Below are 114,300 nucleotides of genomic sequence, written 5' to 3'. Positions count from 1 at the left end.
GCGGGGCCAGAACGGAGCGTCCTCCCCGCAGGGCTCGACGCAGGTCGGTCACGCAGCGGCGCGGTACTCCGCCAGGCGCTGCGAGGTGTCGTCCCAGTCGGCGGCCCGCCCGAGCAGGCCCGTCCGAGCCGGTCTCAGTCCTCGACGCTGCGTCGGAGCCGCTTGACGTCGCCTCGCCGCTTCTTCTCATCCACGCGCCGTCGCTTCGAGCCACGCGAGGGCCTCGTCGGCCGCCGACTCGGCGGGTCGGGGGCGACGGCGTCGCGCAGGGTCATGGCCAGCCGGGCCATGGCCGCCTCGCGATTGCGCAGTTGAGAGCGGTGTTCTGAGGCGGTGATCGTGATGACGCCGTCGACGAGCCTGCCTGCGAGGCGGTCGAGGGCCCGTGCCTGACGAGGCGGGCTGAACACCGTCGTCGCGGCGAGGTCGAAGGACAGCTCCACCCTGGAGTCGGTGGTGTTGACGCCCTGCCCGCCGGGGCCGCTGGATCGGGAGAACCGCCAGCGCAGCTCGGCGGCCGGGATGGCCGTCGAGCCGACGATGGGCAGGTCCTCGTTCATGTCTCCAGCATCCCCCATCGCGAGCCGTCCGTCACCCGAGTTACCGCACGGACGGCCGCACCGCAGGCCCGGACCCGCTTCGGCGCGGACCCGCGGAGAGGGCGCCCCAGCCTGGCACCCGGCCGGGCAGGCACGCCCTCCACCGACGAGACGACCCGGTGATCAGCCCTCGTCGCCGGGCTTGGCCAGCCCCGAGGAGATCAGCTTCATCACCGACGAGTCCTGGAGGGTCGTCACGTCGCCCAGCTCGCGATTCTCGGCAACGTCGCGCAGCAGCCTCCGCATGATCTTCCCGGAGCGCGTCTTGGGCAGCTCGGGAACGACCAGGATCTGCCGAGGCTTGGCGATCGGGCCGATCTCCTTCGCGACGTGGTCCCGGAGCTGCTTGACCAGCGCGGCTCCCTCATCCGCCGAGTCGGCATCGCCGCCTCGGAGGATCACGAACGCCACGATCCCCTGACCGGTGGTGGCGTCGGCCGCGCCGACGACCGCCGCCTCCGCGACCGAGGAATGCGAGACCAGCGCCGACTCGACCTCGGTGGTGGAGATTCGGTGCCCCGACACGTTCATCACGTCGTCCACCCGGCCCAACAGCCAGATCGCACCGTCGGAGTCGTACTTGGCGCCGTCGCCTGCGAAGTAGATCGGGCCGGACTCGTCACGGAAGCGCGACCAGTAGGTGTCGCGGAACCGCTGCTCGTCCCCCCAGATACCCCGCAGCATCCCCGGCCACGGCTGATCCAGGACCAGGTATCCCCCGCCGCCCCTGCTGACCTCGGCGCCGTTCTCGTCGACGATCTTCGCCGAGATGCCGGGCAGCACGCCCATCGCCGACCCTGGCTTGGCGGCTGTGACGCCGGGCAGCGGCGAGATCATGATGCCGCCCGTCTCGGTCTGCCACCAGGTGTCGACGACCGGGGTCGCGGCGGCGCCGATGTGCTCCCGGTACCACATCCAGGCCTCGGGGTTGATCGGCTCGCCGACACTGCCGAGCAGGCGCAGCGAGGAGAGGTCGTGCTTGGCCGGGATCTCGCTCCCCCACTTCATGAAGGTGCGGATCGTGGTGGGCGCCGTGTAAAGGATGGAGACCCGATAACGCTGAACGATCTCCCACCAGCGGCCCTCGTGCGGCGTGTTGGGAGTCCCCTCGTACATCACCGAGGTCGCCCGGTTCGCCAGCGGTCCATAGACGATGTAGGAGTGGCCGGTCACCCAGCCCACGTCCGCGCCGCACCAGTAGACGTCCGTGTCCGGCTTAAGGTCGAACACGGCATGGTGGGTGTATGCCGCCTGGGTGAGGTAGCCGCCGGAGGTGTGCAGGATGCCCTTGGGCTTCCCCGTGGTTCCCGAGGTGTAGAGGATGAAGAGCGGATGCTCGGCGTCGAAGGCCTCCGGCGTGTGCTCCTCGGACTGTCCGTCGACGAGGTCGTGCCACCACACGTCGCGGCTGTCGTCCCAGTCGACCTCATTGCCGGTGCGGCGGACCACCAGGACGTTGCGGACGGAGTCGGCGTCACGCACCGCCGTGTCCACGTTCTCCTTCAGGCCGAGCACCTTGCCGCGTCGATTCTGGCCGTCGCTGGTGATCACCAGCGACGCCTCGGCGTCGTCGATCCTGGTGCGCAGCGCCTCGGCGGAGAAACCGCCGAACACCACGCTGTGGGTGAGCCCCAGCCGGGCGCAGGCCAGCATCGCGAAGACGGCCTCGGGGATCATCGGCAGATAGATCGCGACCCGGTCGCCTGCGGAGAGGCCGAGCGAGATCAGGGCGTTGGCGGTCTTGGCGACCTCGCGCCGCAGGTCGGCGTAGGTGATCGTCCGCGTGTCGCCGGGCTCCCCCTCCCAATGGATCGCGACCTGGTCGCCGTGCCCGGCCTCCACATGCCGGTCGACGCAGTTGTAGGCGACGTTCAGCCTTCCGCCGACGAACCACTTCGCGAAGGGCGCGTTCGACCAGTCGAGGACCTGCGTCCACCTGGTGTCCCAGTGCAGTCGTTCGGCCTGGACGCCCCAGAACGCCTCCCGGTCGGCCGACGCCTCGTCGTACAGGGCCTGAGTCGCGTTGGCGGCGAGTGCGAACTCCTCGCTGGGCGGGAACGTCCTGTTCTCGCTGAGCAGGTTGTCCAGGGTTGCGGCGCTGCTGGGCCCGGACTCGGCAGCACCGGTCTGCTGGGTCATCGCGAAGGACCTCCCTGAGTGATCGAACGAACATCTGTTGGTGCTGACCGTAGACCGAACGCGGCTTTCGGGACAGGACAAGTACCCAGAGGTCCAGACCAGTGCCCCGCTGCACGCTGATCTGCCGGACTGGTGCGCGACACCCGCTCCGCCGGATCGACACGGCGGTGGGCCCACGAAGACAGGCAGCTCAGGACGGTTCCGGCTCGGCTCGACGGAAGTCGTCGACGTGATCGCGCGCCTGGTCGGCGAAGGTGTGGGCGGGGCGGCCGGTGACCTCCTCGGCGGTGGCCATGTCGACCGAGGAGGCTGCCTCCTCCGCCGCCGCCTCCCAGGCGCCGGGGTCGGCCGCACTCCCGGAGTAGTCCGCGAATCCGAGCAGCTTGTCGGCGTTCTCGGCGGCGAACCCGCCCTGGGCGCGATTAGCCTCCCGCGCCTCGTGCGCCGTCACGACCTCGAGACGGATCACGGCGGGCGGTGGAGAAGCGCCCCGACGACGACCGGTCACGCCCGCACAGGGCGGGAGCCCGGTCCGATCCGACACCGACGATGTGCCCATACCGTTCGACGCTCTCGGCCGGTGAGTACTGTCCGCGCCCGTGGACGATCCTCTAGGACCTCTGCTCGATCTGCCCGGAGTCGCCGAGTCGGTCTCGGCCGCGCGGGAGGCCGTCGATGCGGTGCACGCGCATCCGGCCAACCGGCGCGGGTGGCCCGTCTCCGCGGCCGAGGCCTCCGTCCGGGCCGCCCGCGCCTCGGCCGCGATCGACGGCGCTGACGTCGACCTGCCCGCCGAGGGCCCGGTGAGCGATCCGATGACCGCGGGCTCGCTTCGGGTCGCCGAGTCGATCGGGATGTTGTTGGGCACCTGGCAGCGCGCCCCGTTGCAGGCGTTGGCGCGACTGCATCTGCTCGCCGCCGCCGACCTGGTTCCGGCCGAGCGTGCGGACCTCCTCGGCAGGCCGCGTGCCGACCCGTCGGTCTCGGCGCGGCTCGACCTGCTCGCCACGCTGGTCACCGGCGGCACCTCGGTCCCGGGCCCCGTCCTGGTGTCCATCGTGCACGGTGAGCTGCTGACCCTCAGTGCCTTCGGCACCGCTGACGGCATCGTCGCCAGGGCGGCCGCCCGACTCACCGCGATCGGCACCGGCCTGGACCCCAAGGGGCTGGGCGTGCCGGAGGTCGCTCACCTACGCAGGCTGTCCGAGTATCGGGCGGCGGCTCTCGGCTTCGCCAGCGGCGAGCCCGGCGGCATCGCGGCATGGATCAAGCACTGCTGCGCCGCGATCGAGGCGGGTGCACGCGAAGGGAAGTCGATCGCGGAGGCGCAGGGCTGAATCCTCCAACCGAGGAACCGATCCGAGCTCAGCTCCGTCACAGGCTGAACAGGACTCGGTACCCGATGCGACTTTGGAACAGGCCAGAGCGAAAGCCGACGACGTCACGGATCACATCGGTCCGGTGGCAGGCACCGCGAGTTCACCGGACGGCACGGTGACCGTCCGAGTGAACCCGAGCGGCAGCCTGCTGGATCTCCGACTGACCGACGCTGTCCGAGGCCAGGATCCGCGCAGCCTCTCCGCCGCGATCCTCGACTGTGCCCGACGGGCTCAGCGGGCGCGGCGGGGCAAGGTCGTCGAGGTCATGCAGGATGTTTTCGGCGAGGGCGAGACCCTGGACTTCGTCAAGTCTCAGCTCCCGCAGGGATACGCGGGCGACGGTACAGACGAGCAGGCGGGAGGGCCGCCGAAATCCTCGGGGGACGATGACGAGGACTTCGGCGGCTCCTTCCTGAGGCGATCATGAGCGAGGCATTCGACGCCGAGCCGGAGCTCATCCGCGCCCATGCAGGCAAGATCCTCGACCTCGCGACTCGTATGGACACAGCCGATGGCGCCGCCGATGAGACGCTGGACAACAACGCGTTCGGGATTTTCGGGCAGTTCCTCGCCATCGGCCGCGTCGCACAGGGAGCCCTGGTCAAGGGGGTCCTCAGCATCAGCGCAGGAACCGTTCACCTCGGCAAGGACGCACTCGACGCCACCGCGTCCACCTACGAGGGCATCGAGCAGGTCGGCGCTGCGGCGGCGGGCATGGCGGGCGCCGTGCAGGGCGCAGGCGTCGTGGTGGGCGCGGTGCGCGGCATCGTGCGTGATCTGATCGCCCAGGTCTGCGGCGACATCGCCGAAGCCTTCGTCAAGTGGGGGATCGCCGCTCTGCTCACGGCGGGCATCGCCGTCGGCGGGATGATCGCCGACGGAGTCCGCATCGCATTGAAGTGGGCCGACAAGGTCCGGGAGTGGATGGACAAGCTGGGGACAGCGCTGTCCAATCTGCTCACGCGACTGGACGAGCTCGGCAGCGGCACGCACCAGATCGGCACGCAGATCGGGAGCTTCTTCCAGAACGCCCAGGCACCGGGGAATGCGACGTTCTCCGACGTCAGCCCGCAGCCGACGATCAACAGTTCCCGGGGACGACTACGGAGCGATCAAGGGCGGCTATGAGGGGCTCAAGGAGGTCGCGAAGCGAACGGAGAGCGCTGAGGCAGATCGGCGTCTGAAGGAGAAGATCGAGAAGATCAACGCGGAGAGGCAGGAGCGTCGACGTCGACAGCGTGCGGAGCGAGACGCCGCGCGACGACCACGGTCGTGAGCGGCCAGGTCACGGCACCTGGCGAGCCACACCTCTGGTGGATTCGAGTCGGGGCGCCGGTGGCCCGGCCTCATCGAAACCGATCCGGCCCGAATCGGCACGTCTGACGACACAACACGGTGCGCCGTCCCGATCGGCGCGCATGGCGCACTGCGCCTGCGGGCGGATGCACAGCGGCCGGTCCGCCTCGCAAGGCCTGCCGATCCTGCGCCGGGGAGCGTCGATCCGCGCACGACGTCGGCCGCGCGCCGGTTCCCACGATCAGCCGCGCCGTCGCAGCAGCCGCCGGATGTCCTGCCACACCGTGCGCACCGCGACGAAGACCAGCAACAGCCCGAACAGCACGTCGGACAGCAGCGGGTTCATCACGACCGACCACTGCGTGGTGGCCAGCGTCGCGAGGATTCCGGAGCAGCCGATCCACATGGCGTCGCGCAGCGAGCCGTTGCCGTGCCGCAGGTTGCGCCAGCCGCCCAGGATCGACGTCGGCAGGATGACCAGCAGCGAGGTTCCCTTGGCCAGGGCGGCGGGTATGCCGAAGCCGATCTGCATGACCGGGACCATCACCGCACCACCACCGATCCCCGCCAGCGCGGCGATCACGCCGATCAGCACCCCGACGGGCAGCAGCAGCGCAAGTCGCCACCACTCGTGCGACACGACGCCCGTCGAGACGCCGGGGTCGATCAGCATCCGCAGTGCGGTCGCGACGGCGATGAGTGCGAAGAACCAACGCAGCCAGGCCAACGGCATCTTGGTGAGCAGGAACGCCCCGAGCCAGGCACCGACCATCGAGCCCGCCGCCAGCGGCAGCGCGATGCGCAGATCGACCTGTCCGTGTGCGGAATAGCCGATCACCCCCGCCACCGCGAGCGGGCCGAGCGCGAGCAGCGAGGTCGCCACCGCGTACCGCTGATCTCGCCCGCACCAGGCCACCAGGGCAGGCACGATCGCCACCCCGCCGCCGATGCCGAACAGACCCGACAGCGCGCCTGCGATGAGCCCGATGACGACCAGGATCGGCCATCGGGCCAGGCCGGGTTGGGCGGCGGTCTCCTCATTCTGCTGTGACACGCCAGCAACATACGCCGGTCGTCTGCCCCGATCCTCGCCTCGATGACGCACGCCACGCGGCTGATCACCGGATGGGCGAGGACGAGCGCGCCGAGGGCAGGACCAGTACGGACGGCGACGACGCGTCAGGACGCGCCCGACCGAGGCCGTGTAGATCACCCGAGTGTTCGGTCCACGGTCGACGGTTAAGGTGACCAGCGGCGCGCCACGGCGTCCGTCGATCGACCGGCTTCTGGTCGGCACCACCGGCTTCTCCTGGCCCGCCGTCAAACCGGGCATCGCCGCAGCATCGAGTCGGGCTGCGCTGGGCCGACGTGAGCGCCATGTCCCTGTTCGGCGTGGCCCTGTTGACGGCGGAGCCGGCGTCGGCCGACGCGCAGGCCGAACGCGCGAAGGCGTCGGTGCTGATCGCCGCGAGGCTCGCCGCCGTGGCCTCGGCCGTCGTGCTGCGGTGGTGAGTCCGCCGTTACCGGCGCCTCGACGAGGCGCGCGCGGTCACTCCCGCTGCACTCGGCACAGGATGATCGGCCCTGATCACGGCCGGACGACCGAGTAGATCGACGCGATTGTCCCGTGTCATCACGGCAGGCGGTCGGCTCCATGGGACGATGGCTCGGTGAGCAGCGCAGGGCACGACCCCAAGAGACACCAGGACTGGGAGGGCCTGCCGCCCATCCCCTCCATCCCGCTGTCGGAGGAGAATCAGACCCACGCGGGCCCAGGTGACCGCTCGCTGGGCGGCCTGGTCCGTGAGGCCAGTGTGCACCTCTCCACCCTGATCAGGGCCGAGGTCGAACTGGCGAGGCAGGAGATCTCGGCCGAGGTGCGCAAGGGGCTGCGCGGCAGCGTCTTCTTCATCCTCGCGCTGACCGTGCTGGCCTTCAGCTCGTTCTTCCTGTTCTTCACCGCTGCGGAGCTGCTGTCCGTCTGGCTGCCCCGCTGGGCGGGCTTCGGCATCGTGTTCCTGCTGATGCTGTTGGCGGCGGGCGCACTCGCCTTCCTCGGCTTCCGTAAGGTCCGCGGCATTCGCAAGCCGGAGCGCACCATCAATTCCGTCCGCGACACCGCATCCGCACTGCGTCCCGGCCGGAACGACCCGATGGACTCCGGAGACGGGCCGGGCTCGACGGGTCCCGACGTCCAGGACCACCTGGGCGGGCGCCGACCCGAGTCGGTCCGCTGAGCGTCCGCAATCCGGTGCGCCCGCTCCCGGATCCCTCGACCACCCGCGTCAGCGGACCGTGGACGCACCACGACGTCTCGGCGAACGGAATCTCGCTGCACATCGCCTCGGCGGGCGAGGGCCCGTTGGTGCTGTTCGTCCACGGCTTTCCGGAGTTCTGGTGGTCATGGCGCGGCCAACTGCTCGCGCTGGCCGACGCCGGATTCCGCGCGGTCGCGGTCGATCTTCGCGGTTACGGAGACTCGGACAAACCGCCGAGGGGCTACGACGGCTGGACGCTGGCAGGCGACCTCGCAGGCCTGATCAAGGCCATGGGTGAGCGACGTGCCGCCCTGGTCGGACACGGTTGGGGCGGCCTGCTCGCCTGGACGACGGCGGCACTGCATCCTCGGCTCGTGAGTTCGCTGAGCGTCCTGTCGGCGCCGCATCCGCTGGCACTGCGCCGCGCGCTGGCGCTCGGCCTCACCCGGCCGTGGCGGCAGGCCGAACGGGCTCAGCTCACCGCCGCAGGCCATCTCTTCCGCGCCCAGCTCCCGACCCTGCCGGAGGCCTGGCTGACCAAGGACGGCGCGGCGACCGTCGAGCGACTGATTCGCTCCTGGTCTGGTCCGAAGTGGCAGACGGCACCCGAGTTCGAGGAGGTCGTCCGCCGCAATCGGGCCGCGATGCTCGTTCCCGGCGCGGCGCATTCGGCGCTGGAGTACTACCGCTGGGCCGTGCGCTCCCAGCTGCGCGGCGAGGGCGGCCGGTTCGCCGAGGCGGTGGACCGCAGGCTGCCGGTCCCCGTCCTCCGTGTGCAGGGCAGGCTCGACCCGTGGATGCGGGCGAGCACGTCAGCCGCCTCGACCGCCTGGACCGGGCCCAACTCGATCTACCGCGAGCTGCCCGAGGTGGGACATTTCCCCCACCAGGAGGCACCGCACGCCACGAACCGCCTGCTGATCAAATTCCTGACCGGCGAACTGCACGACTGACCGGCCCGGGATCCCGGCGCCGACGACGGTGGGCTACGAGGAGCAGCCCCCCGTGTCGACGGGCCGGGTCAGCCCCGGCGCTGCGGCGACCTCGTCGGCGATCTCCTCGTTGGTGAGGACGAACCCGGTCTCCTCGTCATCGACGGCCGCACCGAAGACCATCCCGAGCACCCGGCCATCGACGTCGATGAGCGGTCCGCCCGAGTTGCCGCTGCGGACATCGGAACGCACCGTGTAGACCTCGCGGGTGACGGTCGTGCTGTCGTAGATGTCGGGGCCACGCAGGTTGAAGAGCTGCCGGACCCGAGCTGCGGACGCCCGATAATCCCCGCCGAGCGGATAGCCGAGCACGATGCCGTTGTCCTCGGCGGCCGCAGGTGCCTCGACGAACTCCAGCGGAGTCCCGAAGAAGTCGGGCACGTCGAGCACCGCGATGTCGCTCTCCGGGTCGTACAGGACGACGGTCGCGGGCAGCCGGGCCTCCCCGACCTCGATGGAGACCTGCTCGGCGCCTGCCACGACGTGCGCGTTGGTCATCACCCGCTGCGGGGCCACCACGAATCCGGAGCCGTTGAGCACCCGAGAGCAGGACGACGCCGTGCCGTGGACCTTCACCACGCTCTCCCGCACGGTCTGCACGGTCCGGCTGTTCTGCAACGCCGGGTCGGGCGGTTCCACCTGCGCGACGGGAGTCCGGGAGAACGGTTCGAGGACGCCGGGGAAGCCGGAGCCGTCGAGCAGTCTCCGCAGCTCGTCAGGCAGCGCGCGGGCGGCGGGCGGCATCACGGCGTCGACGGCGCCGAGCACCCTCGACTGGTTGACGGCACCCGCGAGCCACGGCACGGTGCCCGCCGAGGTCAACGGGAGCGCGATCAGCCAGGTGACGACGAAGACCGCCAGCCCCTGCACCACGCCCCCGAGCACGTTGTCCACCCAGCTCAGCTTCGGCGAGGTCATCCGCCTCTTGATGGACCGGCCAAGGTAGACGCCGAGGACCTCGCCGAGCACGACCAGCCCGAGCACCACGGCCAGGCCCACGAGCAGCCTGGCGTTGGGCGCGTCGACCAGATCGGCCAGGGCGGGAGCCAGGAGCACGCCGCCGACGGCGCCGAGGATCACCCCGGCGAAGGCGCAGACCGCGACGACCATGCCGTGTCGGACGCCGGACACGGCCGCGAGCACCGCCATCAGGATGACGGCGGCGTCGATCCAGTTCACCAGACCCCCTCGCCGTCCGGTGTCGGGCCCGCGTCCACCTCGCGCCAGGCGTCCGCGAGATCACGGACATCGGTGGCATCCCAGGGCTCGGCCCAGCCGCCCAGGGACAACAGGCTCGACAGGAGCCCTGCGGTGAAGCCCCAGACGAGCATTCCCGGAACCAGGAAGGCCGGCCCGACGTAGCCGGAGGGATGCCGCACCTGGAAGCGATTGGTGGAGTCGGCGAGGTGACCGAGGGGGACTCTGGCCACCGCCGAGGTCTCACCGAAGTCGACCGGCGCCACCGGCGAGGGCTGTGACCAGTGGGCCAGCACGGGCGTGACCAGGAATTTCGAGCGGGGAACGTACAGCTCCGGGAGCAGGGCGACCGGGGTGATGCCCTGACGCAGAACGCCGACCTCCTCCGCCGCCTCCCGCAGCGCCACCTCGACGGGACCGTTGTCCGACGGCTCGGCCACTCCGCCGGGGAAGCCGACCTGTCCGGGGTGATGGGTCAGGCCGTCGGCTCGGCGAAGGAGCAGCACGTCGGGCCCGGTGCCGGGGCCCGCGCCGTCCTCGCCGAACAGGACCAGCACCGAGGCAGGCCGTGGGCTGTCCTCGCTGGGCGGCGGCACCGAGGCCAGCATGGCGGGATCCACGCGTCCGCTGGAGGCGATCAACCTGCTCAACCAGCCAGGACCCTGCGCAGGATCCACCAGCGGCCCACCACGCCTGGACTGGGTGCGTCCCCGACCTTCCTGAGTCATCAACTCTGCTCCAGATAACGCGCCACGGCTTGCCGCGCCTGTTCGGTGTCCTCGAACGGCGCGGGCGGATGTACCGGATGGATGGCGCCCGCCTCATCCACCACATAGTTCGCAGGCATCACCGGCGCGCGCAGCGCCCGGATCGCCAGATCGTTCGCATCGTGCACCGAGGGCAGTTCGGCGCCGAGTTCGGCCAGGAGATCGCGGCCGGCGTCGAGATCGCTACTCCGTTGGATGCCGAGTACCGGGATGGCATCGGGCTCCTGGGCGTACTCGGCCAGCACCGGCAGTTCCTCCAGGCAGGGCGCACACCACGTCGCCCACACGTTTAACAGCACCGGTCCCTCGGCCACCAGCTCGCCGAGATCCTGCGTCGTGCCGTCCGCGAGATCGGTGACCTCGATCCCGCTCAGGTCGGCGGCTCGCACCGCAGTGGGCGGCTCCTGATCGAACTGGTCGGCGGAGCCGCCTGCGTCCTGTGCCTGTCGATCGGGGTTCGCGGCCGGGCCGAAGCCCTCGTCGCGGGGCCACAGCGCGACCACACCCGCCACCGCGAGCGCCAGTACCAGGATCGACCACCGGATGTTCGCATTCATCGCTGGTCACCGGTCGGGTCCGGGTCCTCGGCCCCCGTCGGTTCGCCGGTACCTGTCGTTCGCGCGGGCCCAGGCCCGGAGTCTGTCGCAGGCGTCTCCGCCGCAGGCTCCCTCGCGGGCGATGCCGCCGCAGGCTCGACGGGTTTCGCGGAGGTCGCGGCCTCCTCGACCGACGCGTCGCCCAACCCGGCCAGCCGAAGCAGGTGGGGCGCCTCGACCCCCTTGACCAGGCGCGCGGCCTGCTCCGGCTCGACAGTGCCGACTCCGAAAGACGGACAGGATCGGGCGAGCAGGCAGGCGCCGCAGGCGGGTCGACGGGAATGGCAGACCCGGCGTCCGTGGAAGATCACCCGGTGGGAGAGCATCGTCCACTCGCGTCGAGGGATCAGCTCGCCGATCGCGTGCTCGATCTTCACCGGGTCGGTGAGGGTGGTCCAGCCCCAGCGCTGCACCAGCCTGCTGAAGTGGGTGTCCACCGTGATTCCAGGCACGTCGAAGGCGTTGCCGAGGATCACGTTCGCGGTCTTGCGCCCGATGCCGGGGAGCCGGACCAGCTCTGCCAACGTCGACGGCAGCTCGCCGTCGAAACGTTCGACCAACGCGGTACCGAGCCCGATCAACGAGGTCGTCTTGTTACGGAAGAAGCCGGTCGGCCGGAGGATCTCCTCCAGCTCCGCTCGATCGGCGCCCGCGTAGGCGGCAGCATCGGGATAGGCCGCGAACAGGGTCGGCGTCACCTCGTTCACGCGCCGATCGGTGCACTGAGCGGAGAGGATGGTGGCGGCGGCCAGCTCGAGCGGGGTACGGAAGTCCAGTTCGCAATGCGCGTCCGGGTAGGCCTCGGCCAGCGAGCGGTTCATCCGGCGAGCCCGCCGAACGAGCGCGAGGCGACTCTCGGGCGCCCGACCTCCCGACCCGGCGACGGGCTGAGCGCGGGAAGCACTGGTCTGCACGCCCACAGCCTACGGGCGGGGTCGGCTGCCATGTCCTGCCTCCACCATCCGGGGGCAAAGCCATCACCCACTGGCGGGTTCGGCGGACCCCGAACGACGCCACCCAGCGTGATGAGTCACTATCGAAACATCATGACTGCCTGGTTCGTCATCGCCGTTCCGCTCGTGATCATGTTCTTCGCGCTCTTCATGGAGCGCGTCGAATCCGGCATCCGAAACGTCTCGGTCCGTGAGGACGACGTGGAGGAGCTCCTGGACAACGCCCGTCCCGACGAGGTTCGCGCCCTGGCAGGCCAGGGGATCGGCCGCGCACTCGAACTCTTCCGACTCCGCAGGAAGGGCCGTTCCGGCAGGCTCAAGGCCCGCAGGCCCCGCTGACTCCAAGACCCGGCCGCCGCGCACTACAGACCGCAGGTAACGCGGTCTCTGTTACCGCGCAGTTAGACTGCACGGAGCGATCGGCGGCACCAGGCTGGCACTCGTAACGGAGAGTGTCCGCCTTGAGGTGACCGCCGCGTCTCGACAGGAGGGACGAGGTGGACGAGACCCTGGCCCGTGCGGGCATCTTCCAGGGTGTTGAGCCTGGAGCCGTGGAGGCTCTCACTCAGACGCTGGAGCCGGTGGAGTTCTCCCGTAGCCACGTCATCTTCACTGAGGGTGAGCCAGGCGACCGGCTTTACATCATCCAGTCCGGCAAAGTGAAGGTCGGCAGGAAATCGCCGGATGGCAGAGAGAACCTGCTCGCCATCATGGGTCCCTCAGACATGTTCGGAGAGTTGTCGATCTTCGATCCAGGTCCGAGGACGTCCACGGCGACCACTGTCACCGAGGTGCGGGCGCTGAGCATGGACCGACCCGCGCTGCGGGAATGGATCAGCAAGCGGCCGGAGATCGCCGAGCAGTTGCTGCGTGTGCTGGCCAGAAGGCTACGCAGGACCAACAACATGCTCGCCGACCTCATCTTCACCGACGTGCCAGGCCGGGTGGCCAAGGCGCTGCTGCAACTCGCACAGCGCTTCGGCAGCCAGGAGGCAGGGCTGCTGCGGGTGACCCATGACCTGACCCAGGAGGAGATCGCCCAGTTCGTGGGCGCCTCGCGGGAGACGGTGAACAAGGCCTTGGCCGACTTCGCGCACCGTGGGTGGCTGCGCCTGGAAGGCAAGAGCGTGTTGATCCTGGACCCGGAGCGGCTGGCTCGACGAGCACGGTAGGCGACGAGAGAACCAGAGAAGAACGGAAGGACCGGGCGCCACCCCCGACGTGGCGCACCGGTCCTTCCGTTCTCTGGCGTAGCCCGTCCCCCGACGAGCCACGCTCCCCCACCCTCCGGCGACGGCCCCGATCCGTTTCGGCCGAAGGAAGGTCCCTACAGAGGAGATCCTGCCGTAGACGCGAGAGCGGGCTCTCACGAGGTCCGGATGTCTTCTTTCTCAGAAGACGTGAAAACCCGGTCAGACGTTGCGTCCGAGGGAGAGAAAATCCGGGGAGTGTTATCGATTCGAGACTTTGAGCACGGCTGGGCCGTCAGCCTACCGCTGTTCGTGACTGAACACACCTCGTTATTTACTGGTACGTTCGTACCATATTGCGGCACACTAGGCAGGTGTCCGATGCAGCCAGCCTTGCCGACTACCGGAGCGCACTGACCACCCCCGGAGCCACGGGTCCGGTGATCGCCGCGCTCTTCGGCAGGCTGCCGATCGCCATGGTCGGCATCTCGCTGCTGCTCTACACCCAGAGTCAGACCGGTTCGTTCGCCACGGCAGGACTCGTCTCCGGCGCGGCGTTGATCGGCGTGGCGATGGGCTCCGTCGCGCAGGGCCGGATCGTCGACCGCTTCGGTCCCACCCGGCCCCTCTTCGTCTTCTCGACGGTGTTCGCCGCTCTGGCGGTACTGGAGGTGGCCGCGATCGAGCTGCGGGCCCCGGTCCCGACGCTCGTCGGATGCGCCCTCGCACTCGGGCTCAGCCAGCCGCAGGTCGGCAGCGCCTCGCGCGCCCTGTGGCATCGGCTGCTGCCGCCCGGTCCCGCGCGCACCGCCGCCTACTCGTACGAGGCGATCAGCATGGAGGTCTTCTTCATCCTCGGTCCGGGCCTGGCGGGACTGTTCGTCACCGCGCCGTGGCCGGGCACCGGGCTGGTCATCGGCGTCGCCACGCAGTTTTTGGGCTCCGTCGCCTTCGCCATGACGCGCACCGTGCGTGCCTGGGGCAGCCGCGAGACCGCACCCGCGCACAGCGGCGGCCTGCTCGGGGCGTTCGCCCGCCCTGCGGTGCGGACCGTCGCACTCACCGCCCTCGGCTTCGGGCTGGTGATCGGCTTCATCGAGGTCGCCGTCCCGGCCTCGGCGACCGCAGCAGGACATCCCGGCGTCGGCGGCCTGCTCCTCAGCCTCTGGTCGGTCAGCTCGGTCCTGTTCGGAGTGCTGTACGGCATGCGCCCGTGGCCGCGCCCGCTGTATCTCCGGCTGCCCGTCCTGCTGGGCGGCTTCGCGCTGTTGAGCGCGCTGCTCGCGATCCCGACATCACTGATCGGGCTGGCCATGGTGATGGTCCTGGTCGGCACCCTGATCACGCCGCAGTCGACCGCGCATTCGCTGGCGATCGAGGCGGCGGCCCCGCCCGGCGCCGCCGCAGAGGCGTTCGGCTGGGTCATCACCTCCGTCACGCTGGGGCTGGCGATCGGCCAGAGCATCAGCGGCGCCCTGGTGGAGAGCGCGGGTCCGCCCGTCGCCTTCCTCTGTGCCTCGGCCGCAGGCGTGGTGATCGCGCTGATCGTCTGGCTGCTCCGCCACACGGTCTCGGGCAGGCCGCCCGAACGACAGGGGACGACGGTGGTCACCGCCACCCCGAGACCCGGTCAGGCGGCGGGCGCCGGTGCGCCGGACGCCGACCCGAGTGCCTCGGCGCCGCAGTCCGTCTGATCCCGACATCCCCTCGGTTCTCGGCGCACTCGGTCCTCAGGCAGACTCGATCCACAGTGTGCAGTCCGGCGCGCATCGCCGGGGCGGGCCGACGGCGCACGACGCCCGTCCGCCGGGCCAGCTCCGCACAGGTGTGGCTCGCGTGGCTCGGATCGTCGTACCTCCTGCCTAGTCTTCGCGGATGGACCTGGACCTGACCGCGCCGACCGCGAGCCTGGCCTCCGCCGTCGCCGACGTGACCAGACTGCTGCCCACCCGCGTGATCGAACCGGTGCTGACCGGGATAGTGCTGCGTGGCGACGCCGAGGGCGTCACGCTCTCCGGCACCGATCGCGAGCGCGGCATCCGCCTCTGGGCGCCCACCCTGTGTCATGTCGACGGCGAGGTCCTGGTCCCGGCCAAGCCGCTGGCCGAGACCCTGCGCACCGTCGACACCCCGGAGATCCGGCTCGTCGTCGAAGGCTCGCGGCTGGCGGTCCGCACGCCGCAGGCAAGGTTCGCGCTGCCGCTGCTCGATCTCGACACCCATCCCGGAGTGCCGGCTCCGCCTGCCCGGCTCGGCGTCGTCGCGGGCGGCGCGTTGCGGGCGGCACTCGCGCCGGTGGCCGCCGCCGCATCCCGCGACGACGCGCTGCCGGTGTTCACCGGGGTCCGCATCGCATCCGAGGGTGATCGACTCGTCCTGATGGCCAGCGATCGATTTCGGCTGGCCACGGCCCGGCTGCCGTGGCGACCGGTCGACACGACGCCGATCGACGTGCTGCTGCCCGCCAACACCCTCGCCGAGATCCTGCGACGGATCCCCGACGGTGCCGAGGTCGGGCTGCATGCCGACGAAGACCGTGCCGCGCTCACCTGGGAGCGGTCCGGTCTGATCACGGCCCTCCTCGCCACCCCGTTCCCCAGCACCGACCGTCTGCTGTCGGTGACACCCGACACCACCGCGTGGGTGGAGGCCGACGTGCTCGCAGGCGCGGTCCGGCGCGCGCTGCCCTACACCGGGCCCCACGGTCTGATCAGTCTCGAGGTCGGCGACGCCGAGCTGCGCGTGCGCGGGGTCGACTCGCAGACCGGCGAGTCGGAGGAGATGGTGAAGGCGGTCGTCGACGGCGGCAGGCCGACCCGACGTTTCCAGGCTCGCAACCTCGCCGACGGGCTCAAGGCCTTCGCAGGCGAGCAGGTCCGGCTGGCCGTGCCCGACATCGATCGGCGGGGCACGGTGCTCACCGGTGAGGCGCGGCGTGACGAGGTCGAACTGACCTATCTCGTCGCGCCGTCCCGAGGCGGCGGGCACTGACCGTCGTCCGCACCGGGTGCCTGCTCGCGTAGTGGGCAGGCAGGCCAGGCGAGACCGACAGCCACGGCAACGCAGGCGCCGCCCAACCTGCCTTCCCGAGTGGTCAGCCGTGTTCTCGCAGGTACACGAGCTGCGCCTCCACCGACCACTCGGCAGCGGGCCAGAGATCCCGGTCGACGTCTGCGTAGACCAGCTCGACGACCTGACGTGCCGTCGCGTCCGGCCCGAGTTCGGCCAGCGCGGCGCGGATCTGGTCCAGTCGCCGGAGGCGATGGTCGAGGTAGGCCGAGGCGACGGCACTGACGTCCGGCAGCTCCGGTCCGTGGCCGGGCAGCCCGACCGTGCCTGCAGGCAGGTCGATCAGCCTGCGCAGCGAGTCGAGGTAGTCGACGAGGCGGCCATCGGGATGGGCCACGATCGTGGTACCCCGCCCCAGGACCGTGTCGCCGGTGAGCACCGAGTGGTCGCCTTCGATCAGCAGACAGCGGGAGTCGGAGGTGTGCCCAGGCGTCGCGAGCACGCGTAGTCGAAGGCCTGCGGCCCGCAGGAGTCGTCCGTCGTCCAGGCCGTTCTCCCCGCCTGCAAGCGGGAGGCGCAGGGCCGGATCGGCCGCGAACAGCGGCGCCCCGGTCCGCTCGGCGAAGCGCGGCGCTCCGTCGGAGTGGTCGGCATGCCGATGGGTGAGCACCACGGCGGCCACCGGCCCGGCGGCCGCGATGCGATCGAGATGATCCTCGTCGTCGGGGCCGGGATCGACCACCACGCAGTCGGCAGCACCTGGCGCCCGGAGCACCCAGGTGTTGGTTCCCGCCAAGGTCATCGGGGAGGGGTTGCGGGCCAGCAGCACGGAGGCGACCGCGGTGACGGGCCGCAACACTCCATAGGCCGCGCCGTCGGCGCAGGCTCCGCTCGTCGAGACGGTCATCTCGGCACCGTCCCGCCCGCGGAGGCCGACCCGGTTTCGACCGTCGTGGCATCCTCCCCGTAGTCGGGGTCGCCCGGCATCAGCAGCCGCAGCACGGCACCATCCCTGATGATCTTCGGAACGATGCGGTCCACCGTCCGCTCTGCGGCGAAAGCCGTCTCGACCGAGTCGCACTCGGCCAGCTCCGCAAGGACGTACCACGTCGGCGGCAGCAGGGCGATCTCCCCGGCCTCCCAGGACCGCAGCGCATCCGCCGGACGCTGCCAGCCGCCGGTGTCCGCCTCGGAGGTCGCCCAGTCGGCCCGCTGGCCGACGGGAAGAGCCGCCAGCAGGAACCGGGTGTCGTAGCGACGAGGCTCGACGATCGGAGTCACCCAGTTGGCCCACGGTCGCAGCAGATCGGCACGCAGCACCAGCCGCTCCTCGGCGAGGAACTCGGCCAGCGAGAGGTCTCGGCTCTCCAAGCAGGCCCGGTGTTCCGCATAACCGGAGGTGTCGGCGAGCAGTCGGTCGGCGGCAGGCCCGGCCAGCAGCACCCCCGTCTCCTCGAAGGTCTCCCGGACCGCCGCGCAGACCACCGCCCTGGCCAGCTCAGGCGAGCAGCCGAACCGCTGCGCCCACCAGGCTGGTTCGGGGCCTGCCCAGGCGACCGACACATCAGAGTCCCTCGGGTCGACCCGTCCGCCAGGGAAGACGCTCATGCCTGCCGCGAAGGCCATCGTGGTGACGCGGCGCAGCAGGAAGACCTCGAGGCCGGCCTGGCCGTCCCGCACCAGGACGATCGTCGCGGCGTCCCTCGGCCGGGCAGGCGGCGACGGAACGACGTCGGGCATCAATTCGGCTGGGAGGAAGAAGTCCTTGGGCAGTTCCGGCACTCCGCCACTCTATGACCCTCCATCATGGGCGGGTGAGCGAACAGATCGAGGAGATCGCGACGCCGGTGGCGAGACCGGGCGTCCGAGGGTGTCTCGGCCGGATCGCCCTGATCATCGCGGGCAGCGTGCTCGGCACGATCCTCACCGTCCTGCTCGGACTCGCGATCCTGGTGCCGTGGCGGAGCGAGAACATCGAACTGGTCGTCACCGACCCCGGGATCAGGCCGGACCCGAACACCGATTCTGCCGCCGACTCCGCGCCGAGCATGCCGACGGTCGAGCTGCGCACCGCACGCAGCCTGGTCAGCGCCACCAGCACCGTGTGGATCGGTGAGCGTCTCGGCGAGCGGGGATTCCACGGGCTCGCCATCCCGGTGCCGGTCGCGGTGGCCGAGGATCTGCGGGCGGAGCGGACCGAGACGGGACTTCGGCTGCGCGACGACGACGGCTTCGAGATCCTCGTTCCTGCCGCCTGGTGGGAGCCCGGTCGGTGAGGGCGGCGCGCACGCCGTCGCCGCGGAGCCGTCCCGAGATCGCCGAGACGACTCCCCACACGCGGTGTCGTTCGAGGACGCGGACCGGCAGGATGATGATGTGGAAGCACGAGAGCAGACGACGGATCAGCAGCTTCGGGTCGGGCTGATCGGCGCGGGCCACTGGGCCGGGGCGGTGCACGCTCCGGGCATCGCGAATCACCCCGGCACCAGACTGACCTCGGTCTGGGCGCGCAGGCCTGCCGCCGCCGCCGAGATCGCGGGGCTCTACTGCGCCGAGGTCGCCGACGACCCTGCCGCGCTGTTCGACTCGGTCGACGCGGTCGCCTTCGCGGTGCCGCCGGACGTGCAGGCCGAACTGGCGGAGAGTGCGGCGCGACGCGGCAGGCATCTCATCCTGGAGAAGCCGCTCGCCACGTCGCTGGCCGCCGCCGAGCGGCTCGCCGACGCCGCGTACGACAACGACCTCGCAACGCTCGTGTTGCTGACCAGGCGATTCGCGCCGGACGTCCGGTCCTGGCTCGGCGAGATCGCGGAGCTTCCCGGCTGGCAGGGCGGCTCGGTCCGCTGGCTCTCCGGCGGCCTGCTCAACGATCGCTTCGCAGGCTCACGCTGGCGCCATGCCGAAGACGGCGGGCTGCTCGACATCGGACCGCACGCGGTCGACCTGATCGACGCGGCGCTGGGGCCGGTCACCGGCGTCGCTGCCGCGCACCGCACGCCTGCGGGGTTGTGGCAGCTCGTCCTCGAGCACCAGAGCGGTGCGAGCAGCACCGCGTCCCTGTCGCTGCACACCCCGGTGCGCCCGTCCATCAACGAGCTCACGGTGTTCGGCGAACACGGCCACCGCGAGTTCCGGGGCACCACCATGGAGCCCGCGACCAGCTACGCGGCGCTGCTCGACGACTTCGTGGCGATGGTGCACAGCGGGCTGCACGAACACCCCTGCGACGTGCGCAGGGGCCTGCATCTGCAACGCATCCTCGCGTCGGCGCGGGAACTGGCCCACGCCTGAGCCCGGCGACCCGGCTGGAGGCGTCTCCCCTCAGTTCGGCGCCTGGAAGGGCGGGTAGCCGTTGTTCGGTCGGTGCGGCACGCCTGCGGTCGCCGTATGGGAGATGCCGTCCATCCCGGTGATCCGCGTGATCGGACCGGTCTGCTCGACGTTGCTCACGGCGTGCCTGCGTCCGGAGGACGTCGAGGAGCCGCCGTGCTCCGCCGACGGCTCCTCGCTGGAGCCGCCCTGCTCACGCTGCGCGAGTTCCTCGTGCAGCTTGCGCAGGAGATCACGTTCCTTCTCCGTCAGTTTGGAGTCCGCACCGCCGTTCGAGTCCGCGCCGCCGTCGGCGGACTCCGCCTCAGCGGGCCCGGTGTTCCAGGGCCCGGCGCTCGACGAGTCGGCGCCCGGGTCGGACTCGACGGGGTCGTCTGCGAAGGGCCGCTCCACGCCGGGAGAACGAGCCGGGTCTCCGGTGAAGTCGACGACGGACCCCGAGTCGGCCGCGACGTCGGAGTCCCGATCCGTCAAGGTCTCGGCGGTGGAGAAGGTCCGGGTCGGCTCGTCGCTCATCGCACCGGAGGCGCTCCCGGCGGGTTCGTCGACGAGTTCCGGCCCGGTGTCCGGCGTGACGACCGACGGCTGCCGCCGAGCCCAGGACGACCTGCGCGACCGGGTCTCGACCACGGCGTCGGGGCCGTCGAATCCGTCGATCTCTGCGTCGGAGACGCCTGCCTCGTCCGGTCTCGGCAGCCGAACGACCTCGGCGACCACATCGGCCGCATCGTCGACGTCGGCCGCGACATCGACGACGGGCTCCACGGCCACGGAGCGTTCATCGACGTCGTTCGACGCGGCGGGGTCCGGTCTCGGCGCGGTACGGGGCATCCAGGACGGTCGATCGGCACCACCGCCGTCGTCATCGGCTGCCTCGGCCCCGCCGCTCTCGGAGTTTCCGGCGGAGCGGGAGGACTCCCGAGGAGACTCCATCACCTGATCCGCGGTGGCGGCGGACCGCGTGGACCGACGAGAGGACCAGTCGGTGCCCCGAGATCCGGTGGTGGAACGCCAGTGCGAGTCGCCCGTGCTGCGGTTCGGCGACTCCGCGTCCGACGGGTACGGCGGCGCCGGGGGCGCGGGCGCGACGGCGGGCTCGGCTGCCACGTAGCTCCTCGGCGACGCGGCGGCGGACGGTCCCGGCCCGACGGCGGGGGTGGGCAGCGGAACCTCGACGGCGGCGGACAACGCCTGCGCGTGATAGTCCGAGAGCCCGCTGCCCTCTCGCCAGGTGTCGACGATCGCCGACACGCCGAGATCCAGCAGCTCCTGGCTCAGCAGAAACGCCAAGGCGTGCGGAAACCCAGACCGCCCCACCTCGGCCAGCACCACCCGTTGCGTCCCGCCCGCAGGCGTGGGTCCGGCGGGGGTCAGTCGAGAGACACAGCGCACCCAGTTCAGGGCAGGCAGCCTGCCCGCAAGCCGGGAGAGGACCTCGGTCAGCTCGGCGATCGGCTCGGACTCCGAGGTGAACCGGTGCTGAGTCGACGGAAGCTGTTCCATGAGGTTCAGCCGTGCGGCCAGCGCAGGAGGAGACCGGACCTCGACCAGCAACGAGGACAGCTCGTCGCGCTCCGGAATGGTCACGGGCACCGCGCCCGCCACCAGACAACCCGTCAGGAAGTCGGTCGCGCGATCGAACTCGCCGAGGGCGAGCAGCTCGCGAGCACGCACGAGGGCGTCGTCGTCGATGCGCCCCGCCATCGCGAGTAACAGGTCGTGGATGCGGCTCGACACGTCCAGCGCCTGGCCGCCGAGCCCCTCCCTGGTCAGCGAGGTGTCAGCCATGCCGGATCTCTCCTTCCGCCCCGCCGGGCAACGACGGGTATCGAGCGTGAGCTGCTCAAGCGTGGGTCAAACGCGCCGGTCCGGTCAGGACCACCTCGGAGTCGGCCCAGGCGGCCCGGTGATAGGAGGGCAGCCGCTGCTCCGGCAGCGCCACCTCCACACAGGGGTCGTGCTCGCCGAGCGCCCGCAGCACTCGCTGCAGCTCGGCGGTCAGCCGGACGTGCTCGGCGGCGGCGCTGACCAGCAGCACCCGACGAGGATCATCCGCCGGTTCTCCGGTCATCCGCCACGTAGAACGCACCTCGCCGATGCTGGCCCGACCGCGCAGCACCGCACCGAGCACGACGGCGGCCGAGTCGCCCGCGTTCGTGCCCGACGGCGTGACGGAGGTGAATCGGAAGTTGGTCTGCGGCTCGGATTCGAGGGAGAGCACGCCTGCCAACAGGGCAGGCGAGGCTCCGGCAGGCACCAGCGCCTCGGTCAGCAGCCGGTGTTCCTCGGCGGTCAGACCGATCCGATCGTGCAACAGTGTCCGGGGCAGGGCACGGGCGATCACCGCCTCGGCGCCGCCGTCCAACCAGTCCCGGTATCGCCAGAGCTCGTCGTCGTCCAGCCTGCCTGCCAACCGGAACAGCAGCTCATGGCACAGCGTCTGGGGCGTCCCCACCACCGGGTTTCTCCGTTCAGGTTCAGGCGACTTCGACGATGATCTCGACCTCGACCGGGGCGCCCAGCGGAAGCTCGGCCACCCCGACCGCCGATCTCGCGTGGCCGCCGGTCTCGGGGAACACCTCGCCGAACAACTCTGAGGCTCCGTTGATCACTGCGGGCTGGCCGGTGAAGCCCTCGGCCGACGCGACGAAGCCGACGACCTTGACGACCCGGACAACCGAGTCGAGTCCCACCAGTGCATGCACGGCGGCCAGCGCGTTGAGCCCACAGGTCCTCGCGTAGGCCTTGGCCTCCTCCGGACTGACCTCGGCGCCGACCTTGCCGGATGCCTGGAGCGATCCGTCCACCAGCGGCAGCTGGCCGGAGGTGTAGACCTGCGAACCGGATCGCACGGCGGGCACGTAGGCCGCCACCGGCGCCGCGACGGGCGGCAGCTCGATGCCGAGTTCGGCCAGACGTGCCGTCCAGGACTGCCGATGCTGCTCGGTCACCCGACCATCACCCCTTCGGTCGCTTGAGATAGGCGACGAGTTGCTCACCGGTCGGGCCGGGCAGAACCGTCACCAGCTCCCAGCCGTCCGCGCCCCACTGATCAAGAATCTGCTTGGTCGCGTGGATCAGGAGCGGGACCGTGGCGTACTCCCACTTTGTCATTGACGGAGGGTATCTGTTGATCCGAGCTCGCGGTGCCCTCCCCACGAATGGGTGTATCGACACGGCCGTTCGGACGCGTTGCGGCGTCTCGCATCCGGCTAGCGTTGAGGAGTGGAGACGTGGCGGATCATTGCGACCGGACTCATGGTGGTCGGGGGCCTGATCTTGGTGCTGGTAGCCATGGCCCAGGCACGGGATCGACGAGGCAGTACGCGGATCGACGTGCTGCGAGCTGGGGGAATCTCGCTCGCCCTCCTCGCGGTCTGCGTGGCTCTGGTCGCCACCGTGCTGTCGCCGACCTTCGCCTGGGGACTCGTCGCGGCCACCGCGATCGCCGTGACGGTGATCACGCTCGCCGAGTAGCCGATGCCCTGATCGACGACTGAAACCTCACCAACAGGCGAGACACGAGTCAGGGAAAGGGACGCACACGTTCCCGACCCACTGCCCGACCCCCTTAGGCTGACCGCGTGAGGGCGTCGACCGCCGGATGGACAGAGCAGCTTGCCCGAGTCCGACTGCACGTGATCACCGGTAAAGGTGGCACGGGCAAGACGACGGTGGCGGCTGCCCTCGCCCTCGCACTGGCCGACCGAGGCCGCCGGGTGCTGCTCGTGGAGGTCGAGGACCGACAGGGCATCGCGGGCGTCTTCGGAACGCCGCCCCTGCCTTACTCCGAAGAGCACCTCGCGACCGGCCCCGGCGGCGGCGAGGTCCTCGCGCTGGCCATCGACGCCGAGGCCGCGCTGCTCGAGTACCTCACGATGTTCTACAACATGGGGTTCGCCGGTCGGACGCTGCGCAGGATGGGCGCGGTGGAGTTCGCGACCACCCTCGCGCCCGGTCTCCGTGACGTGCTGCTCACCGGGAAGATCAAGGAATGCGTGCGTCGGATCGACGAGCGCGGACGACACGTCTACGACACAGTGGTGGTGGACGCGCCGCCGACCGGACGAGTGGTCAAGTTCCTCGACGTCACTCGGGCGATGGCGGACCTGGCGAAGGTCGGCCCGATTCGAAGCCAGAGCGACGGCGTGGTGCGACTGCTGCACTCCGGCGACACCGCGGTGCACCTGGTGAGTCTCTTGGAGGAGCTTCCCGTGCGCGAGACCCTGGAGGCGGTGGCGGAACTCGACGCCGCAGACCTCCGGCCGGGTGCCGTGCTGGTCAACCGGGTGCGTCCGCCTCGGCTGCCTGTCCGATCGATCACGGCGGCGGCAGGCGGCCGGGTCGATCCCGCCAGAGTGCGCGCCGGACTCGAATCGGCCGGGCTGAACCTGGACGAGGCGACCATCGAGGATCTCGTGGCGGAGACGATCGAACACGCGATCGGCGTGCAGTCCGCGACCAGGGCGCGGCTCGAGCTCGAACAGCCCGACCTTCCGACGCTCGAACTGCCCGAGTTCACCGACGGGATCAACCGGACGACGCTGTTCGAGCTGGCCAGGGCACTGCGAGACCAGGGAGTTCGGTGAATCAGATGCCGGACGCACCGCAAAGAGGACCGCGCCGCCGCCCACCGGGGCTGGCCGTCGACTCCTTGATCGACGATCCGGCGACGACGGTGCTGGTCTGCTGCGGCTCGGGTGGGGTCGGCAAGACCACGACCGCTGCGGCGCTGGCGCTGCGCGCGGCCGACCGAGGGCGACGGACGGTGGTGCTGACCATCGACCCGGCGCGCAGGCTCGCCCAGTCACTCGGGCTGAAGGAGCTGTCCAACCAGCCCAGACAGGTACGCATCCCCGGCTACCAGCCCCGCGGCGAACTGCACGCGATGATGCTGGACATGCGGCGCACCTTCGATGACATGGTGCTCGCCCACGCAGGCCGAGAGCGGGCCGACGCCATCCTGACCAACCCGTTCTATCAGACGATCTCCACGTCCTTCTCCGGTACGCAGGAGTACATGGCGATGGAGAAGCTGGGCCAGCTCACCCAGGACGGCTCCTGGGATCTGATCATCGTCGACACGCCGCCGAGCCGCTCGGCACTGGACTTCCTCGACGCTCCACAACGGCTGTCCACGGTGCTGGACGGCAAGCTCATCAGGCTGCTCTCCGCGCCCGCCAGGGCAGGCGGGCGCGGTATCCGCAGACTGGTCGGCGCGGGGTTCTCGCTCTTCAGCAAGGCGGTGTCCACCGTCGTCGGTGGTCAACTCCTCGCCGATGCCTCCGCATTCGTCCAGGCATTCGACAGTATGTTCGGCGGTTTCCGCGAACGTGCCGAACACACCTACCGCACGCTGCGGTCACCTGGGACGGCGTTTCTGGTGATCGCCACTCCCGAACCGGACGCGTTGCGGGAGGCCTCTTATTTCGTGGACCGGCTCGCGGGCGAACAGATGCCGCTCGCAGGCCTGGTGATCAATCGAACCCATCCGATCATCGCGAGTCTGCCCGCGACGACCTCGCTGTCGGCCGCCGACGACCTGGCGCGGCAGAACAGCAGCCCGCTGGCCGAAGCCGTGCTCCGGCTGCACGCGGACCGCGTGGCGCTGGCCGAGCGTGAGCTGCGGCTGCTGTCCCGCTTCACCAAGTCACACCCCGAGGTGGCCGTCGTCGGTGTCCCCGCGCTTCCCGACGACGTGCACGATCTCACCGGTCTTCATGAGATCGGCAACCGACTGGCCTCGGCCGAGTCCGCAGGCTGACGTCGTGGCGACGCCGAGCCCGAACGGACCTACGAGACCTGGTACTCCTCCATGTCGGAGTGATTGCGTCGCGCTTCCTGAAGCAGCTCCGCCCACGAGAGGACGTCGGGACGGCGCCGGAGCAGCGCACGCCGCTCGCGTTCCGTCATCCCGCCCCAGACACCGAACTCGATCCGGTTGTCCAGCGACTCGGCCAGACATTCAGTACGTACCGGACAGCCGAGGCAGACCAGCTTGGCCTTACGCTGTTCCGCTCCACGTACGAACAACTGGTCCGGGTCCTCGTCGCGGCACGCCGCCTTGATCCGCCAGTCCCCCTGGTCGAACATCATGTCCCCCAGCTCCTACCGTCTTCCGACTCTTTAGGGCACCCCCCGGCACCCGCTGTGAGCAACGTTCCACATCAGTGTCACGTTCTGCGTTTCCCTGTCGTGAGACGTTGACGGACTGTAGAGCCCGCCGGTTCCATCTAAATCACCGGGTACCTCAACAATTACTCAAGGTAACTCACAGTGGCACCCTTAGTCATCTATTCGGGTGGCATGCGCTCGTTGGTCCATTAGCACACCGCCCGTACCGCAGTACTGTTGGGTCCGTGCACCTCAGGACTCGGCTCCTCAAGCTCCTCGGCTTCTGTGCGTTGGCAGGCGTGCTGACGGCGGGTGTGCTGTTTCCCGTGGCAGGCGGCCTGGGCATGGTGTCCAATCAGGCCAGTAACACGGTGGACAGCATCTCGGCCGACCTGGTCAGCACCGACCCGCCGCTGCTCACCACGATCACCGATTCCGACGGCGCCGAGATCGCCTACCTCTTCGATCAGTACCGCGTGATCGTCGAACCGCACGAGATCGCGGACACGATGAAGGCCGCGATCGTGGCAGTCGAGGACCAGCGCTTCTACGACCACGAGGGCGTCGACTGGCGCGGGACGATCCGGGCGGCCATCACGAATCAGATGGAGGGGTCGATCGCGCAGGGCGGGTCGACGCTCACCCAGCAGTACGTGAAGAACTATCTGGTGCATGTCGTGTCCAACGGCAATCCGGCACAACAGGCGAAGTCGCAGGAACAGACGCCCGCTCGCAAGCTGCGGGAGATCAGGATCGCGCTCCAGCTCGAACAGCACCTGAACAAAGAGGAGATCCTCGCCGGATATCTGAACGTCGTGCCGTTCGGCAACCAGACCTACGGGATCGCCGCCGCCGCACAGACCTACTTCAACACCACCGCCGATCAGCTGACCATCGCCCAGTCCGCGATGCTCGCGGGCATCGTGAACAGCCCCGGCGCGCTCAATCCCGGCACCGCCCCCGAGGAGGCGTTGGTCCGGCGCAACGTCGTGATCGAGCTGATGGCCGCGCAGGGCAGGATCACTCCCGAGGAGGAGCAGGCGGCGCTCGCCGAGCCGCTCGGGCTGGCCGAACCACTGGGCAGGCCGCCGAACGACTGCGTGGGCGCCGGTCCCAACGACGGCTTCTTCTGCGAGTACGTCCTGGACTATCTGCAGCGGGCGGGCTTCTCGAAGGACCAGCTCAGACGCGGTGGCTACACCATCCGCACGACGCTGGACCAGGCCGCGAACGACGGGGCCAAGGAGTCCGCGATGCGGGAGGTCCCCAAGGACACGCCCGGCATCGCCAACGTCATGGCGATCGTGGAGCCCGGTACCGAGAGCCACAAGGTCCGCGCGCTGGTAGCCAATCGCGATTACGGGCTCGATCTGGAGTCGGGCGAGACGATGTACGCCCTGCCCAGCGACATGACCAAGTTCGGCGCGGGCTCGATCTACAAGGTGTTCACCACGGCCGCCGCCCTGGAGAAGGGCATGGGAATCTACAACGAGGTGGAGGCACCGCAGACCTACACCGCGATGACCTACATCAACAACGGCGACGGATACACGGTCTCCAATTACGGTGAGAACGGCTATCCCGCCGCGATGTCCCTGCAGGACGCGCTGGCGCAGTCTCCCAACACGTCGTTCGTGATGTTGCAGGAACGCGTGGGCCTGGACGCGTCGATCGACATGGCCGAACGGCTGGGCATGCGCGAGGGCATGGCGGGGGTGAACCACCGAGGCGATCCGGTCGACATCGACGCCGAGACCGAAGACCGGAACATGTCGCAGGGCGACTTCCTCAAGAAGCACAACATGGGAGCCTTCACCCTCGGCTTCACTCCGACGAGCGTGCTGGAGCTGGCGAACGTGTCCGCCACGATCGTCAGCGGCGGCGTGTGGTGTCCGCCCTCGCCGATCGAGGAGGTCCTCGATCGCTCCGGCAATCCGGTTCCGATCACCGAGGCGCCCTGCGAACAGGCCGTCGACGAGAAGCTGTCCGACGGACTGTTCCACGGACTCGCCAAGGACCATACGGACGGCACCGCCACCACCGCAGCCAACGCGGTCGACTGGACGCGCCCGATGATGGGCAAGACCGGCACCGCGCAGGACTATTACTCCGCCGGTTTCATCGGGGCCACCCCGCAGATGGCGGGCGCGGTCCTGACCTTCAACGACGGCCGGGAGATCCAGGGCATCTGCGACGGCGAGCCGCCTCGGCTGTGCGGGGGCGGCGGGAACATCTTCGGCGGTCGTGTCCCGGCGAGGACCTGGTTCTCGGCGATGACGCCGATTCACGAGTCGCTTCCGGTCGCCGAACTTCCCGAGCTCGACCCGAGGTACGCCGACGGCGGCGGGGACTCGCATGCCCCCGACGTGGTCGGCATGGACTCCGGTGAGGCCAGGAGGGTCCTGGAGGAGGCTGACTTCTCGGTCTCTGAGCAGTCGGTCGACGACGCACAGCCTCGGGGCATCGTGATCAGTCAGTCGCCGCAGGGCTTCGCGATGCCGGGAGACACCATCACCATCTCGGTCAGCACCGGCCGGGCGTCGGAGTCGGCCGAGACACCGCCCTCGCAGGGCGCCGGACCGAGTACGCCGCCGGGCAGCGCCCCGCCGCCCACGCAGCCGCCGGGCGGCGGTGACGGCGGACAACCGCCACAGCCACCGCCGCCGAGCGCGCCGCCACCTCCGCCGCCGCCCCCGACGCAGCCGCCGCAACCACCGGAGCAGCCGCCCCCTGGCGAGCCGCCGCCCGACATCGACCCGCCGGGCGACCAGCCGCCGGCGCAGGGCCCGGACGGGTGACGATGGACGGCGCCGCCCGAGCAGGCGACCCGACTACGGCAGGCGGGTGACGGTCGCACCGACTGAGCCCGGCGGCCCTGGAGTCTCAGGCGGCGACGGTCTCCTCGTCCAGCAGCGTGCGGGCGAGGACCGTCCCGCCTGCCAGCGCCGCCGGAGTGACGATCAGCGCGGCGAAGGGGATCAGCATCAGCAGGTAGTTGGGCAGGCCGAAGCCGAGGGCGAGCATCCGCCGTCGTCGCATCGTCCGGCGGCAGTCCACCAGACCGATGCCCCGTCGGCCCATGGGCAGCGAGGTGATCTCCAGCGCGAGCAGCCAGGAGCCCACCAGGACCGCCAGCAGCGGGACGATCAGGCCGAGGATCGGGATGAAGCCGAGGCACAGCAGGACGACGGCCCAGATCAACGAGCGCAGCAGCATCCGAAGGGCGTCGCCGAGGCCTGCGACCAGGGAGCTGAACCAGCCGGTCTGCGACTCGCCGACGTCCCCGCCCAGTTGCTCGTCGATCTCCTCGGAGATCGACTCGTAGATCGGTCCGCCGATCAGAAGCGTCACCGTCAGGAACATGGTCTGGGCCAGCGCGATGACGGCGGCGAAGGCGACGATCCCGACGGTGATCCGCGTCAGCGACCGCAGCGGCTCACCCCAGCCGTCTGCGAACGGGGTCAGCCAGGCGGTGATGTCGCCGCTGAAGATCACGAGTGTGATCAACAGGGCGAGGTAGAGAAGCGATGTCAGCAGGGCGGGCACGGCGCCTCGAAGCAGATGGCGGCGTGAGCTGAAGATGAGCGCGTAGCCGCGACCTGCGATTCCCAGGCCGGTGAACGCGTCTCGCACAGGGCGGATCACGGGCGGAAGACTATGTCAGTGATCGTCTGATGCGTATCAAGACGAGAACCTCGGCGATCAGACATCGACGCGCGGCAGGTCCGGCCGCGCACTGAGCCGCGGGCAGGCCGCCGACGGGTCCCGGACGGCCCCGCCCGACCGGCAGCAGCTCACCGCAGGACGCGGTGCCCGCCGCCGGCCGGCCCCGACGGTTCGCTGAGGCCACGATCGCCGACGCATCGCGTGCGACCGTTCCACTCCCCGGCTGCAGTACACAGGCGAGCACGTTTCGGACGGCCCCGGCCTGCAGACGACTACGTCGTCGGAGTCCTGCGCATCGAAGCGAAGCCCGGTGCCCGGGGCCGTTCGGCCGCCTGCGAGCGGGAAGGACGCCGCCGACGTGGTCGTCCGGCGGCCGAGCTCGGCGTCATCCGCGACAGCGTCGGTCCATCGCGAAGGTCAGCCCTGGAGCAGTGCTCGCACCGCTGCGGCCACCCGACCGCCGTCGGCCCTACCCGCCGACTTCGCCGAGGCGATCTTCATCACCTGGCCCATCTGACGCTGGCCAGGACGCTCGCCGAGCGCCTCGGTGACCTCCGCCACCGCCTGCTCGGCGATGACGGCGAGTTCGGCGTCATCGAGCTGGGCAGGCAGATAACGACGCAGCACCTCGCCCTCGGCGCGCTCGGTCTCGGCCTTCTCGGAGCGCCCGGCCGCCGCGAAGGCCTCGGCTGCCTCATCGCGCTTCTTGGCCTCCTTGGCAAGGACCTTGAGCACCTCGTCGTCGGTCAGTTCTCTCGCGTTCTTCCCCGCGACCTCCTCGGTGGTCACCGCCGTGAGCGCCATCCGCAGGGTGGACACCACGAGGGCTTCTCGTGCCTTCATCGCGGTGACGAGCTCCGCCCTCAGTCGTGCTTTCAGCTCTGCCATGGGGAAGAACCTATCGGTCGGGCCTGCGCGCTGCTCACGAGTTCCGCCCGAGCCTCGACCGCTCTGGGCCCGCAGTGCGGGTCGCGACCGAGGCGAGTGGCTGCTTCGCCGGGACGCCGGGATTCGGCGTCGCCGCGTCGAGCCTTCTAGGCTGAGCGGGATGAACACCATCGGCCGCACCCTGATCGGGACCGCAGCGCTCGGCGTCGCCACCCTCGGTTATGCCGTCGGAATCGAGCGCAGAGCGTGGGCCCTCCGGCACGCGACGCTGCCAGTCCTGTCCCCCGGCGCACGACCACTCCGCGTCCTGCACATCTCCGACCTGCACATGATGCCGAACCAGCAGTCGAAGCAGCGGTGGGTGGCCGCGCTCGACGAACTGGAGCCGGACCTCGTGGTCAACACCGGGGACAACCTGGCACATCAGGCGGCGGTGCCCTCGGTGCTGCGTGCGTTGGGCCCGCTGTTGAATCGACGTGGCGTCTTCGTCTTCGGCAGCAACGACTATTACGCACCGAAGCCGAAGAATCCCGCGCGTTATCTGCTTCCCGCCCGAACGGCGAAGCGCATTCACGGCGTGCCGCTGCCGTGGCGCGACCTCCGGGCGGCTCTCACCGAGCGCGGCTGGCTCGACCTGACGCACCGAAGGCGCACCTTCAGCGTGCAGAGCAACACGATCGTGGCGGCCGGCGTGGACGATCCGCACCTTCGGCGGGACCGCTACGCCGACATCGCGGGCATCCCCGACCCGAAGGCGAGGCTTCGGCTGGGCGTGACCCACTCGCCGGAGCCGCACGTCCTGGACTCCTTCGCCGCCGACGGCTACGACCTGGTCCTTGCCGGGCACACCCACGGCGGCCAGCTGCGCATTCCCGGTTACGGGGCGCTAGTCACCAACTGCGGGATCGACCGATCGCGGGCCCGAGGGGTCTCTCGGTGGGGTGCACACACCTGGCTGAACGTCTCCGCAGGTCTGGGCACTTCGCCCTACGCTCCGGCGCGGTTCGCGTGCAGGCCGGAAGCGAGTCTGCTGACCCTCGTGCCCCGTGAGTCCCCCGACCATCCGAGCGTCCGAGCAACCCAGGTACCTGCCGGTTTCGGAAGTGGGCAGGACATCAGCTAGACTGTGTCTCGTCGAACGATGACCCCCTGGGAAATCGTGCGGCGGGCGGGGTGTGGCGCAGTTTGGTAGCGTGCTTCGTTCGGGACGAAGAGGTCGCAGGTTCAAATCCTGTCACCCCGACCAGCCGAAAGGCCAGGTCAGAGCATAGATGAGGGCGGGTCCGCTGCATGCGGACCCGCCCTTGTTCTGTCTCTAGGAGAAGTCTGAGAGACAGGTCCGGCCTTCGCCCCTCATTTCGTCTGGAGAAGGCCGTCCAGGACGAACACGAGCCGTGGAATGCACTCCGTCCTATGAGCCGCCGTCCCTCGCGTTGTCGGTCGGCTCAGCGCCGACGGCCAGGCACCGGGGCTGCGGCCGAGGCGTTCCCCGCCGATCGCACTCCTGCGGCGATCAAGGGCGCCGGAAGCAGCCGTTGGCCGACGGCAGGAACATCGCGATCACGGCAGCGGGCCCGCGAGCAGGTGGACGACCCGGACCACGGTGAAGAGGTCGCCTAGCGGGCCTGCGGGCCCGACGGCCTCGGCCAGGGGCTCCCCACGGCGCTCGGTCCGGTGTGCCACGCAGGCGTGCCGACCTTGACTATGCCCCAGCGTCACGGTGTGCAGTGCCGGCAGCAGAACCGACTGTCAGGAGTGTGAACACGTGAATCGAAGACGTGCTGTCGGCCGAGGAACGACCGTGCTGGCCGTGCTCGGACTCACCGGGACGTTGGTCGGGGTGCCTGCGGTGGCCGCCGAGCCGGGTGATGAGCGGACGACGCAGCTGCAGTGGGGTACGTGTCCCGAGGATGTTCCGGACGATCTGGCGCAGTTGCAGTGCGCCACCGTGCCGGTGCCCCTGGACTACAGCGACCCCGACGGTGAGCAGATCGAGATCACGATCTCCCGGCTGGCCAGTGCGAACCCGGACAAGCGACGCGGCGTCCTGCTGCTGAACCCCGGCGGTCCCGGCGGGTCCGGCCTGGACCTGCCCCTGCTCCTCACCTCTCAGGGTCTGCCCGCCGGCGTCATGGACAGCTACGACCTGATCGGCATGGACACCAGAGGGATCGGGCACTCGGCGCCGGTGAGCTGCGGCTTCACCGACGATCAGGAGTACAACGCCAACATCCCGCCGTATGCGGTGGACGAGGCGGCGGTCGTCGATCAGGCGAGGATCGCCCAGGGCGTCGCCGAGCAGTGCGCCGCGAACGACGACGAAGGACGACTCCGGCACCTGTCGACGGCGAACAAGGCCCGTGACCTGGACCAGATCCGGGCCGCGCTCGGCGAGGAGAAGGCCAGCTTCCTCGGGTTCTCCTACGGGACCGCGCTGGGCGCGGCGTACGCCTCGATGTTCCCGGCGACTGCGGACCGGGTCGTGCTCGACAGCAACATCGGCGACACCCACCTCGACCACGACGGCATGCGCCGATTCGCCCTGGGGATGGAGGAGACGTTCCCGGACTTCGCGAACTGGGCCGCCGCCCGGCACGACAGCTACGGCCTGGGCAGCACGCCCGAGGAGGTCCGCGAGACCTACTTCACCCTCGCCGAACGACTCGACGAGACCCCGATGCCCGGGCTGGACGGCAGCTTCTTCCGGCTCTTCGCCTTCGTCACGCTCTACGACGAGTCGTCGTACGGCACGACGGCGCAGGCCTGGCAGTCGCTGCTCGAATCCGGTGACGCGACGCAGGCCGCGCAGGCTTTGCGCGACGCCGAGGAGATCGTGCCTGCGGTCGGTCTGCAGGCAGGCACGGCGGCGACCTCGGAGAATGACAACAACTTCTCGGTCTTCCTCGCGGTGACCTGCAACGACGTCGAATGGCCCGAGGACGTCGAGACCTACCAGCGCGCCGTCGCAGAAGACCGCGAGCAGCACCCGCTCTACGGCGCGGCCGCCGCCAACATCACGCCCTGCGCCTACTGGCAGGAACCGCTCGAACCGCCGGTGGCAGTCAACGACGACGGCCCCACCAACGTCCTCATCGTGCAGAACCAACGCGACCCGGTCACCCCGCTGCGCGGCGGCGAACTCCTCGACGAGAAGTTCGGCGACCGATCCCGACTCGTCAGCGTCAACGGAAGCGGCCACGGCGTCTACGTCCTCGGCGACAACCCCTGCGCACTCAACATCACCACGAAATACCTCGTCGACGGCACGATGCCCCAGAAGAACCTGACCTGCGACGCGGCCTGAACCGCAGGCGGCGGAACACGCCGCCACACCACGGAGCAGCGGACCAAGACGTGCGGGGTGCGATGAGATGGCCGAGCTCGTCTCACCCCGCACGGGGTGCCTGCGGCTCGCATCCGCCGCCTGCTGCCCGACCGGCCCGAACGGCCCGGATGACGACGTCGCGCTGTCGGCACCGTGGCCTCGAACGACGGCGGCGGGAGCAGTCGCAGCGACCGGCTGATCACCGCGAACGCGATCACGGCGACCATCACTCGATCACAGCCGCCGGACCCATCACCCTGCGACCGTGTCGAACCCCCGGCACCACGGGCTTCGCCGACGTCGACGACTCATCAGACACCTGCCGCTGCGCAGAGACGTCCACGAGGGTTCTGATCACGACAGATCACGATCAAGCGCGTGCGACGCTCGCCACGCCGAATCCGCCTTCCGTACCGCCTCGATCAACCATTCGCACGCCGATGACTCCACAGCGCGGTCGAATAAGAAGATCGGGCCTTGTCCAGACCGGCGGACGTCGCTACTCTGATCAATGGTGCAGGGGGACGTCCCTCGAATTCCGATCGATCGGACGCTGCATCACACACTGCCGAGTATTGGGGGATACCTGGCTATGAAGAGTTCTCTTCGTTCTGCGTCGATGATCTTATGCACGGCTCTGACCGTGGCACTCACCTCGGGGACGACCACCGCTCTGGCCGCCGAGGAAGCCGATTCGAATAAACCGGAATTCGGTGTCGCGCAACCGGTCGGACAGCAGATCGACGGCCGAGTACTGAGTCCGCTCGATCTGCCGACACGCCGTGCAGAATGGGCCGCAGACCGCCCCTTCTTCACCGGAACCGGCGATCTCGCCGACGCCGGGACGGGCGTCTCCTTCGACGGCGCACCACCCGCGTCGAGCGGGGGCGAGAGCCAGCCGCTGTCGATCTTCGATCCTGATCAGCGGTCTCAGGTGAGCGTCACCACGACCTTCCCGAGCCGAGCCGTCGTACACACCACCGCGACCGGACGTGGCGGTTGCAGCGGCTTCCTCGTCTCGTCCGACACCGTTCTGACCGCAGGTCACTGTCTCCATCCCGGCGGGACCGGCAGCGCGGGCGACTTCTACACGAACGTCCAGGTGTTTCCCGGCCGCAACGGCAGTTCACTCCCGTACGGGAGCTGCGGACGCACTCAGCTCTGGACGGACCAGACCTGGATCGACAGCAGCAACACCAACCAGGACTGGGGCGTCATCAAGCTGAACTGCACGATCGGCAACACCACCGGCTGGTTCGGCTTCCGCTGGCAGTCGAATTCCTATGACGGCACCCACATCACGATTCGCGGCTATCCGGGTGACAAGCCCGCGGGCACGATGTGGTTTCACGGCGGACCGATTCGACAGTCCCTCGGCAACAAGCTCCACTACACGGTGGACACGGTCGGCGGCCAGAGCGGCTCGCCGGTCTACAATGATGCCTTCAGCGCGATCGCCATTCACTCCAACGGCCGCACACCGCAGGTCGACTACAACAAGGGGACTCGCATCACTCAGAGTCTGTTCGAGTTCATCGACGGGGTGCGGTGATGGCGCCCCGGCATCGCCGTCCGCTCGCCGGCGCCGTCCTCGTCCTGCTCACCGTCGTGATCACGGCGGCATGTTCGGGGGGATCCGACTCCGGGGCGCGGCCGGTGTCGGACACCGACACCGACACAGGTTCGGGCGTTCGCACGTCCGCGACCTTCCAGGGCCGGGTCGAGACGACGACGGGCGCGGCGGTGCCGGGGTGCCTGATCGTCCCGACGGCCGTGGACGGCGCCACCGAGATCCCGGAGATGGCCGTCATCTCCGACGACGAGGGCGCCTTCACCTGGACGCTGCCCGCCGGTGCCTACACCTTCTCGACGACGTGCGACTCCGAGACGAATCCGGACGCCCTGGCAGCCCATGACGGTCTGAGCGGCACGAGCGACGAGGTACGGGCGGATCGGGCCGAGACGACCTCGGTGACGATCGTCGTCGAGTGACGACGGCTCAAGGCTGAGTGCCGCACCGAACGTGCGGGCCGGGTCGGGAAGCGCTCCCTCCTGAGACTCGGCGCGGCATGACGACGGCCCGCCGGGACGGCGTGGCCGACATCGGACGACACGCCGGTCTCGACGACGGCTCGTCGACCGCCCGAGGTCGTCCGCCACGGAAGGTGGACGACTCGTGCGACGGTACCGAACTCGGGTCCGCGCGAATGCCATGGTCGCGTCCCTCTCGCGGGGGTCGGGCCGATCCGACGGCGGAGTACTCGCTTCTCCCGCATGCTGCCTTGGCCACGCAGAGCACGGCCGTCTCCCCCTGCCGCCGGTGTCCTTCTTCAAACCGCGTCTCGGACCAGCGCTGCGGCAATCATCCACGCGGGCGGACTCCGATGACGGCTTCGAGTCCGGCAGTATCGGGGTGGTGAGCACCCATCCCCACGCCGAGATCCCCGAACAGCTCTTCGCCGACCCCGAGGCCGAGGCCCGATGGCGGGCCAGATTCACCTCGGCACGCAACTCGACACCGGACTGGGCCAGGCTGGCGCCCGACCGGAACCTGTACGTCTCCAACGTCAGTGGTGTCTGGGAGGTCTATGCCTGGGACCGAGCCACGGACACCCATCGCCAGGTGACCGACCGTCCCAACGGCACGATCCACGCCACGCTGAGTCCCGACGGCGAGACGATCTGGTGGTTCGCCGACACCGACGGCGACGAATTCGGCCAGTGGATGGTCGAACCGTTCAGCGGGCGGGCGCCCGCTGAGGAGGCGCAGCAGGCCTTGCCGGGGGTGCACGACGGCTACCCGGCAGGCTTGGAGATCGGAACTGACGTGGTCGCCTCCGCCACGGCGACCGACGACGGCACCACGATCTGGGTGAGCCGAGGCGTCCAGGGCGACCGCGGCAGCGCGGCCGTCGTCTACCAGAGCGAGCACGACGCAGGTGCCGCCGCGCTGTCCTACGACGAGACGCTGCTCGCGATCTCGCATTCCGAGCACGGCGACTCCCGGCATCCGGCGCTGCGGGTGCTGCGGCTGGGCGACGGATCCGAGGCGGGCGACAGCACGGTTCTGGCCGAGAAGTGGGACGGCGAGGGCAAGGGACTGGACGCGATCGTGTTCTCGCCGATCTCCGGTGATCAGCGGCTGCTCGTGTCGCACGAACGGCGCGGCAGGCCCGAGCTGCTGATCTGGGATCTCGACACCGACACCGAGTCGGAGCTGCGGCTGGACCTGCCCGGCGAACTCTCCGCGGACTGGTACCCCGACGGCCGCTCGCTGCTCATCTCACATCAGTACCGGGCGCGCGGCGAGTTGTACCGCTACGACATCGCCGACGCGACGCTGACCCGGCTGAACACCCGACCGGGCACGGTCGGCTCCGCTGCCGTGCGCCCCGACGGAACGGTCGAGTACGGCTGGTCCAGCTCCCACTCTCCCTCCGTGGTGCGTGCGTTGTTCACCGACGGCACCGACCAGGTGGTCCTGACACCTCCCGGCGAGCCCGCGCCGCCGTCGGTGGCCTTGACCGACGCGTTCGTGCCCGGCCCCGGCGGCGAGATCCACGCACTGGTGACCCGCCCCGCCGACGCGCCGGACGGGCCGCTCCCGACGTTGTTCAGCCTGCACGGCGGGCCGCACGCCGAGGACGAGGACCGGTTCTCCGCGAACCGGGCGCTCTGGGTCGACGCGGGGTTCGCGGTGGTGCACGTGAACTATCGGGGCTCGACCGGGTACGGGTCCGAGTGGCGGGACGCCATCGAGGGCAGGCCCGGTCTCACCGAGCTGGAGGACGTCGCGGCGGTCCACGACTGGGCGGTGCGCACCGGGCTGGCCGACCCGGAGAAGTGCGTGGTGGAGGGCGGTTCCTGGGGCGGCTACCTCACGCTGCTCGCGCTGGGCACGCAGCCGGAGCGCTGGGCGGCAGGCGTGTCGGCAGTCCCCGTCGCCGACTACCTGGCGGCCTATGAGGACGAGATGGAGCCGCTGCGCGCCTTCGACCGGGCGCTGTTCGGCGGGTCACCCACCGAGGTGCCCGACCGGTATCAGGAGTGCTCGCCGCTGACCTATGTGGACGCAGTTCGCGCTCCGGTGCTGGTGCTGGCGGGCGAGAACGACCCGCGCTGCCCGATCCGTCAGATCGACAATTACCTCGACCGGCTGGCGCAGCGCGGTGTGCCCTACGAGGTGTACCGCTTCGATGCGGGCCACGGATCGCTGGTCGTGGCGGAGTCGTTGCGGCAATGGGTCGCCGAGGTGCACTTCGCCCGGCGGGCCCTCGGCCTGGCCTCTCCGGTCGCCTGAGCGACGAGCGCTCGAGGCGTGGCTGCCTCGTCACCGCCGTCGAATCCGACGGTGACGAGGCAGCGACCCGGAATCACTCCCGCCTGGCGCGCGCAGGGACGCGGGGCGGGCGTGCCGGGTCCGCCGAGCCCGCATCGCCCGACAGGACGAGCAATGCGGGCTGCAGGACCGGATCAGCGAAGGCCGGAGGAGATCAGTCGAGATATTCGGCGAGGATGCCGGTGAACTCCCAGGGCTGCTGCGGGACTCCGCTGCATGCCGAGGCGTCGCCACCCGTGCAGGGCCGGTCGCGGTTGACCGACCAGAAGGTGAGCCGGGCCAGTCCGTGCTCCTGCGCGTAGCCGAGCATCTCGCGGAAATGTCGTTGGGTGACGATCTCGCCCTGATCGGTCGTGCCGTTCATCGAGGAGATGCCGATGCGCTGGTAAGCCTCGGTCTCGGAGTATCCGTAAGCGGCGCGGACGGCGTTCTGCAGGCCCTCGGCCGCGCGAATCGAGTCCTGGCCCATCTCCGTGCCGCCGTTGAAGTTGAACGGCATGATCGTCCAGCCGTCGACGTCCAGCCCGGCCGCCGCGCCCTTCTGGATCAGCCGGAGGCCGTTGGCGTCCGGACCGGAGACGGCGGTGCCCATGGTGATGTAGATCAGCAGATCCGGGTTGTCCCTGGCGATGATGGCCAGTGCGTCGATGTTGCGCTGCTGCGTCGCATCGCCGTAGAACTCGGTGTTCTCGATGTCGAGATCGATCGCCTGAAGATCGAAGGCGTCGATGACCTGCTGATAGGCGGCGGCCAGCGAGGTCGCGTCCTGACAGGACTCGCCGAGCTTGTTCCCGCTCCACCCGCCGATGGACGGGATGACGTCGCCGCCCGCCGCCCGGATCTCGTTGATGCGCTGTTCATCGATGCCGCCGGTGAGCGGCCGCTGACCGTCCCAGGACGGGGTGCAGCTGCCCGAGGACAGGATGAAGGCCATCGTGAACCATTCGACGCCGGTCGCGTTCATCACCTCGACGGCGCTCGGCGGGTTTCCCCAGCCGTAGTAGAGGTAGGGCGCGACCGCGATGGCCCCCGGATCGGCGGGATCGCCCGGGTCGCCCGGGTCGCCCGGATCTCCGCAGGGACCGAGGTTCTCCCAGACGCCCCACTCGCCCGTGGTTCCCGGCGTCTCGCCCTGCGTCCACCACTTGGCGCGCCACTCCGAACCGGCGTGCGAGGCGAGGTCGCCTGCCACGTAGACCGTGCCAGCGTTCCAGGCGGGGGCCTCGCAGGCCTGCGTGACACCGGGCATGGTCGGCTGATCGGCCACGGCAGGCCCGCCTCCGACCAGGGGGAGGAGCAGGACCCCCGCTGCCGAGGCGATGAGACTTCGGACCCGAGTACGCATGTCGTCTCCTTGACAGGCAGTCCGGACGCGGAGGTGATCCGCATCACGAAAATGGACTAGACCAGTCGGCCATGTCAAGGGTGCTGTGATCAGGACTGCGCGGCCTGCCGCCATGGCGCCGGAAAGGGCAGGTTCGGCTGCCCGAACGGACGGCGGTACCCGGCACGTCGGGGCAGAACGGGGTGCATCGCGGGTGCAGCCGAACCGTGCCCCGCGCCTGCACGGGAACGGCGCTCCGCGCCTCCGCTGCTCAGGGCCGGGTCGGGGGTCGTGTCGTCGGCCGAGTCGGCCGCACTGAGTCGGCCGCCGCGCGGGCATCCCGTCACGCGGCTACGGCGTCACCGACGGACTCCCACCGCCGGGACTGCGGAACACCGTCACCGCAGACGTCGGACACGCCGACGCCCGGCAGGCGGCCCCGCATACGATTCGGGCCGGACGCGATCGCGTCCGGCCCGAAAGCTCGTCGTTCGTTCGATTGGCGCCTACTTCTGCTGCTGCGTCTGCCACATCCACCGGGCCTTCTCCAGCTTCGCGGTGATCTGAATGAGCAGATCCTGGGTCACCTGGTCCGTCTTCTCCGTCTCGTCGATGCGGGCGCGCAGGCGATGCACGATCTCGCTGAGCGCCTCGACGACATCGCCGACCACCTGTTCCACGCTGCGCCAGCCCGCATGCACATGGCGGAGCCCGCTGCCCTGGGCCACCGTGGCGGCCCGGCCGTCCGGCGACACGGCCAGGGCCGACATCCGCTCCGCGACGTCGTCGGCGAAGTCCCGCGCGACCGAGACGAGTTTGTCGAGCTGGAGATGCGCGGAGCGGAAGTTCGCTCCCACGACGTTCCAATGCAGTTGCTTGGCCAGCAGATGCAGGTCGATCAGCTCGAGCAGGGTGGCCTGGAGGGCATGACATGTCACGTCACGCTCACCGTCACCGAGCGGGCTGGTCAACGGGCTGGTGATCGAGTTCTTGGTCATTGGGTCCTCACACCTTCTCGTGACGGATTCAGTGGAGTTCACGATGCCCACGATGGATACGGACGTCTGCCGCCTTGGATCAGGCGACGGCGGACACCGTGACGTCGATGTTGCCCCGCGTTGCCTTCGAGTAGGGGCAGAGCTTGTGCGCGGCCTCGACGACCTCGTCAGCCTGGGCCTGACTGAGTTCGGGCAGCTTCGCCTCCAGCGTGACGGACAGTTGGAAGCCACCATCGGCTTCGTCCTTGCCGATGCCCACCCGTGCCGTCACCTCGCTGGCTCGCAGCGGCGTGCCGGACTTGGCCGCCATCGCACGCAGAGCGCTGTGAAAACAGGCGGAGTAGCCCGCGGCGAAGAGCTGCTCCGGATTGGTCGCGGCGCCGCCGGGGCCGCCCAGCTCGGTCGGACTGGCCAGTCGTTCGTCGATCACACCGTCCGAGGACCGAACCTCGCCGTCCCTGCCCTGTCCGATGGACACGGCTTCTGCGATGTACAGCGGGGTCATCGTGACGGCCTCCCGACGCTGGACGAGGATCCTTCTCGCACGGGCCGACCACCGGCCTCCTGCGCTGGAGCTGGGGTACCCGTCCGGCCGCGCGATTATGCGTTCGTCAGGCCGTCGAGAGGCCGACGGCAGACATCGACGGCGCGGCGTAGGCGTGACGCATCGGCTCGGCCTGCATCGACCACGCTCCGCAGCACCCTCTCGCCAGTCAGTACCGGGCCCCGCGCGCCGGTCGCGCGGGGCCCGTCCCAGGCGGAGCCTGCCTGCGCGGCCAAGGCGCCGCCGATCGGTCAGCCGTGGCGCCGTCGGGCGAAGTCGACGACCTGTTCGCCGATGGTGTGCAGGGTGCCCGCCGTCTTGGCGTCCGTGCAGCCGCCGTCCTCGTCGAACCGCACCTCGCCCGCGTGCAGGGCGGCGCCGAGCGGAGTCGGCCAGCCGCGCAGCGCGTGCACGATCGACCGCAGCGCCGTCAGCGTGCTGACCGCCGCCTGCCAGCCCTGTGCGGTGCCGACGCAGCCGACGGCGCGGCCGTCGAGATACGGTCGTGCGTCGCCACGCAGGTCCTCGACGTAGTCGAGGGCGTTCTTCACCAGCCCCGACACCGTGCCGTGGTACCCCGGCGACACGAGGATCACGCCGTCCGCATTGCGCAGGACGTCCACCAGCCGTCGGGCGCTGTCCGTGCGGTCGGTCACCGAGGGGTCGTAGAAGGGCAGCACCAGGTCGGCTCCGGCGAGGGTGGTCGTCTCCGCGCCTGCCTGCCGGGCGCCCGCGAGGACCGCGCTCAGGGTGCGCTCCGACTGCGAATCCGAGCGAATGGATCCGCCGATGCCCACCACCCGGATGGTCACGCCGGTCGCGCCCGGTCGGCGGGGTGTGCGGGACTCGACGTATCGCCCACGGCGATCGACACGGTTCGGCTCACCCCCACAGCCTAAAACCTCAAGCTCACTGCAGGTCAAGCCTTCGGGCCCGATCTCGCCCGGCGACAATGCCCTTCATGTTCGCCGTGGATCGCCTGGCGACGTCCTGGCGGCCAGCCCCACCCGAGGATTGGGGCTGGGGCAGACCCGGGCCTACTGTGCAGGGGTGAGCGAGGAGCACTACGAGTCGACCCTGCCGGACCCGCGGCCCAAGCTCTCCACCGTCTGCCCGAGCTGCGAGGGGAGCGGCCAGATCGTGGAGCCCGCATTGGCGCTGCTCGGCAACGTGGGCCGCACCGTCCATCACCTGCGGCCCTGCCCCTGGTGCAAGGAGTCCGGCTACCTGCCGGGCCTGCAGCCGCTGGCCTGAATCGGGGCCGAGGTCGGCAATCGGTCTCGGGCGGCAGGCGATGCGAGGGCCGAAGATCTCGCGGACGCGGCGACGGCGTGGCCGCTCGGCCCGAGCCGTTCCCGCACTCGAACACGAAGAGCGTATGGCGAATCTCACTCAGCCTAAAGAATGGGCATGATTTCACCGTTAAGAGTGAAGATCCCGCGCGGAGCGTCGGGATTTCCACCACTTTCGGGGAGCCCCGCGAGCCCTGACCTGCGGTTCCGACACCGATCGAAGCGAGTGCGGGGCTCGAAGAGATCGGCGGCCGCCGGGTTTCGCCCGTCCTGCGGGTGACGAAGACGGAAGGTGCGGCCCGGCGAGAGGGGGGAGCTCGCCGGGCCGCCGGACGGCAGTACGCCGTCCTTCAGGTCCCTCGATCCTGCGGCTGGGGGTCCCACAGGATCGAGGGGGTCAAGTCAGCTTCCGTCGAAGGCGGCGGCGATCTTGTCGCCCAGCCCCTTGTCGACGTTCCGCCAGTACTGCAGCGCCCGATCCAGCACCGGCTTCGAGACGCCGTTGCTCAGGTGGCCCTGGACATTGGCCACCAGGCGAGCCCGCTGGTCGTCGTCGAGCACGGACCGGACCATGGTGCCTGCCTGACCGAAGTCGTCGTCCTCGGCGTGCAGCCGGTAGGCCGACCGGACGATCTCGTCGGTCACGCCGAACGCCGCGCTGGTCTCGCCCGCCTTCTGCGCGTCAGCGTGCGGTCCGCCGTAGGAGTTCGGCGCGTACACCGGGTCGCTCGGGTTGGAGTAGCGCATCGCGCCGTCCTTGGCGTACGAGTTCACCGGGGACTTGGCCTGGTTTACCGGCAGCTGGGCGTAGTTCGGCCCGATCCGGTAGCGGTGCGCGTCCGGGTAGGAGAACATCCGGCCGAGCAGCATCTTGTCCGGCGACGGTCCGATGCCCGGCACCAGGTTGGTCGGCTCGAACGCGCCCTGCTCGATCTGCGCGAAGTAGTTCTCCGGGTTGCGGTCCAGCACGAGGCGACCGACCTTGATCAGCGGGTAGTCGCCGTGCGGCCACACCTTGGTCAGGTCGAAGGGGTTGAACCGGTAGTCCGCGGCGTCCTCGTACGGCATCACCTGGACGTGCAGCGTCCAGCTCGGGTGATCGCCCGCGACGATGGCGTCCCAGAGGTCGGCGATGTGGTGATCGGCGTTCTCACCCGCGAGCGTGGCCGCCTCGGAGGAGGTGAGGAAGTCGATGCCCTGGTCGGTCTTGAAGTGGTACTTGACCCAGAACTTCTCGCCGCCCGCGTTCTCCCACAGGTAGGTGTGCGAGCCGTAGCCGTTCTGGTGCCGCCAGGTCTTGGGGATGCCCCGGTCGCCCATCAGCCAGGTCACCTGGTGCGCGGACTCCGGCTGCAGGGTCCAGAAGTCCCACTGCTGGTCGAGATCCCGACGACCGTTGTCGGCCCGCCGCTTCTGCGAGCGAATGAAGTCGGGGAACTTGATGGGGTCCCGGATGAAGAAGACCGGCGTGTTGTTGCCGACCAGGTCGTAGTTGCCCTCGCTGGTGTAGAACTTGATCGCGAAGCCGCGCGGGTCACGCCAGGTGTCCGGGGAGCCCAGCTCACCGGCGACGGTCGAGAACCTGGTCAGGGCCTCGGTCTTGACGCCGGGCTGGAAGAGCGCGGCCTTGGTGTACTGGCTGACGTCCTCGGTGATCTCCAGGAACCCGAAGGCGCCGCCGCCCTTGGCGTGCACGACCCGCTCCGGCACGCGCTCGCGGTTGAACTGGGCGTTCTTCTCGATCAGGTAGTGATCCTGCAGCAGGATCGGGCCGTTCGGGCCCGCGGTCAGCGAGTGATCATCACTCGCCACCGGGATGCCCACGTTGTTCGTGGTGAAGCGTGCGTCGGTCACGCGCCCAACCTCCTTGTTCGCTTCCGGGTGAGACTGCCCGGCCGTCAACCGGCCGAGCAGGGGGCACACAGGCCCCAGAAGACGACTTCCGCCTCGTCGACGACGAAACCCGCCGTGTCCGAGGGCTCCAGGCATGGCGAGTCACCATGTACGCAGTCGACATCGGCAGTGCGTCCGCACTGCCTGCAGACCAGATGATGATGATTATCGCCCGTGCGGGTCTCGAAGCGGGCCGGGTGTCCCGCAGGCTCGATCCGCCGGAGCAGACCGTGAGCGGTGCAGGCGTGCAACACGTCGTACACAGCCTGGGTGGAGACCACACCGAGCCGAGATCGCGCAGCGGTGGCGACCTGCTCTGCGGTCGAATGCGGATGCCGGGCCAGCCATTCGAGCACCGCCAGCCGAGGAGCCGTCACCCGCAGACCGACGCCGCGCAGTGCGTCGCGCGGGTCGGGAGCCGCGTTGCGGCCCTGCCTGGGTGCCGTGGTGGGAGCCATACGACCGACAGTCCACCACCTAAACTGGAACAAGTCAAGAAAATGGGTGGTTCTGATCTGCATCGGACGGGCGGGCGGTCCCCCCGGCGGACCGCCGCGGAGCCGAGACGAGAAGTCGGCCGCCGGGAGGACCGGCGGCCGACCTGAGGAACCCTCGCGCCGGCGGTGCGGCAGACGTCAGTCCGCCACCACCTGCTCGGCGATCTCGTAGGTGTTGAGGGCGGCACCCTTGCGGAGGTTGTCGCCGCAGACGAAGAAGTCGAGCGCGTTCGGGAAGTCCAGCGACTGCCGGATGCGCCCCACGTAGGTGGGATCGCCGCCGACGACGTCGGCAGGCGTCGGGTAGACGCCGTTCGCCGGGTCGTCCATCAACACCACCGTCGGCTGCGCGTCGAAGACCTCGCGGGCCTGGGCCACCGTCACCGGACGCTCGAACACGGCGTGCACCGCGACCGAGTGGGTGGTCACCACCGGCACCCGGACACAGGTCGCCGAGACCTTCAGATCCGGAATGCCCAGGATCTTGCGCGACTCGTTGCGGACCTTGATCTCCTCCGACGCCCAGCCGTCGTCCTTGAGCGAGCCCGCCCACGGCACGACGTTGAGCGCCAACGGCGCCGGGAACGGCGAGTCGGCCTGGACCAGGCCTGCGGCCGTCAGTGCCTCCCGGACGTCCCCGGCGCGGACGCCGACGTCCTTGCCCGCCACGGCGGCGAGCTCCGCGTACAGCCGGTCGACGCCTGCCTGGCCTGCACCCGAGACGGCCTGGTACGACGCCACGACCAGCTCGCGGAGTCCGAACTCCCGGTGCAGGGCGCCCATCGCGGCCATCATCGACAACGTGGTGCAGTTGGGATTGGCGATGACGCCCTTGGGCCGCCTGGCGACGTCGTCCGCGTTGACCTCCGGCACCACCAGCGGCACCTCCGGGTCCATGCGGAAGGCGCCGGAGTTGTCCACCGCCACCGCGCCACGGGAGGCCGCCACGGGCGCCCACTCGGCCGAGACCTCGTCCGGCACGTCGAAGCAGGCGACGTCGACCCCGTCGAAGACCTCGGGGGCCAGCGCCAGCACCGTCAGCTCGCGCCCGCGCACCGTGATCTTCTTGCCTGCCGAACGCGCCGAGGCGATCAGCCGGATCTCACCCCACGGCACCGACTCGCGACTGTCCAGGATGTCGATCATCACCGAGCCGACGGCGCCGGTCGCGCCGACGATGGCCAGCGTCGGCCGCCCCGTGTCGCCGTCAGTCGTCTGTGTCACCTGACTGTTCACTACTCCCCTCACCGACCCGAACCCGCGTACACGACGGCTTCCTCGTCAGTGCCGAGCTTGAAGGCCTCATGGATCGCCCTGACCGCGACGTCCAGATCGTCGTCCCTGATCAACACCGAGATGCGGATCTCCGAGGTGTTGATGATCTCGATGTTCACACCCGCGTTCGCCAGCGCCTCGCAGAACGTCGCGGTGACCCCGGGATGCGAGCGCATTCCCGCGCCGACCAGCGACACCTTGCCGACCCGGTCGTCATAGCGGACCTGCTCGAAGCCGACCTCGGCCTGAAGCCGTTCCAACGCGGCGACCGCCGTCGGGCCGTTGTCCCTCGACAGGGTGAAAGTGATGTCGGTTCGCCCGGAAGAGCTGCCGGAGACGTTCTGCAGCACCATGTCGATGTCGATCTCGGCGTCCGCCACGACCCGGAAGATCCGGCCTGCCACACCCGGCGTGTCGGGCACGCCGACCACGGTGACCTTGCCCTCGGAGCGGTCGTGCGCGACGCCGGTGATCATCGCCTGTTCCACGGTCAGATCCTCCACTGAGCCGGACACCACGGTGCCGGGCTTGTTGCTGTACGACGAACGGACGTGCACCGGTACGCCGTATCGGCGGGCGTACTCGACACAGCGAAGCATCAGCACCTTCGCGCCGCAGGCCGCCATCTCCAGCATCTCCTCGTAGGTGATGGTCTGAAGGTGTTTGGCGTCGGACACGATCCGAGGATCGGCGCTGAACACGCCGTCGACGTCGGTGTAGATCTCACAGACGTCGGCGTTCAGCGCCGCGGCGAGCGCGACGGCCGTGGTGTCGGAGCCGCCTCTGCCGAGGGTGGTGATGTCCTTGGTGTCCTGCGCGACGCCCTGGAACCCGGCGACCAGGACGATCGCCCCCTCGCCGAGGGCCTGCTGGACCCGGCCGGGGGTGACGTCGATGATCCTGGCCTTCTGATGCACCGGGGTGGTGATCACGCCTGCCTGGGAACCCGAGAACGACCTGGCCTCCGCGCCGAGCGCGTGGATGGCCATCGCGACCAGTGCGTTGGAGATCCGCTCACCGGCGGTGAGCAGCATGTCCATCTCGCGTTCCGGCGGATTCGGGGACACCTGCTTGGCGAGTTCGAGCATCTCGTCCGTGGTGTCGCCCATGGCCGAACACACGACGACCACATCGTTGCCCGCGTTGCGGGTCTCGACGATGCGCTCGGCCACCCGTTTGATCCGGTCGGCGCTCTGCACAGAGGATCCGCCGTATTTCTGGACGACGAGCGCCACGTCTTCGAACCTCCTGAAGATCAGCCTTGATGCGACCCCGGATGTCGACTCGACCTGAACAGCATCGAGCCCCCACGGGTCGCTCCGCTGCGAGGTCAGCCTACAGAGAATTCACGGATAACCCGAGTTCCAAGGCCTCCGACTAGCCTTGACCCCCTGATCAACCGACCCTGGGGAGGACCGGCTTGTCCGCCACGTCGACGGCCGAAGACGCACGCTCGGACCCCACCCGCAGTCCGGGGTCTGAGCAGGGCAGACCGTCGATCGCCGAGCGGCTGTCCGGCTGGGCGACGGCGCATCCCCGACCGGCCCGGTTCGCGATGCTCGCGGCGCCCGCTGTGGTCTACCTCGCACTTCGCCAGCTGGGCCTGATCGTGCTCGGCTGGGCGGCTGATCGACACGGAGTGTCACCGATCGACGCGCGGACCGCGTGGGACGGTCAGTGGTACCTGAGCATCGCGACTCGCGGGTACTCCGACGTGTCGCCGGAGCTGTACGACGCCTTCGGCAGGCGCACCGAGGACACCTCGACGGCGTTCTTCCCCGGCTATCCGGCCCTGATCCGACTGCTGGACGCCATGCCGGGCAGCCAGCCCGTCCCCACGGCGCTGCTTGTCAGTCTGCTGAGCGGCGTGGCCTGCGCCTATGCCCTGATGCGGCTGGCCGCCTCGGTGTCGGACTCGCGCCGCGTCGGACTGATCCTGATCGCGCTCTTCACCTGCACGCCGTTGTCGATCGCGCTGTCGATGGCCTACTCGGAGGCGTTGTTCTGCGCGCTGGCGGCCTGGGCGCTCGTCGGGGTCGTCGAGCGACGCTGGCTGCTGGCCGGCCTGTGCTGCGCTGCGACGGGGCTGGTCCGGCCCACGGCCGCCGCCCTGATCCTGGCCGTCGGTCTCGCCGCTCTCGTCGCCGTGCTGCATCGCCGAGACGGCTGGCGGCCCTGGGCCGCCGGGCTGCTGGCGCCCCTGGGGATGCTCGGCTATCTCGGCTGGGTCGCGTTGCGCACCGGCTCCCCGACCGGCTGGTTCGACGTGCAGCAGGAGGGCTGGGACTCCCGATTCGACGGCGGCGCGGCAACCCTGCGCTTCACCACCGAGGTGCTCGCGAGCGGCCGGTCCGTGCTGGAGATCGGCACGATCGCCCTGCTGATCGCGGGGATCGTCTCCACCGTGGTCGCGGTGCGGATGCGGCTGCCATGGCCGCTGGTGGTCTACGGCGCGGGCGTACTCGTCATGGACATCGGCTCCAACGGCCTGATGAACTCCAAGGCGCGGCTGCTGCTGCCCGCCTTCACCCTGCTGATCCCCGTCGCCATCGGCCTCGGTCGACGACGACCCGGCACCGCGTTGACAGTCGTCGCCGCTGCGGCGCTGGCGGGCTCCTGGTTCGGTGCCTACGCACTCGTCGCCTGGCCGTACGCGATCTGAGTTCCGGCGACCGGGGAGGCCCCGAGATGCCGGGCTCCGGAAGATCGCCCCTCAGTCTGGGATGGCCGCAGGCGGGCTCGTGCCTGCGGGTTCCGCAGAGTGAGCGACGTCGCCGCCCCGCCGCGCCCATGGCTACGCTGGCCCCGCCAGGTCCGTCGAGCAGGAAGGACTGCCCAGGTGAGCGAGTCGAGCACACCGCCGATCGGGAACTCCGATCGCCGAGGGGAGAGCAGCGTGGAACTGCACCCGCTCATCGCCGACCGGTGGAGCCCGCGCAACCTCGATCCGACGGCCGGGTTGGAGCTGGAGCAGCTGCGGCCGCTGTTCGAGGCCGCGCGTTGGGCACCGTCCTGGGGTAACAGTCAGCCTGCTCGCTACCTCGTCGGGATTCGCGGCAGCGAGACCTTCGACCGGATCGCCGACTCGCTCTCCAGGGGGAACAAGGCCTGGGCGCCTGCCGCCTCGGCGCTGGTGATCGGCATCGCCGTCGTGCTCGACGAGGAAGGCCACCCGCTCCCCTACTCCGAGTACGGCCTGGGGCTCGCCACCCAGAACCTCGTGCTGCAGGCGGTGGCGGAGGGCATGATCGCGCACCAGATGGCCGGATTCGACGCGGAGGCCATCGCCGAGGCCTTCGGGCTGCCCGACAGCGTCGAGCCCAGGGTGGCCATCGCGCTGGGCCGCGTGGCGCCCCCGGAGACCGGCCCGATCGACCTGCGGGAACGCGATGCGAAGCCCCGTCGACGCCGCTCGCTGGACGAACTCGTCTCCGGCGAGGCCTGGGGCACACCCGCGTTCTGACGACCGGGCGTCGATGCCGAGCGGACGGGTGCCCTGGCGGCTGGTCGAACACGGGACGCGGGAGGCCTCGGTGCCTGCTCGGCGAGCTCAGGGCGCGATTCGCCCCGCGCCCCCGTCGGGTCGCCGTGCTCAGCCGAACGCGCGCGCCAGAATCCCGGCGACCACCACCCAGAAGAGCGCCGCGACGCCGTAGTCGACCAACACCTGCAGGGTCGCGTCGTCGACCTGGATCAGGCCGGGCCACCACAGAGCCAGCCAGTCCGCGAGATTGCCGATCAGCGCGACCACCTCGATGCTCGTGTCGACGTTGAGCAGGATGAGGAGGACGTTCGCGACCAGCACGGCTGCCAGGACGAAGCCGACAGCATTGATCAACCCGGCCAGTCCACTGCTTCCACGCTTCGATGCCGCCATGAGATGAGTGTTTCTCACTGGCGGATCGACTTACACTCCGCCGTTCGGCCTAGTGCTCGTGCCGCCTGCCCGAGCGCGGTCGCAAGGACCGGTCGAGGGCTTCGACCAGCCGAGGCCGTCGTGCGACTGCTCTCACCATCTGGACCACGGGGTTTCGCGCGGACGGCCCGGTCGGTTAGCCTCTCGTCCGTGGCTCGCGCACTCCTGCTTCGCCGCCGCGACGGGGTCTGACCAGACCGGCTCCCCGGCGCGGAGTTCGAGGCCGTCGGTCGTCGCACCCGGCATCAGTAGGAGAACACCCCGTCATGACCAGCCACTCCGACATCTCCGCGCCCGACGCCTTCAGCAGCGGCCGCAGCCGCCTGCGCGTCCCGTCGCGACCGGCGCCCGCCGATCAGCCCGTCTGGAATCCGCAGCGGGGCAGCTCGATGCCCTTCCATCGTTACCTGCCCTTCGCCGAGCAGGTGGAGCCGATCGTGCTGCCCGACCGCACCTGGCCGGACGTCACGCTCCGCTCGGCTCCGCAGTGGTGCGCGGTCGACCTGCGGGACGGCAACCAGGCCCTGATCGACCCGATGTCGCCTGCTCGCAAGCGCCGGATGTTCGACCTGCTGGTGCGGATGGGTTACAAGGAGATCGAGGTCGGCTTCCCCGCGGCGAGCCAGACGGACTTCGACTTCGTGCGCGAGATCATCGAGGACGAGGCGATCCCGGACGACGTCACGATCCAGGTGCTGACCCAGGCCCGGCCCGAGTTGATCGAGCGGACGTTCGAGGCCGTCGAGGGCGTCCACAAGGCGATCGTGCACCTGTACAACTCGACGTCGATCCTCCAACGCCGGGTGGTCTTCCGCAGCGAGCGGGAGGGCATCAAGAAGATCGCGACCGACGGCGCCGAGCTGGTCGCCGCGTTCGCCGAGAAGTACCCGGAGACCGAGTTCCGCTTCCAGTACTCGCCCGAGTCCTACACCGGCACGGAGCTGTCCTACGCCGTCGAGGTCTGCAACGCCGTGATCGAGATCTGGCAGCCGACGCCGGAGGCGCCCGCGATCATCAACCTGCCCGCGACGGTCGAGATGGCCACGCCCAACGTCTACGCCGACTCCATCGAGTGGATGCATCGGAACCTGGCCCGGCGGGACTCGATCGTGCTGTCCCTGCATCCGCACAACGACCGGGGCACCGGAGTGGCCGCCGCCGAGCTGGGCTACCAGGCAGGCGCCGACCGCATCGAGGGCTGCCTGTTCGGCAACGGGGAGCGGACCGGCAACGTCTGCCTGGTCACGCTGGCGTTGAACCTGTTCAGCCAGGGCGTCGACCCGCAGATCGATCTGTCGGACATCGACGAGGTACGGCGCACGGTCGAGTACTGCAACCAGCTCGCCGTGCCGGAGCGGCACCCCTACGGCGGCGAGCTGGTCTACACCGCCTTCTCGGGCAGCCACCAGGACGCGATCAACAAGGGGCTGGACGCGCTGCGGGCCGAGGCCGAGGCGGCGGGCACGTCGATCGACGACTTCCGCTGGGCCGTGCCGTATCTGCCGATCGACCCGAAGGACGTCGGCCGCAGCTACGAGGCCGTGATCCGGGTCAACTCGCAGTCCGGCAAGGGCGGCGTCGCCTACATCATGAAGACCGAGCACCAGCTGTCGCTGCCGCGCAGGCTCCAGATCGAGTTCTCCAAGCTGGTGCAGGCGGTCACCGACTCCGAGGGCGGCGAGGTCGACCCGAAGGCCATGTGGGACGTCTTCGCCACCGAGTACCTGGAGCCGACGGCACCGCTGCGACTGAGCAGGCACCAGGTGAGCGGCGGGGACGACGACCACATCACCGCGACCGTGGTGGTCGACGGCGAGGAGCGCGAGATCACGGGTACCGGCAACGGTCCCATCTCGGCGTTCGTCGACGCGCTGGCGACGATCGGCTATGACGTCCGGGTCCTCGACTACGTGGAGCACGCACTGACCGGCGGGGACGACGCGAAGGCCGCGTCCTATGTGGAATGTGCGGTCAGCGACCGGCTGTTGTGGGGAGTCGGCGTGGACACCTCCACCGTCACGGCCGCGCTGCGCTCGGTCGTCTCGGCCGTCAACCGCGCGCACCGCTGACCGTCGCGGCCGCCGGGAGACACCGACTCCGATACGGCCAGGAATGCCCTGCCACGTCGGATGCAGGCGGGCTGGACATCCACTGTGGACACCGGTCCCCGGCATCCGGCGGCATCAGCGCCGAGGCCTCGTCGACTCGCGGCGGCCCGCGCCTGCGACGGCGGTCGATTCTGCTGATCAGGGCGGGCCGAGACACCGACCGGACGATCACCATGACACCGGACGCCAGTACTGTGAATACAATTCTGGTTCTGTTGCGGCCCTACTAGCGATGAATGGAGACGGCATGAACGCCGGATCGGACGAGACACTGCGCTGGTGGGTCGACTGCTCGGACGCCTCAGGCCGGGCCCGACAGCTCACCGTCCTCGTGCTGGGCGACCGCGTCGCGGTCGTGACCCCGCCCGGTGAGACCGCCGTCCTCGGTCCGGCGGACGCCGTCGGCCTGGCGCAGGCCCTCGACCGCGCCTCCGACGCGCAGAAGCTCATCACCGCCGATGCCCAGGTGCCGTCCTGATCGCCGGTCGCTCCGCCTAGGAGATCGGCGGACCCCTTCTCCTCCCGGTGGCCACCGGACCCAAACACAGTGACGCCCGACCCGGCTGGCCCGGGTCGGGCGTCATCTGTGTGTGCTTCTGGATCAGCCGATCAGTGGTGGTCCAACGCCTCCGTGACCGAGGCTGGTCCGAACGGCGAGTCGGTCGAGCTCTGCGCGAGATCGGGATCGATCGCCTCCGGCGTGACCTCGTGACGACTGATCCTGCCGTCGCGGATGTCCTCCGCGAAGTGGCAGGCGACCCGGTGGCCGGGCGCCAGCTCCCGCAGGGCGGGACGCTCGGTGTCGCACCGAGTCTCCTGCCGCCACGGACACCTCGTGTGGAACCGACAGCCGCTGGGCGGTGCGGCGGGCGAGGGCAGGTCGCCGGAGAGCAGGATGTGCTCCCGCCGGTCCTCCAACGCCGGGTCGGGCACCGGAACCGCCGACAACAACGCGCGGGTGTACGGGTGCAGCGGCTCGGTGTAGAGCTCGTTAGAGGTGGCCTCCTCGACGATCCCGCCGAGGTACATCACCCCGACCCGGTCGGAGATGTGCCGCACGACCGCGAGGTCGTGGGCGATCACCAGGTACGTCAGGCCGAACTCCTGCTGAAGGTCGCCGAGCAGGTTGATCACCTGCGCCTGCACCGAGACGTCCAGCGCGGAGACCGGCTCGTCGGCCACGATGAGATCCGGGTTGACCGTCAGCGCGCGGGCGATGCCGATCCGCTGCCGCTGACCGCCGGAGAACTCGTGCGGATACTTCCGCAGTGCGTTCTCCGGCAGGCCGACCGCCGCGAGCAGCGTCAGCAGTCGGTTGTGGGTCTCCTCGCGGTTCTTGTCCAGGCCGTGCGCCCGAAGACCCTCCACGAGGATCGACTCGACCGACTGACGCGGGTCCAGGGAGGACAGCGGATCCTGGAACACCATCTGCATCCGCTTGCGCATCCGCCGGAGCGGTTCGCCCTTGAGCGTGGACAGGTCGGTGCCGTCGAAGACGACCCGCCCCGTGGTCTCGTCCACCAGCCGCAGCAGAGCCCTGCCGAGCGTGGACTTCCCGCAGCCGGACTCGCCGACCAGGCCGTAGGTCTCGCCTCGGCGAATCGTCAGGTCCACCCCGTCGACCGCGTAGACATAGCCGACGGTGCGGTCCAGGATCATGCCGCGCTTGATCGGGAAGTGAACCTTCAGGTCCTCGACGGAGACCAGGACCTCCGACTGGTCGGCATCTTGCGCAGCCGCCGTCTCGTCCGTCGCCGGACCCGGGTCTGCGGTGGTGCTGGCGGTGCTCATCCGGCCACCTCCTGCTTCTCGTTCCGCCGCTTGATCGGGTTGTGACAGCGCAGCAGCCGATCGCCGTCGGACTCCATCGCGGGCGTGGTCTGCTCGCACACGTCCAGCCGGTTCGGACAACGCGGGGCGAAGGCGCAGGCGGAGTGCCACGGCAGGTTGTCCGCCATCGAACCCTCGATGGGGGTGAGCCGTTCCCCGCGCGTCGAGTCCAGCCGGGGGATCGAGGCGAGCAGCCCCGAGGTGTACGGGTGTCGCGGCTCGGCGAACAGCCGATGTCGGCCCGCCCGCTCCACCATCCGTCCGCCGTAGAGGACGTTCACCTCGTCGCAGAGGCCCGCGACGACGCCGAGGTCGTGGGTGATCATGATCAGCGCGGTCCCGGTGTCGCGGACCAGTCCGGCCAGCAGGGACAGGATCTGCGCCTGGATGGTGACGTCGAGCGCCGTGGTGGGCTCGTCGGCGATCAGCAGCCTCGGCTTGCAGGCCAGGGCCATCGCGATCAGCCCACGCTGCCGCATGCCCCCGGAGAGCTGATGCGGATACTCGTCGAGCCTGCGCTTCGGGTCGGGGATGCCGACCCGGTCGAGCAGCTCGGCCGCCTCGACCCTGGCCGCCTTGCGGGCCATGCCTCGATGCCGCTCCAAGACCTCGGTCACCTGGAGCCCGATGGGGACCACCGGATTCAGCGAGGAGAGCGGGTCCTGGAAGACCATTCCCAGATCCCGACCGCGCCGCTCGTCCATCTGGCGGTCGCTGAGCCGAAGCAGATCGGTGCCCTCGAACTCGACGCTGCCGCCGACCGTCACCCCGTGCTGGGGCAGCAGGCCCATGATGGCCAGCGAGGTGACGGACTTGCCGCAGCCGGACTCGCCGACCAGGCCGACGGTCTGGCCGGGTTCCACGTCGAAGCTGATGCCGTCGACCGCGGTGAAGGGCTTCTCACCCTTGCGTTGGAACGTGACGGAGAGATCGCGAACTTCGAGCAGTGCCATCCTTACCGCCGCCTCTTCGGGTCAAGCGCGTCCCGCATCGACTCACCGACGAGGGTGAAGCCGAGCGCCACCAGGATGATGCAGCTCGCTGGATAGAACGCCAGGTGTGGATGTGTGTCGATGATCGTCTGCGCCCCACCGAGCATCTGTCCCCACTCTGGGATGGCGTCGTTGGCGGCGCCGAGCCCGAGGAAGGAGAGCGCGGCGGCGTCGATGATGGCGACCGCCAGCACCAACGTCGCCTGGACGATCACCGGGCCGAGCGCGTTGGGCAACATGTGCCGGAACACGATCGCGCCCCGCTTGACACCCAGCGCCCGCGCCGCGAGGACGTGGTCGCTGGATCGCTGCGCGAGCATCGCGCCGCGCAGCAGCCGGGCGAAGACCGGGACCTGCACGATCGCCACGGCCAGGATGACGGTGAACTGCGTCTGCCCCGCGAACAGGGCGCCGATCGACACGGCCAGCAGCAGCGACGGGACCGACAGCATCACGTCGACGATCCGCATGACCAGCGAGTCCACCCAGCCGCCGAACGCGCCTGCCAGCGTGCCGAGCGTGAGCCCGCCGCCGAGGCCGATCAACGTGGCGAACAGCGCCACCAGCAGCGTCTGCTGGGAGCCGAGCAACAGCCGGGACAGCAGGTCTCGGCCGTTCTGGTCGCCGCCGAGGGGATGGCCGTCCTGCGCGGGAGGAATGCTGTTCGTCGCCGCCGACACCTGGTCGGCCAGCAGCCGAGCACCGGGGTCATGCGGGGCCAGCAGCGGCGCGAGCAGCGCCAGCAGCACGAACAGGCCGATGATCGTCACACCGACCAGGAAGGTGGGGCTGCGACGAAGTCGCCGCCACGCCGAGGCCAACAGACTGGTCCCCGCGTCGGCGGGACCCGCCTCGGCCAGAGAGTCGATTCGCTCCTTGCGAGCGTTGCCGATCGCCATCACCGCGTCCTGATCCGGGGATCGATCGCCGCGTAGGACAGATCGACCACCAGGTTCACCAGCACGTACACCATCGCCGCAGCGATGATCACGACCTGAAGCACCGGAAAGTCCTTACGCTCGAAGCCCAGCGCCAACGCCTGCCCGAGCCCGGATATGTTGAACACACGTTCGGTCAGCACCGCTCCCGAGAGCAGCGCGCCGGTCTGGAGCCCGATCGTCGTGACCACCGGCAGCATCGCGTTGCGCAGCACGTGCCGACGTCGGATCACCGAGCCTGCCAGCCCCTTGGAGCGCGCCGTGCGGACGTAGTCCTCGTCCAGCACGTCGAGCACGGCGGCACGGGTGATCCGGAAGATCACCGCGAACGGGATGGTCGACAACGCGACCGCGGGCAGGATGAGATGCAGGAAGGCATCCCAGGCCGCATCCCATTCCCTGGTCATCAGGCCGTCGAGGATGTAGAACCCGGTGATCCTGGTCGCGTCGAGTCCCGTGCTCTGCCGCCCGGAGGCGGGCAGCCAGCCCAGCTCCACCGCGAAGATCCACTTGAACAGGAACGCCAGGAAGAACACGGGCACCGCGATGCCGATCAGCGACCAGCCGACGCTCAGGTTGTCCAGCCAGCCGCCGCGCCGACGCGCCGCGAGGTATCCGACCGGGATGCCCACCGCGATCGCGATGAGGATCGCCATGAACGCCAGCTCGAGGGTCGCGGGGAACCGCTGGAGGAAGACCTCTAATGCGGGCACGCCGCGCTGGACGCCGGTCGAGGTGCCGAAGTTCCCGGTGAAGGCACGTTCCAGGAAGCTGAAGTACTGCACGAAGATCGGCTGATCCAGGCCCAGCTCGGTTCGAAGTTGCGCTGCGGATTCGGGGGTGGATCGGTCTCCCAGGAGGGCCGAGACAGGCCCTCCCGGGAGAATCCGAAGCCAGCCGAACAGCAGCACCGAGAGCACGGCGATGACCAGCACCAGCTGAGCCAGCCGCCGAACGGTGTATCGGAGCACGCGTTCGCCTCTTGTGGTGGGGTTCGGTGTCGAAGCTGATCTACTCGGTCACGGTGACGGTGTTGAACTCCTCCGCCGTGAGCGGGCTGGTGATCAGGCCCTCGACGTTCGGTCCGACGACGATCGCGGGCGGCGAGTGCGACAGCGGGATCGAGGGCAGCCACTCGGACATCATGTTGCGGTTGATGTCCTCGTAGAGCGCCGCACGGGCGTCGGGGTCCGGCTCTGCATCGGCGGCCTGGAGCGCCTCGGACAGCTCCTCGCCGCCCTCCGACTCACCGGTGAAGAACTGGCCCTCCAGATCGGTGAAGAAGGTGCCGATGAAGTTGTCGGCCGTGTTGTAGTCGCCGGTCCAGCCGAGCAGGAAGAGCTGCGCGTCGCCCTGGTTCGTGCGCTCGGTGTACCCGCCGTTCCACGGGGTGCTGACGGCCTCGACGGTGATGCCCACGGCCTCCAGGTCCTCCGAGACCGCATTGAAGATGTTCTGCGGGCTCGGCATGTACGGCCGGGTGACCTCAGTCGGCCAGTGGAACTCCACCGTCAGGTCGGACGCACCCGCGTCGGCGAGCAGCGACTCGGCCAGGTCGGGGTCGTACTCGTAGGTCTGCACGTCGTCCGCGTAGCCCTCGACCGTGTTCGGGTAGAACTGGGTCGCGACCTCGGCACCCGCGGGCATGGTCGCGGCGACCAGCTCCTCGCGGTCGATGGCGTGCGCGATGGCCTGCCGGACCTGGAAGTCACGCAGGCTCTCGTTCTCCTTCTGGGAGATGCCCAGGTAGAGGATGTTGAACGGATCGCGGACCTCGACCTGGAAGCCGCCGTCCTGCAACGTCTGGTAGTCGGCGGGGTTGGGGAAGTCGTAGCCGTCGATGCCGTTCGACTGCAGCTCCTGGCGCCGGGTGGTCTCGTCCGGGATGATCCGGAAGATCAGGTTCTCGACCTGTGCCGCGGCGTCGGCATCCCAGTAGTCCGCGTAGCGGTTCAGCTCGATCGTCGCGTTGCCCTCGTCGTAGGACGAGAACTGGAACGGACCGGTGCCGGTCGGGTGCTCACGGGCGTACTCGGAGAAGACGAAGCTGTCGCCCTCCGCTTGGACGTCGTCCGCGTCGTACTCCTCCAGCGCCGTGGGCGACTGCATGGAGAAGGACGGCAGGCCGAGGATCGCCGGGAACTTGCCGGTGGCCCTGGTGAGCTGGATGACCGCGGTGCTCTCGTCCTCTGCTGCGCAGGACTCGAACAGCGAGGGCGAGGCACCGTCGGAGAAGCCGCCGAAGGTGTTGTTCCAGTAGTAGGAGATCGCCGGGTTCTGCCCGGTGCCCTCCTGGTTGTACCAGCGGTCGAAGTTGAAGCAGACCGCCTCGGCGTTGAAGGGGGTGCCGTCGTGGAAGGTGACGTCCTCTTCGAGGTTGAAGGTCCACGTGAGGCCGTCCTCCGACGACTCCCAGTCGGTGGACAGCTCGGGCTCGACGTCCACGCCGCCCGGTTCGAAGCCGACCAGGCCCTCGAAGATCTGCCGCGACACGCGGAACGTCTCGCCGTCGCTGGCGAAGAACGGGTCGAACAGCGCGGGTGCCCCGGCGGCACCGAAGACGAATGTGTCGCCCGTGCTGCCACCCGTGTCACCGTCGGAGGTTCGCTCCGACTCTGCACAGGCGGACAGGACAAGGGCTCCGGCGAGGCCCACGGCGCTCAGCCGTAGGAGCCGCGACCTCAGGGCCGTTCGGGATGTGGCCATCACGCACCTCAGTGTTCGGGCTAACTCACAGTTGGTCGCAGACGATAACCCTTAGGCGCTACCGATCCGTAGCGTGACCGGGTCACGATCCCGACACGCTGAACTATGCCACCGGATTTCGCCGGTCACCCTCACTGTCTGTGACGATCCGATGAAACGTGCGGAGTCAACCAACTGCCGTCCGTCACGAGGACGTCGGCGCGTTCCCACGGCCGATCCTCGGCGAACCAGGCACGTTCGAAGCGCTGCCAGCCGTGCATCGGCGTGCGGATCACCTCACCGTCCCTGGCCACCGCTCGCTCACGTCTGTGCTGTTCATCACCCCAGGAGATCCACACCAGCAGGGAGAGCAGTTCCGAGGCGGCACGTCGTCCCGTCGTGACGCCTTCCAGCACCAACACCTCGGGAATCGGCACCTCGACCGATCCGCCCGGCTGTGGTCCCGAATCGGTCCACTCGATGCGCCGGTAACCTCCCGGCCTGCCCGCCCGCAATGGCGCTAACACTCCGTGTTCGAGCCGGTCCCACCAGCCTTCGGGCTCGGTCCAGGTGGCGAAGTCGTCCGAACGCACCAGGCCGCCGACGACTCCGCGAGCAGGCAGGGCGGCGAGGATCGCATCCGCCAGGGTGGACTTCCCCGATCCGGAGGGCCCGTCGACGGCCAGCACTCGCACCCGACCCAGCCTGGCCGGGCGCCGCAGCACCGCGTCGATCAGCCCGGCCACCCGGTCCGCCGGGAAGGCCGGACCATCGCCGTCGGTGCGCCCGGTCCGCTCACGGTCGGCCTCCCCGCTGTCGGTCACACCGTGCGGCGTCCGGACAGCGCCCGGCCGAGGGTCAGCTCGTCGGCGAACTCCAGGTCGCCGCCCATCGGCAGGCCGGAGGCCAGCCTGGTGACGGTCAGACCGGGGAAGTCGCGCAGCATGCGGATCAGGTAGGTCGCGGTGGCCTCCCCTTCGGTGTTGGGGTCGGTCGCGATGATCACCTCGTTCACCTCGACCCCGTCCACCGAGCTGCCGATCCTGGCCAACAGCTCGCGGATCCGAAGCTGGTCCGGACCGACTCCGGACAGCGGGTCCAGCGCGCCGCCCAGGACGTGATAGCGCCCCCGGAACTCGCGAGTCCGCTCCACGGCGGGAACGTCCTTGGGCTCCTCGACGACGCACACCACCCTGGGGTCCCGCCGCACATCCCGACAGATCCGGCAGGTCTGCTCCTCGGAGACGTTGCCGCAGACATCGCAGAACACCACGCCCTCCTTGACCCGCTGCAACACCTCTTGCAGCCGAGTCACGTCGGCGGGCTCGGCGGACAACAGGTGGAAGGCGATCCGCTGGGCGCTCTTGGGACCGATGCCGGGCAGCCGCCCCAGCTCGTCGATCAGATCCTGAACCGGACCCTCGTACAACCCGACCTCTCCTTAACCTGGCTGTTGGCGCGAGGCGACGACAACGCCGAGGAAGGCCTTCGACGTGCCTGCTGTGCTGTCGGCTACTGGGGGAATCCAGGCAGTTCCGGGCCGCCGGTTCCGCCGCCGAGACCACCGAGGCCGCCGAGGTCGCCCAGACCGCCGAGTCCGCCTGCCACCGGGCCGAGCTTCTGCTGTGCCAGCTCCTGGGCCTGCCGGTTCGCGTCTCGCACCGCCGCCACGACCAGGTCGCCGAGCGTCTCCGTGTCGTCGGGGTCGACGACCTTCGGATCGATGTTCACCGTCTGAAGCTCGCCGGAGCCGTTGACGGTCGCGGTCACCAGGCCGCCGCCCGCACTGCCGGTGACCTCGGCCTCGGCGAGTTCCTGCTGAGCCGCGAGCACCTGCTGCTGCATTCGCTGTGCCTGCTGAAGAATCTGCTGCATGTTGGGTCCACCGGGCTGCACTTGTCTGGTTCCTCTCCACGACGGGCGGGGACTGCTCGTCAGCCTACGGCGTGTTCTGCGCGCTCCGATGCGGCGTGGCGATGGCGCCGCCCTGCACCGGCCGCCCTCGGTGCGCCCTGCCGTGTTCTCGACGAGCCTCGCGCGGTCAGCGGCGGCAGGACGGGGCGGTACCGCCGCCGTCGAGTCGCCGCCGGTACCCCTGACCGGCCCGGTCGTCGAAAGCCCGTGCCCGCCGGGGTACGCCCGCCGAGCAGTCGATCAGTCGGGAACGAGCCTGGCATACGAGACCGACGAGAACCGTCTTCGACAGGCCGAAGCCGACCGCTCGCCTGCCCGCCGCCGGGCGATTGTCAGGTACGAAGCCTGCTCACACCGAGCTCCTGGGTGAGCAGCTGTTCGGCCTGTCGCATCGGGTCCTGCGGCCGATCCGACCCTGCGGCCGATCCGACGGTGTTCGATCCGGTGTCGCCAGATCCGGCGGCGGCCGTCGGACGAGCCTCCCGGGGGCGATCCGGCGGGGCGGGGTCGGGCCGAGGGCGAGTCGGCTCGGCGGCGAACCGGGAGTCGGCGGGGTCGGGTTCCGGCGGCTCCATGTCCGGCGGCTCTGGTGGCAGCGGCACCCCGTCCGCGTCGACGGTGTCCACCCGGCGAGGGCGCGCCTCGCCTGCGGGCTGCTCGCCCCCCGGCGATCGTGACGGCCGAACAGGCACCTCGCGGCGCGGCGGCGCCTCCCGCACGGGCGGCGCGGCCTGACTCGGCGGGGACTGGCCCGGCGCGATCGAACCGACCTCGTCCGTCGGTGCGCAGCGCACCTGCCACGCCCCGCCGAGGACCTGGTTCACCGCCGAGGCGATCGCCTCGGAGTTCTTGCTGTCCGCCAGGCGCCGGGCCAGCGGGGCGGACATGTGCGTGAGCACGAGCAGATTGCCCTGGACGGCATGGACCGTGGCGTCGGACAGCATCGCGGCCAGGCTTCGGCTCCGGTCCCGGACCGCACCGAGCAGCGTCGTCCAGACTCGCCGGACGGCGGCGGCGTCGATGCCGCCTGCGGCCTCCGCCGCCTGCGGGGACTGCTCCGCCACGGGCGCGGCGGGCGCGGACTCGACGACGTCCGGCGCGGTCGCCTCGGCCGCAGGCCCGCTCGATCGAGTCGGACCGGCGTGCTCGGCCGGGGCCTCGACCGCAGGACGCTGGATCGTCGGCCGTTGGACGGCCGGGCGCGGCGGCTCGTCGGCCCGCGCGGCGTCGACGTCCGCAGCCGCGTCCGAGGGCGGCTGCCCTGCGACGACGCGTTCCGACGGACGGACGACTCTCGGCGCGGCGGGCGGCTGCGCGGTCTGCGGCGGCGCTGCGGCGGGCGGCTGGGCGGCGGCCGGGCGGGGAGCCGGGCTCACGGTGTCGGCGACCGGAGCCGCGACGGTCATCCGCCGCTCCACCCGCTCCAGCCGCTGCAACACGGCCGCCTCGGTGTCGGAGACGGCGGGCAGGAGCATCCGAGCACACAGCAGTTCGAGCAGCAGCCTCGGCGCGGTGGCGCCGCGCATCTCGCCGAGCCCGGCGTGCACGACCTCGGCGAACCGGGCGAGGGTGCCCGCGCCGAACTGCTGCGCCTGGCGGATCATCACAGCGAGCTGATCGGCCGGAACGTCCACCAGGCCGCGCGCAGCGGCGTCCGGGACCGCCTGGAGCAGGACCAGGTCCCGAAGCCGTTCCAACAGGTCGGCGGCGAAGCGGCGGGGGTCGTGTCCCGCATCGGCCAGCCGGTCCACCGTCCCGTAGACGGCGGCGTGATCCGAGGCGGCCAGTGCGTCGACCATCTCGTCGATCAACGCGGCGTCGGTGACCCCGAGCAGGGTGACCGCACGCTGATAGGTGACCCCCGCCGGCCCGGCACCCGCGAGAAGCTGGTCGAGCACCGACTGGGTGTCCCGTGCGGAGCCGCCGCCCGCCTTGATCACCAGCGGGTAGACGGCGGGCTCGACGGCGACGCCCTCCTCCGCGCAGATCCGCTCCAGCAGGCTCCGCATGGTGGCGGGCGGCATCAGCCGGAACGGGTAGTGATGGGTGCGCGAGCGGATAGTGGGCAGCACCTTGTCCGGCTCAGTGGTCGCGAAGATGAAGATCAGGTGTTCCGGGGGCTCCTCCACGATCTTCAGCAGGGCGTTGAAGCCCTGCGTCGTGACCATGTGCGCCTCGTCGACGATGAACACGCGGTAGCGGGACTCGGCGGGCGCGTAGAAGGCCCGGTCCCGGAGTTCACGCGCGTCGTCCACCCCGCCATGGCTGGCGGCGTCGAGCTCGACGACGTCCACGTTGCCGGAGCCCTCCGGGGCCAGCGCCACACAGGAGGAGCACGTTCCGCACGGGTCGGGGGTGGGACCGTCGACGCAGTTCAGCGAGCGCGCCAGGATGCGCGCGCTCGAGGTCTTCCCGCAGCCCCTCGGCCCCGAGAACAGGTATGCGTGATTGATCCGGCCCGCTGACAGCGCCGTGCGGATCGGTTCGGTGACATGCTCCTGACCGACGACCTCGGCGAAGGTCGCCGGACGGTATTTGCGGTAAAGGGCCAGCGCCACACGACGAGGCTACGCGGCCGCTCCGACAGGCTTGTGACAAGCCTGTCGACCGGCGACGAGAGCGGGGAGGCACGCACGGTCGTCGTGTCGTGACTCGGAGTTCGGCGACGGCCGTCGCCGGAGCGCCGAATCCCGGCGGGTGATGCCCGCCACGGCGCAACCCGGACAACGGGGCGCACGGCGTGGCCGAGAACGGCGTGAAGACGCAAAGGGGACCCCGTGCACCCGCCAGAGCCCGCTTACCCTTGCTGCCTTCCGGCCCTGGGGGAGTTCACAGGATGGACGCCGCACGGGGTCCTCGAACAGTGTAGCGACCTTCGTCGGCGAGGCGGGGCGGCGGGGGGCGGCGGGCCGCCCAATGGCTAGAGCGGCGGGCCACCCAATGGCTAGAGCGGCGGGCCGCCCAGCGGGTAGAGCGGCGGGCCGCCCAGCGGCTACAACGCCGCCGCCCAATGGCTACAACGCCGAGCCGACCGATCGCTACAGCGGCGAGCCGCCGAACCATCGGTGCGGCGAGCCGCCCGAAGCACCGGGCGCCTCGCCGCGCGTCGACCGGCCGCTCAGTTCAGCCGCAGGATGGTGCCGTGCCGAACGAAGCCGGAGAGCCCGCCCGGCAGTTCTCGCGGCGCCGTCCACTCGTACAGATCCGAGCTGTCGCTGTAGAGGAACCGGTCCGAGGTGTAGGCGTCCATGTAGATCCGGTAGCGGCCGTCCGGCAGGGTCGTGATCGCGGGGCCCTCGGCCCGTCCCCAGCCCGCGAAGTCGCCGGTCTGCACGAACTCATACGGCCCCGCCAGCCTCGGCGAGACGGCGTGCTCGATCCGCTTGTCGGTCTCGTTCTTGGTGAACGCGTGGTACTCGCCCTGGTGGTAGACCACGAAGGTGTCGATGTAGTTCGGCGCGATGCCCGCCATGGCCGCCGGGCTGCTCCACCGCCGCAGCGACGAATCCAGCGCCGTGAACACATAAGGCCGGAAGGCCGTCCGGTACTCGGCCGCCAGCGAGACGATCACGCTCACCGAGCCGTCCACCGGGTCGACGAAGAACTCCGGCGCCCAGGTGTTGTTCGTGCCTGCGACCGGTACCTCGACGGTGGTCAGGTGCTGCCAGGAGCGCAGGTCACTGCTGACGGCGATGGCGAAGTTCGTGGTGTCCCAGCCGGTGGTGTGCACGACGTAGAAGCGGCCGTCTCGATGCCTGATGATGCTCGGGTCCCGCAGCAGACTGTTCGTCGGCGTGTAGGCGGGCGCGGCGGGCGCCTCGAAGTTCAGTGCGTCGGCGGACCGATAGATGTGCAGATCGGTCTCGCTGTCGTAGTGGAAGGTGGTGAAGACGTACTCGGAGTCCTGCGGCACAGAGGGATCGGGTGCCGAAGCATCAGATACCGAGACGCCGCGTGGCGAAGCATCAGAGACGGCGGCACCACGTGCCGAGCCTGCGGATTCGGCCGCAGCGGCATCCGACATGACTACTCCCGCCCAGAGCAGTAGGGCGGTGAGCAGCACCGCGGGCTTTCGACGTCGTTCGTGCATCGAGCAGCTCCTTCACACCGGACCGATCACCTCGCGATTCACCTTCGCCCGTTGGGAGATCAGCCGGGTCCCGAGTCGCAGGACAAGAGCCGGATGAGTGAGACGGTTAGCCCGTCGGTATGACGACCGGGCACCCCTGCCGCGACCAATCCGTGTCGGAATCCCGGGATGAATGCGGCGTGCGCCGGTCACAGCGGACCGGAACCCGACGTCCAGCCGGCTCGCCCCGCAGCACGCCGCACCGTGTCCCTGCGTTGTTCCCGCGTTCCCAGCAGGCCCGACGACGTGATTGCTCGGCCGAACGGCCTAGCCGCATAGTCCTGACCGCGAATCCGGTTCTTGACGACCACTCACGACTGGCCTAGCTTTGCGACAGTATCTCGGACAGCATCCGATATCTCGGAACAGCGTGGTCACCGAAGGGATGTGCGAGGGTGCGACCGTTCCCGCTCGCGGTTTCCGTCGTCCTGGTCGCCCTCGTCGCGACCGGTTGCGGCTCCAATTCCGATTATCTGGCACAACAGCGTGATGCGATCCCCGATGACGCGAGTCAACAGGACGCGGCGGACCTGGCCGCCGAATTGGGCATTCCCGACGTCACGGGTGATTCGGAGGATCTCTACATCTTCCTGCCCAAATCCCTGGACAACCCGTACTGGGACGACGCGAGACTGGGGATGTCCGCCGCTGCGGAACGATTAGGCGTCAGCGCCGAGTTCATCGGCCCGCAGACGACCGACGTCGGTCAGCAGGTGCAGATGTTCGAGGCGGCCGTATCCCGGAGACCTGCGGGAATCGCGATATCCCCCAATGACCCCGCCTCGGTGCAGGCCACCATCTCCGCCGCCCGGGATGCAGGAATTCAGGTGATCGCCTGGGACTCCCCCGTTCCCGACAGCGACGTGCAGGGCTATATCGGCACCGACAACACCCAGGCGGGCCGCACCTTCGGCGAGAACCTCGTCGAAGAACTCGGCGGTGAGGGCGAGGTCGCCGTCATCGTCGGCTCGCTCGGCGCGGTCAACTCCCAACAGCGACTCACCGGTCTCCGCGAGGTGATCGAGGCCGAGCCGGACATGGAGATCGTCGCGATCGAGGAGTCCAACGACAGCCTCGCGCAGGCGACCAGTCGCACCGAGGCCATCCTGTCCGTCCACCCGGACGTCCGAGCGATCATCGGGGTCAACGGCGGCGACGCCCCCGGCGCGGCCGTCGCGCTCCAGCAGCAGAACCGCTGCGGCGAGGTGCTGGTGGCAGGCTTCGACGCCATTCCGCAGTCCCGAGACCTGATGCGGGCCGAGTGCATCCAGCTCCTGGTCTCCCAGCGGCCCTACGGCATGTCGGCCGCAGGCCTGCAGATGCTGGTGGCGATGGCGAACGGCGAGACGCCGGACGAGACCGAACTGGACACCGGCGTCGTCGCGGTCACCCTCGAGACGCTGGACGACTTCGAACAGGTCGTCTCATGACGAGCCCGGCCGTGCGCATGACCGGGGTCGTGAAGACCTATCCGGGCGTGCGAGCCCTGGACGAGGTGGACTTCGAGGTCCGCGCGGGCGAGGTCATGGGCCTGGTCGGCGAGAACGGCGCGGGCAAGTCGACGCTGCTGAAGATCCTCGCCGGTGCGGTGCTCCCCGACGCGGGGACCACCGAGCTGTCCGGCGAGCCGATCCGGATCACCGATCCTCGGGTCTCCAAGGCCAACGGCATCGCCGTCATCCACCAGGAGCTGACCCTGGCCCCTGACCTCTCGGTGGCCGAGAACATCCTGGTGGCGGCCGAGCCGACGCGGCTCGGGTTCCTCGACAAAGCCGAGATGACCAGGCGCAGCACGGCGGCCCTGGCCGAACTGGGCGTCGCGGTCGACCCGTGGGCCGAGGTGAGCACCCTGTCGCTGGCTCGACAGCAGCTCGTCGAGATCGCCAGGGCGCTGGCCGCGAAGGCCCGCATCGTGGTGATGGACGAGCCGACCTCGGCATTGACCGAGGACGAGGTGGACCTGCTGCTCGACGTGGTGCGCAGGCTGCGCGACTCCGGCGTGTCGGTGATCTACGTCAGCCACCGGATGCGGGAGATCTTCGCGGTCTGCGATCGGGTCACCGTGCTGCGGGACGGCAGACACAACGGCGTCCTTGCCGTGGCCGAGACCGACTCGGACGCGCTGGTGACCCGCATGGTGGGCAGGGAGATCACCCGGCTCTACGGCGAACGTTCCGACGCGGCCCGCGACGAGGTGGTCCTGGAGGTGCGCGGACTGCGCAGCGGGACCCGTGTCCACGACGTCTCCTTTCGCGTGCGCGCGGGCGAGATCGTCGCCCTGGCGGGTCTGGTCGGCTCCGGCCGCACGGAGACGGCCAAGGCGGTGTTCGGCGCCGCCCGCTTCGAGGGGGAGATCCGGCTGCGCGGCGCCTCGGTGACCTTCAGACATCCCCGGCAGGCGGTGCGCGCGGGTCTGGGCTATCTGTCGGAGGACCGCGCGTTGTCCGGGCTGTTCCTGGACAAGTCCGTCGGAAACAACATCTCCGTGACGGTCCCGGAGCAGGTGGCGCCGGGCGGGTGGTTCCGAGCGGCGCGCGAGCGACGACTCGGCGAGCGGTTCCGCACCGACCTGCGCATCGCCTGCCCCGACGTCGGGTCGATCACCGGGGCACTCTCCGGCGGGAATCAGCAGAAGGTGGCGCTGGCCAAGTGGCTGGCGGTGAACCCGACCGTGCTGCTGCTCGACGAGCCGACCCGAGGCGTGGACATCGGCGCGAAGGCCGAGATCTACCGCATCATCCGAGGCCTGGCCGCCGAGGGCGTCGCCATCGTGTTGATCTCCAGCGAGCTGACGGAGGTCCTGGGCATGAGCGATCGGATCGTCGTCCTGCACGAGGGACGCTCGGTCGGCGAGCTGGACGCGGCGAGCGCCACCGAGGAGACGGTGGTGGCGCTGGCCACCGGTGTGACCACGGCATCCGCCGGTTGAGGAGGAGTCCATCCATGGTTGAGACGAAGTCCGAGACACCACCGGACCCTCCCGCCCGGGTCGAGCAGGCGGTGACCCCCTCGGCGGCGCCCTTCTGGCAGCGGGCGCTGCGGGCGCGGGAGTCCGGCCTGGTGCTGGTGCTGATCGCGTTACTGGTCCTGTTGGCGGTGCGAACCGACAGCTTCGTGACGCTGGACAACCTCGTGGTGGTGGCCAGGCAGGCCGCTCTCGTGGTGATCATCGCCGTCGGAGTGACCTTCGTGATCGCCACCGGCGGTATCGACCTGTCCGTGGGCTCGGTGGTCGCGCTGACCTCGGTGGCCACCGGATACTGGGTGATCGTCGCGGATCTCCCCTACGTGGTGGCCATCCCGTTCGCGCTGCTCACCGGCCTCGCGTGCGGCGTGCTCAACGGCGTGCTGATCGTGTTGACCAGGGTGCCGCCCTTCATCATCACCCTGGGCATGCTCGGCATCGCCAGAGGACTGGCGCTGGGCCTGACCAGCGGCTCGACCCAGACGGGCTTCGCCCCGCCGTTCCTGGCGCTGGGCCAGGGCTCCTGGCTGGGCATCCCGATCCCGGTGTGGATCGCGGCCGTGGTCGCGGTGGCGGCGCATCTGGTGCTGAGCCGGACCACGCTGGGCCGCCACGTCTACTTCACCGGCTCGAACGAGCCCGCCGCCGTGTTGTCCGGCATCCGCGTCGAACGGGTCAAGCTCTTCGTCTACGCCACGGCGGGCTCGCTGGCTGCGCTGTCGAGCCTGCTGGAGACCGCCCGACTCTCGGTCGCCCAGCCCAGCGCCGGGGTCGGCTACGAGCTGACCGCCATCGGTGCCGTGGTGATCGGTGGCGCGAGCCTCTTCGGCGGGCGAGGCACCATCCTCGGCACCGTGCTCGGTGCGGTGCTGCTCAGCGTCATCACCAACGGCCTGATCGCCCTCCAGGTGAGCGCATACTGGCAGCAGGCGATCCAAGGCGCGGTGATCATCCTCGCGGTGATGCTCAACGAGTACCGCTCCCGGCGGTCGGTGGTGCCCACAGGCTGACCCAAGGCGGGCCCGTTGCCTGGCGGGCCCGCCGCACGGCCGTCCCGCTGCGGTGGGACAACTCTCAACCGATGGCCAGGAACGCACCCGAGGTCAGCGAGGCTCGACTGTGCCCGGCAAGCGCCTCCGCATCCGTGCAGGTCCGGGGCGGTTTACGGCCTGCAGACCCGATCGGGTAGAGTCTCTCTCGGAGGATTGGCCGAGCGGCCTAAGGCGCACGATTGGAAATCGTGTTGGGCTAAAACCCTCACGGGTTCGAATCCCGTATCCTCCGCCCAGACCAGTGGCCCGAGCGTATCCATGCGCTCGGGCCACTGCTGGTTTTCGAGGTTGGCGCCATGGATGCGGGGCAACATCCCGCAGCGGGCCAGCAGACGAATTCCCTTTCCGGGAACATCACCGCGTCGGCATTCGAGGACGGCACGGCACCACACCCGTGCTGGAGAGTTGCGCGGCACACCCACGTGATGACGCCTCGTCTCCGTTCAGGCGGGGACGGTGCCGCCGAGGATGCCGCGACTTCGCGATCCTGAACCGCCTCGCCGACGCCATGTTCATACCGGTCGTACGGTCGATCAGGTACGTGGACACCGCCGCGGTTCGCTCCGCGACGACCTACCGGATCCCCGAGGGAGGCTCGTCGCCGAAGACGGCCGGTGCGACCTTGGTGCCGTCGGTGAAGACGTCATCCATCTCGATGAGGTAGTCGGCGCGCTGGTGTTCCTTGTCCTCCTCGCCAGCGCCACCACGGCCACCAGCACCGCCGCCGCCTGCCACACCGCCGCCCATCCCGCCTGCGCCACCGCCTGCGGGCCCGAAGCCGCCGGGCAGCCGCCCGCCGCCGGAAGACCCACCGGGCCCGAAGCCACCGCCGGGTCCGCCGCTACCAGGCCCGAAACCACCGCCGCTGCCAGGCCCGAAACCTGCGGGGATCCGACCGCCACCGGGTCCGCCGCCAAGACCGCCGAAGCCGCCGGGCCAGCCACCAGGGCCACCCGGGCCGTGACCGCCAACGCCGCCGGGTCCTCGGCCACCGGGGTTGGCTCCGTTGCCGTTGGGGCCGTGCGGCGCACCGAAACCGCTAGGCGGGACAGGGCCGCCGCCGGGCGGACCGAAGTATCCGGGCGGCGGACCAGCGTTCGGCGGCCCGAGCGGCGCACCGATCGGAGAAGGCTGAACCGGACCGGGACTATTGAAGTCAGGCCCGATCGTGGGCGGAGCCGAATAGCCGGGCCCATCGCCCCTGCCACCAGACCCACCGGAGCCGCCGCCGTAATCGCCCCCGCCGTGACTCCCGCCATGGGAGCCGCCCTCGGACCCGCCACCGGGCACGCCGGACCCACCGCCGTCGGTGCCACCACCGGGCAGCGAAGAATCCCCGAACGTCGACGGCATCCCGTCATCAGCCCGACGTAGGCTGGGGTCGGCGATGGTGACACGCGTATTCACAGGGGGATCAAAACCGCGCAATGCGACAAGAGTCGAATTTGTACTGGATTGGTAATGAGTCATCACATCGCGTGCGCGCTGATTTTCTTCATCGTATTTTTTCACTTCATCATTATGGCCATTGAGACCAAAGGTTATGGAATCAATAAATCCTTTTTCGGGCTTCGGCGATCCAATGGGAACGATCGCCTTCGCCACCGCTTGATAGGCAGCTTGCGCCTGGATTGCCATCGCCACCTGGGCCGCCTGATCCCTGGCCTCAATGGCATACACAGCAAGAGGCGAGGAAGAATTCCTGAACTGGTCAGAAGCAGCACCATGATACAGTTCCCGGGAGACAGCCATCGATGATTCGATGTACTCTCCCACTGCCAGGAATCGATCAGCTATGTGATCCCAAGTGCTTTTCATGAGCCCGGGATCTGCGCCATCCGGGTCGGATTTCAGTGCAGCCGAGATCGCCTGAGCATTGGTGTGATCCCAACTATAATGACTTGACTTCGGCTGATAACTCACCATCTCCCCCTTCAAAGACACTCGAGATTAAATCATCTTTACATTAAAGGTTCTCGGCCATTGCAGCGGCAACGCTTGATCCCCACTCGCACGGCTCCAGGTCATCGCGACTGCCAACGTTGGCACTTACCACGATCAGTTGATCATCGTTCACCCCGAAGTAAGTATCGCAACCGAAATTACTTTCAACCCGGCTGGTCATGACCGCTGGGTGCCCGGCAATTTCCGTGGGCTCAAAGACCGCAAAACTGTCTTCTTGGGAATATATTCCAGATAGGTTGAGATCGTGTGTCTCAACGTAGATTGCCACCGTGAGTCCTACGTTGACATCCCCCCACCGACACTCAGGAGATCCAGCCAGCGTTGCACCCTCCTGCCCTGCGGCGGGAAGGTCCAAGTCTGCCGCCTGATCCGATGTCAGAAAATCGCATGGAGCCAAGCCGTCGATATTCTTCGGGCTTGGGACACCTGGAGCCAAAGAAGCTTCCACAGGAAGAGGTGATTCGGTCGACATACTTTCATTGACCTCCACTTCAGTGGGTGAAGCATTGCCTTGTTGCTCTTGTGCACACCCACCAATAGAGACTGTCACCATCGTGATGAAAAATGAGGCAAGGAAACCTCGCGAAGTCCTATTCACCATACATCCTAGAGGTATCGGATTATCACTACCATCAATCCCCCACCTCTGACATTCCTATGGGAACACCAGTAATCGAGTTGAGCTCTTCGATTGTGTGATAGTTCAGGAGCGTTTGCTCCAGGCTGGCAATCTGATCATCAATTGCCTGCAAATACGACTCCACCGCCTGGAACAGTGATCCATTGGCCGGGTCCAATGTCAACGCATGCATCTCGGCCGTGGCATGCCTGCTGACCATGTCAGATCCGCGGAAGCTTATTGCTGCGAGCTGGCCAGCGGCCGTGAGGAGCCGCATAACCTCCCACCGCGCCTCTTTCAGATTCGCCAAAATCTGTGGCGCTCGCTCGAGGTCTATCTCGTAGCCGTCAGACATGAGTGCCGCCCCTCCCCGTCGCGTGCTCGTGAGCGGCCCGTCCCCACGGTCGGCGTCCACGATCTCCGCATCGAAGCTAACAGGCACTCCGTAGCGTGTCTGCCACTGTCTGCAGCCGACGGCCAAGATCACACATCTGGCGCAGTCGGGCGACCCGGTGCCTGCGTATGACCAGTTGGCCGTTGCGCAGGCAACCGCCCGTGCACGAGTTACGGCTGCTCTCGGCACCTGCGAACGTCGGTGTCGGCACTCGCCATGCTCCCCGCAGCGAACTGGACACGCTCGAGCCCCGGAGAAGCTGGTGAAAAGTACGAGAGGCCCCCGTCGCCGGAGGCCTCTCCTGAGTGTTCAGCATCGGGGAGGTGAACCCCGGCCCGCCTTATCCGATCGAGATGCCGAACACCTCCAACGCCGAGTACACCCCCAGGGTCATGATTGCGATACTGCTCACCACCAGCGCCCCGGTGATGAACGGATTGGGCCGGAACCGCTTGTCCGGTTCCTTGGCCCGCAGATACCACACACCGATGACCACGGCGACCAGGAAGATGCCGGACCCGATGCCACCGATCTGCACCATCAGCACCGGTGACTGGACGAACAGGTAGAACGACGCCCACAGCGGCGGGAAGCAGAAGGTGAGCAGCCGAATCGTCTTGCGGCGCACCTCGGGGTTCTTCCAGTCCAGGACTCCGATGATGCCCAGGGTGTTGGTCCAGAGCCTCGGGACGCTGGCCGTCGAGCCGATGTTGGTCGAGAACAGCACGGCGATCGTCCCGAGCAGGAACACGATCTCCGCCCAGCCGCCGATGGTGTCGGTGTACATCCGCGACAGGGTGGTGATCATCTCGTTGCCCTCGGGCACGAGGCCCTGCGGATGCAGCACGGACGCGCCGATGATGTAGAAGGCCACCGTGCAGACGGTGCAGACCAGCCAGGACACCGCGACGTCCAACCGCATCACCTTGAGCCAGCCCTCGGCCCGTCGATCCCGCTCGGGGGTGCCGTCGGCAGGCCCGGTCCAGCGGGCGTAGCCCTTCTCCATGCACCAGTAGGTGTAGGTGGTCATCTCGTCGGCGCCGACGCCGGTGGAGCCGAACATCGCGACGGCCAGCCCCAGTGCCCCCACGGGCACGGCCAGTTCCAACCCGCCCGCGATGTCGCCCATGTTCCAGCCGAACTCGGTGAAGGGCAGGGCCACGGCGAGCCCGACGGTGATCATCGTGAACATCGCCACCGCGATCACCGAGGCGGTCTCGACGATGGAGTACTTGCTGCTCTGGAGGATCGCGATCGTGACCACCACGATCACCACGCACCAGACCGTGGTGGACTCCCGGCTCAACGGCTCGCCGACGATCGGCAACAGGATCGAGCAGGCCGCCGCCGTCCCGCCGATGATCCCGCCGCGCTGGAACATCTTGGCGAAGTCCATGCCGATCCACAGATAGTTGATCCAGCTGCCTCGCCGAGTCCGGGGCGCGACGTCGCTGAACGCCTCCAGCGCAGGCCGTCCGTATAAGACGGTCAGTCGCCCGAGTTCCATCTGCACCCAGACCTTCACCGTCGTGGCGACGATGATCAGCCACATCAAGGCGAAGCCCGCCCGGGCACCGAGCGAGGTGGTGAGGATCAGCTCGCCGGAGCCGACCACCGCCGCCGAGAGGATCATCCCCGGCCCGAGATACCGCAGCCGACCCCGGAAGGTGGTGGGCGGCTCCTGCACGTCTTCGGCACGCAGCGCGTAGAGATCGCGCTGCTCCGGTCCGGCCGTCGTACTGGTCATCAGGAGAATTCCACTGTCTCGACGGTGTTCGCCTCGATGAGGTCCCAGTCGTAGGTCACGCCGAGTCCGTTGCCCTCGGGCACCGGCACACAGCCCTCGGAGTCGATGGCGGTGAGTCCGTCGCGGTAGTCGTCGGCGTAGACGAGCTGGCTGCGGCCGATCTCGCTCGACTTCGGGTGGACGAAGGACATCTCGTAGTAGTTGGTGTTGCGCAGCGAGGCCATCAGCTGCCGCTGTGCCGGGCCGGGGGTGTGCAGCTCGACGTCCAGTCCGAGCCCCTCGGTGGCGTGCGCGATCTTCACCGCTCCGGTGATGCCGCCGTCGTACTCGGCGTCGGCCCGCACGAAGTCGGTTCCGCCGCCGACGACGAAGTCGACGTGCTGCTCCAGTCCCCGCACGTGCTCGGTCTGCAGCAGCGGGGTGCGGATCAGCTCACGGAGCCGCTTGTGACCGAAGATCGAGATGCCGGTGTCCTTGTACGGGTCCTCCAGCCACAGGAAGTTCGCCTCGTCGCAGGCGCGGCCGACCTGGACCGCGTGCGCGAAGGTCTCCAGCTTGCAGCCGGGGTCCAGCATCAGGTCCATCTCGGGACCGACCGCCTCGCGGACCTTCGTGATGGTCCGGACGACCTCGGCGACCTCGTACTCGTCCCACACGTGCAGCTTGTAGGCCCGGTAGCCGAGGTCCTTGCAGGCCACCGCGAAGTCCGCATAGGCCTCGGGGCTGTCCAGTCCCCCGTTGCGGTCGCCCGCAGCGGTCGAGGCGTAGGCGGGCAGCCGGGTCTTCCAGCCGCCGAGCAGCGTGCGGATCGAGGCATCGTGCGCGTGTCCGGCGAGATCCCAGAGCGCGATGTCGACGAAGCCCATGCCCATCTTGTCGAACTTGCGGAGCTGCCGTTTGACGTCGTTGTAGATCAGCTCGCGCTGCAACGGGTTCTTGCCGATCAGGTAGTCGCCGAACATGCGCACCTGCGCGGCGGCGATCGCGTTGCCGCCGACGTAGCCGCCGGTCACGCCTTCATCGGTGTAGATGCGGATGGCGTAGGCGCTGGTCGGCTTGCGGCTGCCCGGCTCGTACACCAGGGAGAAGCCGGTCGGGTGCTTGGCGAAGTCGACCATGTCGAACTTGGCCTTGTCGATCCTGATGCGCTCGATCTTCATGCTGGTCCTCTTCGGTGTTCTGGCCTTCTAGAAGGCGGAATGACGCGGCTCGCCGCCGCCGAGCACGCTCAGCACGCCTTCGACCACGGCGATGCCCATCGCCTTGTTGGCCTCCCGGCTGCACGCTCCGATATGCGCGGTGAGCACCACGTTCGGCGCCGTCGACAACGGGCTGTCGCCGATCGGCTCGACGGCGAAGGCGTCGAAGCCTGCGCCTGCCAGGTGCCCGCTGTGCAGCAGCTCCGCCGCCGCCGCCTCGTCGACGAGTCCGCCTCGGGCCGCGTTGAGCAGGATCGCGCCGGGCCGCATCGACTCCAGCCGGGTGCGATCGAGCAGCGGGCCGGAGCCGGGCACGGCGGGCAGATGCAGGCTGACCACGTCGTTGTCGATCGCGGCGTCGAGGTCGACCGAGGTGACGTCGCCGAAGCCGTCGGCGGGCACGAAGGGGTCGTGTGCCACGACGGTCATCCCGAAGGCGGCGGCGTAACCGGCCATCAGCCTGCCGATCCGGCCGAATCCGACGACGCCGAGGCTGCGGCCCGCCAGTTCGACGCCGAAGGTCTTCGGCCAGCCGCCCGCCCGGACCGCTCGGTCGTTCGCCGAGATCCCGCGCGCGACGTCCAGCAGCAGGCCGAAGGTCAGCTCGGCGACGGCCCGCGAGTTGCTGCCGGGCGCGTAGACCACCCGTACACCGTGGTCGCGGGCGGCGTCGAGGTCGATGTTGTCGTAGCCGACGCCGTGTTTCGCGACGACCTTCAGCCGGGGCGCGGCCTCGAACACCGCCCGGTCGATCGGGTCCAGCCCGACGATCAACGCCTCGGCCGCAGGCACTCGATCCAGCAGGTCGGCGCGGGGCAGCGGCCCGTCGTCGCGAGGACGCTCGGCGTGGACTCCGGCGTCGCGCAGCAGGTCCCACGGCGTCGAGGAGTAGCGGCCGAAGGTCGGGGTGGTGATCAGGGTCAGGCTCATCGTGTCTCCTGCCAGCCCGGCCAGTCCGGTTCGATGCGGACGTGCCGGATGGACGAGCGGTGCCGGGTGTAGGCGACGTGCACCCGACCCCGCGCGTCCTGAACGATCGAGGGGTAGGACAGCTCGCGGTTGAGCCCGTCGCGGGAGTTGTTGGTCAGGCAGGTGCCCTCGCCCTGGGCCAGGTCCGGATGCCGCTGCCAGCTGCGTCCGTCGTCGGCCGAGGTGGCCAGCGCGATCGGCGCCCGGGGTGCGCCCCAGAAGGCCTGTCGATCCTCGGCCTGCCCGGAGGTGTCCCGGTCGACGGCCACGGCGGGCCGTTCCCGACCGCCCAGCGCGCCGTGCTCGTCGACCTCGTCGTAGAGGCCCGCGCGACGATGGCTGGCGTCGGCCGCGCTGCTCGCGTTGTAGACCAGCGCGAGCCTGCCGTCGCGGAGCCGGGTCGCCTGCACCGAGGAGTTGTTGTTGGGCAGTGCCGTCGGCACGGGCTTGGTCCAGCGCACTCCGTCCGGCGAGGTGCTGGCGTGGATCGCGTCGGCGAAGCGACTCCGATAGAGCGCGAGGTAGCCGTCCTCGGCGGGCAGCACGTTCATGTGCACCGCGCCTCGGCTGCCGGGGATGTCGTGTCGGCTCCAACTCGTCCCGCCGTCGGTGCTGGCGTAGACCGCGCTGGTGTCCTCGCCACCGGACCAGGTCCCGGTCGCGGGCGCCCGACAGGAGAAGGACGGCAGCAGCCAGGTGCCCTCGGCGGTGACCTGCACGGGCTGGCGGATGAACACGCCGCCGACCTCGTCGGCGGGCAGCAGGACACGCGGTTCGTCCCAGCTGCGACCGCTGTCGGTGGACCGGCGGACGCGTACCTCGGCCGTGTCCTGCCTGCCTGCGTGCTGCGCGGTCCAGAACAGCCAGAGGCTGTCGTCCGGCGCGTGGAAGAGCAACGGGTTCTGCTCGGAGCGCTCCGGGTCGTCGGTCAACGCGACCGGGTCGGACCACGTCGTGCCGTCCTGGGCCAGCCGGGCGAACCAGATCCGGATGTCGTGCACGCCCTCCTGCGTGCCGCCGAACCAGACGCAGCCGAGGTCGCCGTCGGGCAGCACGGCGAGGTTCGCCGCATGGGACTGCGCGACCGGGGCGACGAGGCCTGCCTCCGCCAGCCCCGGCCCCGTCTCGCGCAGGGTGCTCACTGCTCGCCTCGCGCGGCGCTCAGGTGGGCCTTCGCCGCCTGCTCCAGGTGCACGAGGTCGCAGGCCACCGAGGCGAAGGTGTAGCCCTGGGCAAGTCGACGCCGGGCGACCTCGCCGCCGGGAGTGTGGATGCCCGCGGCGATCCCGGCGGCTGCGGCGGCCTCGGCGATCCTGGTGACGGCCTCCTCGAAGGGACCGTCGACGGCCGGGTCGGTCGAGGTGGCGCCGCCGACCGCGAGTCGAAGGTCGGACGGGCCGACGTAGACGCCGTCCAGGCCCGGCGTCGCGCAGATCTCCGCGACGTTGGCCAGGCCCTCCGGCGTCTCGATCATCGCCAGGACCAGCGTGGCCTCGTCCGAGACGGCGGGCGTCGGGCCGACGCGGAGCTGAGCCCGCATCGGGCCGTAGGACCGGCGCCCGTGCGGCGGGTAACGGGTGGAGCGCACGGCGGCCGCCGCATCCTCGGCCGTGTCGATCAGCGGGACGATGACGCCGGTGGCACCCGCGTCGAGCACCCGGCCGATGGCGAAGGGATCGTTCTGCTCGACCCGCACCATCGCGGCGGAGGTCGCGCCCGCGTCGATGGCGAGCATCGCGTTGCGGATGCCCTCGTACCCGACCAGGCCGTGCTGGGCGTCGACGGCCACGTAGTCGTAGCCGAGTCGGGCGAGCCGCTCGGTGGCGATCGGATCGTCCAGCACGACCCAGTAGCCGACGGCCTGCTCCCGACCTCGGATGCGGCGGGCGAAGTCGAGTGCGCTCATGGAAGTGGGGCTCCTGTTCGTTCTCAGCGGTTGTAGGCGGGCATGGGTCCACGCAGCCGGGCACCGACCTCGTCGCAGGCGGCGACGACGTCGTCGGGCAGCGGGCCTCGGCCCAGCGCGTCGATGTTCGAGGTGAGGTGGTCGAGCCGGGAGGCGCCGAGCAGGACGGCGTCGACGACCGGGCGAGACAGCAGCCAGCGCAGGGCGAGCTCGGTGAGCGGCAGACCGGCCTGGTCCGCGATCGCGGTCAGCGCGTCGACCGCCTCGAAGAGCTGGGCATCCCAGTAGCGCTGCCGGTACATCCCGGCCAGCACGGAGTCGCCGAACCGCCCGCTGCCGGGGGTGCTCTCGAAGCGGTGTCGTCCGGTGAGCAGGCCGCCGCCGAGCGGGTTGTAGACCACGGTGTCCAGCCCGGTCGCGGCGGCCATCGCGGCGTACTCCTCGTCGATCCGCCTGGCCAGCAGGTTGTAGAGCTGCTGGGCGATGACGGGGCCGGGCGTGCCGAGCTGGTCGGCGACCCGGTTCAGTTCGACGATCTGCCACGCCGCGAAGTTCGACACGCCGAGGCTGCGGATCTTGCCCTCCTCGACCAGCTTCGCGACGGCCCGCATGGTGTCCTCCACCCGGGCGGCGGCGTCCGGCTGGTGCAGGTAGAAGAGGTCGATGTGGTCGACGCCGAGCCTGCGCAGGCTCCCCTCGACGCTCGCCCGCAGACCGGCAGGCGACAGCGGCGAGTGATCTCCTGCGTCCGGATGCGGCATGCCCGCCTTCGTGGCCAGCGTGATCCGGTCGCGGCGCGCGGCGATCAGCGGCGCGAGCAGCTCCTCGGTGGTGCCCTTGGCGTAGCCGTTCGCGGTGTCGACGTCGGTGATCCCGGCGTCGAGCGCAGCGTCGAGCAGCCGCTGGGCGTCCGTCGCCGAGACGGTGTCCCCGAACGTCATCGTCCCCAGGACCAGCCTGGGTGTGCCGATGGTCATGCGATCCTCTCCTCTTCGGAGCCGCCCGCGCGGATCGCGGCCAGCAGGTGTCGTGGTTTGCGACCGGTGATCGCCGCCGGATCAAGTGCCGCGTCGCGCAGCACGCGGGTGTACTCGGCGGCGGGCGCGGTGAGCACCTGATGCGTCGGGCCGTGCTCGACGACCTGTCCCCGGCGCATCACCAGCACCTCGTCGCTCAGCTCGCGCACCACGCCGAGGTTGTGCGAGATCACCACGTAGGCCACGCCGGTCTCGGCCTGGATGTCCTGGAGCAGCCGAAGGACCTGGGCCTGCACGGAGACGTCCAGCGCACTGGTGGCCTCGTCGCAGACCAGGACGTCGGGACGGCAGGCCAGGGCCCTGGCGATGCCGATCCGCTGCCGCTGGCCGCCGGAGAACTCGCCGGGCCGCCGCCCGAGCGCCTTCGCTGGCAGCTCGACGCGCGCCAGCAGCTCGGCCGCCGCGCGTCGACGCTCCGAGGCGTTGCGGACGCCGCGCAGCTTCAACGGCTCGCCGACGATGTCGCCTGCGTCCAAGTGCGGATCGAGCGAGGCGTACGGGTCCTGGAAGATCATCTGCACCCTGGCCCGCATCGGCCGCAGCCTGCGTTCGGACAGCTGCGTGATGTCGACGCCGTCCAGCAGGATGCGGCCGGCGGTGGGCCGTTGCAGGCGGACGATGCTGCGCGCGATGGTGCTCTTGCCGCAGCCGGACTCGCCGACGACGCCCACCGTGCGGCCCCGGTGCAGGTCGAATCCGACGTCCGAGACCGCGCGGATCGCGCCGCCCGTGCCGGGGAACTCCACGACGAGGTTCTGCACGGACAGGATCGGGGTCTCGCTCATGCCCGTTCCTCCTTCGCGACGAGCCGAGGCACCGAGGCCAGCAGTTCCCTGGTGTAGGGATGGCTCGGGGCGTCCACCACCTGTTCGACCTCTCCGCTCTCCACGAACCGACCCGCCCGCATCACGTGCACCCGGTCGGAGACCAGGCGGGCCACGCCGATGTCGTGGGTGATCATCAGGATCGCCACGCCGGTCCGCTCCTGGAGTTCCATCAGCACCTCGAGCACGCCCGCCTGCACGGTGACGTCCAGGGCGCTGGTCGGCTCGTCGGCGACGAGCAGCTCCGGCTCGCCGGTGAGCGCGCAGGCGATCAGCACTCGCTGTTGGAGACCGCCGGAGAGCTGGTGCGGATAGCGGTCGAGCAGCCACGCGGGATCGGGGACGCGCACGCGGTCCAGCAGCGTCGCGGCCTGGTCCCGACCCGCCCGGCGGCTGGTGCCCGGGTTGTGGAGTCGCACCAGTTCGGTCAGCCTGCGGCCGATCGTCTCCACCGGGCTCAGTGCGGTCATCGGGTCCTGCGGGATCAGCCCGACGACCCGGCCTCGGAGTGCGGCGATCGACGCGGGATCGGCCACGACGTCATGGCCTGCCAGCAGCGCCCTGCCGGAGAGCACGGCCAGCTCCGCAGGCAGCAGCCGCAGCAGGCCCATCGCCGTGGTCGACTTCCCGGAGCCGGACTCGCCGATCAGCGTCACGGTCTCGCCTGCGTCGATGTGCAGTGAGATCCCGTCGACCGCGCGCACCACCCCGTGCGCGGTGACCAGTTCGATCTGAAGGTCTTCGATCTCCACGAGCCTGCTCATGTCGTGGCTCCCTTCTTCGCGCGCGGGCGGTCGCGGAGCCCGTCGCCGAGCAGGTTCACGCCGACCACGAGCAGCACGATCATCAGACCGGGCAGTGTCACCAGCCACCACGACGTGGTGACGTAGTCCTGTCCGTCGGAGATCAGCCGACCCCAGGTGGCGTACGGGCGCTCCGGCCCGGCGCCCAGGTAGCTCAGTGCGCTCTCCAAGAGCACCGCCTGCGCCAGCAGTAGCAGCACGACGAGGCTGGTCTGCCGGATGACGTTCGGCACGAGGTGCCGGAACAGCACGCCGGAGTGCGTCAGTCCGAGGGTGCGGGCGGCGTCCACGTACGGCTTCTCACGTTCGACCATCACCATCGAACGGGTCAGCCTCGCCACCTCCGGCCACTGGGCGATCGCGATGACGGCCGTGATCACCGGGATCGACGGACCGAACAGGGCCACCACGAGCAGCAGCATCATCAGCAGCGGCAACGACATCTGCGCTTCGAGCAGCCGGGAGACGACCGCGTCGACCCAGCCGCCGAAGTAGCCTGCCGCCGCCCCGGCGACGAGGCCGATCAGGCCGGAGACGACCACGGCGAGGACGCCGATGAGGACGGAGACCTGGCCGCCGTCGAGGACTCTGGCCAGCAGGTCCCTGCCGAGCTGGTCGGTGCCGAACAGATGCCCGTCGGTCAGCGGCGGCAGGCGGCGGCTGCCGAGGTCCTGCTCGTTGGCATCCGGCAGCGGCAGCAGGTCGGCCAGCAGGATCGGCAGCACGACGAGCGCGGTGAGCACGGCGCCGATACGGATCTTGGCCTTGGCGGTGCGCGCGCGGCGGGCGACGCCCGCGTCGCGCAGTTGTCGGGCGGTCACCCGGCTCGGCCGGGTCTCAGGTGAGGTCGTGGTCATCGCGCCGTGGCCTTTCCGAGCCGAACCCGCGGGTCGAGCAGCGGGTACACCAGGTCGATGAGGAGCTGGACGAGGATCGCGAGCGCGGCGGTGACCAGCACCGTCGCCTGGATCAGCGGATAGTCGCGCGTCTCCAACGCCCGCACGACGAGCGAGCCGACACCGGGCCAGGCGAACACGACCTCCACCACGACCACGCCGTTGAGCATCGCGGCGAATCGGGTGCCCAGCGCGGTGAGCACCGGGATGATCGAGTTGCCCAGCGCGTAGCCCCAGACGAGCCGACGCTCGCCGAAGCCGTGTGCGCGGGCCACCGTCAGATAGGGCGAGGTCAGGTTGGTCACCATCTCGCGACGAACCAGCCGGGAGATCAACGCGATCTGCAGCAGCGCGACGGTGACCGCGGGCAGCACCAGCCCGCCCCAGGTGGTGAAGCCGGACGACGGCAGCACCGGGATCAGGACGGAGAAGACGGTGAGCAGCATGATGCCGCTCCAGAACTCCGGCATGGACTGGGCCGCGACGGTGGCGATGTTCGCGCCGGTCTCCCGCGTGGTGTCGGCTCGGCTCGCCATCCAGATGCCCAGTGGCAGCGCGATGAGCGCGGTCAACAGGATCGCCGCCAGGGCCAGCGTGATCGTGTAGGGCACCCGGTCGAGCACGACCTCGAAGGCGGGCGCGCGGAACGAGTACGAGGTGCCCAGGTCCCCGGTGAACAACTGACCGAGGAAGGTCAGGTACTGGGAGGGGATGGAGCCGTCGAGGCCGAGTTGGGTGCGGATCTCGGCCAGGTCCTCCGTGGTGGCGTTCGGCGCGGCGAAGGCCGTCGCCGGGTCGCCGGGCGCCATCCGGATCAGCACGAAGACGGTGGAGACGGTGAGCATGACGACCAGGACGCTCTGGCCGAGTCGGGTCAGGACGTATCGGATCACCTCACGCCTCCAGCCCGATGCGCGCGAGTTCGTAGGAGTTGGTCGGTTCCAGTCCCACGTCGCTGATTCGAGTCCGGTAGGCGAGCACCGAGTTCGGGACGAAGGCCCACATGCTCGGCCAGGAGTCCCACACGACCTGTTGCAGCTCGGCGGTGATCACCTGTCGCCGGTCGGGGTCGACCTCCGCGTAGGCCTCGTCGAGCAGCGCGACGACTTCGGGGTTGACGTAGCCGTGATAGGTGTCGCGGGTGCGCTCTCGCTCCGGGGTCCCGCCGTACATCCCCTGCAGGATCGGCAGCGCGGCGCCCACCGGCGAGGCATAGCCGTTGCCGAGGATGTCCCAGTCGCCGCCGCGCCCCTGCCGCCACTCCGAGATGTCGCCGCCGGGCTCGAACTGCCGAAGCCGGACCGACACGCCTACGTCGCCGAGCATCTGCACCACCGCCTCCATGACGGTGGTGTCGCTGGCGAACTCGCCGGTCTCCCAGATCAACGTGAGGTTGAGATCGCCGTCGGCGATCCCCTCGGCCTCCAGCATCTGCTTGGCCCGCCGGGGGTCGTAGGTGTACTCGCCGCACACGACTGATCCGTTGAGCGTCTCGGCCACCGGCCCGCGGGCGGCCTCCACCGAGCCGGCGAGGATGTCCTCGGCGAGCCGTCTGCCGTCCACCGCGAAGGACAGCGCCTGGCGAACGGACGCCCTGGACAGCGGATGGTCCTCGGGCTTGCGGAAGTTGTAGAAGAGCTGGTTGAGCCGGGTGCCCTTGACGTGGTCGATCTGGATGTCCGCGAGCCCGCGCAGCTGTTCGGCGGAGTCGGGGCTGATCGTGTCGATGATGTCGATCTCGCCGGAGCGCAGCGCGACCACGCGGTTGGACTCCTCCGGCATGAACCGGACCTGCACCTGGTCGACCCGAGGTCGGTCGGCCCAGTAGTTCTCGTTGCGGCGCAGCGTGTAGTCGCCGGTGCCCCGGTTCGAGGCGGTGACGGTGTAGGGGCCGCTGCCGACGCCGGACTGGAGTTCCTCGGGGACGTTGGCGGCCGCAGGCGTGATCAGGACGTTGGCCATCAGGTAGTCGAGGACGGGCAGCGGGCGGTTCGTCTCCAGGGTGAAGGTGCGCTCGTCGATGGGCACGACCGCAGGCCATTCCGGGAAGAACGCGGCCAGGTAAGAGCCGCTCACCTGCTGGTACATCGCCAGCGCCGTCTCGATGTCGGCGATCTCCAGCGGAGTGCCGTCGGAGTAGCGCACGTCCTCCCGCAGCCGCACCGTCCACTGGGTCGGCGCGGTCAACTCGAAGCGATCGGCCAGCACCGGGATCGGTGCCAGGTCCGGGCCGATGCGAGTCAGGCCCTGCCGGACCGCACGCTGCACCGTGACCGCGGCGTCGAACTGGTTGAGCTTGTTGTCGAGCGAGACGAGCGACCGATTGAGGCCGAGCGTCACCGAGCCGGGCGGCGGTCCGCCGGTAGGACCCGCACATCCGGAGAGCGCACCTGCGGCTACGGCGCCGCCTGCGACGCCCAATGCCTTGAGCAGCGTTCTCCGGGACATCATTGTCTGCATTCGCCAACCTCCGTTGCCCTCGGGCGCCGTCGCCCGTGGAGCACCACCTGCTGGAGCGCCACCCTAGGCACGCTTGCGTGATATGCGCAACACCGATAGCGTGATTCGCGCAGAACACGTGACAGATCGGGCCGAGAGGAGGTGTCCATGAGACCAGGGAGACCACGCCTGGCCTTGTGTGATGACCTCAGCGGCGCAGCTGAAGCGGCACTCGCCCTGAGCGGCGGTCACGATGAACCCTCGGCGCGGCTCGCGCCACCGGTCGGCAATATTGCGCGTTTCGCGCAAGATCTCGCGGCCGAGGGGTCCACTGCGACGGGGCCGTGTGCGATCGACCTCGACATCCGACAGTCCACTCCGGACGAGGCCCGGTCGGCCGTCGGCGCCCTGACCCCGCGTTCCGGACCGCTGTTCCTCAAGATCGACTCGCTGCTGCGCGGAAACGTCGCACCGATGGTCTGGGGCCTGCGCGATCGACGCGACAGCCTCATCGTCTGCACGCCCGCGCTGCCGGCCGCAGGTCGGGCCACCGTCAACGGCCGAGTGGTGTTCGCCGCACACTCGCCCGTTCCCGGACCGGGAGAACCGCGCCCCTCCTCGATTCAGGAGGCGCTCGGCGAGCTGCCGACCGACCGATTCGGCCTCGACACGGTCCGCTCAGCCGGACTCGTCGCAGGCCTGGCCGAAGCCGCCAGGACCCGACACATCGCGGTGTGCGACGCGGAGACCGACGCCGACCTCGATCTGATCGCCGCCGCCTGCGCAGGCGTCCCCGACGTGATCGCCGTCGGGTCGGCAGGCCTGGCGGCGGCGTTCGGCAGGCTCCGGTCCGCAGCCGAACCCGATCCCGCGCCCGTGCGCGCCTGCGGCGACAGCCCGGCCGCCCGTCCCTCGGCCGCCGTCCTGGTCGTCGTCGGCTCCGCCGAGCCCGGCGCGCGCAGGCAGGTCGAGATCCTCGAGCACGCGGGCGCGGCGGTCGTCCTGGTCGATCCGACGACCCGACGCGAGACCGGCTCGTGCGTCCGAGCACGGCTCGACCACGGCTGCGTCGTGCTCGCCGTCCGGCAGGCGGCGGTCGCGCCCGACGAGATCGACCCCGGATCGGGCCGGCTGATCACCGACCACCTCGCCGCGATCGTCCGAAGCGCGCTGGCGGAGCACGACACGCCGGTCCGCCTCGCGCTGACCGGCGGCGAGACCGCCCGCCGGGTGCTCGACGCCCTCGGCGTGACCCGCCTCGATCTGCTCGGCCAGGTCCATCCGGGCGCCGTGCACGCACGCACCGACACCCACCACGAGATCGTGACCCGTCCCGGCAGCCACGGCGGCCCGGACAGCCTGCTCACGATCGCCCGTCATCTTCGTCATACCGATCATCAGGAGGACCCGTGAGCTCCCCAACGCCCGTGATCGCCATCACCATGGGGGATGGAGCCGGCATCGGCCCAGAGGTCGTCGTCGGCGCGCTCGCCACCCAGACCGTGTACGAACGGTGCCGCCCGCTGGTGATCGGGGACGCGCAGCGCCTGCGTGACGCCGCCCGGCTGATGGACGCACAGGTCGAGGTGGTCGCGGTCGAGTCGGTCGACGACGCCCGGTTCACCCCCGGTCGCATCGACGTCATCGACCTGGGGCTGCTTCCTGCGGACCTGCCCTGGGGCGTGCTGAGCGCGACCGCGGGCGACGCTGCCTACCAGTACATCCGGACCGCCTCCGAGCTGGCGCTGGCGGGAAAGGTGCAGGCGATCTGCACCGCGCCGCTGAACAAGGAGGCCCTGCACGCCGCAGGTCACCTCTACCCCGGCCACACCGAGATGCTCGCCGCGCTGACCGGGACCGAGGAGGTGTCGATGATGCTCTCGACGCCGAAGGTCAAGGTCATCCACGTCACCACCCACATCGGCCTGATCGCCGCCATCGCCAAGATCGAGCCCGGCCTGGTCGAGCGGACGGTCCGCCGAGGCCACGAGGCGATTCGCGCCTCCGGCGTGGACAGCCCGGTGATCGGCGTGTGCGCGATCAACCCGCACGCAGGCGAGAACGGCCTGTTCGGCGAGGGCGAGGAGGAGGAGAAGATCGTGCCCGCCCTGGAGAGGCTGCGTGCCGACGGCATCGACGCGCGCGGACCGCTCCCCGCCGACACCGCCTTCTTCCTGGCAGGCCGTGGCGACTACGACCTGATCGTGGCGATGTACCACGACCAGGGCCACGGGCCGGTGAAGGTGCTCGGCATCGAGGCAGGCGTCAACATCACCGTCGGCCTGCCGGTGATCCGCACCTCGGTGGACCACGGCACGGCCTTCGACATCGCGGGTACCGGCACCGCCGAGGTCGGTAGCATGATCGAGGCGCTACGCCAGGCAGCCGACCTGGCGCCGGTCGCCGTCAGCTGAGAGGGACGAGCGCGTGCCCCGTGATTCCGAGCTCCGTCGGGAATCCATCGTCCAGATGGCCACCAACGGCCTTGCCAACGTCGACGAACTCTCCGCGCACTTCGGCGTCACCGCGTCGACCATCCGCCGCGATCTCGCCCAGCTCGAACGATCCGGGGCACTCGCCCGCACCTACGGCGGCGCGATGGCGCTCGTCGCGCATCCCGAGTCCAGCCTGCGCCAACGGGTCGGCGAGCAGTTCGAGGCGAAGCGGGCCATCGCGCGCTGGGCGGCAAGCCGGATCGGCGCCGGGGAGACGGTGCTGCTCGATGCGGGCACCACCACCGGCGCGCTCGCGCACGAACTGCACTCGGTGCCCGCGCTCACCGTGGTCACCACCGGGATGACCGCCCTGCAGGAACTCGCCGTCTCCGACACGGTGACGGTGGAATGCCTCGGCGGCGTGCTCCGGCCGAGAAGCCTCGGCTTCATCGGGCCGCTCGCCGAGGCCGCATTGGAACGCCGCACCTTCGACCGGGTCTTCCTCGGCGCCGACGGCGTCACCGCGCAGGAGGGCATCTGCGAGGCCGACATCCGGCAGACCCGGCTCAAAGAGCTCATGGCCCGTCGCAGCGACCGCGTCTACCTGCTCGCCCACGGCGCCAAGATCGGCCGACGGCCCTTCCACGCCTGGGCTCCGATGCCCTCGCAATGGACGCTGGTGACCGACCTCTCCGCGCGGGAGGCCGACCTCGAGCCGTTCCGCGACAGAGGAGTGACCGTCGTGGTCGCCGATGCCGACGGTGTCGCCGTCCCGGCACGCGGCGAAGCGGGTCGCACCGACCGGAGGCAGGCCGCCGAGCCTGCGGAACAGGCCGACTGACCGTCGCGGCCGTCGGCTCACCGAAGATCCGCCGAGCCTCCCGGATCGGCGACGGGCCGCGATCCGACCGATCGGCCTGGGCACGGACGGCGAGTCGCCGAGCGAGACGGGTTCTCGGCTGGGCCGGTGCCGAGCCTCGGCCTTCGACGGCTCGGCTCCGCATCCTGCCCCGGCGGGAGAGCGATTCCGGGGAACGACGTCTGTTCACCTGGGCCTGGTGATCTCCGCGCCTCTCATCGTGGGCGAGGAGTCCGGCTGGTCGACGCCGGAGCGGCCGGGGCAGGGCCCTGCCGACGAGACCGGCACTACAGCCCGACCGAACGCCGCAGGATGTCGCCCAACTCCCCCTCGTAGGAACTGTCCAGCGCACTGACGACGCCCTCGAACGGGCCGGGCCCGTACTTCAGTCTGCTGACGTGGTTCTCCGGCAGAAGCACGCGATCACCCAGCTTCAAGGCAGGCGTTCCCCGCCAGCAGTACGCATATCCGCCCACCTCGACGATCTGGTGTCCCTGGGCCTGTCGGGAGCGCCTGCCCCCGTCGAGTCGACGTCGGGACTCCGCGAGATCCTGCCGCAGGCGCTCGACCACGCCCTTCATCGATCGCGAACCGGAGTCCTGTCCGGCGGAGAACCCCTCCCGCCAGCCGCGTCCGTACGCCGCCGCGAGCGCCCGGTCGTGTTCGTCGGCGTGAATTCCACACGCGAGGTCGTAACCGTGCAGCCTCGACCGACACGGCCGCCCGGATCGGGTGGGCCGCCCACACGTGCGGAGGTCGAACGACTGGTCGCGCATGATGCACCGTCCTCCAGGTCGCTGCGGCGGCAGAGACCGAGTACTCCGCGCACTCGGTCCGGTGAATCCTCGCCACGCTGTGCATCGCAATCCCGTGTCAGCGCGTTGCAATGCAACCCCAGAGTGTGATCACAGTCCACCGATCGGCCCAGTACTGGGGCCCAAGCAACGCCCGGTCCCGTCGGCACGGACCCGCCAGTCACACCCGACGACCTCCGGCCACGCCCGAGCGCTGCCCGCGTCCGCCGCGCACTGCGGAGCGAGCCGGTTTCCCGAGCGCGCCGAACGTACGGCACGCCCGGCCTGCGTAGACCCGAGCGCGCGGAACCACACCGCCAGGAGGGGGTCCGGCGCCCGCCCGCCGAACACGCGACCGGGCCCCGGCATGAATCGCCGAGGCCCGTTCCGTGTCATCTCACCGCCCGGGTCATCCCGACGGACGGCCCCGACTGCTCACTCGCCCGCCTGCTCATCCGCGCCGGGCTTCCTGCGGCGCGTCAGCACCAGTGCCGTTCCACCGCCCGCCAGCAGGACCACTGCGGCGACCACCAGCCACACCGTGCCCGCCGCGCCGGTGTTCGCGAGCCCGGTGGCTCCGGCGAGGGCGGGCGGCTGGGTGCCGGGCGCCCCGCCGGGCGGCGTGGCCTGGTCGACCGGTTCCTCCCCGTCCGCCCCGTCGTCGTCGCCACCACTACCTCCGGAGCCGTAGTACTCCTGTTCCTCGGCGGCGTCGATCTCGGCATCACCGGACAGCGGCCGGAACCGGACGATCTGCGGATCGTGGTCACTCGCCTGGTCGGCGAACTCGGCGTTGATCCGCACCGGGTCGTAATCGGCCCGGGTCGACAGGTTTCCGCTGACCAGCAGGTGATCCAGCGCCTGAGAGTTCCCGTCGAAGACGTACCCGTAACGCTCGGTCGCGGGCAGGCCGTTCATCGGGTTGATCAACACGTCGGACTCGGTGAGGGTGCCGAGCACCGGGGAGAACTGGAAGTCGTTGAGGTCCCCCACCACCAGCACGTTCGCGGCCGGGTCGACCCGGGCCACCTCGTCGACGAAGCCTCGGACCGCCGCAGCCTGCTCCAGCCGCTGCACCTCCGACGATCGGTTCGGCGGCTGGAAGCGGCCGTGCAGGGCCTGATCGCCGCCCTTGGAGGCGAAGTGGTTGGCGACGACGAAGACGTTGCGATCCTCGAATTGGAACTGCCCGACCAACGGCTTGCGGCTGTCCGCCCAGGCCGCGTCGGCCGGATCGATCCGACCCGGCGAGACGCTGAGCGCCGCACGATCGTCCTCGTCGGTGGTCACCGCGACGGCGGTGTCGGCGTCGCCGCCCGGCGTGTCCACGAAGGACACCCGCTCCGGATCGAAGAGGAAGGCCACTCGGATGTTGCCGCCGGGCTGTCCGCCGTCCTGCTTGTCGTTCGGGTCGATCTGGCGCCACTCGTAGTCCGGCCCGCCTGCCGCCACGATCGCCGCCGCGAACTGATCCAGCGTCGCCGCCGCGCTGACGACGCCGTCGTCCGTCGGACCGCTGTCGTCCTGGATCTCCTCCAGAGCCACGATGTCGGGCGAGGCCAGGTTCTCGACCACGCCCGAGGCGAGCCGGTCGAACTTCTCCTGGTCGTCGGCGGGCGAGAGGTTCTCGACGTTGTACGTCGCCACCGCCAGCTCCCAGGACTCGGCGGACCTGGTGACCTCCCTGGTCAGTCCGCCCGAGACGTGCTCGCCGAGGCTGGTGGCCCTGATCAGATAGCCGCCGTACTGCGAGTAGTACAGCGGTCCCTCGGTGACGCCCGCCAACTCGTCGCCGACGTCGGCGATCGGAAAGGCCCGCTCGTCGGAGGGGATGAGCGACTCGATCTTCAGCCTGCCCGTGTTGGCGTCGTCGTAGCCCTGGTAGACCGTCCCGCCGCGCTCGCTGCGGTTCTGGTCCGGCTTGGTGGTCACCCACAGCGCGGAATAGGCGTCGGTCGGGCCGACCACGGGCGCGTCGACGACCCGGACGACCATGCTCTCCCGCGAGGCGTAGAAGTCGAGCGCGTACTCGGCGGGCTCCAGTTCCAGCCCTTCGATGTCGCCGCCCGAGGACGGTGCCTGCGCGAGCGGCACGGCATCGGCGTCCAGCAGTTCGGCCTCGGGCAGCGGGTTTCCGCCGGAGAGCACCGTCCACCGTGCCGCGGCGAGCTGGGTGATCGACTGGGCGGCGCCTGCCTGGCCGCCTGCCCGGTACTCGTCGACCCGGCCGGAGACCAGGATCTCGTCGCCGACCGCGACGTCCGGCGTCGTGTCACCGGTGAAGACGAAGAGGCCCTCGCTGGTCCGTTCGTCGCCGTCGCCGTCGACGTCCTGGAACCAGAAGCCGCGGGCCGAGCCGACGGAGCCGACGGCGGTGACCACTCCCGGCACGCCCTCGACCTCGTCACCGAGATGCGGCGAGGTACGGGTGACGCCCTGGATGTCGTGGATTCGGAGCTCGCCCGGCTCCTCGGGGCCGGGCGGCACCTCCGGCTCCTCCGCCTCGCCCGGCGCCTCCCCTGCCGAGTTCACCGGCGCAGGCGTGCCGACGGTGAAGTCGGCGGCGTTGTCGTCGGTGTCGGTCAGCTCGGCGTCCCGCCTCACCGACGAGGTGTTGTTCGTCGCGGGTGCGGGCGTGCCCTCCCGGACCTCGGCCGAACCCCAGCCCACCAGATCGACGATCCGCTCGTCCTCGGCGCAGTCGGCAACGGTGCGGCAGGTGAGCGGCTCGACGTCGCGCACCAGGGCGACGGTGCCGGTGCTCGCCGACATCGGGATCGAGCCGACGGCGTCCGGTGCGGGCAGCTCCACCGATCCGCCCGCACCCCGACTCTGGGCGATTAGGAAGCGGCCGCCCGCTTCCACGCTGCCGGTGAGCGAGGTGACCTGCCATCGGGACGTCGGTCCGGGCGAGGCGGTCAGGTATTGCACGCTCCAGTCGTCCACCGCCACCTCGGCGGCCCCTCGATTGCCGAGGGTGACGAAATCGGTGGTCAGGGTGGCCCCGGAATTGCCGCCGCCGCCGTAGACCTCGGCGATCACGACGTCGACCGACTGCGCCGAGGCGACCGGCACCAGCGCGAGGCCCGCCGCGACGGCTAAGCCTGCCGCCGCGCCCACGCAGGCTCGGCGCCGAGACCGGCGCCGGGATGAAGACAAGAGACTCACTCGATCCTCCCAATCGGGGAGGAGCCGGGGCACCGCCAGACGTGCGGCGGCCGACGGCCTGGCTCCTAGGGGTCGAGGAATCTTCACCCTTGCGAGTGAACGCGAGGAAGACTACGCAGAAACTGATGCACCGGCCGCTACCGGATCGTTGTGATCAAGTCACGAACAATGCCGATGACCTGGCGCGGCGACGCCCGGGCGGCCCCGCATGCGGTTCCGGACAGCAGCGCAGGGACTCAACCGGGCAGGGCGAGGCAGCGGGCAGTCTCTTCGACGCCGCCGAGGTCGACCGGCACCGCGTCGAGCAGGCGAAAGCCGTACCGGGTGTACAAGGCGACGGCCGCTCTATCGCGAGCGATCACGTCGAGCACCGGATGGAGTCCGTGTCGACGCGCGTGGGCGCAGGCCGCGTCGAGCAGCAGCGCCCCGACACCCCGGCCTCGGGCGGCGGGCGAGACGAAGAGCCTGCTGATGCCTGCCGGGCGCGCGCCGGACGGGCCCACGTGTCGGAGCCAGGCCCGCCCCGCGATCTCCTCGTCCGCAGCGACCAGCGCGACATGGCCGAGCAGTTCATCCGCAACGGGCCCGCACGCCACCCAGGAGCCGAGGAGCAGCCCCGGCGACCGCACCCAGCCGGCCGGGTCCTTAAGAGCCTGTCTTTGATCCTCCTCCGTCGTGAGCGGGGATCAGCGTGGATGAGCTGCAAGGCGGAGGAAGGAGACATAACGGAGTTATGTTGACTGACGACAACGCCGCAGATCGCCGCGCTGGCCCCGCGCAACAGGAAAGTGGGGATTAAAGTCAGGCTCTGAGGCCACACCGTCGGATAGCCGTCGGCACGGTGCACGTCCGCCAGCATCGTCACGCAGCCGTCGAGATCCGCAGATCGTCGGGTCCGGATCAGAACCTCGCCGCCCTTTCGACGACGAACGGCTACTGCAGTTCTTCGACCAGTTCGCAGGTGTGGGCGACCGGGTCAAGTCCGTTGGCATGCGTCGCCAGCCGTTGCAGCAGGGTGCGGAAGAGTGCGGCGTCCTCGCCCAACGCGCCGAGCACCCGCAGCTCGACATGCCGCAGCGCTGCCTGTCGGTCCGTCCACAACGCACGGCCCTTCGGCGTCGCGACGACTCGGCGGCTGCGCCGATCCGCCGGGTCCGGCTGGCGTTCGACGAGGTCCATCTTCTCCAGGTCGTCGATCAGATACGTCAGCACGGTCCGATCGATGCCGAGCTGAGCCGCCAGCGCGCCCTGGTTGCCTCCGAGGTCCTGCACTGCCGAGGCCAGTACCTGGTGACCGCGCGGGCCGCCGGGAATGTCCTCCAGAACGGCGTGGGCCGCCTTCACATGCGAGCGGAAGACGACGCCGAGCGCCCAGCCCAGGTCGTCTTCGAGCGCGGCATCGCACGCGTCATCGCGAGCCGGTTCCGCTGCGGCAGGAGTCGCCATGAGAGCCAGCTTACCCCCGCGAAGGCATCCATCTGATGGGAATATGTTCTGCGTAGGATAACGTCTGATAGACAACACATCTGCACAGCAGATCAATCTCGATGACCTAGGAGCCGTCCATGTCCCTGTTCCGTCTCGATGCCAGCATCCGTCCCGAGGGCTCGGTGACCAGGGAGATCGCCGACGCCGCACAGAGCGTCTGGCAGGACGCCAGGCCGGGCCTGCCCGTCGTGCGGCGCGACCTCACCGCCGACCCGATCCCCTCGGACGTGTGGGCCTCGGCCGCCCTGTCGGGCTTCGTGCCCGTCGAGGAGCAGAGCGCGGACCAGCGGGCGGCCCGCGCGCTGGCGACGACGCTGGCCGACGAACTCGTGGCCGCCGAGGCGTACCTGTTCGCCGTGCCGCTCTACAACTACGGGGTGTCGCAGCACTTCAAGACGTGGGTCGACCTGATCCTCACCGACCCGAGGCTCGGCCCCGGCGGCGAGGAGGCCATCGCGGGCAGGCCCGCCGTGCTCATCACCGCACAGGGCGGCGGCTACGGTCCTGGGACGCCCAAGGAGGGCTGGGACCACGCCACGCCGTGGATGGTCCGTGCCCTGTCCGACGTCCTCGGGCTCGACCTCCAGGTCAGCGCTGCGGAGCTCACCCTCGCCGAGGTCACCCCCGGTATGGAGGGGCTCGTCGACATGGCCAAGGCGTCCCGCGACGCCGCACGCGACCTGGCTCGCACCCACGGCCGTTCGCTGGCAGACCGGATCGCAGGCGCGTCCGTCTGACGTGTGAGACACCACCCGCCAGCCGAAGGAGAGACAGATGACCGACTACGGGCACGACCTGCGCTTCGGGACGTTCCTCACCCCGAACGCCGGGCGGGCCGTCCAGGTCGTCCAGCTTGCGCAGCTCACCGAACAGGTCGGACTCGACCTGGTGACGGTGCAGGACCATCCGTACCAGTCGAAGTTCCTGGACGCCTGGACGCTCCTCTCGGTGATCGCCGCAGGCACCGAGACACTGCGGGTGGCGCCCAACGTCGCGAACCTGCCGCTGCGACCGCCCGTGGTGCTGGCCCGCAGCGTCGCGAGCCTGGACATCCTCAGCGGCGGGCGGGTGGAGCTCGGCCTCGGCGCGGGCGGATCGGGCGAGGCGATCGCCTCCATCGGCGGCCCCACGCTCGGCGTCGCAGAGCGGGTCACCGCCCTGGAGGAGGCGATCGAGATCATCCGAGGCATCTGGGCGCCGGAGGGCGGCCGGGTGCGGGTGGCGGGCAGTCATCACCGGGTGCCCGGCGGGCGGTCGGGGCCCGCGCCCGCCCATGACGTCGGGATCTGGCTCGGCGCCTACAAGCCTCGGATGCTGCGGATGACCGGCCGACTGGCCGACGGCTGGCTCCCCAGCAGCCCCTATGCCGCGCCGGAGACCCTGTCGGCGATGAACACGGTGATCGACGAGGCCGCGGTCAAGGCGGGCCGATCACCTGCGGAGATCACCCGGCTCTACAACATCGCGGGCACCTTCGGACGCGACGACGGCACGTTCCTGCACGGACCGGCATCGGTCTGGGCCGAGCAGCTGGCCGAGCTCACGCTCACGGAGGGGATGAGCACCTACATCCTCGCTACCGACTCTCCGGAGGAGATCCGCCGGTTCGCCGCCGAGGTTGTCCCCGCCGTGCGCGAACTCGTGGCAGCCGAACGCACCCTCGTCCGATCGTCGTCGGACGGCCGGGCGCCGGGCGGACCCGACAGCGGGCGGGGTGACGGAGGCGACGCCGCACGAACCGAGCACACCCCCGTGCGCGACTCGGCGCCGCCGAGGGCGACCCCGCCCGCCCGCGCCTCCTCGGGCGGCGGCCTCGCCGTCACGCCCACCCCGGACGACGGCGTCCGGTACAGCAGCCGCAGTGCCTGGGACGAGTCGACCAGGCCGACCGGGCCCGCACCCGATCCTGACCGGCGCTACACCGCGCACGAGCAGGCGGCGGGCAGGCATCTCGTCGACGTGCACGACCACCTCCGCCAGGAGCTCGCCCAGATTCGCGACCTCGTCCAGCAGGTCGCGGCGGGAACGCTGGACGCAGGCAGCGCCCGGTCGCACATCAACACGATGACGATGCGGCAGAACAACTGGACCCTGGGCGTCTACTGCGAGTCGTACTGCCGGGTCGTCACCACGCATCACACCCTCGAGGACGTGAGCGTGTTCCCGCACCTGCGGAAGGCGGACCCCCGGCTCGCCCCGGTCATCGACCGGCTGAAGGAGGAGCACCACGTCATCCACGACGTGCTCGAAGGGCTGGATCGCGCGCTGGTCGCCTTCGTCGCCGATCCGGCGAACGGAATGAAGAACCTCCAGGCCGGTGTCGATCTGCTGACCGACACGCTGCTGTCCCATCTGTCCTATGAGGAACGCGAACTCGTGGAGCCGCTGGCCCGCCTCGGCTTCACCTGATCTCGTCCGCCTCGGCGAGGCAGCACGTCGGGCGGGCTCGATCGTTCACGCACCGTCGAGGCCGGCCCGGTCGCCCGCTGCGAAGCGGGCGGACACGGCGGCTAAGGGTCTCGGAAGTCGGCAGGGGGCGATCACGAGCCTGGCCGCCGCACTGGTCGAGCAGTGGAGCACGCTCGGCAGAGGCGAGTCTCCAGACCCAGACTGAGACCTGACGACGAACGCCGGGTGAGTCAGTATCGACTCACCCGGCGTTCTGCCTGTTCACGAGCGGTAGCGGTGGGATTTGAACCCACGGAGGGGGTAAACCCTCACACGCTTTCGAGGCGTGCTCCTTAGGCCGCTCGGACACGCTACCGTGCACCAGAATAACGAACTCCGATGCTCGCATCGACACGGGGGGCCGTGATCACATCCTGCGGCGGTCAGCGCCAGGCCCGCAGTGCGTCGGCCAACCGACTCCGCGCCCGGCAGAGCCTGCCCCGCACGGCCTGTTCGTCGAGGTCCAGCAGCCGTGCGGTCTCGGCGTGCGAGGCGCCGTCGACCTCGATGAGCAGCCACACCGCTCGCTGCGGCGAGGACAGGGCGCCCACCGCGCCCCCGAGGTCACGAAGCTGCGCGCTGGCCTCCGCTCTCCGCTCCGGCTGCGCCCAGCATCGATTCCCGTCCAGCCAGGACACGACGCCCTGCTCCGGCAGCTCGGCATACGGCTCGGTGCGACGTCGACGCCGCAGACGCAACACCTGAAGACACTGCCGTTGCGTAATGCGGAACAACCAGCCCCCGATCGCCTCGGGCTCGACGAGGCAGGCGAGCTTCCGCCAGCAGATCAGGAACACGTCCTGAGTGACGTCCTCGGCCTCGGTCCGATCCCCCAGCATCCGCAGCGCGAGCCCGAACACCTGGCCGGAATGCCTGCGCAGCAGCACGGCGAACTCCGCGTCGGTCAGTCCCGATCGTCCGCTGCCCCTGGCCGACTCGCCAGCCGGGTCGACCCCGTCGCAGGCAGGAAGATCCGTTGCCGCGCCGCCCCGATGCTCGGCCATCTTCGCCCACCCCCGAGGTCGCGCACAGAAAGGCCCGCCCCACCGTCGTGGGACGGGCCTCATGGTGGCAGCGTCGCAGCGTGCTCGCCGGGCGAGATGCGCACGCGGCGTTCGGCTCAGCGGCGCGAGAAGCGATCTCGGCGCCGAACCGTGGTCACGCGCGGCAGGCGATCACCATGCCGAGCGACTCAGCGGTTGCCACCGTCGAACTTGCCCTTGACGTCGTCGACGACGCCCGCAGCCTTGTCCTTGGCCTCCTGGCCGGTCTTCTTGGCCTGGCCCTCCAGTTTGTCCCGCTTACCCGAGTTCTCCAGGTCTTCGTTGTTCGTGGCTCGACCCAAGGCCTCCTTCGCCTTGCCCGCAGCCTCCTGAGCCTGGTGCTTGGCCTTGTCGAACACGCTCATCGGGTGACTCCCTCGCTCGAATCGCGGTTTAGGCCTCGGCGCCGGGTGACGCCCGCCTCTGCCTCTCGGGTGCCCAACCGAGGAGACCGCATCACGAAGATGTGAAATTCGTCACCAATTAAGCCCGCCTGCGGTCGGCGAAGAACCGGTCCAGCAGCGCGGCGCACTCCGACTCCAAGACCCCGCCCACCACCTCGGGCCGGTGATTGAGCCTGCGGTCTCGCACCACGTCCCACAGGGACCCGACCGCACCGGTCCTCGGCTCCCATGCGCCGAAGACGAGCCTGCCGATCCGCGCCGCGACCACCGCCCCCGCGCACATCGCGCACGGCTCGACGGTGACCGCCAGCGTGCACTCCGCCAGCCGCCAGCCGTCGCCGTGCGCCTGAGCCGCGGCACGCAGCGCGAGGATCTCCGCGTGGGCGGTGGGGTCGCCGGTCGCCTCACGTCGGTTACGAGCGACCGCCAGCAGCCTGCCCCGCCCGTCCACCACCACCGCCCCGATGGGGACGTCACCGGCCTCGGCCGCGCGGGCGGCCTCGGCGACGGCCAGTCGGATCAGTTCTCGATCTGACTCGCGCTCGTAGAGCTCAGACACTCTCCCGGTTCTCCAACGCGGTGCCGAGCTGGGTCGCGAAGCCGCAGCGCTGAGCGATCATCATCAGCTGATCGTCGGGATAGGCGTCCTCCTCGACGATCACCGTCATCTCGCCGTCGGACAAGCCCAGGTCCGCGAGGATCGAGAGGTCGCCCTCCGGCCAGAGCTCCTCGTCATCCTCGTCGGGGAGGTCGACCCTGAGCAGGTCGAGGACGTCCGCCGCGATGTCGTAGTCGAGGGCTGCGGTCGCGTCCGAGAGCAGCATCGACACGCCGCCGGGAGCAGGACGCAGCAGGATGAAGAACTCGTCGTCGACGTTCAGCAGTGCGAATGCCGCGCCCGTCGACCGCGTGTTGCGCAGCTCCGTGATCGCCGTGTCCAGGTCGAGCAGGGCCGACTCGGGCATCCGGATGCACCGCCATTGGCCGTCTTCCCGAAGCACCGCCACGGCGGTGCCCTGGATCGGCTCCTGCACCGACATGACACCACGGTATGCCCACCCGGCGTCACACGAAAGCACCATCGGTCCTAGACAACCCGGACGGGGACCACGCCGATCGGCCGAGGACGGGTACTGGACGAGCCGACCGGGGCGCCACCTGCGACGACCGCCGTCACGGCCTCGCGACGCCGCCGGGCCCGGCTGGTCGAGGGCAGCCGAGACGACGGTCGTTCGCCGGGTCGAATGTGGGTTCCCTTCACACAACGCCCGCGAACGGGGGAAGATGACCGGCGTGCCTGCGGTGTGTGTGATCGGACTCGGGTTGATCGGCGGATCGGTACTACGAGCCGCCGACGCGGCGGGCTGGCAGGCCTACGGGGCGACCGCCTCGGCTGCCGACGCCGAGGCCGCTCGCAGCGAGGGTTTCGACGTCGCCGCCGATGTCGACGAGGCGCTCCGCCGTGCGTCGAGCGACGACGCTCTGCTGGTCATCGCCGTCCCGCTGACCGCGCTCGACACGGTCCTGCGCCAGGTCGCCCGGTTCGCGCCGCACTGCGGACTGACCGACGTGATCAGCGTGAAGGGGCCGGTGGCGGCCGGTATCGAGGCCAGACTGCCCGAGGCACCCTACGTCGGTGGTCATCCGATGACGGGCAGTTCGGTGTCCGGCTGGGCAGGCGGCTCCGCCGAGCTCTTCCAGGGCGCGCCCTGGCTGCTGGTGACCGAGGACGACACCGACCGCGCCCACTGGCTGCGCACGGCCCGCCTGGCCCTGGCCTGCGGCGCGGAGGTCGTCGCTGCATCGGCCCGCGAACACGATGCGGCCGTCGCGCGCATCTCCCATCTCCCGCATGTCCTGGCCGCCGTGCTGGCCTCGGTCGGCAGCGGCGGCGGCGGGCTCGCGATGAGCCTGGCGGCGGGCTCCTTCTTCGACGGCACCAGGGTCGCGGGCAGCAGGCCCGCCCTGGTCCAGGCGATGTGCGAGGGCAACCGCGACGAACTGCTCGCCGCGATCGACGACGCGCTGGGCAGACTCGGCGTCGCGCGCGGCTCGCTGGCCACGACCGGCTCGCTGGCCGCCACGATCAATCACGGACACCTGTCGCGAACGCAGTGGATCGAGTCGAAGACCCTGCCCACCGGCGAGTTCCAGGTGCAGTTCCTCGATCCCGACGCACCGGCCGAGCTACGTGCCCTCGGCGAGGCGGGCGGGCGGGTGCGCACCGTCCACGGGGACGTGCTTCGAGGAGTCCTCCCCCGGCGAGACTGACGAGATCCGGTGAGCTGATGCGTCTACGTCCCGTAGTCCTCCTGCCGATCGCGGCCCTCGTGGTGCTGGGCGGTGCCGTCTTCCTGCTTCGCGATCAGGTGGACGCCGTCTCCGCGCCGTCGTGGGACAACACCAACCCGCTGATCGCCGAGCAGGCCGAGGCGGTCGACTACCGGCCGGACCACCCGGCTCCGGCTCCGCCGGACTCGCTGGAGATCGACTCCTGGGATGCCGAGAGCCTGCGAGTGCGCTGGGGCTCGGCACTGCCCGGCGGCGGCGACCCGGCTGCGGCGAGCGGCTACGAGCTGGGCTGGAGCGGCGGCGGACAGACGGGGCAACTGCTCGTCGCCTCCCCCGCCGCCGAGATCCGTGATCTCGACCCGCAGACCCCGTACGCCGTCGAGGTCCGGTCGGTGAACGCGCTGGGCGAGCGATCGGCTCCGGTCCGTGCCACCGCACGCCCGGCCGAGGCGCACCGCGAGACGCACCTGGCGGGCCTCGCCGTCACCCATGACTTCGACGAACACACCCTCGACGGCGACCATTGGCAGGTGACGAGCCTGGAGTGTCCGCCACGTCGGCTCCCCGAGGGCGGTCTCACCGGCGGGACGCCGTGCGGCAGGTCGTCGCTGCGCCATCGAGCCCCGTTCGTCCTGCAAGCACCGGACCGGGACGGCATCCGCGGCCGAATCCTGCTGCGCTCGGGCGGGGTGTCCGCGAATCACTGGATGAGCAACTCGCAGACCGTGGGGTTGTCGATCGCCTTGACCCCGCCCGGATACGGGAATCGTGGGGCGGAGTTCCTGACGGCACCGTCCGACCGGCAGGCCGATACCGCGGGCGGAATGCCACCCGGCAGCGTTGCGCTGATCCTGACCAGGGACGGGCCGAGGCTCAGCGTCGCGCCGGGACTGATGACCGAGGGGAACGACGTCGAACAGCTCGACGGCTTCTCCTCCGCCACCGGTGTCCGGAGTCTGTGGGAGCTTCGCATCGAGGACACCCGGCTGGTAATGCTTCAGGACGGGATCGAGGTGACCAGCGTTCCGGTCCTTCTCCCGTGGGAGACGGCGGATCTCAGTCTCGCGTTCAGCAACTGGAACGGCGCCGAGCCGAGCCTCGACCTGATCGGCATGAGCGCGGTCGACGAGGACGTCCGGATGGACGTCGTGTCGATGAGCGACGTGCTGGGCGAACCGGTGCCGACGCCGGTCGAGAACAGCCCGCACCTGCTGGCAGCGGCGAATCGAGTCGAATTCGTCAGTACGCACACCGTGGAGGAGGACGGCATTCTGCACCTCGACGGCGAAGACGTGGAGCTCGAGGAGATCCCGTCGACGGAACCCGGACGAGTGTGGGCTCGGGCCGACCTGCCGGTGGACACGTTGCGTGCCGATCCGGCGATCCTCACCGCCGCCTCGACCGAGGACCTGCCGCCGTTGACCGGCCTGCTCCATGTGTGGTCCGGCCCGCCCCGTCAGCCTGCTGAGGCGTACCCGCTGCATCAGGCGCCGCCGAGCACACCAGAACTGCCCACCGCGCCTGCCATGGTGCGCAGTGACGGCGAACTGATCGACATCCAGTCGCCGGGTGCGTCGGTGCCTCGGGGAGAACTGGAGATCACGATCCTCATCGACGGGCGACGCCAGGAAGGCCGGACGAGTCAAGTGCTCCCCGCAGCGGGCTTCGAGGTGCTCGCGAACGACGGCGTGCTGCTCCGGGTGCCCGCTCATGAGGACGGCCCGATGGTCGGCGGCCTGCACAGCTTCACCGTGGACGTCTCGGATCATCCGCACGACACGCTGATCCTGCGGACCTGGGTGCACGGCCTCACCGCCGGTGAACTGGAGGTCGCGCCGATCGTTCAACTGCGGCTCACCGACTGAGGATCGTGGCGCACGCCATCGGGCTCCGGTGCCCGAGGCGGACTCGGTCCGAGATCGATTCCGGCGCTGCTCGGTCCGCTGCGATGTCGGATGCCTGTCGGCTCGATGCCTGCCGGGTCCGACGACGGTGGGGCGGCTCGGCCTGCTGGACGACGGAAGCGCCCCCCGACCACGCCGGAGACCACGCCGAAGGAGCGGATGCGGCGACTCCGCCCGAGCGGGTCGAGACGCCAGCCGCCTGCTGCGCCTGGGCGCGTGATCACCCGCGAAGTCGGCTTCTCCGGGACGATGAGGTCATGCGAAGCGCACTGATCCTGGACGCCGCCCGCACCCCCTTCGGCCGTTATCGGGGTGCGCTCGCCGGCGTGCGAGTGGACGATCTGGCCGCGCTCCCCCTGGTGGAACTCCTGCGCAGACACGGAGCGGAGACGGGCGGGCCGCTCGATCCCGAGCAGCTTGACGACGTCGTGTACGGCAACACCAACGGCGCGGGCGAGGAGAATCGCAACGTCGCCAGGATGGCCGCGCTGCTCGCCGGGCTGCCTGCCACGATTCCCGGCGTCACGCTCAACCGCCTCTGCGGCTCTGGTGGCGAGTCGATCGTTCAGGCGGCCCGCGCCGTCACGACCGGCGACGCCGACCTGATGCTGGCGGGCGGTGTCGAGGGCATGAGCCGGGCACCGTTCGTCGTGCCCCGGCCGACCAGAGCGCTGCCGGATCGGCTGGAGACCGCCACCACCACCCTGGGCTGGCGGCTGGTGAACCCGAGGATGCCCGGCGCGTGGACGGTGCCGCTCGGGCTGGCAGCGGAGCAGGTCGCCGTCGGGCTGGGCATCGACCGCGCGGCGATGGATCACTACGCCCTGCGGTCGCATCGACGTGCCGTGGCCGCCTGGGACGCGGGCGTGCACGACGGATTCGCCTTCGCGGTCCGCACCCCGGACGGCGACACCGTGCGTCGCGACGAGTCGGTGCGTGCCGACACCTCCGAGGCGCAACTCGCGGGCCTTCCGTCGGTCTTCTCGGCGGACGGCCCGGTGACGGCGGGTAACTCCGCTCCGCTCAACGACGGCGCCGTGGCGGCCCTGATCGGCACTGAGGAGAGCGCGGCGCGACTCGGGCTGACGCCGATCGGCCGGGTGCTGGGCAGCGCGGTGGCCGCCGTCTCGCCCGAGAAGTTCTCCCTCGCCCCGATCCCCGCCGTGCGCAGGCTCCTCGCCCGGCTCGACGTCGCCATCGACGACGTGGTGCTCTGGGAGGTCAACGAGGCGTTCGCCGCGATGGTCCTCTCGGTGCTGAACGGCCTGCCGGAGATCGACCCGCAGCGGGTCAACGTGCATGGCGGCGCGCTGTCCTACGGTCATCCGATCGGCGCCTCGATGTCGCGGGTGGTCGTCGACCTGTGTCGTCACCTTCAGGTGCGCGGCGGCGGACTGGGCATCGCGACCGCCTGCATCGGCGTCGGCCAGGGCATCGCGATCGCCGTCGAGTCGTGACCGGTCGGTCCGATGCCCACGCGACTGCCCCGGTCTCCTCGGCCTGCCGCCGGGCCGGGCCGGGGTACGGCTCGGCGTCCTGGGCTCTCGCCTGGTGCACGACGGCGCGAGTCGAGTCCGAGGCGGAGCCGTCGGCGTGCCGTGCTCCACAGGAGTTGGTGGCGCCGACGAACACCGCGCCTCGTCTTCTCCCGCGCGCAGGCGGCGGACCTGCTCAGATCCGGCGAGCCAGCCCAGGGTGATCGAGGGAGAAGCCGTCGGCGTCCACGACCACTTCGACCGTGTTCCCGCCCGAGGTCAGGGCCACCACCGTCGCCGTGTCGTCGGCACGGACCAGCTCGTAGCGGCGGCGCACCGGCTCCACCGCCAGATCCGGGAGGCTCACGAAGGCCATCGGCACGTCGTGCGCACCGGCCTCGGCACGCAGCCCCAACCGGTTGATCGGCATCGTGGCGAAGAGCGCCGAGCCTGCCAGGTCGATGTCGACGGCCCCGTCCAACTCCGTCCGCTCGACCCGTTGCTCACCTGCCGTGAGGTTGTCGCCGCGATCGACCAGCCAGATCCCCTCGTGAGAGTGGCTGATGGACAGGTGGCGCTCCTCTTCGGCGGTGACGGAGTGCACCAGCAGCCTGCGCACGCCGCCCCGGTCGTCCAGGTGCAGCTCGTAGGACACCGTCACCGCAGGCGCGACATCGGTGCCCGCGACGATGATCTGTCCCAGGGCACGCAGTCGCCTGCCGCTGATCAGCACGCGCGCGGACTCCAGCCTGCCTCCGTCGGCGCCCTGCCAGGTCAACATCCGAGCAGGCAGGGCGGACGGGGCGGCCTCAGCGTTCGACGAGCGGGTCCCCGGCTCGCCGGGGGCCCGCTCCGTCGTGTCAGGAATGTTCACTCTTCACCTGGGATGTAGTCCTTGCCCTTGTCGACGACCTTGTCGACCTGCTCTTCATGGCCCAGCTTGTCCTTGGCGGACTCGCCTGCCTTGTCGGCGCCCTCCCTCAGCTTGTCGCCGTGCTGCTCGCCGAGGTCCTGCGCCTTCTTCTTCATGTCGTCCAAGCCCATTGACACCCCTCCTATTTCTGGCCCGTTGCCGGGCTGTCACAGGCGAAGCGCGTGGCTCTGGAGCCGGAGAGTACCCGAATCCAAGGCCCTCCACCTATACGGATGAAGCCCGCCGGAAGCGCCCCGATCTCGTCGACGAACCACGAGCAACCTGGCCGCGCACCCCGGTACCCAATCCGCCATGGCAGGTCGCTGACCAGAGCACTCGGCCGACGCTACTCCGAAAGACCCAGGGCGCTGAGCCGAGCAGGGGACGCTCACCAGGGTGGGTAACCACGCCGCGTCAGCCAGTCGGGTCGAATGCCACGAAAGAGTGGGAAACAGAGAAAAGGGGCCGCTCCTCCGTTCGGAGGAGCGGCCCCGGATCACTCAGGTGAAGCGAACCGGCAACCGGCTCGCAACTTCACCGGTTCGGCCTAGTCGGATCAGACCTCACCGGTCTTCTTGCGACGCATCATCAGCAGGGCGCCTGCGCCGCCGCCGACGAGCACCACGCCGATGATGATCGGCAGCCAGATCGAGGCACCGGTGTTGGCGAGATCGTCCTCGTCGTTCACGCCCTCGACGTCGGTCTCCGTGGTGGGAGGCGTGGTCGTGCTGGGCGCGGGCGGGGTGGTGGTCTCGCCGGGCTCGCTGGGCGCGGGCGGGGTGGTGGTCTCGCCGGGCGGGGTGGGCTCGGTGGTGGGAGCGGCCGCGATCCACTCGGCGGTGGCCTGGCTGTCGAGCTGGGTCGGAGTCGACTCCGCGACGATCAGCGACTGGGTCCGCATCTCGCGACGCGAGACCTCGTGACGGACATCGGTCCAGTTCGCGGTCTCGTCACCGATGAACAGCCTGCCCGCGTCGACCGTGGCGGTGGCGTTCGCCGTGATGGTGGCGCTGCCCTCGGCGACGTCCGCCGGGACGTCGAGGAACAGCTCGCCGAGGTCGGCGGTGGCGACGTCGCCGTCCAGGATCGCGACCGGCTCGGCGTCACCAGACCTGCTGACGAGCTGAACGCCCTCGGGGGCGTCCACGGCCAGCTCGACCGTCTCGGCGGTGGTCTCCAGGGAGAACGGGCCGACCAGGCCGCCCGCCTCGCCCTGCACCTCGGCGGGGCTGAACTGGAGGGCGGGAGCGGGCTGCTCGCCGATCCCGACGTTCGCCTCGCCGGTCAGGTAGTCGAACAGCGCGATGACGTCGGCGTCGTTGTCGCCGTCGAGCTGCGCGCCGTTGCTGTAGTGCCAGATAGCGGCCTGCGTGCCGCCGATGGCCTCCTGCTGGTCGAGATCGGTGCCCAGCTCCTCATTGAGGGCGTCCACCGGCAGGCTCGGGAAGGAGTGCTGGAGAATCCACAGCACGTTCTCCCGGTTCTCGTCGAACGTGGCACCTTCCACGTCGGTGGGGTACTGGTCCCAGGGAACCTCGACCATCGGGGCGCCGGTCTGCGCGCCCACGGTCAGCTCCACGCAGTAGGTGCGCAGGATCGTGCCGTCGTCGAGGCCGAGGCTCAGCAGGCGCGTGATCTGGTCGCCGCCCTCCTCCAGGCTCACCCGCGTTCCACGGTCGGGATCGGGGTTGGGCGCGGGGAGAAGCTCGCCGCGAGTGGCCGCGAAGGCAGGCAGCGCGGTGGTCGCCAGAATGGCCGCAGCGCCGAGAAGCGCCGCGCCGGCCTGCGCGACACGCATCCGGATTCCCATATCTCTCCTTTCGCCTGGACCTGGGGTCCAGAAACCGCCGACCGCCGGCGGAGGCGTCCTCGTCGTCGAACCGCGACATCCGCCCGACACCGACTCCACGAAGCCGACGTCCACCTGGTGTGAGAACCCAGGACTCGGACCAGATCGGGAGACAGGGTGCGTGGCGATCGCCGTCCACAATCGAGGGACACGCGGACTTTACTTCCCACCCGAATTCGCGGCAGAACGGGGGGTGCTAAGCGGGACCGCCGGGCGGCAAACCGTTGCCGTCGGTTACCGCCGATGCCCACGCGCCGAAAGCACCGCCGCAGCGCAAGCTCGAATTGAGCCGCCAAATGATAACGAACTGATAAATCCGGCGCCGCAGCTGAAACATTCCCGACGCTATCGACGATCGTCGACGAATGCGAGAGGGCGACGGGCAGACCTCCCCGGGCACCGCCACAGGCGAGAGCCGATGCGCCGTCGGCGACTGATCACCTCGTCGACCACTGCCGTTCACCACGCATCGCCTGGTCACACCCATACTGCGCAGACGGACGACTGTCGGCCCGGCAAGGGCGGGTCGGCAACCCGATACCGAATGCCACCAATGGGCCTGCGTTACAGATCCACGCCACACGTTCGGCGGGCGCTGCTTCCTGCACCGTGACGGCAGCCGGTTCCCGACGGATCATCACCCTGGCGACGGTCAACTAGAAGGATTCCGCCGACTTCGGATACGCATCATCCAAAGTTGACGAATAGCGGCCGCTGCTCCGCTGATCGGAGCAGCAGGCCGAGGTATTCGAACTCGATCAACGACTCCGATCGATCCACTCGCCAGTCACGTTTGTCGACATCGACAACCTCAGCGCCGACATCGCGGCGAGTCACCGGGCAAGCGGGGGACACCCCGCAATCGTGACGCCGCACACGTCGGCAGGCATCTGGTCGAGATCGCCTCGGGCCGGTTCAGATCATCAAGCACATCGGAAGGCGGGAGAACACCGAGATCCCGGCCACAAGATCATCCGGGGTTCGGCGGCGGCCCGAGAGCGAAGGCCCGACCATTCATGCCCGGCATCACGCGCCGAGGAATGCGAGTCGGTGATCTCGGACACCCGGCGTCGGTCGCGCGAGATTCACGGACCGGGCGGGCCCGGCGCGATTAGGCGGGACCGACATGACGCAGAACACAGTGCGATGCCCGGCGGCGGGAAGGCCTTCGACAGGGCGGCGCGATCTCCACCTGGACAGCGAGAAGCCCCCACCGACGAATCGGCGGGGGCTTCTGCTGTCTCAACCAGACGCGCGCCCGTAGGGATTCGAACCCCAAACCTTCTGATCCGTAGTCAGATGCTCTATCCGTTGAGCTACGGGCGCATGTTCAGTTGTCGGCGGTCAGGTTCAACCACCAGCGCGGAGGCTCCGGGATTTGAACCCGGGAGGGGGCTTAAACCCCCAACCGCATTAGCAGTGCGGCGCCATAGACCAGACTAGGCGAAGCCTCCCGGGACCTCGTTACCGTCTGGGCATACAGTACACAGCCCGATGGGGGAGAAGCAAAGCGGTACCCCCTTACCGCGCCGATGGCGGCTCCGACGCCAGACTCACCGGCGGCACCGAGGCCGGGACCTGCGTAGATGTCTCTCGTGCCTGACTCGCCATGCGCTCGAAGGGTTCCAGCGCCTCCGGATTGCTCAGCGCGTCCCGGCTCACCGCCCGCTCGACGGGCGTCCCCGCGAGGATCTTCTTCACCGGCACCTCGCACTTCTTGCCGTTGAGCGTCCGAGGAACGGCGGGGACGACGACGAAGAGATCCGGAACATGGCGAGGCGACAGCTCCCGGCGCAGTGCGACTCGCAGTCGGGCGACCACGTCCTCCTCGGCTGCCTCCGGCGCCAGCACCAGGAAGCACAGGAGCCTGCCCTCGGGTTCCCCCGCGCCACTGGTGTCGATGACCAGGGAGTCGAGGACACCGTCGTCGTGCTCGGCGACGCGGTAGAACTCGGCCGTGCCCATCCGCACGCCGCCCCGGTTCAGGGTCGAGTCACTGCGTCCGTAGATCACGCAGGATCCCCGGCGCGTGACGCGGACCCAGTCGCCGTGCCGCCACACGCCGGGGAAGTCCTCGAAGTACGCGGCGGAGAGTCGCGCCCCGTCGGGGTCGTTCCAGAAGGCCACCGGCATCGAGGGCATCGGCCTGGTGAGGATCAGCTCGCCCACCTCGTCCAGCACGGGGCGGCCCGCCTCGTCGAAGGACTCGACGGCCGCGCCGAGCAACGGGCCGGACAGCTCGCCCAGCCACACCGGGCGATCCGGCCAGGCGCCGATGAACGCCGTGCACAGGTCGGTTCCGCCGGACACGCTGGCGAGTTGCACCCGCGGTCCCAGCTCGCGCGCGACCCAGTCGAAGCCCTCCACGGACAGCGGGGCACCGGTCGAGCCCACCGCCCGAAGCCTGCTCAGGTCGCGACCTGCCGCCGGGTGGACGTCCTTCTTGAGACACGCCTGGAGATACCCGGCGGAGGTGCCCAGGTAGGTCACCCGATGCTTCTCGGCGAGCTCCCAGAGCCGCGCGGTGTCCGGATACGCGGGACTGCCGTCGTAGAGCACCACGGTCGCCCCGACCAGCAGGCCGGAGACCAGGAAGTTCCACATCATCCAGCCGGTGGTGGTGTACCAGAGGAACCGCTCCCCCGACCGGAGGTCGGAGTGCAGGCCGAGGGCCTTGAGATGTTCCAGGAGGATGCCGCCGTGGCCGTGCACGATGCCCTTGGGCAGGCCGGTGGTCCCCGACGAGTAGAGCACCCACAGCGGGTGGTCGAAGGGCACCGGGTCGAACTGCGGACGTGCACCCCAGTACCGCTGCAACGCCTCCGACCATTCGATCACCGGATGCGGCTGATCAGGCAGGTCTGCCTGTCGGTCGAGACGCCGGATCAGCAGGGTGCCGCGCAGGCTCGGTATCTCGGCACGCAGCCGCCGGACCGTCTCGCGGATGTCGAACCCTCTACCGCCGTACGCGTACCCGTCCACAGTGATCAACACCACCGGTTCGATCTGCTGGAAGCGATCAGTCACCGCTCGGACGCCGAAGTCAGGCGAACAGGACGACCAGATCGCGCCGAGGCTGGCGCAGGCCAGAAAGGCGACCACCGCGTGGGCCGAGTTGGGCAGCAGGCCCACCACTCGATCACCGCGACGGACTCCGAGGTCGATCAGGTAGGCGCGAATGGCGGCGACGTGGATTCGCAGCTCGCCGAAGGTGTAGCGCTCGATCCGCCCGTCCTCGCGGGCCTCCACGATGGCCAGGTCGTTGTTCTGCCTGCCGGGACCCCGCCGCAGGGCATGTTCGGCGTAGTTCAGGGTGGCGCCGGGAAACCATCGGGCGCCCGGCATCGTCGAGTCGGGCAGGATGTCCGCAGGCTGCTGGTGGAAGCGCACCTCGAAGAAGTCCGCCACCGCACGCCAGAATCCGGCCAGGTCGGTCACCGACCAGCGGTACAGCTCGTCAGGTCCCGCAGGCGGCTGCCCGCCGTCGCCGCGCTGGTCCCACTCGGCCGCCAGCCATCGCCGGAAGCCGGCCATGGTGCTGCCTGCCGTCCGCTCCGGGTCCGGTCGCCACAGCACCCTCGGTTCGACTTCGTCTGCCGCCATAGTCAACCGTCCTAGCCGATGTCCGCTGATCCGCCAAGATCCTTCCGCCGCGACAGCGGCGACCGCAACGTCTGCCGACCGGCGGATCGTCAGCGAAGGTGTGCGTCGAACCAGTTCAGGGTGCGCTGCCAGGCCTCGGCCGCCGCGTCCTGATCTTCGTCGAATCGGTGGCCTTCCTCCGCGAAGCTGACCACGTCGATGGCGACCTGAGCGCCTGCTGCGGCCTCGCGAAGCTTCTCCACCTGGTCGACGGGGACGTCCGAATCCTGATCGCCGTAGATGCCCAGCCACGGACAGCTCAGCTCGGCGGCGAGGTCGGCCAACGGGGCCATCCCGGGTGTGACGGGCTCGATGATCCCGCCCGCGCCCACGCTGACCACGGCACCCACCGAGCGGGTCGCGGCGACGGTGAAGGCGGCCACACCGCCGAAACCGAAGCCGAGGAGGCCGATCTGGTCGGCCTGCACACCCTTGTCCACCAGCCAGACCGACACGGCGTCCACGTCGCCGAGCACCTGTTGGCCTGCATCGGCCACGCCGGAATCCCCGTCATGATCTTCTGGTGTCGTCTGCTCGGCGTCCTGCCGCGCGCCCGGCGACGGCGTCAGATGCGGTGCGACGGTCAACCAGCCCTCTACGGCCAGCGCCGCAACGAGCCCATTCAGCCGCTCGTCGACCCCGGAGGAATCATGCAAGAGCACCAGGCCGCCACGCAGCGTGTCCTCGGGTTCCGCGACGGTGACTCGCATGTCACTGCCGTCGGTCAGCGCGATGGTCTCGATCCGCGTCTGCGTCATGGCGTCAGCCAATCACGCGGGGGTGAACATCCGTCAACGTGACCAACGGAACGGACCTGTTCCCGCCTCGCGATATCGACTCCGAGTCACTATCACGAACACACTCAGCGCAAGTCTCTCTACCACCCGGGCAGAAAGACCGCAAAACGGGCGAACAGGTCGAGCTGACCTCGGCGGTCGACGGCCGACCGGGTTATTACGTGACACTAAAGAGCTAACCTCGTCTCGGTAGCCGACCCGCCCGCCGAGCGCGTCGGGCAGCGTAGGGCCGGCAGTGCCGGGAGTCGAAGCGAGGAGTCCGCCATGACCGTGCGCATTCGCGCCGACCTGGAGCAGCTTCCCGGCTATGTGCCCGGTCGCAGCATCCCCGGTGCGGTGAAGCTTGCCAGCAACGAGGTGCCGCAGGGGCCGCTGCCCAGCGTCGTCGAGGCCGTCGCGGCCGCAGCAGGCGAGATCAACCGCTATCCGGACAACTTCGGTTCCGCGCTGGTCGCGGAGCTGTCGTCCTTTCTCGACGTGCCCGCCCCGCAGCTCGCGATCGGCTGCGGCTCGGTGAGCCTCTGTCAGCAGCTTGTGCAGGCCACCTGCACTAGGGACGACGAGGTGCTCTTCGGCTGGCGCTCCTTCGAGGCCTATCCGGTGCTGGCCCACGTCGTGGGCGCCCGTCAGGTGCGTGTTCCGCTCGACGCAGGCTTCGGGCTCGACCTGCGGGCGATGGCCGAGGCCATCACGCCCGCCACTCGGCTCGTCTTCCTGTGCAATCCGAACAACCCGACCGGAACCGCCGTCCGCCGGGCGGAACTCGAGGAGTTCCTGGATCGAGTGCCCGAAGACACCCTCGTGGTGCTCGACGAGGCATATCGAGAGTTCGTCACGGACCCCGACGTGCCCGACGGCATCCGCCTCGCCGAGGAGCGATTCGCCAAGGGCAGACACAACATCGCCGTGCTGCGGACGTTCTCGAAGGCCTACGGACTCGCAGGCCTTCGCGTCGGCTACTGCTACGCCACCGGCACCATCGCGGAGGCGCTGCGCAAGGTCTACGTCCCCTTCAGCGTCAACGCGCCCGCCCAGGCGGCGGCCATCGCCTCGTTGCGCGCCCACGATCAGCTCATGGACCGCTGTGCCGCCCTGGTGGTCGAGCGGGAGCGTGTGCGCACGGCCCTCACGGAGGCGGGCTACACCGTTCCGGACACCCAGGCGAACTTCGTCTGGCTCCCGCTGGGCGAACGTACCGAGGCCTTCAACGAGCACTGCCTCACGCACAAGATCGTCGTACGCCCGTTCGCGGCCGACGGTGCCCGTGTGACGATCGGGACGCCTGAGGAGAACGACGTCTTCCTCGCCGCCGCCCGATCCTTCACCGGCTGAGCGAGCTGCCCACCATCGTCCCCGGTCAGGCGGCTCGGCCCGTGCCTGCCCTCTTGACCGGCCCATAACGGCTACGGTGGGCAGACGCGACCCAGAGGCAGAACAGTGTTTCTGTCGAAAGGAGCTGATCATGCTCACCGTCACGGACACGGCTGCGGAGACCATTCGCACGCTGCTCGCCGACCACGGAGCGCCGGAGGACGGCGGACTGCGGATCACGGCCAGCCAGGAGACCGCGACCGAGACCGCTCTCGAACTCGCGCTCGTCGCCGCGGCGGAGGAAGGGGATCAGACGGTGCCTGCGCAGGCAGGCGCCTCGGTGTTCCTCGACCCTCGTGCTGCGGACATCCTCGATGACAAACTGCTCGACGCCCATAAGGACGTGGACGGCGAGCTGAACTTCGCGCTCCGGGAACAGTCGGAGTAGCAGGCAGGCGACGGATCGACTCAGACGGAGGGCGGGCGCCGTCACGCGCCCGCCCTCCGTCGTCTTCCCTGCTCGCCCCTCATCGGCCTGCCTGCGCGCCTCGAATGGCGCGGCTCCACGCCGAATGAGCGAGACAGCCCCCGGCGGGGTGCTCAGGCTCACTCCTGCCGGTCTTCACCACGGTGCTCGAACCCGACCGCCAGGCGGGCGCCGCGCGGGCAGTCCGCTCTTCCGCTTCCTCGGTGGACGGATCGCCGGGCACAGTCGACGCTCGGCTGCCACCGTGCGAATCGGCATCGGTGGACCTCGACCGACGTGGAGCCGCCCCGTCCGGTCGGGAACCGGTCGGCTGCCGTCGGCCGTCAGTCAGCGCAGGAACTCGACCTGCGGATACAACGGCGACGGCCCGTTCAACAGCCCGTCGGGAATCCCCCGCAGCTCCTGATCGAAGAAGGCGCGCGCGTAGGCTCGCTGAGCGTCGAAGGAGTCCGCCGGATCGATCGTGCCAATCTGCTGCACGAAACCCCCGGGCGGCAGCCCGAAGGCGTCTTCGATCTGCGGATAGAGGAACTGGTAGTCGGTGTAGGAGTTGTGGCTGGCGTCCACGAGATCGAGTTGCCAGGCGTTCCCACGCAGCCGAGGCCAGACGGCATCCCAGGACTCCCACCAGCTCGGGACCTCGTAGGTCCGCTGTGTGAAAAGCAGGAAGGGCTCGTCGAATCCCTCCTCGACCACCGGGGAGAACACCGGGCCGTCCAAGGACATCGCCGCGTCGAACCTCGCGTCGCCGTGCAGCGCTGCGGCGGCCGCAGAACCGCCGAGGGAATGACCGAGCACCCCGATGTCGGCGAGGTCCAGTGCCGCGCCGAGCCCGTCGGGCAACCTCCCGCGCACGGCGTCGGAGGCGCCGTCCTCGACGATCTCGGTCAGCACGTCGACGACGAAGCTCAGGTCCTCGGCATGAACCGATGCCTGGACGCCGAAGTCGTCACCGAGATCGATCGCGGAAACGACTCGCCCACCGGGAAACTCGACGTGCCGCGCGTTGTAGGTGTGGTCGACGGTGACGACGACGTAGCCGTGACTGGCGAGTTCCTGCACGACGGACGTCCCCACGGCTCTGGGCATCCCGGAGCCCGGCGAGTAGAGCACCACCGGTCGTCCGCCAGGCACCTCGTCCACTGCGACGCCGAGCTGTCCCCTCGTCTCCGGGAGCCGGACCTGATCCATCGGCAGCCCGGTGCGCTCCTCCACGTCCGCCAGGAGCTTCTCCGCAGAGTTCGGCGGCATCCATGGTGCGGTGTCACTACCGGCTACCTTGGTCGGATACCAGACGCTGACCATCAGCTCCCGATAAGGAACCTCAGGAACCCATGGATCATTCCTCGTCTCGTCGACCACGTGCAGCTCCATAGAGCCGATGTCAGAGTCCCCGGTCGGAGCGGGCAGCGTCAATCGAATGGGGTCCGTCGGCTGCCCCGGATCGCCTGCGAGGCTCGTCTCGGCCGCCGCGACGGGAGCCAGCACCGCCGTACCGGCCAAGAGGGCGGGGAGCAGCACCGCCTTCCGCCTGACTCGACGACGGGATCGGCTGTTGATTCTCATGCCGCCCAGTCAAGATCGCCGACAGGCCGAAGGAATCCGGGACGCCCCGGATCACGAGGTAGGGGAGCACCCGACGGGGCGCGCTGCAGGCGGCCTGGCAGGCGGCCTCCGGGCCCGCTCGACGGAGGATCGAGCCTCGCCGACGACGGGACTCACGGGTCACGTCTGCCAGGCAGCCGGCTCGGTCAACCCCTCGGCGGGAACGGATCGTGGCCGTAGGTGCGGTTGTCCTGAATGGTCCCATTACGACGTCGAATCAACAGCTGGCTGTCCTGGTCGGCTCGTGCGGCCCGGACGCCCTCGTGTACTGCCGCAGTCTTGAGATGGTGATCGGAAAGCACTCTGCCACCGCGTTTGACCTGCCAGTCCGCACCGTGCGGGACGACGTTGTATCGCTTGCGCTGAGTCATGCCGTCACACTCCTCTCTCACATCCGTGCCGGCCCGTGTCGCGACCGGCAACCACTGGGCTACCCGATTCGGTCGTCGGATTCACAGCAGGCGGCCTGACTGCTCGACGACTGCAACGAAGTCCGACATCGTCCCGCCCGCCGCCGAGGCCTCCAGAGACGTGCGGGAGTGGGCGATGGAGGCACCGCAGCAGCCGAACGCTCTGAGATGCGTCGCCTGCCATGCTCCGCGACGTAGCAGCAGCACGACCGGATGCAGACGCGTCGCTGGAGGACGTCGGGCAACGGAGGGCAGCAACCGCCCGCCGGGGCTCACGATGGGGGCGGACGCGGTCCGCTCCTCGAATCCACCCCCGGTGCGGAGACCGGTCGATGTCTGCTGCCGCGACATCACCGACCGGATCAGCCGACCGCAGGGAACGAACTGCGACGAGAACTGAGACCGCCGGGGCCCACACCCCGCCACTCGGGCAAGGAGTACCGGCGGTGACCCGCGGAAGCGGAGGGATTTGAACCCCCGGACCCGTGAAGGTCTCCCGCTTTCAAGGCTGCGTCGCTGGTGATCGGCCTGTTCATCGGCGTCCGGCGGTGTCTGTTCTCGCTGGACGCCGGTACGCGCACGTCCGCGTCCGTCTCGATGCGTTGCTACACCGGTTGCTACACCTTCAGCTCGATCCGGTAGCCGTATCCGGTGGCAAGGCGGCGGAGCCGTCGCGGCAGCCGAGCGCCATGACCGGCATTGCCAGGCTGACCGGCTCGGCGCTCTGTCGGACTGGAGTCGAAGCTGGGTCCTGCTCGGCCTTCCCGCGCGTCGTCTGCGGTGGCGCATCTCCGGCAGCGGGCGGCTGGGCGTCGGCCAGACCGAGGACGCGCGTCAGCGCGCCCGCAGGGCTGAGCCGGACGCCCGGCCTACCCAAGGTGACCGTCCAGCGCGCCGCCGCAGGCGGCGCCTTGATCCCCTAGAGCCGGATTCGGCAAGGCATCAGATCAAGACGGTGTCGCGTCGATCAGGAACGTGCCGTCGTGCGCGCGAATCTGGGGCGTCGACTGGGTGATGGCGTCAGTGACGCGGACGGCATAGGCGGGTGTCATGGTCTGGGTGATCTCGTCGGCGGTCATCCAGGCGATCGAGCGAGCTTCGCCGTCGGTGTCCTCGGTCGGCGTCCCGGTGGGTGTGCAGTGAAAGACCAGCGCCACGATGCCGCGGGTCATGTTCTTGTAGACGCCGGTGAGTCGATTGACGGTGACTTCGATGCCGGTCTCTTCGAGGATTTCGCGGCGTACACCGGTTTCGAAGGTCTCATTCAATTCGAGGACTCCGCCGGGTGGCTCCCACCGTCCGTTGTCCGCCCGTCGGATGACGAGGATCTTGCCGTCGTCGCGGGTGACGACTCCGGCGACGCTGACGGAATGGCGGGGCGTGTCGACCATTTGGGCTCTGTCCTCGGTGGCTCTCGCTGTGGGATGATACTGCTCTAGTCGTCTATGCGAGGTAGTGATGATGCTCGATCTGGACGGTATCGACAGGACGGACGACCGGCCACCGTACCGGCAGATCGCGGCGATCCTGCGGCAGCAGATCAAGTCCGGCCGGCTCGCGGCAGGGGAGAAGCTGCCGTCGGAGAGTGCGTTGATCGAGCACTTCGGCGTTGCTCGGATGACCGTACGTCAGGCTGTCCAGGAGCTACGCGGTGAGGGCCTGGTCATCCCCGAACACGGCAAGGGCGTGTTCGTTCGGTCGGCTCCGCCGGTACGGCGGTTGGCATCGGATCGGTTCGCCCGACGTCACCGCGACGCGGGGAAGTCCGCGTTCCTCGCCGAGACCGAGG

At 69.6% G+C, this 114,300-nt stretch carries 106 protein-coding genes, 6 tRNA genes, 1 other RNA gene and 1 pseudogene (1 of these 114 running past the window's edge); 42 read left to right on the top strand and 72 right to left on the bottom strand.

The window, feature by feature from the left end:
- Window positions 1–134: 134 nt before the first annotated feature.
- The 3 genes from arfB to UA74_RS01285 all read right to left on the bottom strand — a co-directional run bounded on the left by arfB (window position 135) and on the right by UA74_RS01285 (window position 3,207).
- Window positions 135–560 (bottom strand): alternative ribosome rescue aminoacyl-tRNA hydrolase ArfB, encoded by a 426-nt coding sequence (gene arfB, locus UA74_RS01295; RefSeq protein WP_075738153.1) that lies wholly within the window; start codon window positions 558–560, stop codon window positions 135–137.
- Window positions 561–722: 162 nt separating this feature from the next.
- Window positions 723–2,738, bottom strand: a complete 2,016-nt coding sequence (acs, locus tag UA74_RS01290) for an acetate--CoA ligase (RefSeq protein WP_075738151.1) — start codon at window positions 2,736–2,738, stop codon at window positions 723–725.
- A gap of 190 nt (window positions 2,739–2,928) precedes the next feature.
- Complete coding sequence (locus UA74_RS01285; RefSeq protein WP_075763706.1) at window positions 2,929–3,207, bottom strand: hypothetical protein; 279 nt, start codon at window positions 3,205–3,207, stop codon at window positions 2,929–2,931.
- A 130-nt stretch (window positions 3,208–3,337) separates the two neighbouring features.
- On the opposite strand from UA74_RS01285, the gene UA74_RS01280 reads away from it, so the two are divergent.
- From UA74_RS01280 to UA74_RS01270, 3 genes are all read left to right on the top strand, one after another.
- Window positions 3,338–4,075 carry a Fic family protein gene (locus tag UA74_RS01280; protein ID WP_075763704.1) on the top strand — a complete coding sequence of 246 codons (738 nt, stop codon included), beginning with the start codon at window positions 3,338–3,340 and terminating at the stop codon, window positions 4,073–4,075.
- Between the two features lie 73 nt (window positions 4,076–4,148).
- Entirely contained in the window at window positions 4,149–4,544 is a 396-nt protein-coding gene (locus UA74_RS01275; RefSeq protein WP_075738145.1) for a YbaB/EbfC family nucleoid-associated protein, read from the top strand.
- Window positions 4,541–5,245 (top strand): hypothetical protein, encoded by a 705-nt coding sequence (locus UA74_RS01270; RefSeq protein WP_075738143.1) that lies wholly within the window; start codon window positions 4,541–4,543, stop codon window positions 5,243–5,245. The genes UA74_RS01275 and UA74_RS01270 overlap by 4 nt, the downstream gene beginning before the upstream one ends.
- A gap of 409 nt (window positions 5,246–5,654) precedes the next feature.
- Here UA74_RS01270 and UA74_RS01265 read toward each other — a convergent pair whose 3' ends face one another.
- The gene (locus UA74_RS01265; RefSeq protein ID WP_198042897.1) at window positions 5,655–6,467 is read right to left on the bottom strand and encodes a sulfite exporter TauE/SafE family protein; all 813 of its coding nucleotides are present in this window, start codon (window positions 6,465–6,467) and stop codon (window positions 5,655–5,657) included.
- A 314-nt stretch (window positions 6,468–6,781) separates the two neighbouring features.
- Between UA74_RS01265 and UA74_RS31360 the strand changes: the two genes are divergently transcribed.
- The 3 genes from UA74_RS31360 (at window position 6,782) to UA74_RS01255 (ending at window position 8,624) form a co-directional block, all read left to right on the top strand.
- Complete coding sequence (locus UA74_RS31360) at window positions 6,782–6,925, top strand: hypothetical protein (protein WP_157433931.1); 144 nt, start codon at window positions 6,782–6,784, stop codon at window positions 6,923–6,925.
- Window positions 6,926–7,083: 158 nt separating this feature from the next.
- Complete coding sequence (locus UA74_RS01260; RefSeq protein ID WP_075738139.1) at window positions 7,084–7,650, top strand: phage holin family protein; 567 nt, start codon at window positions 7,084–7,086, stop codon at window positions 7,648–7,650.
- Between the two features lie 14 nt (window positions 7,651–7,664).
- Window positions 7,665–8,624 carry an alpha/beta fold hydrolase gene (locus UA74_RS01255; protein WP_075738138.1) on the top strand — a complete coding sequence of 320 codons (960 nt, stop codon included), beginning with the start codon at window positions 7,665–7,667 and terminating at the stop codon, window positions 8,622–8,624.
- Window positions 8,625–8,657: 33 nt separating this feature from the next.
- Here UA74_RS01255 and UA74_RS01250 read toward each other — a convergent pair whose 3' ends face one another.
- From UA74_RS01250 to nth, 4 genes and pseudogenes are all read right to left on the bottom strand, one after another.
- On the bottom strand, window positions 8,658–9,842 hold the full coding sequence (locus tag UA74_RS01250) for a MarP family serine protease (RefSeq protein WP_075738136.1): 1,185 nt from the start codon (window positions 9,840–9,842) through the stop codon (window positions 8,658–8,660).
- Complete coding sequence (locus UA74_RS01245; RefSeq protein WP_075738134.1) at window positions 9,839–10,588, bottom strand: NUDIX hydrolase; 750 nt, start codon at window positions 10,586–10,588, stop codon at window positions 9,839–9,841. The genes UA74_RS01250 and UA74_RS01245 overlap by 4 nt, the downstream gene beginning before the upstream one ends.
- Window positions 10,588–11,184 (bottom strand): TlpA family protein disulfide reductase, encoded by a 597-nt coding sequence (locus UA74_RS01240; RefSeq protein WP_075738132.1) that lies wholly within the window; start codon window positions 11,182–11,184, stop codon window positions 10,588–10,590. Before UA74_RS01240 ends, UA74_RS01245 begins: the two co-directional genes overlap by 1 nt.
- A 188-nt stretch (window positions 11,185–11,372) precedes the next feature.
- Window positions 11,373–12,044: pseudogene (gene nth, locus UA74_RS01235) on the bottom strand (endonuclease III); the annotation flags it as partial.
- 225 nt (window positions 12,045–12,269) lie between these two features.
- On the opposite strand from nth, the gene UA74_RS01230 reads away from it, so the two are divergent.
- The 4 genes from UA74_RS01230 to dnaN all read left to right on the top strand — a co-directional run bounded on the left by UA74_RS01230 (window position 12,270) and on the right by dnaN (window position 16,357).
- Window positions 12,270–12,515 carry a hypothetical protein gene (locus UA74_RS01230; RefSeq protein ID WP_075743279.1) on the top strand — a complete coding sequence of 82 codons (246 nt, stop codon included), beginning with the start codon at window positions 12,270–12,272 and terminating at the stop codon, window positions 12,513–12,515.
- Window positions 12,516–12,673: 158 nt separating this feature from the next.
- Window positions 12,674–13,348: a Crp/Fnr family transcriptional regulator gene (locus UA74_RS01225; protein ID WP_069845948.1), complete on the top strand. Its 675-nt coding sequence runs from the start codon at window positions 12,674–12,676 to the stop codon at window positions 13,346–13,348.
- Between the two features lie 392 nt (window positions 13,349–13,740).
- Complete coding sequence (locus UA74_RS01220; RefSeq protein ID WP_075738130.1) at window positions 13,741–15,060, top strand: MFS transporter; 1,320 nt, start codon at window positions 13,741–13,743, stop codon at window positions 15,058–15,060.
- Between the two features lie 181 nt (window positions 15,061–15,241).
- A complete protein-coding gene (gene dnaN, locus UA74_RS01215) occupies window positions 15,242–16,357 on the top strand; it encodes a DNA polymerase III subunit beta (protein WP_075763702.1) in 1,116 nt (371 codons plus the stop codon).
- A gap of 103 nt (window positions 16,358–16,460) precedes the next feature.
- Here dnaN and UA74_RS01210 read toward each other — a convergent pair whose 3' ends face one another.
- Together UA74_RS01210 and UA74_RS01205 are read right to left on the bottom strand one after the other, a co-directional pair.
- Window positions 16,461–17,282, bottom strand: coding sequence for an MBL fold metallo-hydrolase (locus UA74_RS01210; RefSeq protein WP_075738126.1), 822 nt, complete (start codon window positions 17,280–17,282; stop codon window positions 16,461–16,463).
- Window positions 17,279–18,157: an NUDIX hydrolase gene (locus tag UA74_RS01205; protein WP_083682837.1), complete on the bottom strand. Its 879-nt coding sequence runs from the start codon at window positions 18,155–18,157 to the stop codon at window positions 17,279–17,281. Before UA74_RS01205 ends, UA74_RS01210 begins: the two co-directional genes overlap by 4 nt.
- Window positions 18,158–18,189: 32 nt before the next feature.
- Between UA74_RS01205 and UA74_RS01200 the strand changes: the two genes are divergently transcribed.
- Together UA74_RS01200 and UA74_RS01195 are read left to right on the top strand one after the other, a co-directional pair.
- On the top strand, window positions 18,190–18,651 hold the full coding sequence (locus UA74_RS01200; protein ID WP_075738124.1) for a hypothetical protein: 462 nt from the start codon (window positions 18,190–18,192) through the stop codon (window positions 18,649–18,651).
- Window positions 18,652–18,751: 100 nt separating this feature from the next.
- Entirely contained in the window at window positions 18,752–19,666 is a 915-nt protein-coding gene (locus UA74_RS01195) for a Gfo/Idh/MocA family protein (protein WP_075743277.1), read from the top strand.
- 30 nt (window positions 19,667–19,696) lie between these two features.
- Here the strand turns inward: UA74_RS01195 and UA74_RS01190 are convergent, their stop codons facing one another.
- From UA74_RS01190 to UA74_RS31355, 4 genes are read right to left on the bottom strand one after another with little or no spacing between them, the layout of a single operon-like run.
- Window positions 19,697–21,493, bottom strand: a complete 1,797-nt coding sequence (locus UA74_RS01190) for a hypothetical protein (protein WP_075738122.1) — start codon at window positions 21,491–21,493, stop codon at window positions 19,697–19,699.
- A gap of 55 nt (window positions 21,494–21,548) precedes the next feature.
- On the bottom strand, window positions 21,549–22,163 hold the full coding sequence (locus tag UA74_RS01185) for a hypothetical protein (protein ID WP_075738120.1): 615 nt from the start codon (window positions 22,161–22,163) through the stop codon (window positions 21,549–21,551).
- Between the two features lie 19 nt (window positions 22,164–22,182).
- Entirely contained in the window at window positions 22,183–22,656 is a 474-nt protein-coding gene (locus UA74_RS01180; protein ID WP_075738118.1) for a RidA family protein, read from the bottom strand.
- A gap of 7 nt (window positions 22,657–22,663) precedes the next feature.
- A complete protein-coding gene (locus tag UA74_RS31355; RefSeq protein ID WP_157433930.1) occupies window positions 22,664–22,819 on the bottom strand; it encodes a DUF4177 domain-containing protein in 156 nt (51 codons plus the stop codon).
- 111 nt (window positions 22,820–22,930) lie between these two features.
- Between UA74_RS31355 and UA74_RS01175 the strand changes: the two genes are divergently transcribed.
- The 3 genes from UA74_RS01175 (at window position 22,931) to UA74_RS01165 (ending at window position 25,469) form a co-directional block, all read left to right on the top strand.
- On the top strand, window positions 22,931–23,182 hold the full coding sequence (locus UA74_RS01175; RefSeq protein ID WP_075738116.1) for a hypothetical protein: 252 nt from the start codon (window positions 22,931–22,933) through the stop codon (window positions 23,180–23,182).
- A gap of 107 nt (window positions 23,183–23,289) precedes the next feature.
- A complete protein-coding gene (locus UA74_RS01170; protein WP_075738114.1) occupies window positions 23,290–24,294 on the top strand; it encodes an ArsA-related P-loop ATPase in 1,005 nt (334 codons plus the stop codon).
- A 5-nt stretch (window positions 24,295–24,299) separates the two neighbouring features.
- Window positions 24,300–25,469 (top strand): ArsA family ATPase, encoded by a 1,170-nt coding sequence (locus UA74_RS01165; RefSeq protein ID WP_075743276.1) that lies wholly within the window; start codon window positions 24,300–24,302, stop codon window positions 25,467–25,469.
- A 29-nt stretch (window positions 25,470–25,498) separates the two neighbouring features.
- Here the strand turns inward: UA74_RS01165 and UA74_RS01160 are convergent, their stop codons facing one another.
- Window positions 25,499–25,801 carry a WhiB family transcriptional regulator gene (locus UA74_RS01160; protein WP_075738112.1) on the bottom strand — a complete coding sequence of 101 codons (303 nt, stop codon included), beginning with the start codon at window positions 25,799–25,801 and terminating at the stop codon, window positions 25,499–25,501.
- 263 nt (window positions 25,802–26,064) lie between these two features.
- Here UA74_RS01160 and UA74_RS01155 point away from each other — a divergent pair, with 263 nt between their 5' ends.
- The gene (locus tag UA74_RS01155; protein ID WP_075738110.1) at window positions 26,065–28,617 is read left to right on the top strand and encodes a penicillin-binding protein; all 2,553 of its coding nucleotides are present in this window, start codon (window positions 26,065–26,067) and stop codon (window positions 28,615–28,617) included.
- A gap of 85 nt (window positions 28,618–28,702) precedes the next feature.
- Here the strand turns inward: UA74_RS01155 and UA74_RS01150 are convergent, their stop codons facing one another.
- Window positions 28,703–29,464 (bottom strand): EI24 domain-containing protein, encoded by a 762-nt coding sequence (locus UA74_RS01150; RefSeq protein WP_083682836.1) that lies wholly within the window; start codon window positions 29,462–29,464, stop codon window positions 28,703–28,705.
- 438 nt (window positions 29,465–29,902) lie between these two features.
- Complete coding sequence (locus tag UA74_RS01145) at window positions 29,903–30,373, bottom strand: GatB/YqeY domain-containing protein (RefSeq protein WP_075738106.1); 471 nt, start codon at window positions 30,371–30,373, stop codon at window positions 29,903–29,905.
- A 160-nt stretch (window positions 30,374–30,533) separates the two neighbouring features.
- On the opposite strand from UA74_RS01145, the gene UA74_RS01140 reads away from it, so the two are divergent.
- Entirely contained in the window at window positions 30,534–31,496 is a 963-nt protein-coding gene (locus tag UA74_RS01140) for a metallophosphoesterase (protein WP_075738104.1), read from the top strand.
- A gap of 46 nt (window positions 31,497–31,542) precedes the next feature.
- Window positions 31,543–31,619, top strand: a tRNA-Pro gene (locus UA74_RS01135).
- Window positions 31,620–31,933: 314 nt separating this feature from the next.
- Here UA74_RS01135 and UA74_RS33955 read toward each other — a convergent pair.
- Window positions 31,934–32,056 carry a hypothetical protein gene (locus UA74_RS33955; RefSeq protein ID WP_257787495.1) on the bottom strand — a complete coding sequence of 41 codons (123 nt, stop codon included), beginning with the start codon at window positions 32,054–32,056 and terminating at the stop codon, window positions 31,934–31,936.
- A gap of 82 nt (window positions 32,057–32,138) precedes the next feature.
- Here UA74_RS33955 and UA74_RS01130 point away from each other — a divergent pair, with 82 nt between their 5' ends.
- The 4 genes from UA74_RS01130 (at window position 32,139) to UA74_RS01115 (ending at window position 37,998) form a co-directional block, all read left to right on the top strand.
- The gene (locus UA74_RS01130) at window positions 32,139–33,677 is read left to right on the top strand and encodes an alpha/beta hydrolase (RefSeq protein WP_075743275.1); all 1,539 of its coding nucleotides are present in this window, start codon (window positions 32,139–32,141) and stop codon (window positions 33,675–33,677) included.
- A gap of 613 nt (window positions 33,678–34,290) precedes the next feature.
- Window positions 34,291–35,250 carry a trypsin-like serine peptidase gene (locus UA74_RS01125; protein ID WP_198042896.1) on the top strand — a complete coding sequence of 320 codons (960 nt, stop codon included), beginning with the start codon at window positions 34,291–34,293 and terminating at the stop codon, window positions 35,248–35,250.
- Window positions 35,250–35,690: a hypothetical protein gene (locus UA74_RS01120; RefSeq protein ID WP_075738100.1), complete on the top strand. Its 441-nt coding sequence runs from the start codon at window positions 35,250–35,252 to the stop codon at window positions 35,688–35,690. Before UA74_RS01125 ends, UA74_RS01120 begins: the two co-directional genes overlap by 1 nt.
- Window positions 35,691–36,114: 424 nt before the next feature.
- Window positions 36,115–37,998: a S9 family peptidase gene (locus UA74_RS01115; RefSeq protein WP_083683882.1), complete on the top strand. Its 1,884-nt coding sequence runs from the start codon at window positions 36,115–36,117 to the stop codon at window positions 37,996–37,998.
- A 193-nt stretch (window positions 37,999–38,191) separates the two neighbouring features.
- Here UA74_RS01115 and UA74_RS01110 read toward each other — a convergent pair whose 3' ends face one another.
- The 4 genes from UA74_RS01110 to UA74_RS01095 all read right to left on the bottom strand — a co-directional run bounded on the left by UA74_RS01110 (window position 38,192) and on the right by UA74_RS01095 (window position 41,715).
- A complete protein-coding gene (locus UA74_RS01110) occupies window positions 38,192–39,382 on the bottom strand; it encodes a carbohydrate-binding protein (protein ID WP_075738096.1) in 1,191 nt (396 codons plus the stop codon).
- Between the two features lie 485 nt (window positions 39,383–39,867).
- Entirely contained in the window at window positions 39,868–40,359 is a 492-nt protein-coding gene (locus UA74_RS01105; protein ID WP_075738094.1) for a Dps family protein, read from the bottom strand.
- Window positions 40,360–40,438: 79 nt separating this feature from the next.
- The gene (locus UA74_RS01100) at window positions 40,439–40,864 is read right to left on the bottom strand and encodes an organic hydroperoxide resistance protein (protein WP_075738092.1); all 426 of its coding nucleotides are present in this window, start codon (window positions 40,862–40,864) and stop codon (window positions 40,439–40,441) included.
- 290 nt (window positions 40,865–41,154) lie between these two features.
- A complete protein-coding gene (locus UA74_RS01095; protein ID WP_075738090.1) occupies window positions 41,155–41,715 on the bottom strand; it encodes an NADPH-dependent FMN reductase in 561 nt (186 codons plus the stop codon).
- Between the two features lie 238 nt (window positions 41,716–41,953).
- Here UA74_RS01095 and UA74_RS01090 point away from each other — a divergent pair, with 238 nt between their 5' ends.
- On the top strand, window positions 41,954–42,157 hold the full coding sequence (locus UA74_RS01090; protein ID WP_157433929.1) for a hypothetical protein: 204 nt from the start codon (window positions 41,954–41,956) through the stop codon (window positions 42,155–42,157).
- A 440-nt stretch (window positions 42,158–42,597) separates the two neighbouring features.
- Here the strand turns inward: UA74_RS01090 and UA74_RS01085 are convergent, their stop codons facing one another.
- The 4 genes from UA74_RS01085 to UA74_RS01070 form a co-directional block, all read right to left on the bottom strand.
- Window positions 42,598–44,049: a catalase gene (locus UA74_RS01085; RefSeq protein ID WP_075765904.1), complete on the bottom strand. Its 1,452-nt coding sequence runs from the start codon at window positions 44,047–44,049 to the stop codon at window positions 42,598–42,600.
- Window positions 44,050–44,093: 44 nt separating this feature from the next.
- Window positions 44,094–44,546: a Fur family transcriptional regulator gene (locus UA74_RS01080; RefSeq protein WP_075738086.1), complete on the bottom strand. Its 453-nt coding sequence runs from the start codon at window positions 44,544–44,546 to the stop codon at window positions 44,094–44,096.
- Between the two features lie 177 nt (window positions 44,547–44,723).
- The gene (locus UA74_RS01075; protein ID WP_075743273.1) at window positions 44,724–45,809 is read right to left on the bottom strand and encodes an aspartate-semialdehyde dehydrogenase; all 1,086 of its coding nucleotides are present in this window, start codon (window positions 45,807–45,809) and stop codon (window positions 44,724–44,726) included.
- A 20-nt stretch (window positions 45,810–45,829) separates the two neighbouring features.
- Entirely contained in the window at window positions 45,830–47,095 is a 1,266-nt protein-coding gene (locus tag UA74_RS01070) for an aspartate kinase (protein ID WP_075738084.1), read from the bottom strand.
- Window positions 47,096–47,280: 185 nt separating this feature from the next.
- Between UA74_RS01070 and UA74_RS01065 the strand changes: the two genes are divergently transcribed.
- Together UA74_RS01065 and UA74_RS01060 are read left to right on the top strand one after the other, a co-directional pair.
- The gene (locus UA74_RS01065; RefSeq protein WP_232237590.1) at window positions 47,281–48,522 is read left to right on the top strand and encodes a glycosyltransferase family 39 protein; all 1,242 of its coding nucleotides are present in this window, start codon (window positions 47,281–47,283) and stop codon (window positions 48,520–48,522) included.
- Between the two features lie 177 nt (window positions 48,523–48,699).
- Window positions 48,700–49,323, top strand: coding sequence for a nitroreductase family protein (locus tag UA74_RS01060; RefSeq protein WP_075738082.1), 624 nt, complete (start codon window positions 48,700–48,702; stop codon window positions 49,321–49,323).
- 129 nt (window positions 49,324–49,452) lie between these two features.
- On the opposite strand, the gene UA74_RS01055 is transcribed toward UA74_RS01060, so the two are convergent.
- Window positions 49,453–49,737, bottom strand: coding sequence for a hypothetical protein (locus UA74_RS01055; RefSeq protein WP_075738080.1), 285 nt, complete (start codon window positions 49,735–49,737; stop codon window positions 49,453–49,455).
- A 305-nt stretch (window positions 49,738–50,042) separates the two neighbouring features.
- Here UA74_RS01055 and leuA point away from each other — a divergent pair, with 305 nt between their 5' ends.
- Together leuA and UA74_RS01045 are read left to right on the top strand one after the other, a co-directional pair.
- Window positions 50,043–51,845, top strand: coding sequence for a 2-isopropylmalate synthase (leuA, locus tag UA74_RS01050; RefSeq protein ID WP_075738078.1), 1,803 nt, complete (start codon window positions 50,043–50,045; stop codon window positions 51,843–51,845).
- A gap of 286 nt (window positions 51,846–52,131) precedes the next feature.
- Window positions 52,132–52,362: a hypothetical protein gene (locus UA74_RS01045; protein WP_083682833.1), complete on the top strand. Its 231-nt coding sequence runs from the start codon at window positions 52,132–52,134 to the stop codon at window positions 52,360–52,362.
- A 131-nt stretch (window positions 52,363–52,493) separates the two neighbouring features.
- Here UA74_RS01045 and UA74_RS01040 read toward each other — a convergent pair whose 3' ends face one another.
- From UA74_RS01040 to UA74_RS00990, 11 genes are all read right to left on the bottom strand, one after another.
- Window positions 52,494–53,543, bottom strand: a complete 1,050-nt coding sequence (locus UA74_RS01040; protein ID WP_232237784.1) for an ABC transporter ATP-binding protein — start codon at window positions 53,541–53,543, stop codon at window positions 52,494–52,496.
- 128 nt (window positions 53,544–53,671) lie between these two features.
- Window positions 53,672–54,667 (bottom strand): ABC transporter ATP-binding protein, encoded by a 996-nt coding sequence (locus UA74_RS01035; protein WP_075738074.1) that lies wholly within the window; start codon window positions 54,665–54,667, stop codon window positions 53,672–53,674.
- A gap of 2 nt (window positions 54,668–54,669) precedes the next feature.
- On the bottom strand, window positions 54,670–55,605 hold the full coding sequence (locus tag UA74_RS01030; protein ID WP_075738072.1) for an ABC transporter permease: 936 nt from the start codon (window positions 55,603–55,605) through the stop codon (window positions 54,670–54,672).
- Entirely contained in the window at window positions 55,605–56,615 is a 1,011-nt protein-coding gene (locus UA74_RS01025; RefSeq protein WP_075738070.1) for an ABC transporter permease, read from the bottom strand. The genes UA74_RS01030 and UA74_RS01025 overlap by 1 nt, the downstream gene beginning before the upstream one ends.
- A gap of 40 nt (window positions 56,616–56,655) precedes the next feature.
- Entirely contained in the window at window positions 56,656–58,350 is a 1,695-nt protein-coding gene (locus tag UA74_RS01020) for an ABC transporter substrate-binding protein (protein WP_075738068.1), read from the bottom strand.
- Between the two features lie 131 nt (window positions 58,351–58,481).
- Window positions 58,482–59,153 carry a uridine kinase family protein gene (locus UA74_RS01015; protein WP_318533282.1) on the bottom strand — a complete coding sequence of 224 codons (672 nt, stop codon included), beginning with the start codon at window positions 59,151–59,153 and terminating at the stop codon, window positions 58,482–58,484.
- Window positions 59,150–59,758, bottom strand: coding sequence for a recombination mediator RecR (gene recR, locus UA74_RS01010; protein WP_075738066.1), 609 nt, complete (start codon window positions 59,756–59,758; stop codon window positions 59,150–59,152). Before recR ends, UA74_RS01015 begins: the two co-directional genes overlap by 4 nt.
- An 83-nt stretch (window positions 59,759–59,841) precedes the next feature.
- On the bottom strand, window positions 59,842–60,204 hold the full coding sequence (locus UA74_RS01005; RefSeq protein WP_232237589.1) for a YbaB/EbfC family nucleoid-associated protein: 363 nt from the start codon (window positions 60,202–60,204) through the stop codon (window positions 59,842–59,844).
- Between the two features lie 371 nt (window positions 60,205–60,575).
- Entirely contained in the window at window positions 60,576–62,801 is a 2,226-nt protein-coding gene (locus UA74_RS01000) for a DNA polymerase III subunit gamma and tau (RefSeq protein WP_083682831.1), read from the bottom strand.
- 206 nt (window positions 62,802–63,007) lie between these two features.
- Window positions 63,008–63,102, bottom strand: an RNA gene (ffs, locus tag UA74_RS00995) — signal recognition particle sRNA small type.
- 259 nt (window positions 63,103–63,361) lie between these two features.
- On the bottom strand, window positions 63,362–64,333 hold the full coding sequence (locus UA74_RS00990; protein WP_083682830.1) for a glycoside hydrolase family 43 protein: 972 nt from the start codon (window positions 64,331–64,333) through the stop codon (window positions 63,362–63,364).
- A 434-nt stretch (window positions 64,334–64,767) separates the two neighbouring features.
- Between UA74_RS00990 and UA74_RS00985 the strand changes: the two genes are divergently transcribed.
- From UA74_RS00985 to UA74_RS00970, 4 genes are all read left to right on the top strand, one after another.
- The gene (locus UA74_RS00985; protein WP_075738060.1) at window positions 64,768–65,802 is read left to right on the top strand and encodes a sugar-binding protein; all 1,035 of its coding nucleotides are present in this window, start codon (window positions 64,768–64,770) and stop codon (window positions 65,800–65,802) included.
- Window positions 65,799–67,301 carry a sugar ABC transporter ATP-binding protein gene (locus UA74_RS00980; RefSeq protein ID WP_075738058.1) on the top strand — a complete coding sequence of 501 codons (1,503 nt, stop codon included), beginning with the start codon at window positions 65,799–65,801 and terminating at the stop codon, window positions 67,299–67,301. Before UA74_RS00985 ends, UA74_RS00980 begins: the two co-directional genes overlap by 4 nt.
- 14 nt (window positions 67,302–67,315) lie before the next feature.
- The gene (locus UA74_RS00975) at window positions 67,316–68,347 is read left to right on the top strand and encodes an ABC transporter permease (protein WP_083682828.1); all 1,032 of its coding nucleotides are present in this window, start codon (window positions 67,316–67,318) and stop codon (window positions 68,345–68,347) included.
- A gap of 189 nt (window positions 68,348–68,536) precedes the next feature.
- Window positions 68,537–68,621: transfer RNA gene (locus UA74_RS00970), tRNA-Ser, on the top strand.
- 341 nt (window positions 68,622–68,962) lie between these two features.
- Here UA74_RS00970 and UA74_RS34095 read toward each other — a convergent pair.
- From UA74_RS34095 to UA74_RS00905, 14 genes are all read right to left on the bottom strand, one after another.
- Entirely contained in the window at window positions 68,963–70,315 is a 1,353-nt protein-coding gene (locus tag UA74_RS34095) for a hypothetical protein (protein ID WP_157442134.1), read from the bottom strand.
- A 40-nt stretch (window positions 70,316–70,355) separates the two neighbouring features.
- Window positions 70,356–70,907, bottom strand: coding sequence for a DUF3558 domain-containing protein (locus UA74_RS00965; protein ID WP_198042895.1), 552 nt, complete (start codon window positions 70,905–70,907; stop codon window positions 70,356–70,358).
- Window positions 70,908–70,986: 79 nt separating this feature from the next.
- Window positions 70,987–71,328 carry a hypothetical protein gene (locus tag UA74_RS00960; RefSeq protein ID WP_157433925.1) on the bottom strand — a complete coding sequence of 114 codons (342 nt, stop codon included), beginning with the start codon at window positions 71,326–71,328 and terminating at the stop codon, window positions 70,987–70,989.
- 379 nt (window positions 71,329–71,707) lie between these two features.
- On the bottom strand, window positions 71,708–73,114 hold the full coding sequence (locus UA74_RS00955; RefSeq protein ID WP_075763698.1) for an Nramp family divalent metal transporter: 1,407 nt from the start codon (window positions 73,112–73,114) through the stop codon (window positions 71,708–71,710).
- Window positions 73,114–74,274, bottom strand: coding sequence for an enolase C-terminal domain-like protein (locus UA74_RS00950; protein WP_075738050.1), 1,161 nt, complete (start codon window positions 74,272–74,274; stop codon window positions 73,114–73,116). The genes UA74_RS00955 and UA74_RS00950 overlap by 1 nt, the downstream gene beginning before the upstream one ends.
- Before the next feature lie 27 nt (window positions 74,275–74,301).
- Window positions 74,302–75,243: a phosphoglycerate dehydrogenase gene (locus UA74_RS00945; protein WP_075738048.1), complete on the bottom strand. Its 942-nt coding sequence runs from the start codon at window positions 75,241–75,243 to the stop codon at window positions 74,302–74,304.
- Complete coding sequence (locus tag UA74_RS00940; RefSeq protein ID WP_075763696.1) at window positions 75,240–76,424, bottom strand: sialidase family protein; 1,185 nt, start codon at window positions 76,422–76,424, stop codon at window positions 75,240–75,242. Before UA74_RS00940 ends, UA74_RS00945 begins: the two co-directional genes overlap by 4 nt.
- Window positions 76,421–77,188 (bottom strand): HpcH/HpaI aldolase family protein, encoded by a 768-nt coding sequence (locus tag UA74_RS00935; RefSeq protein ID WP_075738044.1) that lies wholly within the window; start codon window positions 77,186–77,188, stop codon window positions 76,421–76,423. Before UA74_RS00935 ends, UA74_RS00940 begins: the two co-directional genes overlap by 4 nt.
- Before the next feature lie 23 nt (window positions 77,189–77,211).
- A complete protein-coding gene (locus tag UA74_RS00930; RefSeq protein WP_075763694.1) occupies window positions 77,212–78,165 on the bottom strand; it encodes an aldo/keto reductase in 954 nt (317 codons plus the stop codon).
- The gene (locus tag UA74_RS33240; protein WP_075738040.1) at window positions 78,162–79,010 is read right to left on the bottom strand and encodes an ATP-binding cassette domain-containing protein; all 849 of its coding nucleotides are present in this window, start codon (window positions 79,008–79,010) and stop codon (window positions 78,162–78,164) included. The genes UA74_RS00930 and UA74_RS33240 overlap by 4 nt, the downstream gene beginning before the upstream one ends.
- Window positions 79,007–79,813, bottom strand: coding sequence for an ABC transporter ATP-binding protein (locus UA74_RS33235; protein WP_075738038.1), 807 nt, complete (start codon window positions 79,811–79,813; stop codon window positions 79,007–79,009). Before UA74_RS33235 ends, UA74_RS33240 begins: the two co-directional genes overlap by 4 nt.
- Window positions 79,810–80,709 carry an ABC transporter permease gene (locus tag UA74_RS00915; RefSeq protein WP_075738036.1) on the bottom strand — a complete coding sequence of 300 codons (900 nt, stop codon included), beginning with the start codon at window positions 80,707–80,709 and terminating at the stop codon, window positions 79,810–79,812. Before UA74_RS00915 ends, UA74_RS33235 begins: the two co-directional genes overlap by 4 nt.
- Window positions 80,706–81,641 carry an ABC transporter permease gene (locus tag UA74_RS00910; RefSeq protein ID WP_157433924.1) on the bottom strand — a complete coding sequence of 312 codons (936 nt, stop codon included), beginning with the start codon at window positions 81,639–81,641 and terminating at the stop codon, window positions 80,706–80,708. Before UA74_RS00910 ends, UA74_RS00915 begins: the two co-directional genes overlap by 4 nt.
- A gap of 1 nt (window position 81,642) precedes the next feature.
- Entirely contained in the window at window positions 81,643–83,199 is a 1,557-nt protein-coding gene (locus UA74_RS00905; RefSeq protein WP_232237588.1) for an ABC transporter substrate-binding protein, read from the bottom strand.
- Between the two features lie 156 nt (window positions 83,200–83,355).
- Between UA74_RS00905 and UA74_RS00900 the strand changes: the two genes are divergently transcribed.
- Genes UA74_RS00900 through UA74_RS00890 form a run of 3 tightly spaced genes read left to right on the top strand, consistent with a single transcriptional unit; the run spans window position 83,356 to window position 86,463 of the window.
- A complete protein-coding gene (locus tag UA74_RS00900) occupies window positions 83,356–84,600 on the top strand; it encodes a nucleotide-binding domain containing protein (RefSeq protein WP_075763692.1) in 1,245 nt (414 codons plus the stop codon).
- Window positions 84,597–85,601 carry a 4-hydroxythreonine-4-phosphate dehydrogenase PdxA gene (gene pdxA / locus UA74_RS00895; RefSeq protein WP_198042894.1) on the top strand — a complete coding sequence of 335 codons (1,005 nt, stop codon included), beginning with the start codon at window positions 84,597–84,599 and terminating at the stop codon, window positions 85,599–85,601. Before UA74_RS00900 ends, pdxA begins: the two co-directional genes overlap by 4 nt.
- A 13-nt stretch (window positions 85,602–85,614) precedes the next feature.
- The gene (locus tag UA74_RS00890) at window positions 85,615–86,463 is read left to right on the top strand and encodes a DeoR/GlpR family DNA-binding transcription regulator (RefSeq protein ID WP_083682827.1); all 849 of its coding nucleotides are present in this window, start codon (window positions 85,615–85,617) and stop codon (window positions 86,461–86,463) included.
- 305 nt (window positions 86,464–86,768) lie between these two features.
- Here the strand turns inward: UA74_RS00890 and UA74_RS00885 are convergent, their stop codons facing one another.
- The 4 genes from UA74_RS00885 to UA74_RS00870 all read right to left on the bottom strand — a co-directional run bounded on the left by UA74_RS00885 (window position 86,769) and on the right by UA74_RS00870 (window position 91,889).
- The gene (locus tag UA74_RS00885; RefSeq protein WP_198042893.1) at window positions 86,769–87,257 is read right to left on the bottom strand and encodes a hypothetical protein; all 489 of its coding nucleotides are present in this window, start codon (window positions 87,255–87,257) and stop codon (window positions 86,769–86,771) included.
- 453 nt (window positions 87,258–87,710) lie between these two features.
- Entirely contained in the window at window positions 87,711–90,443 is a 2,733-nt protein-coding gene (locus tag UA74_RS00880; protein WP_232237587.1) for an endonuclease/exonuclease/phosphatase family protein, read from the bottom strand.
- A gap of 236 nt (window positions 90,444–90,679) precedes the next feature.
- On the bottom strand, window positions 90,680–91,072 hold the full coding sequence (locus tag UA74_RS00875) for a GNAT family N-acetyltransferase (protein ID WP_075738028.1): 393 nt from the start codon (window positions 91,070–91,072) through the stop codon (window positions 90,680–90,682).
- A 304-nt stretch (window positions 91,073–91,376) separates the two neighbouring features.
- Window positions 91,377–91,889: a MarR family winged helix-turn-helix transcriptional regulator gene (locus UA74_RS00870; RefSeq protein ID WP_075738026.1), complete on the bottom strand. Its 513-nt coding sequence runs from the start codon at window positions 91,887–91,889 to the stop codon at window positions 91,377–91,379.
- A 119-nt stretch (window positions 91,890–92,008) separates the two neighbouring features.
- On the opposite strand from UA74_RS00870, the gene UA74_RS00865 reads away from it, so the two are divergent.
- Both UA74_RS00865 and UA74_RS00860 read left to right on the top strand, forming a co-directional pair.
- Complete coding sequence (locus tag UA74_RS00865) at window positions 92,009–92,668, top strand: FMN-dependent NADH-azoreductase (RefSeq protein ID WP_075738024.1); 660 nt, start codon at window positions 92,009–92,011, stop codon at window positions 92,666–92,668.
- Window positions 92,669–92,705: 37 nt separating this feature from the next.
- Window positions 92,706–94,340: an LLM class flavin-dependent oxidoreductase gene (locus UA74_RS00860; RefSeq protein ID WP_075738022.1), complete on the top strand. Its 1,635-nt coding sequence runs from the start codon at window positions 92,706–92,708 to the stop codon at window positions 94,338–94,340.
- Between the two features lie 268 nt (window positions 94,341–94,608).
- On the opposite strand, the gene UA74_RS00855 is transcribed toward UA74_RS00860, so the two are convergent.
- The 5 genes from UA74_RS00855 to UA74_RS00835 form a co-directional block, all read right to left on the bottom strand.
- Window positions 94,609–94,695 (bottom strand) — tRNA-Ser (locus UA74_RS00855).
- Window positions 94,696–94,762: 67 nt separating this feature from the next.
- Window positions 94,763–95,383 carry an RNA polymerase sigma factor gene (locus UA74_RS00850; protein ID WP_083682826.1) on the bottom strand — a complete coding sequence of 207 codons (621 nt, stop codon included), beginning with the start codon at window positions 95,381–95,383 and terminating at the stop codon, window positions 94,763–94,765.
- A gap of 188 nt (window positions 95,384–95,571) precedes the next feature.
- A complete protein-coding gene (locus UA74_RS00845) occupies window positions 95,572–95,787 on the bottom strand; it encodes a CsbD family protein (protein ID WP_075738020.1) in 216 nt (71 codons plus the stop codon).
- Window positions 95,788–95,905: 118 nt separating this feature from the next.
- Window positions 95,906–96,385 carry a tRNA adenosine(34) deaminase TadA gene (gene tadA, locus UA74_RS00840; RefSeq protein WP_075763688.1) on the bottom strand — a complete coding sequence of 160 codons (480 nt, stop codon included), beginning with the start codon at window positions 96,383–96,385 and terminating at the stop codon, window positions 95,906–95,908.
- Complete coding sequence (locus tag UA74_RS00835) at window positions 96,378–96,866, bottom strand: tRNA adenosine deaminase-associated protein (protein WP_075738016.1); 489 nt, start codon at window positions 96,864–96,866, stop codon at window positions 96,378–96,380. Before UA74_RS00835 ends, tadA begins: the two co-directional genes overlap by 8 nt.
- A 244-nt stretch (window positions 96,867–97,110) precedes the next feature.
- On the opposite strand from UA74_RS00835, the gene UA74_RS00830 reads away from it, so the two are divergent.
- From UA74_RS00830 to UA74_RS00820, 3 genes are all read left to right on the top strand, one after another.
- Window positions 97,111–98,097 carry a prephenate dehydrogenase gene (locus UA74_RS00830; protein WP_198042892.1) on the top strand — a complete coding sequence of 329 codons (987 nt, stop codon included), beginning with the start codon at window positions 97,111–97,113 and terminating at the stop codon, window positions 98,095–98,097.
- Between the two features lie 17 nt (window positions 98,098–98,114).
- Complete coding sequence (locus tag UA74_RS00825) at window positions 98,115–99,983, top strand: fibronectin type III domain-containing protein (protein ID WP_075763686.1); 1,869 nt, start codon at window positions 98,115–98,117, stop codon at window positions 99,981–99,983.
- A gap of 296 nt (window positions 99,984–100,279) precedes the next feature.
- Window positions 100,280–101,479, top strand: coding sequence for a thiolase family protein (locus UA74_RS00820; RefSeq protein WP_075738012.1), 1,200 nt, complete (start codon window positions 100,280–100,282; stop codon window positions 101,477–101,479).
- A 214-nt stretch (window positions 101,480–101,693) separates the two neighbouring features.
- Here UA74_RS00820 and UA74_RS00815 read toward each other — a convergent pair whose 3' ends face one another.
- From UA74_RS00815 to UA74_RS00785, 7 genes are all read right to left on the bottom strand, one after another.
- Entirely contained in the window at window positions 101,694–102,371 is a 678-nt protein-coding gene (locus UA74_RS00815; protein ID WP_083682825.1) for a putative glycolipid-binding domain-containing protein, read from the bottom strand.
- The gene (locus UA74_RS00810; RefSeq protein WP_075738010.1) at window positions 102,368–102,541 is read right to left on the bottom strand and encodes an antitoxin; all 174 of its coding nucleotides are present in this window, start codon (window positions 102,539–102,541) and stop codon (window positions 102,368–102,370) included. The genes UA74_RS00815 and UA74_RS00810 overlap by 4 nt, the downstream gene beginning before the upstream one ends.
- A 425-nt stretch (window positions 102,542–102,966) precedes the next feature.
- Window positions 102,967–104,220 (bottom strand): thioester domain-containing protein, encoded by a 1,254-nt coding sequence (locus UA74_RS00805; protein ID WP_075738008.1) that lies wholly within the window; start codon window positions 104,218–104,220, stop codon window positions 102,967–102,969.
- Window positions 104,221–105,512: 1,292 nt separating this feature from the next.
- Window positions 105,513–105,585 (bottom strand) — tRNA-Arg (locus tag UA74_RS00800).
- Between the two features lie 37 nt (window positions 105,586–105,622).
- Window positions 105,623–105,713 (bottom strand) — tRNA-Ser (locus UA74_RS00795).
- 67 nt (window positions 105,714–105,780) lie between these two features.
- A complete protein-coding gene (locus tag UA74_RS00790; RefSeq protein WP_075763684.1) occupies window positions 105,781–107,862 on the bottom strand; it encodes an acetoacetate--CoA ligase in 2,082 nt (693 codons plus the stop codon).
- A gap of 89 nt (window positions 107,863–107,951) precedes the next feature.
- A complete protein-coding gene (locus UA74_RS00785; RefSeq protein ID WP_075738004.1) occupies window positions 107,952–108,659 on the bottom strand; it encodes a dienelactone hydrolase family protein in 708 nt (235 codons plus the stop codon).
- A gap of 303 nt (window positions 108,660–108,962) precedes the next feature.
- On the opposite strand from UA74_RS00785, the gene hisC reads away from it, so the two are divergent.
- Both hisC and UA74_RS00775 read left to right on the top strand, forming a co-directional pair.
- Complete coding sequence (hisC, locus tag UA74_RS00780; protein ID WP_075738002.1) at window positions 108,963–110,030, top strand: histidinol-phosphate transaminase; 1,068 nt, start codon at window positions 108,963–108,965, stop codon at window positions 110,028–110,030.
- Between the two features lie 130 nt (window positions 110,031–110,160).
- Window positions 110,161–110,457: a hypothetical protein gene (locus UA74_RS00775; protein WP_075738000.1), complete on the top strand. Its 297-nt coding sequence runs from the start codon at window positions 110,161–110,163 to the stop codon at window positions 110,455–110,457.
- Window positions 110,458–110,823: 366 nt separating this feature from the next.
- Here UA74_RS00775 and UA74_RS00770 read toward each other — a convergent pair whose 3' ends face one another.
- From UA74_RS00770 to UA74_RS00755, 4 genes are all read right to left on the bottom strand, one after another.
- Window positions 110,824–112,062, bottom strand: a complete 1,239-nt coding sequence (locus UA74_RS00770; RefSeq protein WP_075737998.1) for an alpha/beta hydrolase — start codon at window positions 112,060–112,062, stop codon at window positions 110,824–110,826.
- A gap of 185 nt (window positions 112,063–112,247) precedes the next feature.
- Window positions 112,248–112,472 (bottom strand): DUF2188 domain-containing protein, encoded by a 225-nt coding sequence (locus UA74_RS00765; RefSeq protein ID WP_075737996.1) that lies wholly within the window; start codon window positions 112,470–112,472, stop codon window positions 112,248–112,250.
- A 491-nt stretch (window positions 112,473–112,963) separates the two neighbouring features.
- Window positions 112,964–113,098 (bottom strand) — tRNA-Ser (locus UA74_RS31345).
- Between the two features lie 360 nt (window positions 113,099–113,458).
- Window positions 113,459–113,902, bottom strand: a complete 444-nt coding sequence (locus UA74_RS00755) for an NUDIX hydrolase (protein ID WP_075737992.1) — start codon at window positions 113,900–113,902, stop codon at window positions 113,459–113,461.
- Between the two features lie 67 nt (window positions 113,903–113,969).
- On the opposite strand from UA74_RS00755, the gene UA74_RS00750 reads away from it, so the two are divergent.
- Window positions 113,970–114,300, top strand: partial view of a GntR family transcriptional regulator gene (locus tag UA74_RS00750; protein ID WP_232237586.1) — the 5' portion only. The gene runs 452 nt beyond the window's last position; only the first 331 of its 783 coding nucleotides appear in the window; the start codon lies at window positions 113,970–113,972; its stop codon lies off the right edge, out of view.

The organism is Actinoalloteichus fjordicus (assembly GCF_001941625.1).
In the GTDB taxonomy this organism is placed as follows: Bacteria; Actinomycetota; Actinomycetes; order Mycobacteriales; family Pseudonocardiaceae; genus Actinoalloteichus_A; species Actinoalloteichus_A fjordicus.
This window is presented reverse-complemented; position numbering and strand designations above follow the sequence as displayed.

Excerpts from the sequence above, each read along its gene's own strand:
- arfB (WP_075738153.1), bottom strand. The coding sequence starts at position 560 with ATGAACGAGGACCTGCCCATCGTCGGCTCGACGGCCATCCCGGCCGCC.
- acs (WP_075738151.1), bottom strand. The coding sequence starts at position 2,738 with ATGACCCAGCAGACCGGTGCTGCCGAGTCCGGGCCCAGCAGCGCCGCA.
- UA74_RS01270 (WP_075738143.1), top strand. The coding sequence starts at position 4,541 with ATGAGCGAGGCATTCGACGCCGAGCCGGAGCTCATCCGCGCCCATGCA.
- UA74_RS01245 (WP_075738134.1), bottom strand. The coding sequence starts at position 10,588 with ATGACTCAGGAAGGTCGGGGACGCACCCAGTCCAGGCGTGGTGGGCCG.
- UA74_RS01240 (WP_075738132.1), bottom strand. The coding sequence starts at position 11,184 with ATGAATGCGAACATCCGGTGGTCGATCCTGGTACTGGCGCTCGCGGTG.
- UA74_RS01230 (WP_075743279.1), top strand. The coding sequence starts at position 12,270 with ATGACTGCCTGGTTCGTCATCGCCGTTCCGCTCGTGATCATGTTCTTC.
- dnaN (WP_075763702.1), top strand. The coding sequence starts at position 15,242 with ATGGACCTGGACCTGACCGCGCCGACCGCGAGCCTGGCCTCCGCCGTC.
- UA74_RS01210 (WP_075738126.1), bottom strand. The coding sequence starts at position 17,282 with ATGACCGTCTCGACGAGCGGAGCCTGCGCCGACGGCGCGGCCTATGGA.
- UA74_RS01190 (WP_075738122.1), bottom strand. The coding sequence starts at position 21,493 with ATGGCTGACACCTCGCTGACCAGGGAGGGGCTCGGCGGCCAGGCGCTG.
- UA74_RS31355 (WP_157433930.1), bottom strand. The coding sequence starts at position 22,819 with ATGACAAAGTGGGAGTACGCCACGGTCCCGCTCCTGATCCACGCGACC.
- UA74_RS01165 (WP_075743276.1), top strand. The coding sequence starts at position 24,300 with ATGCCGGACGCACCGCAAAGAGGACCGCGCCGCCGCCCACCGGGGCTG.
- UA74_RS01160 (WP_075738112.1), bottom strand. The coding sequence starts at position 25,801 with ATGATGTTCGACCAGGGGGACTGGCGGATCAAGGCGGCGTGCCGCGAC.
- UA74_RS01145 (WP_075738106.1), bottom strand. The coding sequence starts at position 30,373 with ATGGCAGAGCTGAAAGCACGACTGAGGGCGGAGCTCGTCACCGCGATG.
- UA74_RS01140 (WP_075738104.1), top strand. The coding sequence starts at position 30,534 with ATGAACACCATCGGCCGCACCCTGATCGGGACCGCAGCGCTCGGCGTC.
- UA74_RS01125 (WP_198042896.1), top strand. The coding sequence starts at position 34,291 with ATGAAGAGTTCTCTTCGTTCTGCGTCGATGATCTTATGCACGGCTCTG.
- UA74_RS01120 (WP_075738100.1), top strand. The coding sequence starts at position 35,250 with ATGGCGCCCCGGCATCGCCGTCCGCTCGCCGGCGCCGTCCTCGTCCTG.
- UA74_RS01110 (WP_075738096.1), bottom strand. The coding sequence starts at position 39,382 with ATGCGTACTCGGGTCCGAAGTCTCATCGCCTCGGCAGCGGGGGTCCTG.
- UA74_RS01105 (WP_075738094.1), bottom strand. The coding sequence starts at position 40,359 with ATGACCAAGAACTCGATCACCAGCCCGTTGACCAGCCCGCTCGGTGAC.
- UA74_RS01100 (WP_075738092.1), bottom strand. The coding sequence starts at position 40,864 with ATGACCCCGCTGTACATCGCAGAAGCCGTGTCCATCGGACAGGGCAGG.
- UA74_RS01080 (WP_075738086.1), bottom strand. The coding sequence starts at position 44,546 with ATGGCTCCCACCACGGCACCCAGGCAGGGCCGCAACGCGGCTCCCGAC.
- UA74_RS01055 (WP_075738080.1), bottom strand. The coding sequence starts at position 49,737 with ATGGCGGCATCGAAGCGTGGAAGCAGTGGACTGGCCGGGTTGATCAAT.
- leuA (WP_075738078.1), top strand. The coding sequence starts at position 50,043 with ATGACCAGCCACTCCGACATCTCCGCGCCCGACGCCTTCAGCAGCGGC.
- UA74_RS01045 (WP_083682833.1), top strand. The coding sequence starts at position 52,132 with ATGAACGCCGGATCGGACGAGACACTGCGCTGGTGGGTCGACTGCTCG.
- UA74_RS01040 (WP_232237784.1), bottom strand. The coding sequence starts at position 53,543 with ATGATCCTGGACCGCACCGTCGGCTATGTCTACGCGGTCGACGGGGTG.
- UA74_RS01035 (WP_075738074.1), bottom strand. The coding sequence starts at position 54,667 with ATGGCACTGCTCGAAGTTCGCGATCTCTCCGTCACGTTCCAACGCAAG.
- UA74_RS01030 (WP_075738072.1), bottom strand. The coding sequence starts at position 55,605 with ATGGCGATCGGCAACGCTCGCAAGGAGCGAATCGACTCTCTGGCCGAG.
- UA74_RS01020 (WP_075738068.1), bottom strand. The coding sequence starts at position 58,350 with ATGGCCACATCCCGAACGGCCCTGAGGTCGCGGCTCCTACGGCTGAGC.
- UA74_RS01005 (WP_232237589.1), bottom strand. The coding sequence starts at position 60,204 with ATGCAGCAGATTCTTCAGCAGGCACAGCGAATGCAGCAGCAGGTGCTC.
- UA74_RS00990 (WP_083682830.1), bottom strand. The coding sequence starts at position 64,333 with ATGCACGAACGACGTCGAAAGCCCGCGGTGCTGCTCACCGCCCTACTG.
- UA74_RS00980 (WP_075738058.1), top strand. The coding sequence starts at position 65,799 with ATGACGAGCCCGGCCGTGCGCATGACCGGGGTCGTGAAGACCTATCCG.
- UA74_RS00975 (WP_083682828.1), top strand. The coding sequence starts at position 67,316 with ATGGTTGAGACGAAGTCCGAGACACCACCGGACCCTCCCGCCCGGGTC.
- UA74_RS34095 (WP_157442134.1), bottom strand. The coding sequence starts at position 70,315 with ATGGTGAGTTATCAGCCGAAGTCAAGTCATTATAGTTGGGATCACACC.
- UA74_RS00965 (WP_198042895.1), bottom strand. The coding sequence starts at position 70,907 with ATGGTGACAGTCTCTATTGGTGGGTGTGCACAAGAGCAACAAGGCAAT.
- UA74_RS00960 (WP_157433925.1), bottom strand. The coding sequence starts at position 71,328 with ATGTCTGACGGCTACGAGATAGACCTCGAGCGAGCGCCACAGATTTTG.
- UA74_RS00955 (WP_075763698.1), bottom strand. The coding sequence starts at position 73,114 with ATGACCAGTACGACGGCCGGACCGGAGCAGCGCGATCTCTACGCGCTG.
- UA74_RS00950 (WP_075738050.1), bottom strand. The coding sequence starts at position 74,274 with ATGAAGATCGAGCGCATCAGGATCGACAAGGCCAAGTTCGACATGGTC.
- UA74_RS00945 (WP_075738048.1), bottom strand. The coding sequence starts at position 75,243 with ATGAGCCTGACCCTGATCACCACCCCGACCTTCGGCCGCTACTCCTCG.
- UA74_RS00935 (WP_075738044.1), bottom strand. The coding sequence starts at position 77,188 with ATGAGCGCACTCGACTTCGCCCGCCGCATCCGAGGTCGGGAGCAGGCC.
- UA74_RS00930 (WP_075763694.1), bottom strand. The coding sequence starts at position 78,165 with ATGACCATCGGCACACCCAGGCTGGTCCTGGGGACGATGACGTTCGGG.
- UA74_RS33240 (WP_075738040.1), bottom strand. The coding sequence starts at position 79,010 with ATGAGCGAGACCCCGATCCTGTCCGTGCAGAACCTCGTCGTGGAGTTC.
- UA74_RS33235 (WP_075738038.1), bottom strand. The coding sequence starts at position 79,813 with ATGAGCAGGCTCGTGGAGATCGAAGACCTTCAGATCGAACTGGTCACC.
- UA74_RS00915 (WP_075738036.1), bottom strand. The coding sequence starts at position 80,709 with ATGACCACGACCTCACCTGAGACCCGGCCGAGCCGGGTGACCGCCCGA.
- UA74_RS00905 (WP_232237588.1), bottom strand. The coding sequence starts at position 83,199 with ATGATGTCCCGGAGAACGCTGCTCAAGGCATTGGGCGTCGCAGGCGGC.
- UA74_RS00900 (WP_075763692.1), top strand. The coding sequence starts at position 83,356 with ATGAGACCAGGGAGACCACGCCTGGCCTTGTGTGATGACCTCAGCGGC.
- UA74_RS00885 (WP_198042893.1), bottom strand. The coding sequence starts at position 87,257 with ATGCGCGACCAGTCGTTCGACCTCCGCACGTGTGGGCGGCCCACCCGA.
- UA74_RS00870 (WP_075738026.1), bottom strand. The coding sequence starts at position 91,889 with ATGGCGACTCCTGCCGCAGCGGAACCGGCTCGCGATGACGCGTGCGAT.
- UA74_RS00865 (WP_075738024.1), top strand. The coding sequence starts at position 92,009 with ATGTCCCTGTTCCGTCTCGATGCCAGCATCCGTCCCGAGGGCTCGGTG.
- UA74_RS00860 (WP_075738022.1), top strand. The coding sequence starts at position 92,706 with ATGACCGACTACGGGCACGACCTGCGCTTCGGGACGTTCCTCACCCCG.
- UA74_RS00850 (WP_083682826.1), bottom strand. The coding sequence starts at position 95,383 with ATGGCCGAGCATCGGGGCGGCGCGGCAACGGATCTTCCTGCCTGCGAC.
- UA74_RS00845 (WP_075738020.1), bottom strand. The coding sequence starts at position 95,787 with ATGAGCGTGTTCGACAAGGCCAAGCACCAGGCTCAGGAGGCTGCGGGC.
- UA74_RS00835 (WP_075738016.1), bottom strand. The coding sequence starts at position 96,866 with ATGTCGGTGCAGGAGCCGATCCAGGGCACCGCCGTGGCGGTGCTTCGG.
- UA74_RS00830 (WP_198042892.1), top strand. The coding sequence starts at position 97,111 with ATGACCGGCGTGCCTGCGGTGTGTGTGATCGGACTCGGGTTGATCGGC.
- UA74_RS00825 (WP_075763686.1), top strand. The coding sequence starts at position 98,115 with ATGCGTCTACGTCCCGTAGTCCTCCTGCCGATCGCGGCCCTCGTGGTG.
- UA74_RS00820 (WP_075738012.1), top strand. The coding sequence starts at position 100,280 with ATGCGAAGCGCACTGATCCTGGACGCCGCCCGCACCCCCTTCGGCCGT.
- UA74_RS00810 (WP_075738010.1), bottom strand. The coding sequence starts at position 102,541 with ATGGGCTTGGACGACATGAAGAAGAAGGCGCAGGACCTCGGCGAGCAG.
- UA74_RS00805 (WP_075738008.1), bottom strand. The coding sequence starts at position 104,220 with ATGGGAATCCGGATGCGTGTCGCGCAGGCCGGCGCGGCGCTTCTCGGC.
- UA74_RS00790 (WP_075763684.1), bottom strand. The coding sequence starts at position 107,862 with ATGGCGGCAGACGAAGTCGAACCGAGGGTGCTGTGGCGACCGGACCCG.
- UA74_RS00785 (WP_075738004.1), bottom strand. The coding sequence starts at position 108,659 with ATGACGCAGACGCGGATCGAGACCATCGCGCTGACCGACGGCAGTGAC.
- hisC (WP_075738002.1), top strand. The coding sequence starts at position 108,963 with ATGACCGTGCGCATTCGCGCCGACCTGGAGCAGCTTCCCGGCTATGTG.
- UA74_RS00775 (WP_075738000.1), top strand. The coding sequence starts at position 110,161 with ATGCTCACCGTCACGGACACGGCTGCGGAGACCATTCGCACGCTGCTC.
- UA74_RS00770 (WP_075737998.1), bottom strand. The coding sequence starts at position 112,062 with ATGAGAATCAACAGCCGATCCCGTCGTCGAGTCAGGCGGAAGGCGGTG.
- UA74_RS00765 (WP_075737996.1), bottom strand. The coding sequence starts at position 112,472 with ATGACTCAGCGCAAGCGATACAACGTCGTCCCGCACGGTGCGGACTGG.
- UA74_RS00755 (WP_075737992.1), bottom strand. The coding sequence starts at position 113,902 with ATGGTCGACACGCCCCGCCATTCCGTCAGCGTCGCCGGAGTCGTCACC.